Source organism: Mycobacterium sp. NGS56 (genome assembly GCF_059812425.1).
The window spans coordinates 1-115,343 of record NZ_JCALCQ010000003.1; the positions used below are offsets into that span (position 1 = coordinate 1).

Here is a 115,343-nt window from a genome sequence, read left to right on the forward strand (position 1 = left end):
CCAGGTCATCTACGAGCAGGCCAATGCACACGGACAGAAGGTCCAGTCCGCGGGCAGCAACATGGCCAGCACCGACAGCGCCGTTGGGTCCTCCTGGGCCTAACCCGCAACTTCAGGCGCGGCAGCACACCACCCGTCGGTGTGCTGCCGCGTCCTGCGGTTACCGTGCAATTTGGCTTGAGGTAATTAGGGACCAAGTGGGGATTTGATGGACCAACAGAGCACCCGCACCGACATCACTGTCAACGTCGACGGTTTCTGGATGCTCCAGGCGCTGCTGGACATCCGGCACGTCGCGCCGGAGCTGCGGTGCCGGCCATATGTGTCTACCGACTCGAACGACTGGCTCAACGAGCACCCCGGGATGGCGGTGATGCGCGAGCAGGGGATCGTCGAGAACGATCAGGTGAACGAGCACGTAGCCGCCCGGATGCGGGTGCTCGCGGCGCCGGACCTCGAGGTGGTCGCTCTGTTGTCCCGGGGCAAGCTGGCCTACGGCGTCCTCGATGACGAGAATCAGCCCCCGGGCTCCCGCGATATCCCCGACAACGAATTTCGGGTGGTTCTGGCCCGTCGCGGTCAGCACTGGGTGTCGGCGGTCCGGGTCGGCGGCGAGATCACCGTCGACGATGTCGCAGTCGCGGACAGCGCCTCGATCGCGTCCCTGGTGATCGACGCGCTGGAGTCCATCCACCATGCCGAGCCCGCAGCAATCAACGCGGTCAACGTGCCGCTCGAGGAAATGCTGGAAGCGACGAAGTCGTGGCAGGAGTCGGGGTTCAACGTGTTTTCCGGAGGAGACCTGCGCCGGATGGGGATCAGCGCCGCCACCGTGGCCGCGCTGGGTCAGGCGCTGTCCGACCCGGCTGCCGAGGTTGCGGTGTATGCCCGCCAATACCAGGACGACGCCAAGGGCCCGAGTGCGTCGGTGCTGTCCCTCAAAGACGGCTCCGGCGGCCGCATCGCTCTTTACCAGCAGGCCCGCACCGCGGGTTCGGGGGAGGCATGGCTGGCCATTTGTCCGGCGACGCCTCAGCTCGTGCAGGTGGGCGTCAAGACGGTGCTGGACACACTTCCCTACGGCGAGTGGAAAACTCACAGCAGGGTCTGACATTCGCGCGAAACACAGAGTTCACCAATGTCTTTGCACTCAACATGCGGTTGAGCTGCGGACACGGCATACTTCTTTCAAAGACATCAGCAAATCTCTAGCCGATGTCGACGACAACTCTTAATCGCAAGGCGAGGCAGATGGAATTCCAATTGGTCGGAACGCACTTTGCGGAGGGCGGCAACCCCTCGACGAGTAGACCGGCGTACCCCCGCGCGCGACTGGCGGCATGGGCTCACACATTCATCACAAGGAGTGCAAGGCGATGACCGCGGTAGTCGAAGTACCACAGCCTGACGTAGAGGGAATTTCGCAGCCTCAGGCTGTCGTCGTCGGCGTGATGGCCGGCACCGGTGTCCAGATCGGCGTCTTGTTGGACGCCAACGCCCCCGTCTCGGTAATGACCGACCCGTTGCTGAAGGTGGTCAACAGCCGGCTGCGGGAGCTCGGCGAGACTCCGTTGGAGGCGTCGGGCCGCGGCCGCTGGGCGCTGTGCCTGGTGGACGGTTCGCCGCTGCGGGCCACCCAATCGCTGAGCGAGCAGGAAGTCTACGACGGCGACCGCTTGTGGATCCGGTTCATCCCGGACACCGAGCACCGCTCGCAGGTCATCGAGCACATCTCCACCGCGGTCGCGGCGGACCTCAGCAAGCGCTTCGCCGCGATAGACCCGGTGGTCGCGGTGCAGGTCGGCGCGTCGATGGTGGCCATCGGGGTGACGACCGCGGCCGGCCTGCTCGGCTGGTGGCGTTGGCACCACAACTCGTGGCTTCCGACCGTGTACGCGGGCGTGATCGGCGCCGTGGTGCTTGGTGTTTCGTTGTTGCTGTTGATGAGGGCGCACTCGCAACAGGACCGGCGCGTCGCCGACATCATGCTGTTGAGCAGTCTCGCACCGGTGGCGCTCGCGGCGGCGGCGGCGCCGCCCGGCGGCGTCGGATCGCCGCACGCAGTGTTGGGTTTCGGCGTCCTCACCATCTTTGCGATCCTCGCCCTGCGGTTCACCGGTCGCCGGCTGGCGATCTACACGGCCATCGTCACCGTCAGCCTGATCACGGCGGTAGCCGCGCTCGCGCGCATGGTGGCCATGACCAGCGCCGTGACGCTCTTCACCTGCGTCGTGCTGGTGTCCGTGATGTTCTACCAAAGTGCGCCGGCGATCTCGCGGCGACTGGCAGGCATCCGGCTGCCCGTCTTCCCGTCGGCGACCAGCCGGTGGGTGTTCGAGGCCCGGCCCGACCTGCCCACCACCGTGGTGCGCTCCGACGGTGGTCCTCCGGCGCTGGAAGGCCCCGCATCCGTCCGCGACGTGTTGACCCAGGCCGAACGTGCGCGGTCCTTCCTGTCGGGTTTGCTGATCGGGCTCGGCGTGCTGATGATCGTCTCGTTGACCGCACTGTCGGATCCGCACACCGGACAGCGCTGGCTGCCGCTCTTGCTGGCCGGGTTCAGCGCGGGATTCCTGATGCTGCGCGGCCGCTCCTACGTCGACCGCTGGCAGGCGATCACCCTGGCCGGCACGGCCGTGCTGATCGTGGGTGCGGTCGTGTTGCGCTACGCGGTGGTATTGCAGTCCCCGCTCGCGGTTTCGGTCAGCGCGGCGATCCTCGTTCTGCTGCCGGCCGCCGGACTGACATCGGCGGCCGTGGTGCCGAATACCGTCTACAGCCCGTTGTTCCGCAAATTCGTGGAATGGATTGAATACCTCTGCCTGATGCCAATTTTCCCGCTGGCATTGTGGTTGATGAATGTCTATGCAGCAATTCGCTATCGCTGACGGCAAGGTGTGGCGTGGTCGCGTATCCGCCGCGACCATCGCCGCGACCTTGCTGGCGTCGGGCGCATTAGCCGGCCTGCCGCCCGCCTACGCCATCTCGCCCCCGACGATTGACGCGGGCGCGGTCCCGCCGGACGGTCCGCCGGGACCCGGGGCGCCGATGAAGCAGAACTCGTACTGCACCGAGGTGGGCGTGCTGCCCGGAACCGATTTCCGGCTGCAACCCAAGTACATGGACATGCTTAATCTGCAGGAGGCATGGCAGTTCGGTCGCGGTGCCGGCGTGAAGGTGGCCGTCATCGACACCGGCGTGACGCCGCACCCCAGGTTTGCGCACCTGATTCCCGGCGGTGACTACATCATGGCCGGGGACGGATTGTCCGACTGCGACGCGCACGGCACCATCGTTGCGTCCATGATCGGTGCGGCGCCGGCCGACGGGGCGGGAGTGCCACCGGCGGCGCCACGCAAACCGGTCACCGTGCCCACCACCGAGCCACCGCCCAAAGCGCCACCGCCGCAGACGGTGACCCTGTCACCGTTGCCTCAGACCGTGACGATGGTCCCGCCGCCGCCGCAGTCTCAGGAACAAGCGCCGCCCCCGGGTCCCTTCGGGGTGCCGCCTGCGCCGCCGGCGCCGGCGGTTCCACCACCCGCGGGCCCGCCCCCGGGACCATCGCAAGGTGGGCAGGGCCCCAATGGGCAGGCGCCGGCGGCCAGCCACGGCAACGGCACGGTGACCATCCCCGGCTATGCCGGTGGCGGGCGCATAACCAACGTCGACAACCTGCGCGGCCCGCGACCGCTCGACCCGCCGCCACCACCGCCACCACCACCATCGAAGGCCGGTCCGGACGCGTTCAGCGGGGTGGCCCCGGATGTCGACATCATCGCGATCCGGCAGTCCAGCCAGGCCTTCGGCCTCAAGGACGCTTACACCGGTGACGAGGACCCGCAGACCTCGGCGAAAATCGACAACGTTCAGACGATGGCGCGCGCCATTGTGCACGCCGCCAACATGGGGGCCCAGGTCATCAACATCTCCGATGTGACCTGCATGAGCGCGCGCAACATCATCGACCAACGTTCGCTGGGCGCGGCGGTGCGCTACGCGGCGGTCGACAAGAACGCCGTCATCGTGGCCGCCGCTGGCGACACCAACAAAAAGGACTGTAAGCAAAATCCGCCCCATGATCCGTTGCAGCCCAACGATCCTCGCAACTGGAACGCGGTCACCACGGTCGTGACGCCGTCCTGGTTCAGCGACTACGTCCTGACGGTCGGCGCGGTCGACACCGAAGGCCGCCCGCTGAGCCAGGGCAACCAGGGCCAGGCGTCGACGAGTGTGGCTGGGCCGTGGGTCGGGATCGCCGCGCCGGGAACGGATGTCATCGGACTGTCGCCCCGAGACGATGGCCTGATCAACGCGATCGACGGACCGGACAACACGCTGCTGGTTCCGGCGGGCACCAGCTTCTCGGCTGCGATCGTGTCGGGCGTTGCGGCCCTCGTGCGGGCCAAGTTTCCGCAGCTATCGGCATACCAGGTCATCAACCGGCTTACCCGCACCGCTCGTGCGCCGGCGCGTGGCGTGGATAACCAGGTCGGCCACGGTGTCGTCGACCCGGTCGCGGCGCTGACCTGGGATGTACCCGACGGTCCGGTGAAGCCGCCGCAGCAACTTTCGGCGCCGTTGAACATTCCGAAACCCGTGCCGCACCGGGATATGGTGCCAGTGTGGGTAGCCGCCGGAGGCTTGCTTGGGGCGCTGCTCATCGGCGGCGGAGTGTTCGGTACGGCGATGCTGATGAAGCGATCGCGGAAACAGCAATAAGGGCGGAGCAACAGCACTCATGAAGCGTCAGCGCAGTTTTGGGTTGTCTTTGTCGTGGCCGCGGGTGACCACGGTGTTCTTGGTCGACGTCGCGATCATGGTGGTGGCCAGCCACTGCCCCGAATCCTGGCAAGGCACGTACCGCATCGCGTTCTGGGTGGGCGTCGGGCTGGCCGTGCTGGTGACGCTGCTGTCGCTGGTCACCTACCACGGCCTCACCGTGACGACGGGGTTGGCCACCTGGCTGTGGGATTGGTCCGCCGACCCGGGCGCCGCGCTGGCCGCCGGTTGCACCCCGGCCCTCGATTACCAACGCAGGTACGGGCGCGACAGGGTGGGCGTGCGGCAGCACGAAGGCCAACTAGTCACGGTGATCGCCATCAACGGCGGTGACAACGAGTCGGCCTCGCGCCTTCGTCACCGGCACTCGCCGCCCACCCTGTTGGTGTCAGCCGTCGCTTCGGGGCTGCGCCAGTTCGACATTCATCTCGACGACATCGACATCGTGTCCGTAAAGGTCCGCCGCGGTGGCCCTGAAGCCAGCGCCGCCGAGCCGTCCAAGATGGACGACTGGGGCCCCGAAGAGTGGGAGGTGGCCAGCGATGCGCCCAGCTCCTACGTTCGCCGCACATGGCTAGTGTTGCGGATGAATCCGCAGCGCAACGTCGCTGCAGTGGCGGCCCGCGATTCGCTGGCGTCGACCCTGGTTGCCGCCACAGAGCGGCTCGCCCAGGATCTCGACGGGCTGACCTGCGCGGCCCGGCCCTTGACCGCGGAGGAGCTCGCCGACGTCGATCGTGCGGTGCTGGCCGATCTGGAACCGACCTGGAGTCGCCCCGGCTGGCGGCGCCTCAAGCACTTCAACGGGTTCGTCACCAGCCTGTGGTTGTCGCCGTCCGACATCACCACCGACAAGCTGGATGAACTGTGGGAGGACGAAACCGTTGCCACGGTGTTGACCCTCCGGCTCACCTCGCGCGGTGGCCGGCCGCAGGTATCGGCATGGGTGCGGTACCACACCGAGAAGCGATTGCGCCGCAACGTCTCGTCAGGGCTCAACCGTCTCACCGGACGCCAGCTGGCCGCGGTGCGCGCCAGCCTGCCCGCCCCGACGGCGCGCCCCCTACTGCTCGTGCCGAGCCGTCCACTACGCGCCGACGATAACGACCTCGCGCTATCCGTCGACCAGCCGCGGAGGATCTCGGCGGGCGCACCTGTGGCGCAATGACGAGGCCGCAATCCACCGCTGAAGGCGCCCGTAACGCGATGGTCGCCGGCCTGTTGGCCTCCGGCGTCTCGGTCAATGGCTTGCAGCCCAGCCACAATCCGCAGGTGGCGTCGCAGATGTTCGCGACGGCGACGAACCTCGATCCAGCGATGTGTGACGCCTGGCTCGCGCGGATTCTGGCGGGGGAGCAGAGCATCGACGTGCTTTCCGGTGCGTGGTCCTCCATCCGGACCTTCGGTTGGGAGACCCGCCGCCTCGGCGTGACCGAGCTGCAGTTCCGTCCTGAGGTTTCCGACGGATTGTTCCTGCGGCTGGCGGTCACCTCCGTGGAGACATTGGCGTGTGCGTACGCTGCGGTTCTCGCAGAGGCGAGACGCTACGAGGAAGCCGCGAAACTGATCGACGGCGTCGAGCCCCGCCAACCCGTCGACGAGGAATTAATCAGCTACGTCCGCGGCGTACTGTACTTCCGGACGGCCCGGTGGCCGGATGTGTTGAACCAGTTCGCCGAGGGGAAGAGCTGGCGGCAGCCCGAACTGAAGGCCGCGGGTGCGGCGATGGCCACCACGGCGCTGGCTTCGCTGGGCGTGTTCGAGGAGGCCTTGCGCCGGGGCCAGGAGGCGATCGAAGGCGATCGGGTGCCGGGCGCCGCCAACATCGCCCTGTACACCCAGGGCATGTGCTTGCGGCACCTGGGCCGCGAGGACGAGGCCGTCGAGCTGCTGCGGCGCGTGTACTCGCGGGACCCGAAGTTCACGCCGGCCCGTGAAGCGCTGGACAACCCCAACTTCCGCCTGGTCCTGACAGACCCGGAAACGATCGAGGCCCGGACCGACCCGTGGGACCCGGAAAGCGCGCCGACCCGGGCCGAAGCCGAAGCCGCCCGCCACGCCGAAGAGGCGGCGAGATATCTGGCCGAAGGCGACGCCGAGCTCAACGCCATGCTCGGGATGGAACGCGCCAAGCGCGAGATCAAGCTCATCAAATCGACGACCAAGGTGAATCTGGCCCGCGCCAAGATGGGCCTTCCGGTGCCGGTTACGTCACGCCACACATTGTTGCTCGGCCCGCCAGGTACCGGAAAGACTTCGGTGGCAAGGGCTTTCAGCAAGCAACTGTGTGGGTTGACCGTGCTGCGCAAGCCCGTTGTGGTCGAAACCAGCCGCACCAAGCTACTGGGTCGCTACATGGCCGACGCGGAGAAGAACACCGAGGAGCTCCTGGAGGGCGCCTTGGGTGGCGCCGTCTTCTTCGATGAGATGCACACGCTGCACGAGAAGGGCTACCAGCAGGGTGACCCATACGGCAACGCCATCATCAATACGTTGCTGTTGTATATGGAGAATCATCGCGACGAGCTGGTTGTCTTCGGTGCCGGCTATGCAAAGGCCATGGACAAGATGCTCGAAGTGAATCAGGGCCTGCGACGGCGTTTTTCAACCGTCATCGAATTCTTCAGCTACACCCCGGACGAGCTGGTCGCGCTGACCCGCTTGATGGGCCAAGAGAACGAAGACGTCATCACCGATGAATCGGCACAGGCGTTGTTACCGTCCTACACGAAGTTCTACCTCGACGAAAGTTATTCGGAGGATGGCGATCTCATTCGCGGCATCGATACACTCGGCAATGCGGGTTTCGTCCGCAACGTAGTGGAGAAGGCCCGCGATCACCGCAGTTTCCGGCTGGACGACGAAGACCTGGATGCGGTGCTGGCCAGCGATGTGACCGAATTCAGCGAACGTCAACTGCTGCGTTTCAAGGAACTGACGCAGGAGGATCTCGCCGAGGGCCTCCGCGCGGCGGTCGCGGAGAAAAAGTCCGACTGACCGATCGTCATCCGGCCGGCGCGTCTGCCAAAAGGGGTGCCGTCGCACATGCATCCCTAGGTGACGGCCGGGTGAACCGCCGGGAATGGCTTGCACGTCAAGTTGACTCAACCCAGGCCTCAGCGGCCTGGCGGAGCTGTCGAGGCTGAGTTCGAATGCGTCCTCCCCGGCTGCGCGCTTTATCGATTCCGGCCCCGGGTGATAGCCCGTCCGCCGACCGCCGGTTGAGCCGGACGCACTCGAAACCAGCGCTTGGCAAGCGCACTTTTTTACAATTCCGACTTTGTAAATCCGGCAGTGCCAGCAACGGCATGGGTACGTTGGGGGTGGCTCACAGCGGCCTAAAATGCCTGTGAGCCAGCCGGAATCGCCCCACAGGAGATTGTCAGTAGCTAATCAGTGCCACAGCAGACTTTCCGCGTCTACTCGTATAGGTGAGCTCGAGGGGAACGGTGTGACGATCAACGACTGGCTCGGCGATGTGGGTCTGCACGGTGTGGTTATCCACGCCCGCGTTGCCCGCTGTGAGGCCGGGAGGCACCAGGCCATTGGCTCCGATGTGCCTGTCGCCGAAGGCTTGTGGGGCGGTAGCGCACCAGAGTGCCGTGCCGGTGGTGGGTCGCCGCCTTCAGGTCGTCTATCGGTGACCCGTTGCCACCGAGCGTGGTCGGGCCGACGGGCAGCAACATAACAAGCACCGACGGCGCCGTCGGTACGAATTGGTTAATTCCGGAGAATGACCGGATGCGCCGGATGAACTTCCGCGGCGGATTTAAAGTTGCGGATCCATTTTCGGGTGCCACGGATGCGGATCCATCTCTTTCAACCGTCGCGATCAATGAAGATCGATTCGGAAGGTTGGTGAACTTACGATCGAATATCGGAAGATAGCTTCCGAGGGGTTTATGCGGTCGCCGACGTCGCCGATCCAGTGAATAATTAGCTGCCGAAATTGCGGCGATAATTGCTACTACTTTGAGCCGTCGCTGATTGCTGTCGACCGACGGCCGATTTGAGTGATTTACGCCACTGAACTGGTGTTGGGCAGCGGATCTCTCACAAGCTCTCGAACCCAGCGATATTTATTTTTTACAAGGATTTACCTGACGGGAACGCGCGGCGACATAAGCGATGGGCACCATCGTCAGGGCAACAGCAGCGTGGCTTGACTAGTCGTCCGCACGCCGTTTCGGCGTGGATTCAGAGCTAGGAGCAGCATGGCTTTGTTGTGTGCACCACATGGAATCCGCCTATGTATCAGGTAACACATTCGGCGAATTCTCCGGCGCAGCCGACGTCGAGGTCGAAAAGCGTTGCTCACCATTGTCGCCAGAAGAGGGAGCGGAGGACCTAGATGCTGGATTTCGGGGCCTACCCGCCGGAATACAACTCGGGGCGGATGTACGTCGGAGCGGGATCTGGGCCGCTGCTGGCCGCCGCGGCGGCGTGGGACGAACTGGCCGAAGAGCTGCAAAGCACTGCGGCGTCGTACAGCTCGACAATCGAAACTCTCGCAGCGGGTCCGTGGACGGGACCCTCGTCCATCGCAATGGCAAGCGCCGCAGCACCGTACGTGGCGTGGATGCATGCCACGGGCGCGCAAGCCGAGCAGGCGGGCGCGCAGGCCAAACTCGCAGCCGGCGCCTACGAGGCCGCGTTCGCGGCAACCGTTCCACCGCCGGTGATCGCGGCCAACCGTTCGCTGCTCGCGACCTTGGTCGCAACCAACATCCTCGGCCAGAACACCCCGGCGATCGCCGCCACCGAAGCCCACTACATGGAGATGTGGGCGCAGGATGCCGCCGCAATGTACGCATACACGGCCTCGTCGGCGACTGCCGCTGCGCTGACCCCGTTCGGCGAGCCGCCGCAAACCACCAACGACTCGGCCGGTCCGATGCAAGCGGCTTCGGTCAGTCAAAGCGCGGCGCAACCGAGCTCGAACACCGCTGCTCAGGTGTCCCAGGTCATTACCGGGATGCAGCCGGCGGTACAAGCCGCGACAACAGCGGCTGATCCGTCATCGGGCAGCGGACTTACAGTGCCGAGTTTCATCACGAACTGGAACGAATTCTGGTCGGTGGTGACCGGACCCTTCTCGCCCCAGTCATGGAGCAGCATCCCCGGCGGGCCTTTCCTGTCGTTCGGCCAGGCGTATGCCTGGGGGCAAAACGGTCAAGGCGCGGCCGCGTATCTGGCTGGGCCGAAAGCCATCTCCGGGGCGTTGGCGCCACTGACCAGTGGTGCTAACGCGGTCAAGCCGATGCTCAGCTCCGCGGTCGGAGCGGGCCCCGTGTCGGGGTCGATGGGCAAAGCCGCTCTGGTGGGCAGCATTTCGGTGCCGCAAGGATGGGCGGAAGCCGCCCCCGCGATCCGAACCCTCGCCCAGGGGCTGCCGGCCAACATGGCGGCGGTGCCCGCCTCGTTGGCCGGTGAGGAGGGGGTCTTCAACCAGATGGCCTTATCCAGCTTGGCCGGGCGCGCCGTCGCGGCCGCCGCAACCCGGCCGGTGGGCAGCGCCGCCTCCGTTGCGGGTTCGCTGGGCGGCGTTGCCGCTGAGGCTGATCCGGCCGCGGCCACCATCATCGTGATTCCGTGCCTCGAGGAATGACCGCGATGACCAATCCATATGGCAGCCAAGCGCTGTCGATCCGAGCAGCCAGGTAAGGGGTACGAGCGATGTTCTACGGAGCCTTTCCGCCGGAATTCAACTCGGGCAGGATGTACAGCGGTCCGGGAGCGGGATCGTTGGTGGCGGCCGCAACGGCGTGGCAGAACCTGGCCACCGAATTGCAGGCCACCGCAACGTCATATTCGTCGGTGCTCTCGAGCCTGACTGCGGGGCCCTGGGTGGGTCCTTCGTCGATTGCCATGGCCGGCGCGGCAGCGCCGTACGTGGCCTGGATGCAGCAAACCGCCACGCAGGCCGCACAATCCGCCAAGCAGGCCACCGAGGCGGCCAGCGCCTACGAGACGGCATTCGCCGCGCACGTGCCGCCTGCGATGATCGCTGAAAATCGAGCCTTGCTCGCGCAGCTGGTGGCGACAAACCTGTTCGGGCAGAATACTTCGGCGATCGCCGCGAACGAGGCCCAATACAGCGACTTTTGGGCACAGGATGCCACGGCAATGGACACGTACTTCGCCGCGTCGGCGACCGCATCCAACAATCTGGCGGAATTCAGCCCTGCGCCCAAAACCACCAACGAGGCCGCCGAACCGATGCAAGCGGCCGCGGTGAGTTCGGCGGCGAGCGCCCCGGCCGCCAATGTCGCCACCACTGCGGCATCGGCGGCGTCCACCAGCTTGCCCTTCAGCGGGCCCTTCTCCATCCCGGCGAACTTGGCCAATCTCTACCAAACGTTCGTGACCGATCTGTTCAACACCGTCCCGGGCGGGGCCGGCTTCTACACGGCCATGTACAACGCCGTCAAGGTGCCACTGGGTCTGACCACGCAGTTCAATGACATCGGGTTGCTGATCAACTTCCCGTTGTCACAGTGGCTCAAGTTCGCCCCGCCTGTCGGGTACGGGGCGTTGCCGAAAGATGCGCTGGGCGCCGGGTTGGGTGCGCTGGGTTTCGGCCGCGGCACCTTGTACAGCTCGATCAGCCCGATCGCCGGGATGGGGAATGCCGGCATCCTGGTTGGGAAGCTGTCGATCCCGCCGAGCTGGGCCACCTCCACCCCGGCCATCCGAACAGTCGCCGCCGCGCTGTCGGTCGCCGGCTCCGAAGCCGTCCCCGCGGCCGCGCTGGGCCAGGGCAGCCTGTTCAGTTCGATGGGGTTGGCCGGGATGCTGGGCAGCGCGGTGGGCTCCGGTGCGCCCACCGTCGCCCGGGCGGGTGTGCGCAACCGGATGACTCCCATCAAGGACCTCAAAGACAAGCAATCGCCGGAACAGCTGAAACGCCTTGTCGCACAAATCTCGGAGAAGCCCGAGACCGTGCAGCACCACAACGTCGATCAAGAGAATCTCGACGCGCTCCTCGAGCAGCTGGCCAAGAAGCCGGGCATTCACGCGGTGCACCTCAAGAAGGGCGACAAGTCGAAAGTTCTCCCGGCCGATGCCCAGTCCGGCTGAGGGACAAAGCAATCGGCGCAGCCAGGCAGTGAAACCGAAAACCCGAGGAAAGGGTGGCAAAGATGAAACGACTACTGACGCTACTTGGCATATTGGCGACCATCGGCCTTGCCGCCCCGGCGTACGCCGATCCTCCGCCTGCGCCGGAGGGCGACGACGGGGGGTTCGTCGCCGCGCTGCAGCAAGCCGGGTTCAGCTTCAACAGCCCGGGTTCGGCCGTCGCGGCCGGCAGGGCGGTGTGCTCGTGCCTGAACAACGGCGAGTCGGGCCTGGAAGTGGTGCACGACGTAAAAACCCACAATCCTGGGATGGACATGGAGATGGCGTCGAACTTCGCCGTGCTTTCCGCGAAATATTATTGTCCTCAGCAGCTCTCCAAGGCGTGAGCCGCGGCGTGCCGTGGTGATCGAGCCGGTAGCCGAGTTCGAATGCTTTAGCGTCGAAGATAACTGGGGCGCCTCGTCCGCCTTAACATGTGCCGACCACGAGCCATGAGACTGCCACCGGCGCTCAGCGTCGTCATTTCGGCCGTGATCGGAATGGCTCCGCTCGCACCTGCCGCCCCGGGGCCACGCGGCGATGGTGTTCGAGCGGGCATCCAAGAGCCGTCGCGCACGGCCCGAATCCGCCCCTTAACAGGAATCAGTGGGCGGCTTGCGCTGCCTGGTGCAGGGCAGCGGGTTGCACACAGGAACACTGCAGCCGCACGCCGGCGGTCGTGCCTCACGCTCCGCCGATGACTGGTTCGCCACCGGCGCCGAAAACCTTGGCGGGCAGTCGATAACAGGCTGGTCACCAAATCGCCTGGCAGCCAATGGCTCTGACTCATCTGGCGATACCCGCCCCGGCCGATTCCCACAGACGGGCAGTTCGCAATAAGATGCCGCGCCTGTGCCGCCGCCAGATGCCGTCCTGGGAAGTTCCAGCCGAGGGACGGTCACGAGCGCACTCAATAAACACATGAAACATATATATGTCTTTTTGAAGAATCTCATGAATTCCATTTGAGCCTCGGCTGATTGGCGAGGTGGTCGCATATCCGCCCCTACCCTGGCGCCAAAGGAGGACGGGAGGCAACGGGTGGACTTCGGGGCGCTGCCACCAGAGGTCAATTCAGGACGGATGTACGTGGGTCCCGGATCGGGGCCCATGCTGGCCGCCGCCGCGGCGTGGGACGCGCTGGGAGCCGAATTGCATTCCTACGCGGCGGCCTACAGCTCGACGATCTCGGGCATGACCGTCGGGTCCTGGTTGGGACCGGCGGCCATTGCGATGAGTGCCGCGGCCGCCCCGTACGTGGCATGGGCGACCGAGTCGGCTGCAAAGGCAGAGCAGGCCGCGATGCAGGCCAGACTCGCTGCCGCGGCCTACGAGACCGCCTTCGCGGCGACTGTGCCCCCACCGGTGATCGCCGCCAACCGCAGCCTGTTGATGACGCTGATCGCCACCAATTTCCTCGGTCAGAACACCGCGGCCATCGCGGCTGCCGAAGCAGAGTATGCCGAGATGTGGGCCCAGGATGCCGCAGCGATGTATGCCTACGCCGCAGCGTCGGCAGCGGCCACGCAGTTGGCGCCCTTCACCGAGCCACCGCCGACCACCGATACATCCGGGGTGGCAAGACAATCCGCGGCGGTGGCGCAAAGTGCCGCGTCGGACATCCCATCCCAGCTGTCGGCCGTGATCAACCTGGCGCCCACCATGCTGCAAGGCCTGGCGACGACCCCGTCGGCGGCGACGCCGGCGGCATCAATCATCGAAGCCATCTACCCCGTCACGGCCGCCCTCAGGCCATTTTTCGCCGCCCTCACCGGCGCCTACAGCCCCATTGGGGCGATCATCCTGCCCGGCGGCTGGTGGCTGCTGTCCCTGCAGGCCTTGGGTCTGTCCCAGAACGCGCCGGGTGTCGCCGAACTGCTCGGCGGCGGGAAGGCCATCTCCGGAGCGCTGTCGCCACTTGCGCCGTTACGGGGTGGTTACATCTCGACGGTGACACCAGAGGCGGGAGGCGTGGCGGGATCGATGGGCCGCGCGACCATGGTCGGATCGCTGTCGGTGCCGCAAGGCTGGGCCACCGCCGCGCCCGTGATGAAGACAGTCGCCTCGGTGCTGCCGGGCGCGAGTTTGGGGGCTGTCCCGGCCATTTCCGCAACGTCACAAGGGGCCATGTTCGGCGAGATGGCCACGGCGAGTCTGGCCGGACGTGCCTTGGCTGGGGTCGGTGTGCGCACCGTCAGCAATGGCACGACCGGCGTCGCAGCGGCGGCGGCCGACGGCGTTGCCACCACGGCCACGATCATCGTGGTCCCGGAGGATTGATGGGGCATTCGACATGACTCCTCGAACGGCTTTGATCGCACGGACCGGACAACCCATGCCCACTTTGACTGCGCAGCCGCAAATGTCGCCAATGGGTGGGACGGTTGCCGCCACTCTGGCGACCAGTGCCCGTTCGTCACCGGCAGTCACCCACCCGGCCAGCGCGGGGAGGTCACGGCGATGAGCTTCGCTCTCCAGCCGCCCGAAATCATCTCCGGCCAGATGTACATGGGTCCGGGGGCGGGACCGATGTTGACGGCCGCCGCCGCGTGGGACGCGCTGGCGGCCGAATTGCAGTCTGCGGCGTCGTCCTACCGGTCGATCATCGAGGGCCTGACCAACGAGGCGTGGGCCGGCCCGTCGGCGGGCGCCATGGCCGCCGCGGCCGCGCCCTACGTCGCATGGATGTTGGCGACCTCGGCGCAGGCCAAGGAAGCGGGAGCCCAAGCCACCGCGGCCGCAAGTGCCTATGAGAGCGCGTTCGCGGCGGTGGTGCCTCCGACGGAGATCGCAGCCAACCGCATGCGGCTTTCGATGCTGTTGGCAACCAACGTTTTCGGGCAGAACACCGCCGCGATCGCGGCGACCGAGGCCGAGTACGGCGAAATGTGGGCGCAGGACGCGGCCGCAATGTTCGGGTACGCCAGCGCATCTGCGGCCGCCACCCGACTGAACCCATTCACCGAGCCCCCCCAGACCACCGACTCGACGGGAATCGCCGCCCAGTCGGCGGCGCTGGGCCAGGCGAGCGCACTGGCAACCGGTACCGGTGGGGCAGCGGACGCCGCGGCCGCGCCGTCCGGCATCATCAGCCAGCTGCTCGAGGGCCTCGGCAACGCGTCCCGCGGCTACATGGAGTTCTGGGACGGTGTGCTCAACACCCTCACGGGATCCCCGCTGGCCGGGACGACGTGGCAGAACACCTTCGGGATCCTCGCCGACATCGGCCGGTTCAGCACCGTCGCCAACGACAGCATGAGCCCGATCAACCTCGCCATGACCGAGTTCAAGATGTTCTACAAACTCCCGGTCGAGGGCCTGGAAATCCCCAAGTCCGCGCTAGGTGCCGGACTCGGTTTGCGTACGGCGGGAGCGGGCCTTACCAGCGCGGTATCAGCGGGCATGGGCGAGGCCAACGTGGTGGGCAAGTTATCGGTGCCGGCGACCTGGGCCTCGGCAACCCCGGCGATCAGGTTGGCCAGCAGCCTGCCGACCGCCGGTCTGGCCGCGGCCCCCGCGGCCGGGATCCCGGGCAGCCTGCTCGGTCACATGGCGCTGGGAAGCCTTACCGGGGGCGCCCTCGGTGCCTTCGCGCCGGAAGTCGCGGGTCGCAACGGTGCCCGGGTCCGCGCCGGCGGTGCGATAAAGAGCGCCGAACCCGTCAAACTCGACGACGTCATCGCGAAGCTGCAGAAGCAGCCGGACGCCGTGCAGCACTGGAACGTTGACAAGGCCGGACTTGACGCTCTGCTCGACCAATTGTCCAACAAGCCTGGCATCCATGCGGTGCACGTGTCCCGCGGAGGCAAGCCCACGGTGACCTTGCCCGACGCCCACCTCGGAAAGGCGGGGACGGTATGAGACTCCTGCTTGCCGTGCTCGGCGCTTTCACCGCGAGCGGTTTCGCGGCGCTCGCGCACGCCGAGCCGCAGGGCGACGATGCGGCGTTCCTGGCCAACCTCAGCAATTCCGGCATCACCTACAGCAGTCCCAGTCAGGTCATCGCGTCCGCTAAAGCCGTCTGCGGGTTGATGGGCAGGGGCGAAACTGGTTTGCAGGTTGTCACTGACATCAAGGATCAAAATCCCGGCATGACGTTCGACGGCGCGGCCCAGTTCGCTGCGCTCGCATCGAGCGCCTACTGCCCCCACCACCTGGCGCCCAAGACCGGTTAGCCTGGGGCGCGCCGCGCGCCGAGATGCTCCCGGCGTGGGGGATATGGTCGGGCTTCACTTGCGGTTAACCCGGATTTGGTTAGCTCCCTTCGCCGTCTAGCAACCGGGAAGGAGCGACGCGTTGGAGACGCTGAGCGTTCTCGATTTCGTGCTCCGGCTGGGGGTCGGCGTGGGCTGCGGTGCCCTCATCGGCCTGGAACGGCAATGGCGGGCCCGGCGGGCCGGCCTGCGCACCAACGCACTGGTTGCCGGAGGTGCGACGCTGTTCGTCCTCTACGCGGCGGCCACCTCCGATACCAGCCCCACCCGGGTCGCCTCGTACGTCGTGTCCGGTATCGGGTTCCTCGGTGGTGGCGTGATCCTGCGGGAGGGCGTCAACGTCCGTGGTCTCAACACCGCCGCCACCCTGTGGTGCTCGGCGGCGATCGGCGTGCTGGCGGCTTCCGGTCACCTGGTGTTCGCACTGATCGGCACCGGCACCGTCATCGGCATCCATCTGCTGGGGCGCCCGCTCGGGAGGCTGATCGACCGGGACAACAGTGCCGAAGACGACGAGAGCCTGTTGCCATACCTCGTGCAGGTGGTCTGCCGTGCCAAGCACGAGAAGTACGCGCGGGCCCAGATAGTCCAGCACGCCGGGAGCAACGACATCACGCTGCGCGGAATCCATACCGGCAACCCGGCCGGCGATGAGGTCACCTTGACCGCTCACCTGCTGATGAACGGTGATGCGCCGGCCCGCCTCGAACGGTTGGTAGCCGAATTATCGCTGCTTCCGGGCGTCCGCGCCGTGCAGTGGTATGCCGGGGACGAAGCGCAGTCCGACGATCGTCGCTGAGGGCGAACTGGCACTCCGGGGCGCGTCGTAGTCTTACCTGTGTGAGTGCCCTCTCCGGCTTCCTGTCCGCGCTGCCGCCGCAGATGCGCGATCCGGTGCTGTTTGCCATCCCGTTCTTCCTGCTGCTGTTGACCTTGGAATGGACCGCGGCCCGCAAGCTGGAACACCTGACCGCCGAGTCCGCCGTTACGGCGCGACCGCCGTCCGGGGCGCACTTGACGCGCGACTCGGTGGCCAGCATCTCGATGGGACTGGTTTCGGTAGCGACCACCGCCGGCTGGAAGACCCTGGCGCTGCTGGGCTATGCCGCGATCTATGCCTACCTGGCGCCCTGGCACCTGTCGGCGACGCATTGGTACACCTGGGTCATCGCGCTTCTCGGGGTGGACCTGCTCTATTACGCCTATCACCGGATCGCGCATCGCGTCCGATTGATCTGGGCGACGCACCAAGCCCACCACTCCAGCGAGTACTACAATTTCGCCACTGCGCTGCGCCAGAAGTGGAACAACAGCGGCGAGATCTTGATGTGGATTCCGTTGCCGCTGTTGGGGATTCCGCCTTGGATGGTGTTCTTCAGTTTCTCGCTGAACTTGATCTACCAGTTCTGGATACACACCGAGCGGATCGACAAGCTGCCGCGACCGTTCGAGTTCCTGTTCAACACCCCGTCGCATCACCGGGTGCACCACGGGATGGACAAGGTGTATCTCGACAAAAACTACGGGGGCATCTTCATCGTCTGGGACCGGCTCTTCGGAACCTTCCAGGCCGAGCTCTTCCGGCCGCATTATGGGCTCACGAAACGCGTGGACACGTTCAACATCTGGACGTTACAGACCCGCGAATATGTCGCGATCGCCCGCGACTGGCGATCGGCGACGCGCCTGCGTGATCGATTGGGTTACGTGTTCGGCCCACCCGGGTGGCTACCGCGGACGGCCCGCCACACCGATGCCACGACCGCGGTCGTGACCTCCCTGTAACATTCGCGCAGGCCGGCGCGAAAAGCTGAGCGGGGAGCAAGGTCGTAGCCTCGCCTCCCGTCGGTTCGGCCCGATGGATCGGAGTTCAGGGTGCATCGTCGTCTGGCAAGGCGCGCATTCGTCGCCTCGACTACTGTCGCAGCGGTCGCCACCTTGCTGCCGGGAGCGCCCGCCAATGCCGACGTCGTCGTGTACCCGGGCATGGAAATACGGCAGGGCAACCGCGTGTGCACGCTGGGATATGTCGACCCCGCGCTCAAGATCGCTTTCACCGCGGGACACTGCCGGGGCGGGAGCGGGGTGGTGACGGACCGGGCCGGCACCGTCATCGGGCAGATGGCGGCCTTCCGGGACAACACCCCCAGCGGAACGACGGTGTCCACGACCCAGACGATCAGTGATTACGAAGCGATCGTGCTGGACAACAGCGTCACGCCGAACAACGTCCTGCCCGGCGGTCGCCCGCTGGTCGCGGATCCCGGGCTCGCGCTCGCGCCGGGGCAGCCCGTCTGCCATTTCGGCGTGATCACCGGGGAAACCTGCGGGACGGTGGAGAGCGTGAACAACGGCTGGTTCACCATGTCGCACGGTGTGCAGAGCCACAACGGCGATTCGGGCGGACCGGTGTACCTGGCGCCCAGCGGCGGCCCCGGACAGCTCGTGGGCATCTTCAACAGCGTGTGGGGTGATTTCCCGGCCGCGGTGTCATGGGGAGCCACGACGCAGGAGGCTCGCGAGGATCTGGGGGTGCGCGACAACGCGCATTAGGGCCATCAGCCCGCGGTGACCACCGGTGTCAGTGCGAACACCGGGATCGAGGGCGCGGCGGCGCGGAATTGCTCATCTGTGCTGTCGGGCGTCAACCCTGCGACGTAATCCTTGACCTGCCAATACCACTTGGCCAGATAACGCCGCAACAGCTCGGGCTTGGCCGCGTCATCGATCTCGCCCGCCCGCATGGGCCGGCGACGCCAGCGCGCACCCACCTCGACGACGGACGCGGCCCGGACGTTGCGCGCCCAGTGCGTGTTGCCCCGCGGCGACACCAGGTAGTCCACGCCGTCGACGGTCAGCAGGTTGACCACCACCGCGCGTGGCTTTCCGCTCTTGCGGCCACGGACGCGCAGCGCCCGGGTTCCGGCGATGCTGATCCCCGCCTCGGCGAGCCAGCGGATGACCGCGTTCGCGGCCCGGGCGGCCCGGTTCGGTTCTTCGTATCGGGTGGACATGGTGAGCCTCTCAGCGAATCCTGGTCGAACTGCGAGAGCGGCGCTCTCTAATTTGGACACGCTGCCACAACCCGCCACGGAAAGCAAGAGCGGTGTTCTCGGTTGTGCCAGACTGGCCGCGTGGGCAAACGCCAGGAATCGCGTGAGCAGATCGAGGCGCGAATCATCGAACTTGGTCGCCGCCAGCTGGTCGATCGCGGCGCGGCCGGGTTATCGGTGCGGGCCATCGCACGCGACCTGGGCATGGTGTCCTCGGCGGTGTACCGCTACGTATCCAGCCGCGACGAACTGCTGACCTTGCTGCTGGTTGACGCCTACTCCGACCTGGCCGACACGGTGGACCGTGCCCGCGAGACGGTCGACGACCTGTGGAGCGACGACGTCGTCGCCATTGCGCGGGCTACCCGGGGCTGGGCCATCGCGAACCCGGCCTGCTGGGCCCTGCTTTATGGCAGTCCCGTTCCCGGATACCACGCACCTCCGGAGCGCACGATCGCGGTGGGCACCCGGGTGGTCGCGGCGCTGTTCGACGCGGTTGCGGCCGGGATCGCCACGGGAGATATCCGGCTGACGAATGATCTTGCCCCACAACCGATGTCATCCGACTTCGACCGGATTCGCCATGAATTCGGCTTCCCGGGCGATGACCGGGTCCTTGCGAAGTGCTTCTTGCTCTGGGCCGGAGTGTTGGGCGCCATCAGCCTCGAGGTGTTCGGCCAGTACGGCGCCGACACCCTGACAGACCCGGAAACGGTCTTCGACGCGCAGCTGCGGCTGATGGTCGACATCCTGAGCCAACACTGAGGCTTGCGGGTGGCGGCAAGCTGGAATTAGAACGTGTTCACCCGCCGATTTCCAGGCCGGACGGGCTCGCCACGGCAAAGATATTCGGGCCCTTTCTAACGGCATCACGACTCGACTATCCTGCGAGACGATGACGCCTAACGTTGAATCACCGACCCAGATCGCGTGGGTCACCGCCGACCTTGATGCCACCGAAACGGCCCTCACCGGCCTGTTAGGCGTGCGGAAGTGGGTCCGCATACCCGATGTGCACTTTGCTCCGGACTCGTGTAGCTACCGGGGCCAACCCGCCGACTTCTTTGCCAGCATCTCGCTGAGCTACCTCGGCGACATGCAGTTGGAGCTGATCCAACCGGTTCGCGGCGAGAACATCTATAGTGACTTTTTGTCCGATTGCGGACCGGGTCTGCACCACATCTGCATGCAGGTCGAACGCCCCGAGCAACTTGAGGCGGCGGTGACGGAGGCCGCCGAGCGGGGCGCCGCGGTCGTTCAGCGAGGCGTGATGCCCGGCGGCATCCAATTCGTCTACCTATCAGCACCGGAGGCGGGCGTGCCGTATGTGGAGCTTGCATACGTCGCACCCGAGATGAGGGCCTTTCACGACTACATCAAACAGGAGCAACGGTGAGCCGCGCCGGCGACGATGCCGAGCGCGGCGATGAGGAGAAGTGGCGCGAATGAGCACGGAGATACCAGCAACGGTCAGTGCGGATGACGTGACCACCTGGTCGGATGACGTTGACGTCGTAGTGATCGGGTTTGGCATCGCCGGAGGCTGCGCCGCGGTGAGTGCGGCAGCCGCCGGGGCGCGCGTGCTCGTGCTCGAACGCGCGGCCGCCGCGGGTGGCACCACTTCGCTTGCGGGCGGCCACTTTTACCTCGGTGGCGGGACCGCGGTGCAGCAGGCGACCGGTCAAGAGGATGCCGCCGAGGAGATGTACAAATACCTGGTCGCGGTGTCGCGCGAACCCGAGCTCGACAAGATCCGCGCCTATTGCGACGGCAGCGTCGAGCATTTCAACTGGTTGGAGGACTTGGGTTTTCAGTTCGAGCGCAGCTACTACCCGGGCAAGGTCGTCGTTCCACCCGGTACCGAGGGCTTGAGCTACACCGGCAATGAAAAGGTTTGGCCCTTCTGCGAGCGGGCCAAGCCGGCGCCGCGTGGACACTCGGTGCCGGTGCCCGGCGAACTGGGCGGCGCCAGCATGGTTGTCGACTTGTTGCTCAAGCGCGCCGACGCGGTGGGCGTGCAGATCCGCTACGAGACCGGGGTTACCAACCTGGTCATTGACGACGAAGGCGCCGTGGTCGGTGTCGCGTGGAAGCACTTCACCGAAACCGGTGCGATCAAGGCCAAGTCGGTCATCATCGCGGCGGGGGGATTCGCGATGAACCCGGAGATGGTCGCCGAGCACACGCCCGCGCTGGGTCAGCAGCGACGCACCAAGCATCACGGCATGGTGGCGCCCTACATCCTGGGCAACCCCAATGACGACGGACTGGGCATCCGGATGGGCGTCTCGGCGGGCGGTGCGACCAAGAACATGGACGAGCTGTTCATCACCGCGGCGGCCTATCCGCCCGAGGTGCTGCTGACCGGTGTGATCGTCAACAAGGAGGGCCGACGCTTTGTCGCCGAGGACTCCTACCACTCGCGCACGTCGGCTTTCGTGTTGGAGCAGTCCGACCAGACGGCATACCTGATCGTCGACGAGGCGCACACCGAGATGCCGGCCATGCCGCTGATCCGCTTCCTCGACGGGTACGAGACCATCGCGGAAATGGAAGCAGCGCTCGGCATTCCGGCGGGCAACCTCGCGGCGACGCTTGATCGTTACAACAAGCACGCGGCCGCGGGCGAGGATCCGGATTTCCATAAGCAGCCGGAATTCCTTGCACCACAGGATAACGGCCCCTGGGCGGTGTTCGATCTGTCGCTCGGTCGGGCGATGTATTCGGGATTCACCATCGGCGGCCTCGCGGTGACCCTCGATGGCGAGGTGCAGCGCGCCGACGGCACCGTGGTGCCCGGCTTGTATGCGGCGGGCGCGTGCGCGTCCAACCTTGCCCAGGACGGCAAGGGCTACGCGAGCGGGACGCAGCTGGGTGAAGGGTCGTTCTTCGGGCGCCGAGCCGGAGCGCACGCCGCCGCACGGGCCGGACGAGCATAGGAGCGCCGGGAGGCAAGTTTTCAGCCGGTTCGTGCGAGTTCTGTTCGGGTCCGGTCGATTTCGCGGTAAGCGTAGTTCGCCATTTGCGCGGTAGTCATCCGTGCTCCGGACTGCGTCAGGGATTCGTACGCATCCGCACCGAGCGCACTGGCCAGGTGGGCCATCACGGTCCGGATTTCGGGAAAACTTGCGACGGTGACGGGCCCGAAAGCGAAACCTGCGATGGTGGCCGCCGCCTCGTAACGTTCGATTCTGTCGAAGAACGCCGCGAGCAAAGCCAGCGGTGTGCTGATCATTGTCGTGTTGCCCGCCTCGTGGTGATTATGGACGGCCAACCTGAAGTAATCGAGCGCCGCCATTGGGTCACCGTATTTCGACTCGACGCGGCACAGAACGGCGGCGGTGTGAGTCTCACTGGTGCGGTTGCCGGACTCTTGCGAGAGGGCCAGCCCGCGACGCAAGGCCGCCAAAGCGCGTGAGGCCTCGATGTCGCGGAGGGCGAACCCCTCGGCGAGCAGCGCGTAGCAGAGCGCCGCGGGATTGCGGGTGGCTTCGGCAGCATTGACAAGGTCGTCGACGATCGTCGCGGCCTCCTCGCTGGGGCCCCTGATGGTCAGCGCCATCACCAGGCAGCTCCTGGTGAGGGTGTGGGTGTCGCGATTTCGTGCCAGCTGAGCTCGACACAATTCGACTGACCGTTCGGGGCGTCCGCTGGCCGTGTACGCGCCAGAGGGCCAGCCCTCTACGCCGAACGGAAGGCGGGTGCGGTCACCGCTGAGCATGTCGACAGCAGGGTCGGCATAGCGAAGTCCGTCGTCGACCCGCCCGGCTATATAACAGTTCGAGGCCAGCACGTAGAGGAACGCGAGCTGGGAATGGTCGGCTGCCCGGGCTGATTCGATGAGTTCTTCGACCCACGCGGTCGGTTCCATTTTGATGACCATGAAGCCAAGGAAGGCCGCCGAGGTGGCAATGGCGACGGCATCGTCGAGGTCGTCGTGATCGGCCGCCCAGCGAAACGCGGCGCGCAGATTCGCCAGCTCCGCCTCGAACCACTCGTAGGCTGCCCGCTGTTCCGGGCTGTCCCACACGGCTAACGCGTCGCTTCCACGCCGGGCGAAGTGGCGCACATGGGCTTCCCGCACAGCCGCGGCCTCGCCGCGGGCGACGAGTTGCTCCTCGGCGAACTCTCGAATGGTCTCCAACATTGAATAGCGCGTCCGGCCTGCGACTCGATCAACCACAAGTAGGGACTTACGGACTAAGGAATCCAGCAGATCCAGGGTTGCATAATCGTCGACGGGCTGTGGTCGGGTGAATTTCGTTATTGCGCAGGCGCTTTGCAGATCGAACCCGCCGGCGAACACGGAACAGCGTTCCAGCAGCGCCTTTTCCTCCTCCCCGAGATGGTCATAGGACCACGCCACGGCGTGGCGCAATGTCTGGTGGCGACTCAGGCCCCGCCGCGATCCAACGAGCAACCGGAATCGGTCATCGAGCCGATCGCGCAGCTCGACGGGGGTCATTGACGTCATTCGCGAGGCCGCCAGTTCGATGGCCAGCGGGATGCCGTCCAGACGGCGACAGATCTCGACGATCGCGGCTTCGTCGTCCGCGCCCTTCGCCGCGAAATAAGACGAAACCTGTTGGGCGCGTTGCACAAACAATATTGCGGCCGAAGAGTCGATCCCTGCCGCGACATCCAGCGACGAGACCGAGTGCACTTGCTCGTCGGCGACCTCCAGCCGCTCGCGGCTCGTCGCTAGGATCCGCACGCTCGCCGAGCGGGCGAGGATGGCTTCCACCAGGTCGGCGGCCGCGTCGCGCAGATGTTCGCAGTTGTCGAACACCAACAGTCGCAGCCTGCCCTCCAGAGCGACGGCCACGCTCTCGGCCACCGTCTTCCCGGCCTGTTGGGTGACGCCCAGCACCGCGGCAACCGCATCGGGCACCGCCGCGGGATCGGTGACCGTCGCGAGTTCGAAAAACCAAACACCGTCGGGAAATTCATCGGCCAGGCGCGTTGAGACCTCAAGCGCCAACCGGGTCTTACCGACCCCACCCACGCCGACAAGAGTCACCAATCGATGGATCTTCAGTGCCGATTGCACCTGCTCGACCTCGGTTTCACGGCCGATCAGACCGGTCAGCGGGGGGCGCAGATTGCCCGGGCCGATGTCGGCTGTCCGCAACGGCGGGAAGTCGGCGCGCAGACCCGGGGCCCGAACCTGAAACACACCGACCGGAGTGGGTAGATCCCGCAACCGGCGCGGGCCCAGATCAAGCAGATCGACGCCGCTCACGAAACCCGCCGTCGAGTCCGCCAGCAGAATTTGCCCGCCGTGCCCCGCGCCCATGACTCGTGCCGCGCGATTGAGCACGGCGCCGAAATAGTCGGCGTCGCGCAACTCGGCTTCGCCGGTGGCTAATCCCATCCGCACCGGTAATTCAAGTGAGCGCTGAGCGGCGACCGCCGCATCGACCGCCGAGTTCGGCGAGGCGAATGCCGCACAGACACCATCGCCGGTGTGCTTGAACAACTGGCCCCCATGTGACTCGATCGCCTGGCGTAGCACCTGGTCATGTCGCGTGAGCGCGGACCGCATCCCGTCGGCGTCGGCCTCCCACCGACGAGTCGACCCCTCGATGTCGGTGAACAGAAACGTCACGATTCCGGAAGACGGACCCACCGGTTCAGCGGACACGCAAGCAGAATGCCACAGCAAACGCCGCCCGGCATCGAAGATCGCCGCAATCGAGCGGGCCTCGATTGCCGCAACCGATTGGCGCTATACCGGTGCCGGTTCCTTGTCGACCGGGCCCAACTGCCAGGGGCCGCCACCGAGCAGGTGCAGCTGCTGCTCGTGGTGCTGCTCGACGGTGGGCCGGTGGCTGACGCTAACCATGACGCATTCCGGCAGCTCGGCCCGAACCAATTGATACAGCGCGAATTCCAGGCCCTCGTCCAGCGCGGAGGTGGCCTCGTCGAGGAAGACCGCCTTCGGTTTGGTGAGCAGGATACGCGCAAAGGCGACCCGCTGCTGCTCGCCGGGGGAGAGCACCTTGGCCCAATCATGGTCTTCATCCAGCCGGTTGATCAGCGGCGCCAGCGCCACTTTGGTGAGTACGTCATGCAGCAGCTCATCGGGAATGTCGTCCGGCGAATTCGGATAGGCGACCACGGTGCGCAGGTTGCCGAGCGGCACATACGGCAGCTGCGACAGGAACATCGTCGCGTTGTCACCGTCCGGGCGGCATAAAGTTCCCGAGGCGTACGGCCACAGTTCGGCCAGGCTGCGCAACAGCGTCGTCTTGCCGGAGCCGGAGCGGCCGGTGATCACCAGGGTGTCGCCGTGGTCGAGCTGGACATCCAGCGAGTCGACCAGTTGGTCGCCCTCCGGCGTGCGCACCTCGATGCCGCGTAGCTCAACCGTGGTCTCTTCGCTGGGTTTGACAAGAATGGTTGGCAGCGCGCGGCCCTTGCTGTTAGCGTCCACCAGCCCGTGCAATCGGATGATCGCCGCCCGGAAGGCCGCGAACGCGTCATAGTTGTTGCGGAAGAACGACAGTGAGTCGTGAATGTTGCCGAATGCGGTCGCCGTCTGACCTACATCCCCGAAATCGATCTTGCCGGCGAACAGCCGCGGCGCTTGAATCACCCACGGCAGAGGGACAATTGCCTGCGACACCGACCAGTTCCACCCGTTGAAAATGATGGTCCGTCGGACGAAATTGCGGTAGTTGCCGATGATCGGCGTGAAGCGCTGCCACAGCTGCGCCCGCTCGACCCGCTCGCCGCGGTAGAAGCCGACCGCCTCTGCGGCGTCCCGCAACCTCACCAGCGCGTAACGAAATGCCGCATTAAGCTTTTCATTGTTGAAGCTCAGCCGAATCAGCGGGCGCCCAAGCCAAACCGCAACGACGGTCGCGATCAGCACGTAGACCAGAACCGTCCAGAACATCGCGCGCGGCAACACCACGCCAAAGAGATTCAGGTCCCCGGATAGCTGCCACAGGATCGCGGCGAACGAAATCACCGAGGCCACCGCGTTGACCGCTCCGAACAGCAACGTGCTTCCCGTCCCGTTTGACGGGATGTTGGGGGTGCCGCCGGCATTGGCGGTGAAGATGTCGATGTCCTGCTGGATGCGCTGGTCAGGGTTGTCGATGGTGTTGTCGATGAAAAGATCTCGGTAGTAGGCCCGGCCCTCCAGCCAGTCGTCGGTGAGGTTGGAGGTCAACCACATGCGCCAGGCGATGATGAACCGCTGCGTCAGATAGACGTCGGCCGCGAACCGGATGACGTAAAGGACCGCCAACACGCTGAAGATCGCAAGTGACATCCAAAAGCCATGTACCCCGGACTGTTTGACGGTGTCGTCATCGGCGGCCATGCCCTGGACCGCCTTCTGCACCCCGGTATACAAGTCGTTGCCCTGGTAGCTGAGCAGCACCACCAATCGCACCGACAACAACACCGACAACAGCAACACACCAAGCATCAGCCACACCTTGATGCTCTCCGAGCCGACGAAGTAGCCGCGAGTGATCCGCCAAAACTGCCGGCCCCATGGCGTGAGATAGCGGAACGCCAGTAGGACCCCGAACAGACAGATAGCGCCGATCAGCCACGCTATGGCGATCCACCGCAACGAATCAATGGGTGCCGCCGACCAGTTGATCGAAGGCTTGAAGGGCTTCGGACCCATCGTCGAGTCTCCTTACCGTCGAGGTGGTCAATCACTCCTCAACTTCAAATCCTTCGGCGAAGGTACCCGACGGATCTGGATAGGCTGCGGTCATGACTACCGACGCCGTCCCCGCACAAACATTGCACGCCGGCCGGCTTGTCGCGCGGCGCCTGCGGGCCAGCGGCGTCGACACCGTGTTCACGCTATCCGGCGGCCACCTGTTTTCCATCTACGACGGGTGCCGCGACGAGGGCATCCGGCTGGTCGATACGCGCCACGAGCAGACCGCGACGTTCGCGGCCGAGGGCTGGTCGAAGGTGACGCGATCGCCGGGCGTGGCCGCGCTGACCGCGGGGCCAGGCGTCACCAACGGGATGAGCGCGATGGCGGCGGCACAGCAGAACCAGTCGCCGCTGTTGGTACTGGGGGGCCGGGCGCCGGCGCAGCGCTGGGGGATGGGCTCGTTGCAGGAGATCGACCACGTGCCGTTCGTGGCGCCGCTGGCCCGCTTCGCCGCCACCGCACAGTCGGCGGACGAGGCCGGGCGGCTCGTCGACGACGCGCTGCGCGCGGCGGTCGGTGCGCCGTCGGGCGTGGGTTTCGTGGACTTCCCGATGGATCACGTGTTCTCCATGTCCGACGATGACGGCCGGCCCGGCGCCCTCGTCGACCTGGCACCGGGGCCCGCCCCCGACGGCGAGGACCTGAGCCGGGCCGCCGCCCTGCTGTCCGCGGCCAAGCGGCCGGTGATCATGGCGGGCACCAACGTGTGGTGGGGGCACGGCGAAGCGGCCCTGCTCCGCCTTGCCGAAGAACTCCAGATCCCGGTGCTGATGAACGGGATGGCCCGCGGCGCCGTTCCCGCCGATCACCCATTAGCGTTCTCCCGGGTTCGCGGAAAAGCGTTGGGGGAGGCCGATGTTGCGCTGATCATCGGCGTGCCCATGGACTTCCGCCTCGGCTTCGGCGCGGTGTTCGGGGCCCAAACCCAGCTCATCGTGGTGGACCGAGCAGAACCCGAACGGCCCCACCCCCGGCCGGTGCAGGCCGAGCTCTACGGCGACCTGTTGACGATTCTCGCGGCGCTGGCCCCCGCCACGGGCAGCGACCATCAAGGCTGGATCGGCGAACTGCGAACCGCCGAGACCGTGTCGCGCGCCAAGGAGAAGGCCGAGCTCGCCGACGACCGCACCCCACTGCACCCGATGCGGGTGTACGCGGAACTGGCACCCATGCTGGATCGCGACGCCATCGTCGTGATCGACGCCGGTGATTTCGGGTCGTACGCCGGACGTGTGATCGACAGCTATCACCCGGGTTGCTGGCTGGACAGCGGCCCGTTCGGCTGCCTGGGTTCGGGCCCCGGCTATGCACTGGCCGCCAAGCTGGCCCGCCCGGACCGCCAGGTGGTGCTGCTGCAGGGCGACGGCGCATTCGGCTTCAGCGGCATGGAATGGGACACCTTGGTTCGGCACAAGGTCCCGGTCGTGTCCGTGATCGGCAACAACGGAATCTGGGGTCTGGAAAAACACCCCATGGAGGCCTTGTACGGCTATTCGGTGGTGGCGGAGCTGCGCCCGGGCACGCGCTACGACGAGGTGGCGTGCGCGCTGGGCGGACACGGAGAACTGGTCGCCGCGCCCGCCGAGCTGCGGCCCGCGCTGGAGCGCGCCTTCGCCAGCGGGCTGCCCGCCGTCGTGAATGTGCTCACCGATCCCGCAGTCGCCTATCCACGCCGCTCCAACCTCGCGTGATGAGGTACCTCCGCATCACGCCGCGGCGCGGCCTGCGTCGCGGGCGAGTGATCTGAGTACGCGGGGACTCACCGCGTACCGTTGACCTGTGCCTAAGACGACCCGCACTCAACCCGGCCGGCTGAGCAGCCGTTTTTGGAAGCTGCTCGGTGCCAGCACCGAAAAGGACCGCAACCGCTCTCTCACCCAGGTCACCGACTCCGCGGAGTACGACGACGAGGCGGCCGGCCTGACCGACGAACAGCTACGCAAGGCGGCCGGGCTGCTCAATCTCGATGACCTCGCGGATTCCGAGGACATCCCGCAATTCCTTGCCATCGCCCGGGAGGCGGGCGAAAGATCGACCGCCCTGCGTCCATTCGATGTGCAGCTGCTCGGGGCATTACGCATGCTGGCGGGCGACGTCATCGAGATGGCCACCGGTGAGGGCAAGACGCTCGCGGGCGCGATCGCAGCGGCCGGGTACGCGCTGGCCGGGCGGCACGTGCACGTCGTGACCATCAACGACTACCTGGCCCGTCGTGACGCAGAATGGATGGGACCGGCCATCGAGGCCATGGGCCTGACCGTCGGCTGGATCACCGCCGAGTCCACCAGCGAGGAACGCCGGGCCGCGTACGGCTGCGACGTCACCTACGCGTCGGTCAACGAGATCGGCTTCGACGTGCTCCGCGACCAACTGGTGACCGACGTCGCCGACCTGGTATCGCCCAATCCCGATGTGGCCCTGATCGACGAGGCCGACTCGGTGCTGGTCGACGAGGCGCTGGTGCCGCTGGTGCTGGCCGGAACCACCCACCGGGAGACGCCGCGGCCCGAGATCATCGAGCTGGCCGGCCAGCTCGAGGCCGGCACCGATTACGACACCGACGCCGACAGCCGCAATGTCCACCTGACCGAGGTCGGCGCCCGCAAGGTCGAGAAGGCGCTCGGCGGAATCGACCTGTACTCCGAAGAACACGTCGCCACCACCCTGACCGAGATCAATGTCGCGCTGCACGCGCACGTGCTGCTGCAGCGCGATGTGCACTACATCGTCCGCGACGACGCGGTGCACCTGATCAACGCCGCGCGCGGCCGCATCGCGCAGCTGCAGCGCTGGCCCGACGGGCTGCAGGCCGCCGTCGAGGCCAAGGAGGGCATCGAGACCACCGAAACCGGTGAGGTGCTCGACACCATCACGGTGCAGGCGCTGATCAACCGCTACGCGACCGTGTGCGGCATGACCGGCACCGCGCTGGCCGCAGGCGAGCAGCTGCGCCAGTTCTACAAGCTCGGAGTTTCACCGATTCCGCCGAACGAGCCCAACATCCGTGAAGACGAGTCCGACCGCGTCTACATCACCGCTGCGGCCAAGAACGACGCGATCGTCGCGCACATCGTCGAGGTGAACGAGACGGGGCAGCCGGTGCTGGTGGGCACCCGCGACGTGGCCGAATCCGAGGACCTGCACGAGCGGCTGCTACGCCGCGGCGTACCCGCGGTGGTGCTGAACGCCAAAAACGACGCCGAGGAGGCCCAGGTGATCGCCGAGGCCGGCAAGTTCGGCGCCGTCACCGTCTCGACCCAGATGGCCGGGCGCGGTACCGACATCCGCCTCGGCGGCTCCGACGAAGCCGACCACGACCGGGTCGCCGAGCTCGGTGGGCTGCACGTCGTCGGGACCGGGCGGCACCACACCGAGCGTCTGGACAACCAGCTGCGCGGCCGCGCCGGGCGGCAGGGCGACCCGGGATCGTCGGTGTTCTTCTCGAGTTGGGAAGACGACGTGGTCGCCGCCAACCTCGACCACAACAAGCTGCCGATGGAAACCGACGAGGACGGCAAGATCGTCAGCTCCAAGGCCGCGGGCCTGCTCGACCACGCCCAGCGCGTGGCGGAGGGCCGCATGCTGGATGTGCACGCGAACACCTGGCGCTACAACCAGTTGATCGCCCAGCAGCGAGCCATCATCGTTGACCGGCGTAACACGTTGCTGCGCAACCCAACCGCGCGTGAGGAACTCGCCGAGCTGGCGCCCAAGCGCTACAAGGAGCTGGCCGAGACCGAAGGAATCTCCGAAGAGCGCCTGGAGATCATCTGCCGGCAGATCATGCTCTATCACCTCGACCGCGGCTGGGCCGATCACCTGGCGTACCTGGCCGACATCCGGGAGAGCATTCATCTGCGGGCGCTGGGTCGGCAAAACCCGCTGGACGAATTTCATCGGTTGGCGGTCGACGCGTTCGCGTCGCTGGCCGCGGACGCGATCGAGGCGGCCCAGCAGACGTTCGAAACCGCGAACGTGCTCGAGGAGGAGCCCGGACTGGACCTGTCCAAGCTGGCGCGGCCGACGTCGACGTGGACCTACATGGTCAACGACAACCCGCTGTCGGACGACACGTTGTCCACCCTGAGCCTGCCCGGGGTGTTCCGCTGAGCGCAGTCACGCCGGCGCGCGGCCGGCCGCGTTCGAGTTCGAGTGTGCGCCGAGCCGGGCGTTCGGTGTTCGGCTACGGCTGACTGCGCTGCTCCTCAGCGGTCCGTCGTGCGGACCGCATCGTCGCCGGGTTAAGGTCACGGCTCATGGAGCCGGTGCTACCGCCCAACCGCGTGCTGACGGTGCCCAACGTGCTCAGCGCTGTCCGCCTGGCGCTGATCCCGGTGTTCGTCTACGTCCTGGTGGTCGCGCACGCCAACGGATGGGCGGTCGCGATTCTGATGTTCAGCGGCGCCTCGGACTGGGCCGACGGCAAGATCGCCCGGCTGCTCAATCAATCCTCACGGCTGGGGGTGCTGCTTGACCCGGCCGTCGACCGCCTCTACATGATCGCGGTGCCCGTCGTGCTGGCCTTCGGCGGGATCGTGCCGTGGTGGTTCGTCATCGTCCTGCTCGCGCGCGACGGTCTGTTGGCTACCACACTGCCCCTGCTGTGGAGTCGCGGGCTGTCCGCGTTGCCGGTGACCTACATCGGCAAGGCCGCGACGTTCGCGTTGATGTCCGGCTTTCCGCTGGTGCTGCTGGGCACCTGGGACGCGCTCTGGAGCCGCGTGATCGGGGCCTGCGGTTGGGCCTTTTTGATCTGGGGTATGTACGCCTACCTGTGGGCGTTCGTGCAGTACGCGGTGCAGATGATTCTCGTGCTGCGACGCATGCCCAAGGTCGACCGCGATTCTCGGCCGTCGGAGTCGGCGAAGGTGGCTGACCATGGCTGACGCGGACCGTCTGCTCGGCGGTTACGACCCCAACGCCGGCCATGGCGCTCATGTGGCGTCGCGTCCCAAGCAGATCCCCGTGCCGTCGCTGTTGCGCGCGCTGCTGTCCGAGCACCTGGACCCCGGATATGCCGCGGCGGCGGCCAAACGGAGCACTGGCGACGCGCCACGCAGCGGACGCCGGCGAGTGTTCGGTTGGCTCTGGCAGGCCGCGGCGGCGCTGCTGATCGCGACGGTTTTCGCCGCCGCGGTCGCGCAGGCCCGCTCGGTGGCGCCCGGGGTGCGCTCCGCGCAGCAGCTGCTCTTGGGCCATGTGAGGTCGACGGAAAGCTCCGCGGCCAAGCTGAATAAGCGCCGTAGCGAGCTCGCGACACGCGTCGACGACGTGCAGCGCCACGCCCTGGCCGAAGACGCCCAGGGACAGCGGCTATTGAAACGGCTTGACGCGCTCAGCCTGGCGGCCGCCAGCACGGCGGTCATCGGGCCGGGCCTGAAGGTGACAGTCACCGATCCCGGTGCCAGTCCGAACCTTTCCGACGTGTCGAAGCAGCGGGTCAACGGCAGTAGGCAAATCATCCTGGACCGCGATCTGCAGCTGCTGGTCAACTCGTTGTGGGCGAGTGGTGCCGAGGCCATTTCCGTGGGCGGTGTGCGGATCGGGCCGAACGTGACCATTCGGCAAGCCGGCGGCGCGATCCTCGTCGACAACAACCCGACAAGCAGTCCGTACACAGTCCTGGCGATCGGGCCGCCACGCGCCATGCGCGATGTCTTCGACAACAGTCCCGGAATGCAGCGACTGAGGTTGCTGCAGATCTCCTACGGTGTCGTCGTTACGGTGGATGCCGCCGACGGACTAACGCTTCCTGCCGGATCGATCCGGGATGTCAAGTTCGCCAAGCAGATTGGGCCACAGTGAGAAAAGTCCTCGACAGACACATCCTCGTGTGTGAGACGCGGACGGGAAACCAAGCATGATCGGTATCGCAGCACTGGCGATCGGCATCGTGCTCGGCCTGGTTTTTCACCCCGCAGTGCCAGAAGTCGTCCAGCCCTACCTGCCGATCGCGGTGGTCGCGGCGCTGGACGCGGTGTTCGGCGGGTTACGTGCCTATCTGGAACGGATTTTCGATCCGAAGGTCTTCGTCGTTTCCTTCGTGTTCAACGTCTTTGTTGCCGCGCTGATCGTCTATGTCGGCGATCAGCTGGGCGTGGGGACGCAGCTGTCCACCGCCATCATCGTCGTGCTGGGTATCCGCATCTTCGGCAATGCCGCCGCCCTGCGCCGTAGGCTGTTCGGGGCGTAACGCAGTCGAGGTGAACGTGAGCCAGGATCCGCAAGACCGCGCCGCCGGCCAACGCGCCGCCGGCGGTCAAAGTGCTGACGGGCCAACCGGGCCCGGTGACGCCGGAACCGCTGCGCCGCCGGAACCGGGCGCGCCGCGCGGCCGCCACGAACTTGCCGCGAAAAGCCCGCGTCCCGAAATCGGCCCGGTGCACCGCACCGGGCTATCCGGCATGGCGCTCGGCGGTCGGTCCCGGATGGCCTTCGGGACGCTGGCCGCCATGCTCTGCCTGCTGCTCGGCCTGGCCATCGTCACCCAGGTGCGCCAGACCGAGTCGGGTGACTCACTCGAGACGGCCCGCCCCGCAGACCTTCTGGTGCTGCTGGATTCGTTGCGACAACGCGAAGGCACGCTCAACACCGAGGTGAACGAGCTACAGAACACGCTGAATTCGTTGCAGGCGTCCGGAAACAACGACCAGGCCGCGATTCGATCCGCGCAGTCCAGGCTGGCGGCGCTGTCCATTCTGGTCGGAGCAGTCGGCGCCACCGGGCCCGGCGTTACCGTCACCATCGACGACCCCGGGCCCGGAGTTTCGCCCGAGGCGATGCTCGACGTGATCAATGAGCTGCGGGCTGCCGGCGCCGAGGCCATCGAAGTCAACGACGCGCACCAATCGGTGCGAGTAGGTGTCGACACGTGGGTCGTGGGTATGCCTGGGTCGCTGACGATCGACTCCAAAACACTGTCGCCGTCGTATTCGATTCTGGCGATTGGCGATCCACCCACCCTCGCCGCGGCCATGAACATTCCCGGTGGTGCGCAGGACACTGTCAAGCGTGTCGGTGCGCGAATGTCCGTCCAGCAGGCCGACCGGTTGGACGTGACCACCTTGCGACAACCAAAACCACACCAATACGCTCAGCCCGTCAAGTGAGCACCGCCCAAACAGAACAGGATCTCCCGTGAGCGATATCCCACCCGATCTGCGCTACACCGCTGAACACGAATGGGTTCGCCGCAGCGGGGATGACACCGTGCGAGTGGGCATCACCGATTTCGCGCAGTCCGCGTTGGGCGATGTCGTCTTCGTTCAACTGCCCGACGTGGGCGACGAATTGACCGCAGGCGAATCCTTCGGTGAGGTCGAGTCCACGAAATCGGTGTCCGACCTATACGCGCCGGTGTCCGGCAAGGTTTCTGCGGTCAACAGCGATCTGGACGGCAGTCCGCAACTGGTGAACTCCGACCCGTACGGCGCTGGCTGGCTGCTGGATGTGCAGGTATCCGACGTCGGCGAATTGGAGTCGACGATTTCTTCGCTGCTGGACGCCGAGGCCTACCGCGGAACCCTGACCGAATGACGGTTGCTAATGTCCCTGCAGCCCCGCCCGGCGAGCGAGCGGTGCACCCAGGGTACGCGGGGGAGTCGATGTTTCGGATCGTCAGGTGGTGGGCGCATTGCAAGCCCGTGCGCGGTACCGTCGACAGATCGACCTTTGAACACCTTCGAAGACCCTGAAAAACATCTGAAAGACACTTGCAAGTAGAAGACGGCAGTAAACGGCATTCCGGGCGAAGAATCCCGGTGCGAAAGCCGGCCGAGCGGCCCGGGCAGACAACGCCACAGCAGCCAGTGAGGAGCAGCGCGTGACGGACATGGACTCAGGAAATCAGCAAGACCAGAATTCGGACGAAGTCACGGTAGAGACGACTTCTGTCTTCCGTGCCGACTTCCTCAACGAGCTGGACGCTCCCGCACAAGCGGGAACCGAGAGTGCGGTGTCCGGAGTCGAGGGACTCCCCGCCGGCTCGGCGTTGCTGGTCGTCAAGCGGGGACCGAACGCGGGCTCTCGCTTTTTGCTGGACCAACCCACCACGTCCGCCGGCCGGCACCCCGACAGCGACATTTTCCTCGACGACGTCACCGTCAGCCGTCGGCACGCCGAATTCAGGTTGGAAAACGACGAATTCAGCGTGGTCGACGTTGGTAGTCTCAACGGCACCTACGTCAACCGTGAGCCCGTGGACTCCGCGGTGCTTGCCAACGGTGACGAGGTGCAGATCGGCAAGTTCCGCTTGGTGTTTCTGACCGGACCCAAGCAGGGTGAGGATGGAGGATCTTCAGGCTAGTGAGCGCACCCGATAGCTCGGCACTGGCCGGGATGTCGATTGGGGCGGTCCTGGAACTGCTGAGGCCGGACTTCCCCGATGTCACCATCTCCAAGATCCGCTTCCTGGAGGCCGAGGGGCTGGTGACGCCGCAGCGGGCCGCGTCGGGGTATCGAAGGTTCACCGCGTACGACTGCGCACGGTTGCGGTTCATCCTTACCGCGCAACGCGATCACTACCTGCCGCTGAAGGTCATCAGGGCGCAATTGGACGCCCAACCCGACGGCGAACTGCCGCCCGTCCGAACGTCTTATTCCGCCCCGCGCCTGGTATCCGTGGCGGGAACCGGGGAGGCCGCTGGGGTGGATGCGGGCTCCGACACCTCGGCGGTGACCCCCACCCACGTCCGGCTGAGCCGCGAAGAACTGCTGAACCGCGCGGGCGTCAAGGACGACCTGCTGACCGCGCTACTCAAAGCGGGAGTCATCACCACCGGACCCGCCGGTTTCTTCGACGAGCATGCGGTCGTCATCCTGCAATGTGCCCAGGCGCTGTCGGATTACGGTGTCGAACCGCGACATTTGCGCGCTTTCCGCTCGGCCGCCGATCGGCAGTCGGACCTGATCGCGCAAATCGCCGGACCGGTAGTCAAGGCCGGCAAGGCCGGCGCACGCGATCGCGCCGACGATTTGGCCCGCGAAGTCGCGGCGCTCGCCATCACGTTGCACACGTCGTTGATCAAATCCGCCGTTCGCGACGTACTGGATCGCTGAGGACTAGACTTCGGTCGACAGCTTGGTTTTCGGCAGCAGCGCGGAACTTTGAACCTCGCCGTCCCTGGCGATCACCAAGCCGACCGGCGCCACTAATGCGGAGGGCAGACACAAATGGGTGAAGTTCGTGTTGTCGGCATTCGCGTCGAGCAGCCGCAGAACCAGCCGGTGCTGTTACTGCGCGAAACGAACGGTGATCGTTACCTTCCGATCTGGATCGGTCAGTCGGAGGCCGCGGCCATCGCGCTCGAGCAGCAAGGCGTTGAGCCCCCGCGCCCGTTGACGCACGATCTGATCAGGGATGTCATTGCCGCGCTTGGGCATTCGCTGAAAGAGGTGCGGATCGTTGATCTGCAAGAGGGCACTTTCTACGCTGACCTGGTATTCGACCGCAACATCACCGTGTCGGCCCGTCCGTCCGACTCGGTCGCGATCGCACTACGTGTCGGCGTTCCGATCTATGTCGAAGAAGGCGTGCTCGCCCAAGCCGGCCTTTTGATCCCCGATGAGAGTGACGAGGAAGGTGGCACCGCGGTCCGGGAGGACGAGGTGGAGAAGTTCAAAGAATTTCTCGATAGCGTGTCTCCCGACGATTTCAAAGCCACCTAACGAAAACCTGCCTCGACCAGCACTTGGGAACCGCGGGGCGGCTGGTCTAGCCTGAAAAGCGACATCACGGATCCATCTCGAACCACGCCACGATGTCGACACGCTGACGGATAGCCCGCCCACTTGGCCCCGCGGCGTCCATACTTTGTTCGCGACTACAGGCGCGGCGGCTATCGGAAAGCGTAAGCTCTACTAGCACTCGGGCCTGAGCAAACGTGGCTGCACTGCAGCCAGGGACGCAGCTAACGACGAGAGCGCGATCGCGGAGAGGAACCACCGTGAGCGAGCAGCCACGCCAAGAGCAGGTCAACCTAGCTGAGAGCGGCAGCCCGGCGACCAGTGACCGCGGTGTCTCCGTGGCCAGCGCGCCCGTGCAGCCCGGGCTTTTCCCGGACGACTCCGTGCCCGACGAGCTGGTCGGCTACCGCGGTCCGAGTGCCTGCCAAATTGCCGGCATCACCTACCGGCAGCTGGACTACTGGGCGCGCACCTCGCTGGTGGTGCCGTCGATCCGTAGCGCGGCGGGCTCCGGCAGCCAGCGGCTCTATTCGTTCAAGGACATCCTGGTCCTCAAAATCGTCAAACGGCTGCTCGACACCGGAATCTCGTTGCACAACATCCGCGTCGCGGTCGATCATCTGCGTCAGCGTGGCGTCCAGGATCTGGCCAACATCACCCTGTTCTCCGACGGCACCACCGTCTACGAGTGCACGTCGGCCGAAGAGGTCGTCGATTTGTTGCAGGGCGGGCAGGGCGTCTTCGGCATCGCCGTGTCGGGCGCCATGCGCGAGCTGACCGGCGTCATCGCGGACTTCCCCGGCGAAAGAGCCGACGGCGGCGAGTCGATCGCCGAGCCCGAGGACGAACTGGCGTCCCGGCGCAAGCACCGCGACCGCAAGATCGGCTGACGGCGCGCCCGCGACCGGGCCGTACGCGGCCGGGTAAACTGGGCTGCGCATCGCAATCGAGCGGGAGAGTTTCGTGGCTGCCAGCCACGGACGCCGAAGGAGCAACACCTCTCCGTCAACCTCTCAGGCACCCGGACCGCACGAAATCATGATGCCTCTGGAAAGCGGTGTGGACCCCTGTGGCCCGCACCCGCCGATGGGGAAAGGCGCGCACGCGGCATCGCGCGCCGAATCTCTCAGGCGCCCGGCGAACGGGTGAAGACAGAGGGGGAGGGCCGCTAGTCCTCTGCCTTGATATGTCTTACTCAGGAGTTCCAGTGTCCGATCAATTCACTTTCGCCGCTCGGCACATCGGCCCGGACAGCCAAGCCGTCGCCGCCATGCTCGCCGTCATCGGTGTGGACTCGCTGGACGAGCTTGCCGCCAAGGCGGTTCCCGCCGGCATCCTGGACCGGCTGACCGGCCGTGGCGCCGCGCCCGGTCTCGACCGGCTGCCGCCGCCCGCCAGCGAAGCCGAAGCGCTGGCCGAGCTGCGATCGCTGGCCGAGGCCAACACGGTGGCCGTGTCCATGATCGGGCAGGGCTACTACGACACGCTCACGCCGCCGGTGTTGCTGCGCAACATCTTGGAGAACCCGGCCTGGTACACCGCCTACACTCCGTACCAGCCGGAGATCAGCCAGGGCCGGCTCGAGGCGCTGCTGAATTTCCAGACGATGGTCGCGGACCTGACCGGCCTCGAGGTCGCCAACGCCTCGATGCTCGACGAGGGCACCGCGGCGGCGGAGGCCATGACGCTGATGCATCGCGCGGCGCGCGGGAAGGCCCACCGGCTGGCGGTGGACGCCGACACCTTCGCCCAGACCGCGGCCATCCTGGCCACGCGGGCCAAGCCCCTGGGCATCGAGATCGTCACCGCCGACCTGCGCAGTGGTCTTCCGGACCTGCCCGACGGAGGCGACTTCTTCGGCGTCATCGCCCAGCTGCCCGGGGCCAGTGGCCGGGTCACCGACTGGTCGAACCTGGTGGAGCAGGCGCACGACCGGGGTGCGCTAGTCGCCATCGGCGCCGACCTGCTCGCCATGACGCTGCTAACGCCTCCCGGTGAGATCGGTGCCGACGTCGCCTTCGGCAGCACCCAAAGATTCGGCGTGCCAATGGGATTCGGTGGGCCACACGCCGGCTACCTGGCGGTGCACGCCAACCATGCGCGTCAGCTGCCGGGCCGGCTGGTCGGTGTGTCGCTGGACGCCGACGGGTCGCCGGCCTACCGGCTGGCGTTGCAGACGCGCGAGCAGCACATCCGCCGCGACAAGGCGACCAGCAACATCTGTACCGCGCAGGTGCTGCTGGCGGTGATGGCCGCGATGTATGCCAGCTACCACGGCGCCGAGGGGCTGACCGCGATGGCACGCCGCGTGCACGGCCATGCCGAGGTGATCGCAGGCGCCCTTGGTGATGCGTTGGTGCACGACAAGTACTTCGACACCGTGCTGGCCCGGGTCCCCGGGCGCGCCGACGAGGTGATCGCCGCGGCCAAGGCCGCCGGCATCAACCTGTGGCGGGTCGACGACGACCACGTGTCGGTGGCCTGCGACGAGACCACCACCGATGAGCACGTCGCCGCGGTGCTCGCGGCCTTCAAGCTAAACGCCACTGGGCAGGTGGGCGGCGGTGCGGGCATCATCACCCGCACATCGGAGTTTCTCACCCATCCCGCGTTCACCCAGTACCGCACCGAGACCGCGATGATGCGCTACCTGCGCACGCTGGCTGACAAAGATATTGCCTTGGACCGCAGCATGATTCCACTTGGATCCTGCACCATGAAGCTGAACGCCGCCGCGGAGATGGAACCGATCACCTGGCCGGAGTTCGCCCGCCAGCATCCGTTCGCGCCGGCGTCGGACACCCCGGGCCTGCGGCGTCTGATCGCCGACCTGGAGTCCTGGCTGGTGCAGATCACCGGTTACGACGCCGTCTCGCTGCAACCCAACGCCGGCTCGCAGGGCGAATACGCCGGGCTGCTGGCCATTCACGATTACCACGCCAGCCGCGGGGAACCGCACCGCGACATCTGCCTCATCCCGTCCAGTGCGCACGGCACCAATGCCGCGTCGGCGGCGCTGGCCGGGATGCGGGTCGTCGTCGTGGCCTGCCGCGCCAATGGCGACGTGGACCTAAACGACCTGCGCGCCAAAGTCAGCGAGCACCGCGACCGTCTGTCGACGCTGATGATCACGTATCCGTCCACACACGGCGTCTACGAGCACGACATTGCCGAGATCTGTGCGGCGGTGCACGACGCCGGGGGCCAGGTCTACATCGACGGTGCCAACCTCAACGCGCTGGTCGGGCTGGCGCGTCCGGGCGAGTTCGGCGGCGATGTCAGCCATCTGAACCTGCACAAGACGTTCTGCATTCCGCACGGCGGCGGCGGGCCCGGCGTCGGGCCGGTGGCGGTGCGCTCGCATCTGGCACCGTTCCTGCCGGGGCACCCGCACGCCGCCGAGCTGCCGCCGGGGCATCCGGTGTCGGCGGCGCCCTACGGGTCGGCGTCGATCCTGCCGATCAGCTGGGCCTACATCCGGATGATGGGTGCCGAGGGCCTGCGTGCGGCTTCGCTGACCGCGATCACCTCGGCCAACTACATCGCCCGCCGCCTCGACGAGTACTTCCCGGTGCTTTACACCGGCGAGAACGGGATGGTCGCCCACGAATGCATCCTGGACCTTCGTGGAATCACAAAGTCCACCGGTGTCACCGTCGACGACGTGGCAAAGCGATTGGCGGACTATGGTTTTCATGCGCCGACCATGAGTTTCCCGGTGGCCGGCACGCTGATGGTGGAGCCCACCGAGAGCGAGACCCTGACCGAGGTCGACGCCTTCTGCGACGCCATGATCGCCATCCGCGGCGAGATCGACCGGGTGGGCGCGGGGGAGTGGCCCGCCGACGACAACCCGTTGCGGGGCGCACCGCACACGGCCGAGTGCCTGGTGATCGGCGACTGGGACCACCCCTACACCCGGGAGCAGGCCGCCTATCCGCTGGGCAAGGAGTTCCGGCCCAAGGTCTGGCCGCCGGTGCGCCGCATCGACGGCGCCTACGGCGATCGCAATCTGGTCTGCTCGTGCCCGCCGGTGGAGGCGTTCGCCTGATCAGCTCAGAAAGGTGTTCACCGCCGAAGCGAGGTCGGGGGACGCCGACGTCGCGAGGTTCTGATAGCTACCGCCACTGAGCTGGGACACCGCCTCCCAGGTCGCCCGGTCCGGGTCCGCTCCGAAATTGATGACATTCACCGCGATGGGTTTGGCCGGATCAGCACTCTTACGGATGAAGTCCTGCAGCCCCGGCCCGTCCAGCGTCTGGTCGGTGTGTGGCCCCGCGGTGATCACTAAGATCGAATTCGTCTGGCCCGCATGATAATTGGTCTGCATATCCTGATAGAGCATTCGCAGCGTAGTGAATGACACCGCCCCGCCGTTCGACGAGTACTGCTTGTCCAGCGCCGCGGCCAACGCCGCCGAACGCGGCTGGCCGTTGACGGCGTCGGACAACGGCCCGCCCGCCACCTCCGAGCGGCCCTCGTGGCCGTCGAACGTCCACAGTCCGACCACCGCGGTGGCGGGCAGCGACTTGATCTTGTCCTGCAGCGCGCCGACCACGTTGGCCAGCCGGGATTTTCCGCCTTCCTGTGCCGGCATCGACTGGTCGAGCATGATCGTCGTGGCCTGTCCGGTCGACGGGCTGGCCATCGCCTCGGCGAGGGTGGCCCGCATCGGCTCATCACCCACCGAAAGCGCGGGCGGCAGCGCCGGGAAATTCGTGACCGGACTACCGGGCGGTGTGACTCCGCTGACGCGGAAGCCGGCCTTCGCCAGCTTGACCAGCTGGTCTGATTTGTGCATGAATCGCGAGAACTCGCTGGCCGCCGACGCCTGTTCCCTGCTCAGCCACGAACCGCTGAGCAGCACCGTGGGGTAGTCGGCCACCGCCGCGGACCCCGGTGGAAGCCAGAATGCCAAGGTGCCCTTGGCGTCTGGCAACGATTGGCCACGTTGGAACAGCTGTTGTTCGGTGGTCACCACCGCGTGCACCGGCGCGGTTGCCGGGTCACCGGGCTTCAGCAGCGTGTTCATCGCCTCGGTCAGGGAGTTGTCGGCCAGCTTGGGTTGTGCGCTCAACAGGCTGCGCACCGCGCCGGTGCCCTGGGTCGCCGGCGCACCGGGCGGTACCGAGGCGGCCGCCACCGCCTCTCCGGCCAGAAACGATGCGTCCCCGTTGCCGTTCATCGGCAGCGCCATGCGCAGCGAGCCCCACGCGGGTAAGTTCAACCCGGCCAACGCATTCGGGTTGGTTTGCAGGCCGGGCAGCGCCGCCCAGTTCTGATTGGACAGGGCCGGCGCGAGTTCAGGGCGGATGGCCAGCACCACCGGCGAGGTGACCAGCGAATGGCTCTCGGTGACCGTCTTTTGGGCCGTCGCCCCGGTGAGGCGTGCGGCCGAGATCGAACTGGCCGGAATCCACAGCGCAGGCTGGCCGCCCAGTTCCGCGGGCCACTTGCCGATGAATCCGTTGAGCACCGCGTCGGAGTTGGCCGGCTTGACGCTTACCACCACGCAGCGGTCGCCGATCGGCCCGGCGGATTTATTGTAGGTTTCCGCGAACTGCTGAACGGAATCGGCGATCGACGGGTCGGCGACGACTGCCACCGTCTCCTGGCCGCCCACACAGCGGCCGGCCGCCGTGTGCGAACGCTTGGACAACGCGTCACCGAAGAAGCTCCACAGAATCACCGCACCCACCACGACGACCACCGCGACCAGTGCCACGATCACGCCGATGCTGACGCCGCGTCGCCCGCCCTCGCTGCGATGACCGCCCCGCCAATCGCCGAGCCCGCGATGCCCGCCGCGGAAGAGCGACGGCTGTGCGGCCGGCGGCTCCGGAGCCGAGGGGGCGGCCTGCCGCGACGGAAACTCCGGGTAGTCATCGGCGGAGTCGTCTACGAATGAATCCTCGGCGGCGTAGAGATCGTCGTCCGCCGCGAAACCCGCGTGCTCTTGATGGCGACGCTCGTCGGAGTAGTCACCCTCGTCGGAGTAGGGGCCGGCTGTTTCGTCGTCGCCGGCATTCCCATGGCGACGCCCTACCTCTTCACCTCGAGATGGCTCATCGACAACGTCGTCGCGAGATGGCTCGTCGAGGGAGTCGCCAGGGTCGGGCGCACTGTGCCTACCCATACCAGTGCCCGCGGCCTTTCCGTCGATCCATCGTTGACTCGGCGCCGATATTAGTCATCGACGGCACCATTACACGTTCCTACCCGATTTGAGCTCAGGCTCAATTCGACTGCGCGGCCTGTGCCTTGGCTTCACGCCGACGGCGATGCAGGATCGGCTCGGTGTAACCGTTGGGTTGCTGCGTTCCGGTCAGGATCAGATCCTGCGCGGCGAGGAAGGCCAGGCTGTCGTCGAAGTTCGGCGCCATCGGCAGGTACGCCGCATCCTTGGCGTTCTGCTCGTCGACCAGTGGGGCCATCCGCTCCAGGCTGGCGCGCACATCCTGGTCGGTGATCACGCCGTGGCGCAGCCAGTTGGCCAGCAGCTGGCTCGAAATGCGCAGCGTGGCACGGTCTTCCATCAGTGCCACGTCGTGAATGTCGGGCACCTTCGAACACCCGACGCCCTGCGCGACCCAGCGCACCACGTAGCCCAGGATGGACTGGCAGTTGTTGTCGACCTCTTCACGGATCTCCTCGGGCGCCCAGGCCAGTTCCTTGGCCAGCGGGATGGTCAGCAGCTCTTCGATCGTGGTGCGCTTCTTGCCGGCGAGCTCCTCCTGCACGGCGCCCACGTCCACGTAGTGGTAGTGCATCGCGTGCAGGGTGGCCGCCGTCGGCGAGGGCACCCACGCGGTGGTCGCGCCCGCCTTCGGTTGGCCGATCTTCTGCTCGACCATGTCGGCCATCAGCTCGGTCATCGCCCACATGCCCTTACCGATCTGGGCCTTACCCTTGAAGCCGGCCGCCAGGCCGATGTCGACGTTGGCGTCCTCGTAGGCCTTGATCCACGTGGTGCTCTTCATCGCACCTTTGCGGATCATCGGCCCGGCCTCCATCGACGTGTGGATCTCGTCGCCGGTGCGGTCCAGGAAGCCGGTGTTGATGAACACGACACGGTCGGCCGCGGCCTTGATGCAGGCCTTGAGGTTGACCGTGGTGCGCCGTTCCTCGTCCATGATGCCGACCTTGAGGGTGCCCTGGGGCAGGCCGAGGACGTCTTCGACGCGGCTGAACAGCTCGCAGGTGTAGGCGACCTCGTCGGGTCCGTGCATCTTGGGCTTGACGATGTAGATGGACCCGGTGCGGCTGTTGGCCAGCGGGCCGTTCGCGTCACCTGTCTTGAGGCCGTGGATCGCGGTCACGCCCGTGAACAGCGCATCCATGATGCCTTCGAACACCTCGTTACCCTCGGCGTCGACGATCGCGTCATTGGTCATCAGGTGACCGACGTTGCGGACGAACAGCAGGCTGCGGCCGGGCAGCGTCAGCTCGCCCTCGCCGTCGGGTGTGCGGTAGGTGCGGTCCTCGTTGAGAACCCGGGTGAAGGTCTTGCCGTCCTTGGAGACCTCTTCGGACAGATCGCCCTTGTTCAGACCGAGCCAGTTGCGGTAGCCGAGCACCTTGTCGTCGGCGTCGACGGCGGCCACCGAGTCCTCGAAGTCCATGATCGTGGTGACGGCCGATTCCAGGACCACGTCTTTAATTCCCGCGGAGTCCGTCTTGCCGATCGGTGAGTCCGGATCGATCAGGATCTCGATGTGCAAGCCGTGGTTGGCCAGCAACACCGACCAGTCAGGGGAACCGAGTTCGCCGGTGTAGCCGGCGAACTGCGCCGCGTCGGCCAGACCGACGGAGCCGTCGGCGGTCGCGATTTTGAGCTGTCCGTCTTCGACGGCGAGCCCCGTAGCGTCGGCCCACGATCCGGATTCCAGCGGCACGGCCTGGTCGAGGAATTTGCGCGCGTAGGCGATCACCTTGTCGCCGCGAACCTTGTTGTAGCTCGTCCCCTTCTCGGCGCCGTCGCTCTCCGGGATGACGTCGGTGCCATAGAGGGCGTCGTAGAGCGAGCCCCACCGGGCATTGGCGGCGTTCAGCGCGAACCGGGCGTTGAGCACCGGCACCACCAGCTGCGGGCCGGCGGTTGTGGTGATCTCGTCGTCCACACCCGAGGTCGTGATGGTGAAGTCCGGGGGCTCCGGTAGCAGGTAACCGATTTCGATGAGGAATTCGCGGTACGCCTCGATGTCAAGCGGCTCGATGACACGCTGCCGGTGCCACTTGTCGATCTGCGCCTGCAGTTCGTCCCGCCTGCGCAGCAAGTCTTGGTTCTTGGGCGTGAGGTCGGTGACCACCTTGTCGACGCCCGCCCAGAAACTGTCGGGGTCGATGTCGGTGCCGGGCAAGGCCTCGTTGTTCACGAAGTCGTAGAGCACTCGGGCGACGCGCAAGTTCCCCGCCGACACGCGATCAGTCATGATTCTCCTCCATCATGGGCCGCACTGGACCGTCGTCGGGCCAGATTGGCAATGTCATAAGCCTACCGAGCGCAGCCTGGTGAGCGTTATCCCGCCCGATCCGCCATAGCAGGTCAGGCCGCGCTGTCAGCCCCAAGAACGACGCCGCGGCGAGCACCGGGATGTGTTTCCAGCAACGCATGTTTCGCGTGCAACGGTCCTCTGCCCTCCAGCAGTTTCTTAACTGGCAGCCGTGAAGATCATACGGGCTGCGCGCAGTCGCACCTTCCGGCCAGTGTCGCTACGCCTCCCGAATGGTGCCCACGAGGTCTTCGACCAGGTCTTCCATGGCCACCATGGCCACGACGCCTCCGCTCTCGTCGGTCACCAGGGCCAGATGGCTGTTGCTGCGGCGCATCCGCGACAAAGCGTCGGCCAGCGGCAGTGATCGCGACAGCCGCGGCAGCGGCCGCACCTTCGCCAGATCGATCACCGTCCGCGGGTCGTCGTCGAGCGTCAGCACGTCCTTGATGTGCAGATACCCCAGGAAGGCGCCGCCGACGCTGGCCACTGGGAACCGGGAGTAGCCGGTCTCGGCCAGGGCTTGCTCGACAGCACCGACCGTCGGTCCCGAGCCCGCCGCGGCGACCGGTACCGCGTGCACGCCGGCGAGGGGGACCGCCACGTCGCCGACCACGCGGTGGCGAATTTGCAGTGCCCGGGTGAGCCGGGTGCGCTCGTCGCGGTCCAGCAAGCCTTCAGACTCCGATTCGGCGATCATCTCGCTGAGCTCGACGGGGGAGACGGTGATCTCCAGCTCGTCCTTGGGTTCAACTCCGAACGCGCGCACCACCGCGTTGGCGCACTTGTTGTAGAACACGATGAACGGCCGGGCGGCCCGCACGTAGGCCAGATATGGCGGGACGAGCAGCATCGCGGTGCGCTCCGGGCCGGCCAGCGCGATGTTCTTCGGCACCATCTCTCCCAGCAGCACGTGCAGCGTCACCACGATGGCCAGCGCGATCGCAAACGACAACGTGTGCAGCAGCGCCGAGTGAATTCCGGTGAGTCCCAGCCCCGTTCGCAGCAGGTTGGACACCGCCGACTCGCCGATCCGCCCGAGAAGCAGCGACGCGGCCGTGACGCCGAGTTGGGCACCGGCCAGCATGGACGGCAGTTGCTCCCCGGCGCGGATCACCGTGACCGCGGCCGCTCGGCCCTGCTCGGCCAGCGCCTCGAGCCGGTCGCGCCGCGCCGAGATCAGCGAGAATTCCGCGCCCACGAAGAACGCGTTCACCCCGATCAGCAAGCAGGCCAGCAACAGGCCCATGGTGTCGATCATCGGTGTGCCCCGGTCGCGGGAACTTCGCCGTGACTGCTCAGTTCGACGAGTTCGAGCAGGTCGATCCGCCGTCCGTCCATCCGGATAACCGTTGCCTGCCAACGCGTCACCGCGTCCAGCAGTCCGTCCGAATCCAACGCGGGCAACTCGACCGTGTCACCGGCCACCGGAATGCGACCGATCTCGCGCAGCACCAGCCCACCGATGGTCTCGTAGGGGCCTTCGGGTGCCCGAAAACCGATGGCTGCGGCCACCTCGTCGATGCGCAGCAAGCCCGACACCCGCCAGCCCGTGCCGGCGGGCACGACGTCCGGAGTCGCGTCGTCGTGCTCGTCGCGGACATCGCCGACGATCTCTTCGATCAGGTCCTCGACGGTCACCATGCCGGCCGTTCCGCCGTATTCGTCCACGACCAGCGCGGTTTGCAGGTTGTTGGCCCGGATCTCGGCCATCACCGCGTCGCCGTCCAGGGTCGACGGCACCTTGGGAACGGGTTGGGCCACTGTGATCAGCCGCGTGCGGGCGCGTTCGGCGCGCGGGATGGCGAACACCTGCTTGACGTGCACGATGCCGACCGTCTCGTCGAGGTCGCCGTCGACGATGGGAAAGCGGGAAAAACCAGACTCGGCGGCCGCGGTCACCAGGTCCGCGACCGTATCGTCGGTCTGCAGCGCCACGATCTTGGATCGGGGTGTCATCAGCTCCTCGGCGCTCAGGGTGCCGAACTGCAGCGATCTTCGCACCAGGGCCGCCGTGGCGGCGTCCAGGGCGCCGCTGCGCGCCGACGAACGCACCAGCGACAACAGCTCTTGGGGCGATCGAGCCGACCGCAGCTCTTCGGCCGGTTCAATGCCGAGCCGGCGCACGATCCAGTTAGCGGCCCCGTTGGTCAGCCGGATCGCCGGGGTGAGCAGCAGCGAGAACAACAGCTGGGCACTCACGACGGTGCGGGCCGTCGAAAGCGGACGCGCCACGGCCAGATATTTGGGAACGAGCTCGCCGAACACCATCGACACCGAGGTCACGATGACCAATACCAGGAAGGCCATGATCACGTCGCCGACCTTGTCGGATACGCCGAGCGCATCCAGCCACGGGTGCGGTAAGTCTTCCACCATCGGATCGGTCAGGTAACCGGCCGCCAGCGTGGTGACCGAGATGCCCAACTGGGCACCCGAGAGCTGAAACGACAGCCGGTGGTGCGCCCGGCGGATCCAGCGGTCGCGGCGTCCCCCGCCGCGCGCGTTCGCCTCGACGGCGCTGCGGTCCAGTGTGGTCAGCGAGAACTCCGCGGCGACGAAGACGGCGTTGCCGAAGATGAGCACGGCGATCGCAACAACGCTGACTACGTTGACAGTGAGGTTCATAACCTGCGCCGCCAACCGACCGAGCGGCCTGGCGTGATGAGCGAAGACCGCGCCGAAGGAGGCTCCCCGTCGGACGATTCGTCTGACGACCCGTGCGCCCGCAAGCCGATGGCTGCTACGGGTGCCTGCGGCACGTCGATCCTTTCGCTGCCCGGTGGTGGAGCGGTCGCGGTTGCTTCCGTCTTTGCTGTCTTATGCTAGCCCGCACGGCGCCGCCCGTCCCGACCACGCCTGGCGGCGCCGGTAAGCCCGCCATTTGCGGCTGCAGCGCCTGGTGCCCGAACAACGTGCGGCCACTTGCCAGCCTTATTCCAGGGCGTTACCACCCCTGCGGTAGCGGATGCCCCTCGGCGAAGCCCGCGGTCGACTGCACCCCGATCACCACCCGCTCATACAGCTGCTCCAGGTTGGCGGCTCCGACATAGGTGCAGGTGCTGCGCACGCCCGAGGTGATGTGATCGAGCAGATCCTCGACGCCGCCACGGTCCGGATCGAGCCCCATCCGGGACGTCGAAATGCCCTCCTCGAACAACGCTTTGCGGGCCCGATCGAATGCGGTGTCCGCGCCGGTGCGCGCGACCACCGCACGCTTGGACGCCATGCCGTAGCTCTCCTTGTACGGCTGGTCGTCACGGTCGCGCATCAGGTCCCCGGGCGACTCGTAGGTGCCGGCGAACCACGAGCCGATCATCACGTTGGACGCCCCCGCCGCCAGTGCCAGCGCCACATCCCGCGGATGCCGGACGCCGCCGTCGGCCCACACATGTCCACCTAATTCGCGTGCCGCCGAAGCACATTCGACAACAGCGGAGAATTGGGGGCGACCTACGCCGGTCATCATCCGGGTGGTGCACATCGCGCCCGGGCCGACACCGACCTTGACGATGTTAGCCCCGGCGCCCAGCAGGTCGCGGGTGCCCTCCGCCGACACGACGTTGCCGGCGGCCAGCGGCACACCCAACTGCAGCGCCGCGACCGTCCCGATCGCCTCGATCGTCTTGACCTGATGCCCGTGCGCCGTGTCGATGACCAACAGGTCGATGCCGGCCTCGACCAGCGACCGCGCCTTGGCTCCGACGTCGCCGTTGATGCCGACGGCCGCACCCACCCGCAGCCGGCCTCGCGCGTCGACTGCCGGGGTGTACAGGCCCGCCCGGATGGCACCGGTGCGGGTCAGCACGCCGGCCAGCGTCCCGTCCGCATTCGTCACGGCGGCGACGCCGATGGGTGAGTGCTCGAGCAGATCGAAGACCTTGCGGGGCTCGGTTCCCACCGGGGCGGTGACGAAGTCGGTGATCGCGACGTCGCGCACTCGGGTAAAGCGATCCACGCCCAGGCACGACGATTCGCTCACCAAGCCGAGGGGACGCCCCTCGAAGGTGACGACGGCGACACCGTGCGCACGCTTGTGGATCAGCGCCGTCGCGTCGGACACCGAGTCGTCGGGGCCGAGCACCACGGGGGTGTCCAGCACCAGGTCGCGGCTCTTGACGAACTCCACCGTCTCCTGCACCGCGGTGATCGGGAGATCCTGCGGCAAGATGACGAGTCCGCCGCGGCGCGCGATGGTTTCGGCCATCCGGCGCCCGGCCACCGCGGTCATGTTGGCGACGATGACCGGGATGGTCGTGCCCGAGCCGTCACCGGTGGACAGGTCAACATCGAAGCGGGACGCGACCTCCGAGCGGTTCGGCATCACGAACACATCGTTGTAGGTCAGATCGTATGCGGGACTGTGCCCGTCGAGGAATCTCATTCCAGTCGCCCCACCAACTCAAGCCCCCTTCACGCCCACTGCCGCCGCCCGGCTATGCGGGCACCTCGGTGCGATCTCCGCTCCACAGAGTGTGAAAGCGCGTCTTCGGGTCGTCATCGATCCGGCCATAGGTGTGTGCGCCGAAGAAGTCCCGCAAACCCTGGGTGAGCGCCGCGGGCAGCCGCTCGGTGCGCAGCGCGTCGTAGTAGGACAGCGCCGAGGCGAAGCCGGGGATCGGAATGCCGAGTTCGGTGGCCTTCACCACGACGCGCCGCCAGCTGTCGATTGATTCCTCGATGGCGCTGCGGAAGTACGGCGCGACGATCAGCGTCGGCAGGCGGGCGTCGGAGTCGAACGCCTCCTTGATCCGGTTGAGGAACTTCGCGCGGATGATGCAGCCGCCGCGCCAGATCGTCGCCATGTCGCCCGGGGTGATGTCCCAGTCGTACTCGGCGCTGCCCGCCTGGATCTGGTTGAAGCCCTGGGCGTAGGCAATGATCTTCGACGCGTACAGCGCCTTGCTCACATCGTCAATGAATCGTATTGCGTCACTTGGCTTCTCGCCTAGCCTGCCGGAGGCGAGGCCGGTCGTGGCCTTGCGCTGGGCGACCGATCCGGACAGGGCACGGGCGAACACCGCCTCGGCGATACCGGTCACCGGCACACCGAGATCGAGCGCCGACTTCACGGTCCAGCGTCCGGTGCCCTTCTGCTCGGCCTCGTCGAGTATGAGGTCGACCAGCGGCTTCCCGGTCTTGGCGTCGGTCTGGCGCAGTACCTGCGCGGTGATCTCGATCAGGAAGCTGTCCAGGTCGCCCTTGTTCCATTCGGCGAAGATGTCGGCGATCTCGGGTGCGGTCTTGCCCAGGCCGTCGCGCAGCAGCTGGTAGGCCTCGCCGATGAGCTGCATGTCGGAGTACTCGATGCCGTTGTGCACCATCTTGACGAAATGTCCGGCGCCGTCGGGGCCGATGTGGGTGCAGCAGGGCACTCCGTCGACGTGGGCGGAGATCTCCTCCAGCAGTGGGCCCAGCGACTTGTACGACTCGGCGGGACCGCCCGGCATGATCGACGGGCCGTTGAGCGCGCCCTCTTCGCCGCCGGAGATGCCCGCGCCGACGAAGTGCAGACCTCGCTCGCGGATCGCCTTCTCCCGGCGGATGGTGTCGGTGTAGAGCGCGTTGCCGCCGTCGATGATGATGTCGCCCTCTTCCATGGCGTCGGCGAGCTCGTTGATGACTGCGTCGGTGGGCTCGCCGGCCTTGACCATGATCAGCACCCGACGCGGCTTCTCCAGCGCGTCCAGGAATTCCGCGATGGTTTCCGAACGCACGAAATTGCCCTCGTCGCCGTGCTCTTTGAGCAGCGCATCGGTTTTGGCGATCGAGCGGTTGTGCAGTGCCACGGTGTAGCCATGCCGGGCGAAGTTACGGGCGATGTTGGAACCCATCACGGCCAGACCAGTGACACCGATCTGGGCGGTACCGGTCTTCGCATCCGACGAACTCATGTTTTCGCCTTTCAATCTACGAACTTTGCGGCAAAAGCCTTCGGTGACACTGTGGCACAGCCAACAGTTGCGCGCCCGGGGTGATCGGCGATCGGCGGCGTCAGAGGTTGAACAAGCGTTCCAGCTCGGTGAGCCACGGGACGGCCAGTGCGACCGTGGGCACCACGAATACCGCCGCCGCGGCCAAATATGCGGCCGCCGACAACAGTGGGCTGTTGCCGCGTCCGCCCAGCCGCCGCACTCTAAGTACCGTGCTGGGACCGCTGGCCGCGAGTGCGCCCGAAGGGGCGCGCCCCGCTGCGCAGGCGACCAGCGCCCGGGCCAGGGGAGCGCGACCCGCGGCGCGGACGGCCGCGTCGTCGGCGAGCAGCTCGACCAGCAGCTGGACCGCGCCAAGCGCGTTGGCGCTGCGGACCAGCCGGGGGAAGGCCGCGTGCACCGCTGTGAACGCCTCCAGCACCAGGTCGTGTCGCGCCCGCAGATGGGCGCGCTCGTGGGTGAGGATCGCCTGGACTTCGGTGTCCGCAAGCGCGCTCAGGGTTCCCTCGCTGACCACCACCCGGCTGCGCACGCCCGGCAGGCAGTAGGCGAGCGGTTGCGGGACGTCCAGCACGCGAAGATCGCGCGTGCGGGCGCAGGGCTGGGAGTTCGCCGCGCCGTGGCCGACTCCGACCAGGTCGACCACCATGCGGTGGTGCGCCCGTCGCTTTCGGGTCGCGATGGCGACCCGGACCACCGCGACCATCAGCCGGGCGCCGACCAGCACCGTCAGGGTGAAAACGCCGAGGTAGGCGGTCCATAGCGGCCATCCGAGGCGGTCGGCGGCGCCGACGATGCTGGTCGTGGGCCGCCCGTCGCGGCCGGGCATCAGTAAACGGGTGGCGATTGCGATGCCGGCGCTGAACGCCGACAGGACGGCGGCCAGCGCCACGGCTTGCCAGAGCACCATTGCGGCGCGGGGAGCGCGTAGCGGCCAGCTCGCGCGTGCCAACATCGCCGGCACCGGGCCGGTCAGTAGCACCGCGATTATGGTGAAAGCCAGCGCGGACACACCGCTAGTGTCCCTCAGCCCTCCGGGCCTGCGCCAGCAGATGTCGCGTTCTTGTGTTGATTGGCTTCCAATTCGGCGAGTGCGCGCCGCAGCGCCTCGGCCTCGTCGGCGCCGACGCGTTCAACAAAGTGCACCAGCGCGGCCTGTCTGCCGCCCGGATCCTCCGCCTGAGACAGCGCGTCCACCATGAGTCCGGCGACCAACTCGTCACGACCGTGCACCGGTGCGTACCGGTGTGCCCGGTCGTCGCGGATCTGGGAGACCAGGTTCTTCTTGGCCAACCGCTGCAGCACGGTCATGATCGTGGTGTAGGCCAGGTCGCGCTGAGCCGACAACGCCTCATGGACCTGGCGAACGGTCTGAGGCTCGGGCGTGGACCACAGGTGATCCATGACGGCCCGTTCTAGATCCCCCAGCCGTGTCAGTTTGGCCATAGTTCGTTCATCTCCTGAGCGTCGAATCAAGCGTACTCCGGCTTACTACCGACGGTCGTACGGGAGGCTGACAAATTACTGTGTCGGCCGCCGCGGGCCCGTCGAGCGACAAGAAGAACCATACCGCTTGCAGAGTTAGGGCAGCCTTGCCTATGCTGGTCGGGTCGAGCGATGCGGACCGTGTGAGAGTCCTGAGGGCTGCAGCGACCCATGGTCTGCTCGATCGGCGAGCCCCGTGCCGCAACGGCACGGGGCTCAGCCGTTTTGCGCGCCACAGTTCCGCCGCGAGCATGCCTGCGGTGGCCATGGTGTAGACACATGGACGTGCCAGAGCCGCAGAAAACGATCCTCCCGCCGGATTTCGCCGCACCCTTCGACCGCGAGATCGGGCTGCAATTCACCGAACTCAGCCCCGACGGTGCCCGCGCGCAGCTCGAAGTCACGCCCAAACTGTTGCAGCCTATGGGTTTGGTTCACGGCGGTGTTTACTGCTCGATGATCGAGAGCATGGCAAGCGTGGCCGCCTACACCTGGCTGGCCACCCGCGGTGGCGGAAATGTGGTGGGTGTCAACAACAACACCGACTTCCTGCGGTCCATCGGTTCGGGCACCGTGTACGGCACGGTCGAACCCATCCACCGCGGCCGCAGCCAACAGTTGTGGTTGGTGACCATCACCGACAGCGACGACCGAATCATCGCCCGCGGTCAGGTGCGACTGCAGAATCTCGAGATTCGCGAAGGCTGATCAGCGCACCGATGGAATGCCCTGCCGGGCAATCACATTCGAGTATGGCTACAGCGATCGGCTAGCTCGCCCGGCGGGCCGCCGGCCGTTTCGTCTCGGCGGCGAGCACGGCCAGCTGTTCGAGCCGGGTCCGGGCGAACGCCTGTTGCTCGGTGATGGTGAGTTGGCCGCGCCGGGTGCTCAGGAACGTCACCGTCCAGGACAGCAGCGTGCTGATCTTGGTCTTGAACCCGACCAGGTAGACCAGGTGCAGCACCAGCCACGCGAACCAGGCGAATAGGCCGCTGAACTCGACCGGACCGATCTTGGCGACTGCCGAGAACCGCGACACCGTTGCCATGGAGCCCTTGTCGAAGTACTGGAACGGCTCCCGCTCGGCCGGGTCGGCACCGCCGAGTTCTGCCTTGATGGTGCTCGCGACGTACTTGGCGCCCTGAATGGCGCCCTGCGCCACTCCCGGCACGCCGTCGACGGCGGCTAGGTCACCGATCACGAATACGTTCGGGTAGCCGGGGACCGACAGGTCGGGCAGCACTTTGACGCGGCCGGCCCGGTCCAGTTCGACGGACGACTGATCGGCAAGGTCGCGACCCAGTGGGCTGGCTGACACGCCGGCCGACCAGACCTTGCAGGCCGACTCGATGCGCCGGACAGTGCCATCAGAATCCTTGACAGTGATGCCGTTGCGGTCGACGTCGGTCACCATCGCACCCAGCTGGATCTCCACGCCCATCTTCTCCAGCCGGGCCGCCGCACGCTGGCCCAGCTTTTCGCCGAACGGTGGCAGCACGGCAGGCGCGGCGTCGAGCAGGATCACCCGGGCCCTCGTCGAGTCGATGTGCCGGAATGAGCCCTTCAGCGTGTACGACGCCAATTCGGCTATCTGCCCGGCCATTTCGACGCCGGTTGGGCCCGCCCCGATCACGGTGAACGTCAGTAGCTTGGCACGTCGTTCCGGGTCGCGAGACCGCTCGGCCTGTTCGAACGCGCTCAGGATCCGGCCGCGAACCTCGAGTGCGTCGTCGATCGACTTCATACCAGGTGCGAACTCGGCGAAATGGTCGTTGCCGAAATACGACTGGCCGGCGCCGGCGGCGATGATCAGGCTGTCGTATGGAGTGTCGTAGGTGTGCCCAAGCAAGTCGGACACCACGAACTTGCCTTCCAGATCGATGTGCGTGACGTCGCCGAGCAGCACCTGAACGTTGCGCTGGCGGCGTAGGACGACACGGGTGGGCGGTGCGATATCGCCTTCGGACACAATGCCCGTCGCCACCTGGTACAGCAGCGGCTGGAACAGGTGATGGGTGGTGCGGGCGATCAATTTGATGTCGACGTCGGCGTGCTTGAGTTTCTTTGCTGCGTTCAGTCCGCCGAAGCCGGAGCCGATGATGACGACCTGGTGACGGCGCTCCGGTCCAGCTGGGGTACCTGGCTGGGGGCTCATGTTTCCGCTGCTCCTGACGGGGGCTCCTGGACGCGCGACTGCTGTTAGCCACTACGCTAGTGAGGCGGATACCCCGAGACCTAACTGATACGCATGTGTTGTTTGCAACACTAACGGTGTATCGAGGTGAAGCACCTGGTGGGCGCCGCGATTGTGGCGCAGATATCAGACCATCGAGGTCGTCGTCACTGACTGGATCCTTCTGCCACGCAGTGGTCGTGGCCTTCCTGAATCGTTCCGCCCGGGGCGCGCCCCAGCGCCGCCGCCTCTGCCTCTTCCCGTGTCGGGCCCCAGCCCCCGAAGTACCTGGATCTGGCCGCGTTCAAGACCAGGGCCATGCACCCACCCTGGCCGCTGGCCAGCAGGCGACAGTCGCTGATGGTCTTGCGGCAGGTCTCCATCACCGCCTTCTCCGCCGCGCCCTGGCTCGATGCCCCATCGGCGATGTCGATGTGGCCGGTGGAGTCCGATATCGCCATGGCGATCCAGTTGTTGTCGGCCAACGCGGTGGGACTCGGAACGAGCGCCACGCCGACCGCGATCGCCACCAGGGCTCGATACTTCATGGCGGTCCCAGCCCTCTGCTTCTGCGCCGCGCCACCGTGGCGCAGGATAACGCCGCTACACGAGAAGTATTACCGCGGCATGGCCGATTCGCGACTCGACACAACCGGCACGGTCTACAGGCCTACGAGCGGACGCAGCGCCGCACCGGTCGCCTCGATGACGCCGGGCGTGTAAAAGGGCAGATTGATGATCACGCCGTCGACGCCGGCGTCGATCACCTTGGTCTTGATCTGATCGGCGACCGAATCCGGCGTGCCGACCACCATCCGCTGCGTCATCTCAGCGGGAATCTGGTCGACGTTGGCGTTTTCGTCGATCAGCACCGTAATCAGCGTGCTGGTTTCCAGGGTGGCGGGGTCGCGGTCCACCTCCTCGCAGGACCGGCGCACCGCGTCCAGCTTGCGTGGCAACTCATCGAATCCCGCGATCACGTTGAGGTGGTCGAAATGCCGCGCGGCAAGCGGGATTGTCTTCTTCTCCCCGCTGCCGCCGATCATCAGCGGAACGTGGTCCCGGAAGCGGGGATTGGCGAACGCCTCGCTGGTTCGATACCACTTGCCCGAGAAGGTGGCCCGCTCGCCTCTGAGCATAGGCAGGATGATCTCCAGGGCCTCGTCGAGCCGGTTGAATCTGTCGGTGAAGGTGCCGAATTCGAAGCCGAGCTGATCGTGCTCGAGCTGAAACCATCCGGTACCGATTCCCAGGATCGCCCGACCCTGGCTCACCACATCCAGCGTTGTGATGGTCTTCGCGAGCAGACTCGGGTTCCGATACGAGTTGCCGGTCACCAGGGTGCCCAGCTGCACCCGCTCGGTAGCGGTGGCCAATGCCCCCAGGGCGGTGTAGGCCTCCAGCATCGGCTGATCGGGAGATCCCAACATTGGCAGTTGGTAGAAGTGATCCATCACGAAAACCGAATCGAATCCGGCGGAGTCGGCTTCGCGGGCTTGGGCGATGACGGTGGGGAAGAGTTGCTCGACCCCGGTGCCGTAGGAGAAGTTGGGGATCTGCAGACCGAGTCGAATAGCCACGAGAATTACCGTAGCGACCGGTCCCGTCCCGCAGAAGGGTGCGCGCTACGCCTCAGGCGAAACGAGCCAGCGCGCCGTGGCTCACGTGCAAGGTCTGGCCGGTGATGTGGCGAGCCGCCGACGTGGTCAAGAACAACGCCAACCGGGCGGCCTCGGCGGCCACGGTCGCAGGCGTGCGGGAGAGTCCGTCGTAGCCGGCCTCGGCGCTGCGTCCACTCGCGACGACGTTGACCGTGATTCCGCGGGTCCCGAAAATGCCTGCCTGGCCCGCGGTCCAGTTCGAAAGCGTCGCCTTGATGGCGGCGTCGGCGCTTCCGGCGGGCGGGTTCTCGGGCACCAGGCTGATGATGGAGCCCCCCGAGCGCAGGTGGTCACCCACGGCCTGCACGGTCAACACTGCCGAAAGCACCGTCGTCTCAAGGGCGTTGCGCCAGGCATTGGCCGTATCGGCGATCGAATAGGTGCGCGGGTCGCCGGCCTCCCAGGTGGGTGCCGGCACGTTGACGATGGTGTCCAGGTGATGCGGGAACAGGGGACGGGCCTCTTCGAGGCTGGCCGGGTCGGTGGTGTCGCAGACGATCGCATCGACCTCGAGCTCCTTGGCGGCGATCTCCAGTTCGCTCTTGCGCGCGCCCACCAAGGTCACTTTGTGGCCCTCATCGCGGAAACCCTCGGCTACCGTGCGCCCCAGGTCCGTGTCTCCGCCGGTAACCAGCACCTCCACTGCCATGACCTCCTCGTGTTCACACGTTATGGCATCGGTCCCAGATATGTTACTGGACAGTAGCTAGTCGGCGAAACTTACAGGCACGCGACGCGCGGATCATTTGCGTAACTATTTGGCCGCTACTTTCTTGCGGCGATTCCACCAGCGAGCGCACCGCATTATCGGCGGGCTAGGGTTCTTCCATGCGTCGGATCGCGATCCTGGCCGCTGTGGTTTCGACGGTGCTGGCGGCGGGACTGATCGGGTGTAGTCCGAAATCGCCCTCGTCGCAGACCTCCCTGGTATCCGGCACGGTCATGGTATTCGCCGCGGCGTCGCTCAAGCCGGCGTTCACCCAGATCAGCGAGCAATTCAAGAATCAAAATCCGGGCATCGGCGTCGACTTCGAATTCGCCGGTTCCTCCGACTTGGCCACTCAGTTGACGCAGGGAGCTATTGCCGACGTGTTCGCCTCGGCCGACACCGCCCAGATGGACAAGGTCAGTAAGGCCAGCTTGCTGAACGGCAACCCCACGAACTTCGCATCGAACACCTTGGTCATTGTCACCGCGCCGGGCAACCCGAAGAGAATCAATTCCTTCGCCGATCTGGCGAAACCAGGCCTCAGCGTGGTCATCTGCCAGCAACCGGTGCCGTGCGGGGCGGCGACCCAGCGCCTCGAAGACAGCACCCGGGTCCATCTCGACCCGGTCAGTGAGGAACCCAGCGTGACGGATGCCCTCAACAAGGTCACCAGCCGCCAGGCCGACGCCGCGCTGGTCTACGTCACCGACGCCAAGTCCGCCGGCAATAACGTCGCGACCGTGAACTTCCCGGAATCCGTCAGCGCCGTGAACGTCTATCCCATCGCGGTCCTGAACAAGGCGCCGCTGGCCGAGCAAGCGCACAAGTTCGTCGACCTGGTGACCGCACCGGCCGGGCAGCAGATCCTGGCCCAGGCCGGCTTCGCGAAGCCCTGAGGCCACGGGTGCACCGGCCGTCGGATCCGCCCCGCTGGGTCTATGTCCCCGCGGCGGTGGGGGCCGTCTTCGTGGTGCTGCCGTTGCTGGCCATCGCGGTCAAGGTCGACTGGCCGCATTTCTGGTCGCTGATCACCAGCTCTTCGTCGAGGACCGCGTTATCGCTGAGCCTGAAGACCGCCGCCGCCAGCACGGTGCTGTGCGTGGCGCTGGGGGTGCCGATGGCGCTGGTGCTGGCCCGCAGCACGGTGCGCCTGACCCGGCTGCTTCGGCCGCTGATTCTGCTGCCCCTGGTGTTGCCGCCGGTGGTGGGCGGAATCGCGCTGCTGTACGCGTTCGGTCGGCTCGGTGTGCTCGGGCAATACCTGGAAGCCGCCGGTGTCAGCATCGCGTTCAGCACCACCGCCGTGGTGCTCGCCCAGACCTTCGTCTCGTTGCCGTTCCTGGTGATCTCTTTGGAGGGGGCCGCGCGCACTGCGGGCGCCGATTTCGAGGTGGTGGCAGCCACGCTGGGGGCGCGGCCGAGCGTCGTCTGGTGGCGCGTCACGCTGCCCCTGCTGTTGCCGGGCCTGCTGTCCGGCGCGGTGCTGGCCTTCGCCCGCTCGCTGGGCGAATTCGGCGCGACGCTGACGTTCGCCGGATCTCGACAGGGGGTGACCCGCACGCTGCCGCTGGAGATCTACCTGCAACGTGTGACCGACGCCAATGCCGCGGTGGCACTGTCGATCCTGCTGGTGGTGGCGGCCGCCCTGGTGGTGTTGGGCCTGGGCAGCCGCCGACTGACCGGAGCCGTAACGGGGTGACGATGAGCGAGTTGCAGCTGCGCGCGGTCGTCGCGGACCGCGACGTGGACGTGGAGTTCTGCGTGGCGGCGGGCGAGGTGCTCGCCGTGCTCGGACCCAATGGCGCGGGCAAATCGACCTTGCTGCACGTCATCGCGGGGCTGCTTCGTCCCGATGACGCGGTGGTGCGGCTGGGGGACCGGGCCCTGACGGACACCGCTGCCGGAATCGACGTGGCGACACACGATCGGCGGGTCGGGCTGCTGCTGCAAGACCCGTTGCTGTTCCCGCACATGAGCGTCGCCGCCAATGTCGCCTTCGGGCCGCACAGCCGGCGCGCGAGGTCACGCCCGGCTCGCGCCGCTCGCAGGGCGACGGCGCTGCGCTGGCTCCGAGAGGTGGATGCCGAACGCTTCGCCGACCGGAAACCGCGACAGCTGTCCGGCGGACAGGCCCAGCGGGTCGCGATCGCCCGGGCGCTGGCCGCCGAACCCGACGTGTTGCTGCTCGATGAACCGCTGGCCGGCCTCGACGTCGCCGCGGCCGCCGCGATCCGGGCGCTGTTGCGCAACGTCATCACCCGCATCGGGTGTGCGGCGATCCTGGTCACCCATGACCTGCTGGACGTGTTTACCCTGGCCGATCGCGTCCTGGTGCTGGAGTCCGGCAAGATCGCCGAAATCGGCCCGGTCCCGGAGGTTCTCAGCACGCCGCGCAGTCATTTCGCGGCCCGCATCGCCGGCATCAACCTGGTGAATGGAACCGTCGACCGTGACGGCTCGCTGCGCGGGGACGCCGGCGACCGCTGGTATGCCGCCGCTGCAGAGAACGGGGAACCGTTCTCGCCGCAGCAGCGGGCGATCGCGGTGTTCCCGCCGACGGCCGTGGCCGTCTATCGCGATCGCCCGCAAGGGAGCCCCCGCAACACCGTTGAGATCATCGTGGCCGAGATGGATGTCCGCGGGCCGGAGGTGTGGGTGCGTGGCGCCCAGCAAGCCGACGGTGCGCCCGGCCTCGCCGCGGAGATCACGGTCGACGCCGCTTCGGAGCTGCAACTGGTGCCCGGGGACCGAGTGTGGTTCTCGGTCAAGGCCCATGAGGTGTCACTGCATCCCACTGCGCGCTGAGACGTTCGGCGCACAGCGTCAGGAACCTGGTGGGATCGCATATGGGATTGCACATCGGCAACATCGGTAAATCCGCATAGCATTTGCCGCAATACATCCTTGCGTCACAGCGGTAACACGGTAGGTTCGTCGCCATGGAACAGGTGGATCCGACTTCGACCCGTCGCAAAGGACTGTGGACGACGCTGGCGATCACCACGGTGACCGGTGCCAGTGCGGTCGCCATCGCGTTGCCGGCGACTTCCAGCGCCGATCCCGAGGTGCCGACGCCAGTGCCGCCGAGCACGGCCGCGGCCCCGCCGGGCGCGCCGGCGACCAACGCACCGCCGGCCGGCCAGGCGCCGAATGGGCAACCGGCGCCAGGCGATCCCAACGCGGTCCCGCCGCCACCGCTCAATCCCAACGGGGCACCGCCGCCGCCCGCCGACCCGAATGCACCACCGCCACCGCCCGTTGACCCGAACGCCGGGCGGATCACCAACGCGGTCGGGGGATTTAGTTACGTCCTGCCCGGCGGCTGGGTGGAGTCGGACGCGTCGCACCTCGACTACGGCTCAGCGCTGCTGAGCAAAGTCACCGGCCCCCCGCCTGCGCCAGACCAGCCACCGGCGGTCGCCAATGACACTCGCATCGTGATGGGCCGCCTGGACCAAAAGCTCTACGCCAGCGCGGAAGCCAACAATGCCAAGGCCGCGGTGCGGCTGGGGTCGGACATGGGCGAGTTCTTCATGCCCTATCCGGGCACCCGGATCAACCAGGACGCCACCCCGCTCAACGGAAGCAATGGGAGCACCGGCAGCGCGTCGTACTACGAAGTCAAGTTCAGCGATGCGTCCAAGCCAAATGGACAGATCTGGACGGGCGTCATCGGTTCGGCTAACGGCGGGACCGCGCAACGCTGGTTCGTGGTGTGGCTCGGAACCTCGAACGACCCGGTAGACAGGGGCGCGGCGAAGGCGCTGACCGAGTCGATTCAGGCGTGGACACCGCCTGCAGGCGGTCCGGGAGGCCCCGCGGGACCGGGAACACCCGCGGCACCGGCACCCGGCACACCCGCGGCACCCGGGGCACCCGCACCGGGAGCACCCCCGGCACCGGGAGCGCCCGCACCACCTGCGGCACCCGCAGCCCCGGCGCCCGGAGCACCCCCGGCACCGGGAGCGCCCGCGGCACCGGCGGCGCCGGGAGCGCCCGCGCCGGTTCCCGGTGGCGCGCCGGCCTCCGAGGTCAGCCCGACCCCCACACCGACACCGCAGCAGACCCTTTCGGCCTGATAGCGCGGTCCGGCCGACCCGAAACCGGGTGGCCAAAAGTCTCCAATTCGGCACCCATTTCGTGACCCAGACCGGGTATACCGAAATAACCGCCCAGCAAACAGCCGGGCTTTGCCAGCGATTGCAAGGAGACTTTCATGACGGCCTTGGCAGCTACCGAATTTCTTGCCCGCTCCAGCACTTTGACCAGCGTCGGCTGGATCGGTTACATCATCATCGGCGGGCTCGCGGGAGCGCTTGCCAGCAGGATCATCAGGGGCAGCGGAGCCGGCATCGTGATGGACATCGTTATCGGCATCGTGGGCGCCCTGATCGGTGGCTTCATCCTGAGCTTCTTCGTCAACACCGCTGGCGGCGGCATCATCTTCACGTTCTTCACGGCGCTGCTCGGCGCCCTGCTCCTGCTCTGGGTTGTCGGCATGGTGCGCAAGACGTAATCGGGATAACCCGTTGCGGCCGTGGTGGTTAGCGGCATGATGGATTGATGGTTCCGCCGAACACCACGGCCATGCGCGCCTGGCGCGTGCGCCGGCCGGGGCCGATGAACACCGGCCCGCTGGAGCAGGTCACTACCGAGGTGCCACGCCCCGGACCGTCCGAACTACTGGTGGCCGTGCGCGCGTGCGGGGTCTGCCGCACCGACCTGCACGTCACCGAAGGCGACCTGCCCGTGCACCGCGACCGGGTCACCCCCGGCCATGAAGTGGTCGGTGAGGTCATCGAAGTGGGTCCCGAGGCCGGTGGCGAATTCCGGGTCGGGGACCGGGTGGGCATCGCCTGGCTGCGCCACACCTGCGGCGTGTGCAAATACTGCCGTCGTGGCGACGAGAACCTCTGCCCCGAATCCCGTTACACCGGCTGGGACGCCGACGGCGGCTATGCCGAATTCACCACTGTCCCAGCCGCTTTCGCGCACCCACTACCGAGCGGCTACAGCGACACCGAGTTGGCGCCGTTGTTGTGCGCGGGCATCATCGGCTATCGCTCGCTGCTGCGTGCCCAGCTGCCGCCCGGCGGGCGGCTGGGCCTCTACGGCTTCGGTGGCAGCGCCCACATCACCGCGCAGGTCGCGCTGGCGCAAGGCGCCGAGGTGCACGTGATGACCCGCGGATCCCGGGCGCAACAACTGGCATCGAAGCTCGGGGCGGCGTCGGCACAAGGAGCCGCGGATCCGCCGCCGGTGCCGCTGGATGCCGCGATCTTGTTTGCTCCGGTGGGTGATCTGGTGCTGCCCGCAATGGAAGCGCTGGATCGCGGCGGCACCCTGGCGATTGCCGGGATCCACCTATCCGACATCCCGGCCCTGAATTACCAGCGTCACCTGTTCCAGGAACGCCAGGTCCGATCGGTCACGTCTAATACGCGGGCGGATGCGCGGGCCTTCCTCGACTTCGCGGGAAATCACCACATCGAAGTGACGACGCCGGAATACCCACTCGGACAAGCGGATCGGGCGCTGGCGGATCTGAGCGCCGGCCGTATCGCCGGTGCGGCGGTCCTGCTGGTCTGATCGGCGTCAGGTGGACAGGTGCCACACCAGCGCGGCGGCCAGTGCGCCGAGCCCGTTCAACGACCAGTGCAAAGCGATGGGCGCGATCAGGCTGCCGCTGCGTCGGCGCAGCCAGCTGAAGACGAACCCAGCGGCCCCGGTCGCCAGCACCGCCCCGGTCACCCCGACCATCATGCCCACCAGCCCGCCGCCGAACAGCCGGGTGAAACCCACGTTGCTGCTGGTCAGCCCGAACGACGTCGCGACGTGCCACAGCCCGAACAACAGCGAACCCGCCAGTGCGACGCCGCGAAATCCCCAGGCCCGGTTGAGCGCGCCGTGCAGAACGCCCCGAAAAGCCAGTTCCTCGGGAATCACGGTCTGCAGTGGGATGACGACCATCGAGGCGATCATCGCCCCGGAGATCGTTGCGTAGCGGTTGTTCATGAACATGGGCCGCGTCGCGGGCAGCAGCACTCCCAGTGCGATCACCGACGCCACGAGAGCCACGGCGGCCAGCGCGTAACCGACGCCAGGCTTCCAGTGCTCGCGCCCCAAGCCGAGGTCCGCCCAGCCCAATCCCCGCCAGCGCATCAAGATGACCAACCCGACCGCGGCGGCCGGGACGGTGGCGATGCTCGCCCACGGGGTGGTGAAGTGCGCGATCAGGTTGGTCAACACGAGCACTACGACGACGACGGCGATGTCGAGGTGGATCCGAAACCGGTGCAGCGTCAAAGGCTGGGACACCGCGGGGTGAATGTCAACCGTCCCGGTGGCGTCACGCATCCGACCAGTTTAGCGGCGCCGGACGGGGCCGACAGTTCGCCGAGATTGCCATCATGGTCGCGATCGGCCCCGAAGAACAACCGTCACGGCAATCTCGGCGTCATATCACTCAGCCGTCCAGGTCCGATGGGTCGTCTCGCTCCCATCACTCACTGCGTTCGTTCTGCTCGCTCGACTCCCAGGTCCAGCCGGCGATCCGCGGGTCGTCCTCGCCGTGCTCGCGGGTGTACATCCGAGCAGCGAGGCGGGCATCGACCATGCGCTGACGCAGCATGGCGGCGCGACTGGTCAGCCCATCCACCCGGTCGATGACGTCCATGACCAGGTGGAAGCGGTCCAAATCGTTGAGCATCACCATGTCAAAGGGGGTAGTCGTGGTGCCGCGTTCCTTGAACCCGCGCACATGCAGGTGGGCGTGGTTGGTGCGGCTGTAGGTGAGCCGGTGAATCAGCCAGGGATAGCCGTGGTAGGCGAAGATGACCGGCTTGTCGCGGGTGAACAGCGCGTCGAACTCGCGGTCCGGCAAGCCGTGCGGGTGCTCGGAAGCGGGCTGCAGCCGCATCAAATCGACCACGTTGATCACCCGGACGCCCAGCTCGGGCAGTTCGGAGCGCAGGATATCGGCGGCGGCCAGCGTTTCCAAGGTCGGGATGTCGCCGGCGCAAGCCAGCACCACGTCGGGTTCGTCGGTGGCCGTACTCGCCCAGGGCCAGATGCCCAGGCCGCGGGTGCAGTGAGCGATGGCGTCGTCGATGCCGAGGTAAGCCAGCGCGGGCTGCTTGCCGGCGACGATGACGTTGATGTAATCGCGGCTCCGCAGGCAGTGATCGGCCACCGATAGCAGCGTGTTGCCGTCCGGCGGCAGGTAGACCCGCGTCAGCTCCGGCCTCTTGTTGGCGACGAGGTCGATGAAGCCCGGGTCCTGGTGGGAGGCGCCGTTGTGATCCTGGCGCCAGACGTGCGAGCTCAGCAGGTAGTTGAGCGACGCGATCGGGCGACGCCACGGCAATTCCCGGCTGGTGGCGAGCCATTTCGCGTGCTGGTTCAGCATCGAGTCGACGATGTGCACGAACGCCTCGTAGCAGTTGAACAGCCCGTGCCGCCCGGTAAGCAGGTAGCCCTCCAGCCAGCCCTGGCACAGGTGCTCGGAGAGCACCTCCATCACGCGGCCGTCCGGGGCCAGGTGCTCGTCGTCGGGCTCGACCTCTGAGAGCCACACCTTGTCGGTCGATCCGTAGACGGCGTCGAGCCGATTGGAGGCCGTCTCGTCGGGCCCCATCAGCCGGAAGTGATCCCGGTTGCGGGCGATCACGTCGCGCAGGAACGCCCCGAGCACTCGGGTGGCTTCGTGCGTGGCGGCCGCCGGCCGGTCGACGGCCACGGCGTAATCGCGGAAGTCCGGCAGGTCCAGATCGTGCAGCAACAGCCCGCCGTTGGCGTGCGGGTTGGCGCTCATCCGGCGATCGCCGGTGGGTGCCAGCGCCCGCAATTCGTCACGTAGCCTGCCGTTTTCGTCGAAAAGCTGATCGGGCGCATAGCTGCGCAGCCATTCCTCGAGCTGGGCGCGGTGCTCGGGGTTGTCGTGCGTCTGGGACAGCGGCACCTGATGCGAACGCCAGGTGCCCTCGACCTTCTTGCCGTCCACCACTTTGGGCCCGGTCCAGCCTTTGGGCGTGCGCAGCACGATCATCGGCCACACCGGTCGTTCGACCGGACCGCCGCCACGGGCCGCCGACTGGATCGCCGCGATGTCGTCGAAGGCGTCGTCGAGTGCGGCGGCCAATTGCTGGTGCACGTCGGCCGGGTCCTGTTCCTGCTGCGCGGCGACGGTGATCGGCCGGTAGCCGTAACCGCGCAGCAGCGATTCCAACTCGTCGTGCGGGATGCGGGCGAGCACCGTCGGGTTGGCGATCTTGTAGCCGTTGAGCGCCAGAATGGGCAGCACGGCGCCGTCGGTCACCGGGTTGAGGAACTTGTTGGAATGCCAGCTGGCGGCCAGCGGCCCGGTTTCGGCCTCGCCGTCACCGACGACACAGGCCACCACCAGGTACGGATTATCCAGGGCCGCGCCGTAGGCGTGCACCAGCGCGTAGCCGAGCTCGCCGCCCTCGTGGATGGATCCCGGCGTCTGGGCCGCCACGTGACTGGGGATGCCGCCGGGAAAGGAGAACTGCCGGAACAGCTTGCGCAGCCCTTCGGTGTCCTCCTCGATGCCGGTGTACACCTCGCTGTAAGTGCCTTCCAGGTATGCATTGGCGACCAGCCCGGGCCCGCCGTGACCCGGCCCGGTCACGTAGATGACGTCAGCGTCGCGGTTGCGGATGATCCGGTTGAGGTGCGCATAGACGAGGTTGAGCCCGGGCGTGGTGCCCCAATGCCCCAGCAACCGCGGTTTGATGTGGTCGGTCGACAACGGCTCGTGCAACAGCGGGTTGTCCAGCAGGTAGATCTGCCCGACCGACAAATAATTGGCCGCGCGCCAGTACTTGTCGATGAGGGCTAGTTCGTCGTCCGAGAGCGGAGATCGTGAGGGCGCGGGGGTTCGGCTTACTAGGCTCACCCGGCTGATTGTCCGCGCCTTCGGTGAACAATGCTCGTGCGAGATTATTCTTCGCCGCGGGCGCGGGCCTCGTAAGCCTGCCGCTTCGCGACGTCGACATCGTCGGTGAAGACGTGGTCACCGCCGAGCATCCGGTTGAGCCCCTCGGCGATTCGGCGCGGCCAAAACCTCTGGGACACGACCATTGCGCCGGCCGCTTTGGTGATCCGCACCCGGGGCTTGGGGCGGGCCACCAGGTTGACGATCGCGTCGGCTATCTCGACGGGCTCGGCGTTGCGGAATCCCTTCATGCCAGGAGTCCCGGCGACCAACTCGGTGTTGACGAACGTCGGCAACACCACAGAGAACTTGACGCCAGCCGACCGGTACTCCAGCCGCGCCGAGTCGGTGAACGCGACCACGGCGTGCTTGCTGGCGCAGTAGGTTGCCAGGCCGACGATATAGAGCTCACCGGCCAGCGAGGCGACGTTGATGACGTGCCCCTTGCCGCGCGGGACCATGCGCTGGGCCGCCAGCTTGCTGCCCAGGATCACGCCATAGACGTTGATATCCAAAATCCGTCGGGTGACCGCGTCCGGCTCGTCGATGATCCTGCCGACGGGCATGATGCCGGCGTTGTTGACCAAGACGTCGATCGGGCCGAGCCGGCGTTCGACCTCGTCCAGGAAGTCGGAGAACGATTGCGGATCGGTGACATCGAGCTTCCCGTAGACGTCGAGGCCCAGGTCGGCGCCCGATTCCTTCACCCGCATCTCGTCGATATCGCCGATGGCGACCTTGGCACCCAGGTTGTGCAATGCGGTCGCGGTGGCCAGCCCGATGCCCCGGGCGCCACCGGTGATCACGACGACCTTGCCTTGAAGCCGGCCGCTACCCTTCAGGCCACTCGAAGCCGTGTCTGCCATGCCGGTCCCCTCCAGATTCTTGACGGGTGTCAACTAGACAATTGGGTAAGCACAGCACTCGAAGTCAGCACGCGCAACAATCCCCGTTGCCGCGACAGGGATGGCCGCGCGCCCGGCCCCGACGATTCAGCTCACGGCAAACCAGACCAGGCTGCCGCCGCCGGCCAGGGCGCAGTAGATCGCGAACGGCGTCAGTGTCCGGGTCTCGAAATAGCGCGTCAGGAAGCGCACGGCCAGGTAGGCGCAGACGAACGAGGCGATACTGCCGGCCAGCACCTGGCCCCCGATTCCGGCACCGAGCGGTCCGAAGAGTTCCGGGATCTTGTACACGCCCGCGGCCAGAATGATCGGTGTCGCAAGCAAGAAGGAGAAGCGGGCGGCGTCTTCGTGCGACAGCCCCCGCCACAGGCCGGCCACGATGGTGATCCCCGAGCGGCTGATGCCGGGCAGCAGCGCGAGGATTTGCGCCGCCCCGATCACCACGCCGCGGGGCAAGGGGAGTTGCGCGAGCCGATGGTCGGAGGCCTCGTCGCCGTGCTCGAGTTCCTCGCCGGCCACCGCGAGCTCATCCGGCGTGGGCGCGATGCGCCTACGAAGCACTTCGCCGACATAAAGCGCGATGCCGTTGAGCAACAGGAAGGCCGCCGCGGGGACGGGCTTGCCCAGCGTGGTGCGGAACAGCTGCTCGAGCGCCAGCCCGGCCAGACCCACCGGGACGGTGCCCGCCACGATCAGCCATGCCAGCCGTTCGTCGGGCGTCTCGATCCGCCGGTGGCGCAACGATGTGAAGAACCCCGTCAGGATGCGCATCCAGTCACGCCAGAAGAACACCAGCAGCGCGGCGGCGGTGGCCACATGCAGGCCGACGATGAACGCGAGGTAGGGCGATTTGGGGGCGGACACGCTGAGGTCCTGGGCCCATCGCCCGCCGACCAGCGCCGGCACCAGCACCGCGTGCCCCAGGCTGGAGACGGGAAACAACTCGGTGACGCCTTGAAACGCGCCGACCACGACGGCCTCGACGTAGCTCAGGTGCGCGGTCATAGTGATGCCTCCATGAGACGACGGGTGGGGCCTGGCGGGTCGGCCTGTGACGATAGCCGACGCCGCGCCGCGGTGGACGTTCGACTGAACGTTGCGCCACGGCCGATGGCGCATCTATCGAATCAGCTTGCCCACCTGGCACTTTGGCTCTCGGCGTGGTCGCTGGACGACGGGAAAGGTCGTCGCGCTGCGGCCTGACCAGGCAGGTACGGTGTGCAGATGGCCGACGGGTTGCTTGATGGCGTGCGCGTCCTCGACTTGTCGAGCGACGTCGCGGACGCGGTCTCGCGGCTGTTCGCCGACCTGGGCGCCGACGTCCTCAAGGTGGAGCCGCCGGGCGGTTGCCTGGCACGGGACGCGCTGCCCACCCTGCGTGGAGCCAGCATTCCCTTCGCCGTGCACAACGCCAACAAGCGCAGTGCGGTGCTCGATCCGTTCGATGACGAGGACTGCGCCCGCTTTCTGGACCTGGCCGCCCAGGCCGACATCGTCGTGGACACCGGCGCCGACGAGCGCGGGGCCATGTTCGGGACTTCGGGCGAGGAACTGGCGGCCCGCTACCCGCACCTGGTGGTGCTGTCGATCACCGACTTCGGCGCGACGGGTTCGCGGTCGTCATGGCGTGCCACCGATCCCGTGTTGTACGCGATGTGTGGGGCGCTGTCGCGGTCCGGCCCCACCCTCGGCACCCCGGTGTTGCCGCCGGACGGCATCGCGTCGGCGACCGCCGCCGTTCAGGCGGCGTGGGCAGCACTCGCGGCATACTACAATCGATTACGCTGTGGCACAGGCGATTACATCGACTTCTCCCGCTTGGATGCTGTCGTCATGGCCCTCGACCCGGCGTTCGGTGCGCACGGGCAGGCCGCCGCCGGCGTCCGCCGCAGTGGGCGGTGGCGGGGCCGACCGAAGAACCAGGACGCGTACCCGATCTATCCCTGCCAGGACGGTTATGTCCGGCTGTGTGTGATGGCACCGCGCCAATGGCGTGGCCTGCGGCGCTGGCTGGGGGAGCCGGCGGAGTTTCAGGATCCGAAATACGACGTGATCGGGGCGCGCTTCGCGGCCTGGCCGCAAATCAGCCAACTGATTGAAAAGTTGTTCGCCGGACAGACCATGAAGGACTTGGTAGCCGCCGGCCAGGCGAACGGGGTGCCCATCGCCGCGGTACTGACGCCCGCACGGATTTTGGGGTCCGAACACTTCGAGGCGGTGGGCGCCATCACCGACGCCGAACTCGTGCCCGGCTCGCGCATCCGTGTGCCGACCGGATATTTCGTCGTCGACGGCCGGCGTGCGGGCCTTCGCACGCCGGTGCCGGCCGCCGGACACGACGAACCGTGTTGGCGCGGCAGCCCGGCGGTGGTGCCGTCGTCGTCGGGCCGGCTCGGCGACTATCCCTTCGCCGGGCTGCGGATTCTGGATCTGGGCATCATCGTGGCCGGTGGCGAGCTGAGCCGCTTGTTCGGCGACCTGGGTGCCGACGTCATCAAAGTCGAAAGCGTCGATTATCCGGACGGATTGCGCCAGGCCCGGATCGGCGACGCCATGAGCGAATCGTTCGCCTGGACGCACCGCAACAACCGGGGATTGGGACTGGATCTGCGCAGCGCCGAGGGCAAGAAGATCTTCGGCCGCCTGGTGGCCGAGGCCGACGCGGTGTTCGCCAATTTCAAGCCGGGAACGCTTACGGCACTGGGCTTTTCCTTCGATGAGCTGCGCGCCATCAACCCGCGGATCGTGCTCGCTGAAAGCAGCGCGTTCGGCGATACCGGGCCGTGGAGCGCGCGGTTGGGCTATGGACCGCTGGTCCGCGCCAGCACCGGCGTCACCGGGCTCTGGACGTCCGACGGCACCCAGGACCAGGCGAACACGGGCAGACATGAGTTCTACGACGCGACGACCGTCTTTCCCGACCATGTGGTGGGGCGGGTCACGGCGATCGGGGCGCTGGCGGCACTGATCCACCGCGACCGGGCCGGCAGGGGGGCCCACGTGCACGTTTCGCAGGCCGAAGTCGTGGTCAACCAGCTCGATACGCTCTATGTCACCGAGGCGGCGTTGGCCGCAGGCGTCGCTCAGATCCGCGAGGACACCAGCCTGCATGCGGTCTACCCCTGTGCGGGAGACGACGAGTGGTGCGTCATCTCGATTCGATCGGACGATGAATGGCGCCGCGCCACTTTGGTTTTCGACCATGCCGAGTGGGCCGACGATCCGCGATTCGCCACCGGCCAAGCGCGGATGTCCCATCGCGGCGAGCTGGTGGAGCTGGTCTCCGGCTGGACCCGCACGCGCACGCCTCTGCGGGCGGCAGAACTGCTGCAGTCGGCCGGCGTCCCGGCCGGGCCCATGAACCGTCCGCCGGACGTGCTCGAGGATCCGCAGCTGATCGCGCGAAACGTCTACAGCCCCATGGTGCATCCGCTGATCGAAAATCCGTTGCCGGCCGAGACCGGCCCGGCGCCGTTTCGCCACATCCCGGCGGCCCGGAAGGCCCCCGCACCGCTGCCCGGCCAGGACACAGTGGAGATTTGCCGAAGCCTGCTGGGAATGCACCCCGAAGATATCCAGCGGCTGATCGACGACGGAGTCCTGTCCGTCCCGGCGGACATCGCCTAGCGGTCGACGCACAACCTCACCTGCCCGGGCGCCACGCACGGGCGAGGCCCGCCGCGACGGCCAGATTCATAGCCACGCTAAATTCGTTCCCATGAGTGTCGACCCCAGGACCCCGGTGTTGATCGGCTACGGCCAGGTCAACCATCGCGACGAGATCGACCCGCAAACCCGCTCGGTCGAGCCGATGGACCTGATGGTTGGCGCTGCACGGCAAGCTGCCGATGCCGCTGTGATCGAAGCCGTGGATTCCATCCGCATCGTCAACATCCTGTCGGCTCAGTACCGCGACCCGGGCTTGTTGCTCGGTCAGCGGATCGGCGCCTCCGACTTCACCACGCTCTACAGCCCCGTGGGCGGCAACGTGCCGCAGTCGCTGGTCAACGAGGCCTGCCTGGACATCCAGCGGGCCCGCGCCAACGTGGTGCTGCTGGCCGGCGCCGAAACCTGGCGGACCAGGCGGGGCCTGCGGGCCAAGGGCGGCAAGCTGGTCTGGACCGAACAGGACCACTCGGTCCCGATGGCCAAGGTCAGCGGTGACGACGTCCCGATGGCCGGCGACGCCGAAATCAGGATCTCTCTCGATCGGCCTGCCTACGTCTACCCGATGTTCGAGGAGGCGCTTCGGATCGCGAACGGCGAGTCGATCGACGATCACCTCAGGCGCATCGCGGCGCTGTGGGCACGGTTCAACGCCGTGGCGGTGGCCAACCCGAACGCCTGGATCCGCAAACCGTCGGGAGCCGACGAGATCAGTCAGGTGAGCCCACAGAACCGGATGATCAGTTGGCCCTACACCAAGCTGATGAACTCCAACAACATGGTCGACCAGGGTGCGGCGCTGGTCCTGACCTCGGTCGGGGAGGCGACGCGGCTGAAGATCCCCGCCGAGCGGTGGGTGTTCCCGCACGCTGGCACCGACGCCCACGACACGCCGTCCATCGCCGAGCGCCATGAATTGCACCGCTCGCCGGCGATCCGCATCGCCGGCCAGCGCGTGCTGGAACTCGCCAGTTTGGGAATCGACGACATCGACTACGTCGACCTGTACTCCTGCTTCCCCTCCGCGGTACAGGTGGCGGCGTCCGAGCTCGGCCTGAGCCTCGACGATCCCGCCCGCCCGCTGACGGTCACCGGTGGGCTGACGTTCGCGGGCGGGCCGTGGAGCAACTACGTGATGCATTCGATCGCCACCATGGCGGAGTTGCTGGTGGCCAATCCGGGTCGACGCGGCCTGATCACCGCAAACGGCGGGTACCTGACGAAACACAGCTTCGGGGTCTACAGCACCGAGCCGCCTGCCGAATTCCGTTGGGACGACGCGCAAGTGGCTGTCGACCGGGAGCCCACGACCGACGCGGTCGTGGAGTGGGAAGGTGTCGGCACCGTCGAAGCCTGGACGACGCCATTCGACCGCGGCGGCGAGCCCGAGAAGGCTTTTTTGGCCGTGCGTACCCCCGGCGGATCGCGGGCGCTGGCCGTGATCACCGATCGCGCCACGGCGCAGGCGTCGGTGCGCGAAGATATCGGTGGCGCCAAGGTTGCCGTCGCCGCGGACGGCAGCGCGGCGCTGCGATAGCCGGGCCGGACACATCACGCAAGGTCGCCGAACCGTTACCGGACCGACGGTCGCGTAGCCCATGCCCGCGTGCCTATTGTTGAGGACTGAGGGTTGGGGGAGGTGAGCCCAGGTGCACATCCTGGTTACCGACGCCACCGGCGCACTCGGGCGGCTGGTCGCCGGGCAGCTGATCGCTGCCGGCCACACCGTTACCGGCATTGCTGAGCTTCCCCATCCGTGCCTGGACCGCAACGTCGACTTTGTTTGCGCGTCGCTGAGCGACCGGGTCCTGAGTGAGCTGACCGACGAAGCCGATGCGGTGATCCACCTGGCGCCCATCGACCCCTCCGCCCCCGGCAGCGCGGACATGGACGGCCTCGCGCGGGTGACCGACGCGGCCGCCCGCGCCGGTTCCCGGCTGCTGTTCGTGTCCCAGGCCGCGGGCCGGGCCGACCTGTACCGGCCGGCCGAAGACCTGGTGGTCTCGAGCTGGGGCCCAACCGTGGTCGTCCGGATCGCACCACCGGTCGGTCGCCAGCTCGACTGGATGGTGTGCCGTACCGTCGCCACCCTGGTTCACGCCAAAGCCTCGGCTCAGCCCGTCCGTGTGCTGCACCTCGACGATCTGATGCGCTTTGTGGTTCTGGCGTTGAACACCGACCGCACCGGCGTGGTTGACCTCGCCAGCCCGGACACCGTCAATCTCATCACCGCGTGGCGCATGTTGCGGGCGACCGACCCGCGGTCCCGGCTGCATCGGGTGCGCAGCTGGCCGCAATTGATCCCGGAACTGAATGTGTCGGCGGCACAAGAGGATTGGTCATTCGATTTCGGCTGGCAGGCAGTCGACGCGGTCGCCGACACCGCACGCGGACTCGTCGGCCGCCGACTCGACACCGCGGGCGCGATCAACCACGGCGGACGGCTCGCGCTCCCGGTGGAGGTGCTGCCGCACCATCGACGGCCGGCTGTCGACACGCACAGCGCGGCACCGGAAGGCATCGAGGGCGAATTCGACGACCAGATCGATCCTCGGTTTCCCATCTTCAGCGGCTCCGCCCTCAATGAGGCGCTTCCCGGACCGCTGACGCCGATAACGCTGGACGTGCAATTGAGTGGGCTGCGCGCCGCGAGCCGGGTGTTGGGTCACGTGCTCGCGTTGGGGGGTGCGGTCGACGAGGAATGGGGCACCAGGGCCATTGCGGTGTTCGGTCACCGCGCCTATGTCGGGGTGTCGGTCAACCTGGTCGCCGCGTCTCAGCTGCCCGGTTGGGACCAGGAGGCCGTCGCCCGCGACGCTCTGGTCGGCCGGCCCCATGTCGGGGATCCGCTGCCGTTCGGCGAGCCGGCCCTGGCGGGCGGAGCTCTCGGCTCGGTCGCCAAGGCGGTTGCCGCGGGACGGTCGTTGGCTGCGCTGCGCCATCTGCGGGCCGACACCCGCGCATACGGCGCCGCCGCCACCGCGGAGCACCTCGACGCCGGCCAACTGGCGATGCTGCCGGAGGCGGCGCTGGAAGTTCGGCTGCGGCTGCTGCGCGACCGCATTCATCAGGGCTGGATCCTGAACGCGCTGTGGTTGATCGATGCCGGCGTCAGCGCCGCAACGCCGGTGCTTAGCCAGGCCCGGCGCGGTGTGCCCGGGATGGGCATGATCACCGACAGCGATCTCGTCGCCACCGAGATCGCCGAGTTGGCGGCCGCGCTGCGTGCCGACCCGCCGTTGTGTGCGCTGGCGAAGGAGGGCAACCTCGCGAGCATTCGCGCGTTGTCGCCGACGACCGCGGCCGCCGTCGATGCCGCCGTCGCGCGCATCGGGCACCGCGGACCGGGGGAGGCCGAACTGGCCAGCACCACATTTGCCGACGACCCGACAATGTTGCTGATCGCCGCGGCTGCCGCCGCCGCACAGCCCGCGCCGCTGCTGTCGCATGACGATCGGTTGGCCGCCAACGCCCGCGGCTCGCGGGAACTGGCCCACGACACCACGATGCGCTTCACACATGAGCTCCGGATGACGTTGCGCGCCTTGGGTTCCCTGCGGGTCGAGGCGGATCTGATCGATGAAGTCGACGATATGTACTACTTGACCTGCAACGAGCTGGTCACGCTGCCCGGCGATGCGCGGCTGCGGATCAAACGCCGACGCACCGAGCGCGAACGCTTACAGGTGCAATACCCACCCGACGTCATCGACGGGACGTGGACCCCCGTGCAGCGCAGCGCTGACGATTCCGACGCCGTGCAAACTGTCAGCTGACGCTGGGCAGGTCGGCCAGCGATGACTGCGTATCGCACAACTTGTCGACGTCGACCGGAGTCTGCGCCCGGATCAGGGCTTTGACGTCGTCCAGCACATCCCAGACATTGACGTTCATCCCGGCTAGCACCCGGTCGTCACGATCGAGCCAGAACGCGACGAATTCGCGCCCGTCGACGTCGCCTCGAAACACCACCCGCTCGAAGCTGGGCGCGTGCCCGACGTATTCCATGCCGAGGTCGTATTGGTCGGTAAAGAAATACGGCAGCTCCGCGTATTCGCCTGGCGTACCCAGCATCCCGGCCACCGCGACTGCGGGCTGCTTGAGCGCGTTGGCCCAGTGCTCGGTGCGGATCCGGGTGCCGAAAAGCGGGTGCTCGGCCGCGGCGATGTCACCAACGGCATAGATGTCGGGGTCGCTGGTGCGCAACGACGCGTCGACCAGTACCCCGCCGTCACCCATGGACAACCCGGCCTGCTCGGCGAGTTCGGTGTTCGGCTTGGCGCCAACGGCCACCAGCACGGCGTCGGCCGCGATGGTCGCCCCGCCGCGGATGCGCAAACCGCTCGCCGCGCCGTCCGTATGGGTGATCTCCTCGACCTGGGTCTCGAGCCGCAGATCCACACCGTGCTGGCGATGCAGAGTGGCGAACACGTCGCCGACGGTTTCGCCTAGTGCGGCCAGCAGTGGTTGCCTGGCCGCCTCGACCACGGTGACGTCGACGCCACGCTGGCGGGCACCGGCGGCCACTTCCAGCCCGATCCACCCGGCCCCCACAACGGCCAGCGACGCCCCTTCGGCCAGAACGGAATTCAACGCCACCGCATCTTCGTAGCTGCGCAGGTAGTGGACGCCGCCGGCGTCCGAACCCGGTATCGGTGGATGTCGCGAGGCGGATCCGGTGGCCAGTAGCAGCTTGTCGTAGCGCACGGTAGCGCCGTCGGCAAGACCCACGGTGTGGCCGGCGGCGTCCAGGGCCGTCACCCGGGCGCTGAGCCGCAGATCGACGTCGTTGTCCCGATACCAGTCGGAGTTGTGCACGGTAAAGTCAGTCAACGACTTCTTGCCGGCCAGGTACTCCTTTGACAGCGGGGGCCGCTCGTAAGGCAGATGCTCCTCGTCGGCGAACACCGTGATATGACCATCGAAGTTGTTATCGCGCAATGCTTCTACGGCTTTAGCAGCCGCGAGTCCGCCGCCGACGATGACGAAGCTGGTCGAGCCGGCCATGATCGGTGCTCCCTTCTTCGAAGGATTCCAGCCTACTCGTGCGCGCTCAGCTCACCAGCTCGCGCAAGGCCAGGGCATTGCGGACCGCGTGGCCACCTAGGTCGTTGTTGAAATACATCCACACATCCCTGCCGTCACTGTCCCACTCGGCGATTCGGCCGGCCCAACGCCGCAAGTCGCTGTCGGAATACGAGCCGGCATAATTGGCTTCCGGATCCGGGCCGTGCATCCGGATGTACACCAGATCGGTGGTCGCCCGGGGGATGCACTCGAGCCCGAGGCCGCTCATCACCACATAGGCCGCGCGTCGGTGTTCCAGTAACTCGAACACGGCAGGGTCGTTCCACGTCGGGTGACGCAATTCGACGGCGACGCGGATCGACTCGGGCATGAGGGACAGGAACGAATCCAGGCGCGCGTCGTCGCGCTGCTGCTGAGGGTGCAATTGCACGAGCAGCACCCCGTGCCGATCACCCAGCAGACGCCAACAGCGTTCGAACCGTTCGATCCACGGCTCGGGTGAGGCCAGCCTGCGGTAGTGCGTCAAGCCGCGATGGGCCTTGACCGACATGGTAAAGCCCTTCGGCAGCTGTTGGCGCCAGCCGGTGAAGGTTGAGTCCTGGGGCCAGCGGTAGAAGCTTCCGTTCAGCTCGACGGTATCGAACACCTCGACGTACCGGGCGAGCCGACGTCCCGACGGCGTCCCGGTGGGATACAGCACGTCAACCCAGTGGTTGTACGACCACCCCGAGGTACCGATGCGTATGGTCACGGGCCGCTCAGCCGGTCACCCGCTGACGCACATCGTCGTCCATCGACACCCTGACCAGCGCGGCCGCAAGGCGGGCATTGGCTTGCGGCGCAAGCGATCCCAGCTTCTTCGGCTCCCCGGGCAAGCCAAGTTGCTTGGCGGTGTCGGTGGTGCGGTCGTCGAAGTAGGGCCGCACCCACGTCCACACGTCCTGAACTTCCCGCAGGTAGATATCGGCACCGGTGTCACCGATTCCCTTGAATTGTTTGAGCATTCGTTTGGCCGCCGCCGGGTCGCGGTGGCTGCGATCTGCCAGCCGGCGCAGATCACCGGAATACTGATTACAAACACGGTCGGCCATCTCGGCGAGGCGGGTCGCCGAGCTTTCGTCGTAGCGAACGTAGTGCGCGCGCCCGAACGCCTCGATCATGGTCTGCCGGTCGGCCTCCTGCACGGCTTTGGCTGTCCGCAGGCCGGTCCTGAACAGTTCACGTGCGGCGGCCATGGCGATGCCCGCGTCGATCGGCTTGCTGGCCAGCATGCACAGAACCAGGAGCTGGAACAGCGGCATCGGCTTGTCGCTCATGGTGATCCGCGCCTGGGCCGCGTACGTGGTACCGGCAACATCGAGCAGCCGTCGCACCCGCTTGTCCATAGGCACCCGCGTACCCGCGCTTTGGGCGAGCAAACCGGACGCTACTTGGGCGGCAGGCTGCGCGCGTAGCCGACTCCGCGGTTCACCCAACTGTGCAGCTGGCGTTTGGTCCGCACCCCGGCGGCCTCGACGCGCAGCCAGCCCCGGGTCTCGCGGCCGGCCATCACCATCGGGCTGACATGGGCACGCTCGATGAGCTTATCGGTGTCCTCCCGCCGCACCCGCACCAACAGTCCGCCCTGGCCGCTGACGGCGACCGACATATTGCCGTAGATCAAGAACGCCAGACCGCCGAACATGCGTTTCTCGTCGACGCCGGGCTCGGAGCCGAGGAGTTCACGGATGCGATTGGCCAGATCCTCGTCGTAGGCCATGCGGCATCAGTCCAGATCGACGCGGATGGTCAGCAGGTCGCTGCCCATTAGGCGTACCGCCGCGCTGTTCAATCGCGGCAGCTCGCCGAGCCGCTGTACCGCGTCGTCGTCGGGCAGCAGGTGCGCCGTGCCGTTACGCCACTGCCCGCCAACCCGCACCCGGACCGCGGGATTCGCCTTGATGTTGCGGACGTAGTCCGAGTGCTCGCCATGTTCGGAAACCATCCAGAACTGGTTATTCACGACGCGCCCGCCCACCGCGGTACGACGCGGCTGCCCGCTCTTGCGCCCCGTGGTTTCCAGCATCGTCATGGGTAACCTGCGGCCCACCGGATTGACCAACAGCCGCTGAACGCGATGGACGACTTGCCGTTTCAGATTCCTGAAGTCACTCATAGCTTGGATTCTGCCGCAAACGAGAACAGCCGCCGCAGGGCGGCGGCTGTCTCACTATGCGGTTTTAGGTCGCGTAGGCCACGAACTGACCACCAGGCAGGAACACACCCCACTGGTGTGCGTCCGGGTTGAATACCACCGGGTAGTCGCCCGGCTGACCCGGCGGCGTCCAGCGCGGGGGGTACCCGTAGCCAATCGGGTCATTGAAGTGGCCTGGCGGCGGGAATCCGCGCTGCCCCGGCGGAAGCGGGGTGCCCGGGCCGTTGCAGTTGACGCCCGGACCACCGTTACAAATCGGCTGCCCAGGGATCCATTGCCCCTGACCCGGTCCATCCCGATCAGGAACGTTCGGGCCTGGCACGTTTGGCCCCGGAACGTTCGGGCCATTGGGGTCGGCCTGTGCAAACCCCACGCCGACTCCCAACGCGCCCGACGTCAACGCGCCCGCAATAGCGGCGCTAGCAGCTATTCTGTTCAACCTCACGATGAACTCCTTGTCCGGCCGCTCACTGCCCGTTCAGCGGCTTCACGGCCTGATTTGTTGTTCGTCACCAAACGTCCTTTGACGTCGGGTGGAGGTCAAACCCCCCTCGGCTGGCTTTGCCTCTGCGCTTGTGACTACCCCCGGTCCGGGGAAGCCAAAACCTCTTGGCAATCCCCGGGGGCCACTAGGAAGGCCTATTCGACAGGCATTTAACAGTAGCTAGGCGGCCACCGTGGCGGCGTCGGCCGCCGGCTCCAGCGCCTGGGCCACGATCTCGGCGACGTCGGCCATGGGCCGCACGTCCAGCACATCGAGCACCTCGCCTGGCACGTCGTCCAGATCCGGCTCGTTGCGCGCCGGGATGAATACCGTTGACAGTCCAGCGCGTTGGGCTGCCAGCAGCTTCTGCTTCACGCCGCCGATCGGCAGCACCCGCCCGTTCAGCGTGACCTCGCCAGTCATGCCGACGTCGGAACGGACCTGCCTTCCGGTCGCCATCGACACCAGCGCGGTCACCATAGTGACCCCCGCCGATGGGCCGTCCTTGGGCACCGCTCCCGCGGGCACGTGCACGTGGATGCGCCGGTCCAGCGCTTTAGGGTCGACACCCAAGTCGGTGGCGTGCGAGCGCACGTAGGAGAGCGCGATCTGCGCGGACTCCTTCATGACGTCACCCAGTTGACCCGTCAGCTGCAGACCCGGCTCACCGTCGGTGGCCCCGGCCTCGATGTAGAGCACGTCACCACCGAGGCCCGTAACGGCCAGCCCGGTGGCCACGCCCGGCACCGCGGTGCGCTCGGCCGACTCCGGCATGAACCGCGGGCGGCCCAGGAAGTCAACCAGATCGGGCTCATCGATGGTCAGCGACGCCGGATCCCCGTTCGCTTCCGAGGCCAGCCTTGTGGTCGCCTTGCGCAACGCCTTGGCCAGCAGCCGTTCGAACTGGCGCACCCCAGGCTCGCGGGTGTAGTCGGCTGCGATCTTGCGCAACGCGGCGTCGGTCACCGCGACCTCATCCTCGGTCAGAGCCGCCCGCTCTCGCTGCCGGGGCAGCAGGTAGTCCCGGGCGATGGCAACCTTGTCGTCCTCCGTGTAACCGTCGATCTGCACCAACTCCATGCGGTCGAGCAGCGCCGACGGAATGTTTTCAATCACGTTGGCGGTGGCCAGGAAAACCACGTCCGACAGATCCAGGTCCAGATCCAGGTAGTGGTCGCGAAAGGTGTGGTTCTGCGCGGGGTCGAGCACCTCGAGCAGCGCCGCACTCGGGTCGCCGCGATAGTCGGAACCCACCTTGTCGATTTCGTCCAGCAGCACAACGGGATTCATCGATCCCGCCTCACCGATCGCGCGCACGATCCGGCCCGGCAATGCGCCCACGTAGGTGCGACGGTGCCCACGGATCTCGGCCTCGTCGCGCACGCCGCCCAGGGCGACGCGCACGAACTTGCGACCCAACGCCCGGGCCACGCTTTCACCCAGCGACGTCTTGCCCACGCCGGGAGGACCGGCCAGCACCATCACCGCGCCCGAACCGCGTCCACCGACGACCTGCAGCCCGCGCTGGGCGCGGCGGGCCCGCACGGCCAGGTACTCGACGATGCGGTCCTTGACGTCGTCCAAGCCGTGGTGGTCGGCATCCAGGATCTCGCGCGCGGCCTTCAGATCCGTCGAGTCCTCACTCTTGACGTTCCAGGGCAGGTCGAGCACGGTGTCCAGCCAGGTGCGAATCCAGCCGCTTTCCGGGCTTTGGTCGCTGGAGCGCTCCAGCTTGCCGACCTCGCGCAGCGCGGCCTCGCGCACCTTCTCGGGCAGCTCGGCCGCCTCGACGCGGGCTCGGTAGTCATCCGACCCGTCGGGTTCGCCTTCGCCCAGTTCCTTGCGGATGGCGGCGAGCTGTTGGCGGAGCAGAAACTCTTTCTGCGTCTTTTCCATGCCCTCGCGCACGTCCTCGGCGATCTTGTCGCTGACCTCGACTTCGGCGAGATGCTCGCTGGTCCAATCGATCAGCACGCGCAACCGGTCGGCGACATCGACGGTCTCCAGCAACTGCCGCTTCTGAGCGTTCGTCAGGTAGGAGGCGTACCCGGAGGTGTCCGCCAGCGCCGAGGGATCGGTCAGTCGGTTGACGTAATCGATGATCTCCCAGGCTTCTCGGCGTTGCAGCATGGCCAACAGCAGCTTCTTGTACTCCGCCGTCAACGCCTTGATTTCCTCCGTCGTCTCGATCTCGGGGACCTCGGTCACCTCGACCCACAGCGCCGCACCGGGTCCGGACGCTCCCGCCCCTATCTGGGCCCTGCGCTCACCGCGCACCACCGCGGCGGTGCCACCGCCGGCGATGCGTCCGACCTGCAAAATCTTCGCGATCACGCCGTGCGACGGATACCGGTCCTCGAGCCGGGGGGCGATCAGCAGCTGCCCCGAGTCGCTCGCCTGAGCGGCGTCGATCGCCGCGCGGGCGGCGTCGTCCAGCGCGATCGGCACCACCATTCCGGGCAAGACGATGGTGTCGGTGACAAACAGCACCGGCACCGACTTGGCTTCAGCCATCAAATCCTCCAAAAGTTGAGTCTGATGCGCTTAACCCAGCTCGGCGCCGGTTTGTTCCCGATGCAATCGCGGCGAACGCATCGAGACTGCCGCCATGGTCATTGTTGGCGCGCAAATCACAGCCCTAGCGGCAATCTCGGCGCCGGCGAGGCGGCCGTCACAGAGCGTTACGCTGGCGGCGAAACAGGACCAAGCCGCGTGAGCTGGGTGACGTGCCGGGGTGACAGCTCTGCTAAACAGGTGACCCCGAGCAGCGCCATGGTCCGCAGAACGCCGCTGGCAAGGATCTCGATCGCGCGGCTCACGCCCGCCTCGCCGCCGGCCATCAGGCCGTAGAGGTAGGCGCGCCCGACCAGCGTGCAGCGGGCCCCCAGCGCGATGGCGGCGACGATGTCGGCGCCCGACATGATGCCGGTGTCCACCAGTATCTCGGTGTGTTTCCCGAGCTCGCGCGCGACAACGGGCAGCAGGTGAAAAGGGACGGGGGCCCGGTCCAGTTGGCGCCCACCATGATTGGACAACACAAGGCCGTCGACGCCACGGTCGACGACGGCGCGCGCATCCTCGAGTGTCTGGATCCCCTTCACGACGAGCTTGCCGGGCCATTGCGCCTTGATCCATTGCAGGTCTTCGAAGGTGAGGCTCGGGTCGAACATCGTGCTCAGGTATTCGGCGACGGTGCCCGGCCAACGATCCAGTGAGGCGAAGGCCAGCGGCTCGGTGGTCAACAGATCGAACCACCACTTCGGGTGCGGCACCGCGTCGAGCACGGTGCGCAGTGTCAGCGTGGGCGGGATCGTCATGCCGTTACGGTTATCCCGCAGCCGGGCACCGGAGACGGGGACGTCGACTGTCGCCAGCAGCGTGTCGAATCCCGCGGCGGCGGCGCGCTGCACCAGCGCCATCGAGCGCTCGCGATCGCGCCACATGTAGAGCTGGAACCACTTTCGGCCCTGAGGGACGGCGGTGACCAGATCCTCGATCGCGCAGGTGCCCAGCGTGGACAGCGAGAACGGGATCCCCGCGCGGGCCGCCGCTTGCGCGCCGGCGATCTCGCCCTCGGTGTGCATCAATCGGGTGAAACCGGTGGGCGCGATCGCGAACGGCGACACCACCGGCAGGCCCAGCACGTCCCAGCCCGTGGTGACATTGCTGACGTCGCGCAGTATTGTCGGGTGGAATTCGATGTCGCGGAACGCTTGTCGCGCACGTTCGATGGACAGCTCGTTTTCGGCGGCGCCGTCGGTGTAGTCGAACGCCGCCTTGGGAGTGCGGCGTTTGGCGATGGCTCGCAGATCCTCGATGGTGTAGGCGGCGTCGAGGCGGCGCCTGGTCGCGTTGAACCGGGGCCGCTTGAATTGCATCAGCGGCGCCAGATCCCGCAGTTTGGGCACTCGTCGTCGAACCGCCATATGTGCAACCGTAGTCATATGGAATCGACAGGCGACCCTTTCGATCTCGAGCGTTTTGTCGAAGCGCAGGATCCGGTTTACGGCGATGTCATAGACGAGCTACGTGCCGGGCGAAAGCGCAAACACTGGATGTGGTTCGTCTTTCCGCAGCTGCGCGGGTTGGGCGGCAGCGCGATGGCCGCCCGTTTCGGCATCGGCTCGCTCGACGAGGCCCGCGCATACCTGCGCCATGAGTTGCTGGGGCCACGGTTGCATGAGTGCTCGCGGCTGGTCACCTCGGTGCAGGGGCGATCGATAGGGCAGATTTTCGGCTCGCCGGACGACCTCAAATTGCGCTCCTCCATGACGCTGTTCACCCAGGCCACCGAGGACAACCAGGACTTCATCGCGGTGCTCGACAAGTACTACGACGGCCATCAAGACCGGCTGACGTTGGAACGGCTGACGAATTCCTGATGGGGCCGACCCGCTTCGCCCGGCTACACCGCGCTCGCGATCGTCCCTAACCTGATGGGGCCGACCCGCTTCGCCCGGCTACACCGCGCTCGCGATCGTCCCTAGGCCGGGCTCAAGATCCGCCAGCCTTGTGCCTCGACCGTGACGGTGTCGACGACCTCCTGCGGCGGGGCCGCCGAACCGCCGACCACCTGCGCGCGCGCCGTGCCCAGCTCTGGTAGTGCGATGCGCAGTGGCTCGTCGTCGATGTTGAGCACCACCAGCAGCGCATCGTCGCCGTTGCGCGTCTCGTACACGTAGTGCCGGTTTTTGAGCAGCCGTGCGGTGGTCGATGCCGCGTGCAGCCAGGGGTAGCGACGCCGCAGCCCGACCAAATACTGATGCAACCGCCAAATTTCGACGCCTCGATCATCCAGTTGCATTGGGGGAGAGCCGAACTCGGGTCGTACCGCGTCGTCTCCGCCGAAGCGTTCTTCCTTCAATCCCTGAAAGCCGAGTTCGTCACCGGCGTACACGCTGGGCACCCCGCCGATGGTCAGCAACAGCACCAGCGCGTGGGGCACGTGTGCGGCGGTCTCCAGCTGGCTGGCGATGCGGGTGACGTCGTGGTTGCCGATGAATGTCAGTGGCGAGAAGGTGGTCAAAAAGTCGTTGTGCCGCTGCAGCGCCCAGTCGAGTTCGAAGAAGTTGCCGTCATTAAGGCTGCTCCAGATCGCTTTCCACAGCTCGTATTGCGTGGCGGAGTCGAAGCCGGCGGCCCGTACGTCCGCGGCGTAGTCGCCATGGATGAGTTCGCCGACGAACCAGGCATCCGGGTAGCGCTCGCGGACCCTCTTCAGGGTTGAGGACCAAAAGTGTTTTGGCACAGCGTAAGCAGCATCGAGACGCCAGCCGTCGGCGCCGCGACCCAACCAGTGCGCGATCACGTCGACCGTGTAGTCGGCGACTTCGGGGTTGTCGTGGTTGAGGGTGATCAGCCCGGAGTGGCCTTCGAAGGTGTGGAAACGACCGGGGCGTCCGCGAAACCAGCGTGCGGCTCGCTCGTCATCGGCCGCCTCGCGGTAGCGTGCGAAGTCCTCCCCGACATGATTGAACACGCCGTCGAGGAGTACTCGCAGTCCGCGGCGATGTGCCTCGGCGACCAGGTGGTCGAAGTCGGCGTCGTCACCGAGCCGGGGATCGATGCGGTAGTGGTCGGTGGTGTCGTAACCGTGTGTGCGCGAGGCGAAGATGGGTCCTAGCGCAATGCCCGACGCCCCGAGTTCGATGGCATGGTCCAGCCAGTCGACGAGCCGCCGCAACCGATGTTCCTCCGGCTGCGGCGGCTCGCTTGACTGCGGTGTGGGGAATGCTCCCACGAACCCCAAGGGATAGACCTGCCACCAGATCGCGTGCTCGACCCAGGCGGGTTGGGTCACGGGACTGGTCACGACGGTGCGATCAGCCGACGGTTGCCAGCGTCTGGGCGGCGATGATCGCTTGTGCCACGCCGGAAATGATCGCCGCGGCCTTCAACGCCTCCTGTATGGTTTCGCGGCTGACCCCGGCCTCGCGCAGGGTGTGCTCGTGAGCGGTCACGCAATCTGGGCATCCGTTGATCGACGACACCGCGAAGGACCACAGCTCGAAGTTCGCCTTCTCCACACCGGGGTTGGCGATGATGTTCATTCGCAACCCCGCGCGCAGATCGTCGTACTTGCCGTCCAGGAAGCCCCGGCCACGGTAGAACACGTTGTTCATGCCCATGATCGACGCGGCTCCCAGCGCCGCGTTGTACGCCTCGGCGGACAGGATGCCGGCCGCCTCGGCCCCAATCTCCGTGAGCACCTGCATGTTCCGGGTCGCCGCGGCGCTGGCCAGCAGCGTGCCCCACAACTGCTCCTCGTTGAGCTCGGTCGTGCGGGTGATCGAGCCAAGGTTGAGCTTGAGATCCTTGGCGTACTCGGGCAGCGCTTCTTTGAGGTTTTCTACGCTCATCTCGCCTCCTAATCCCGACCTTATGCGATCAGTAAAGAATCAGGCCGACTGCTTGAGCAGCTCGGTGGCGTCCAGGGTCGGGTCACCCTTGCGCCAGTTGCACGCGCACAGCTCGTCGGACTGCAGCGCATCCAGGACACGCAGCACTTCTTCGACGTTGCGGCCCACGGAACCCGCGGTGACCGAAACAAACTGGATCTCGTTGTTCGGGTCGACGATGAAGGTCGCCCGGTCGGCTACCCCGTCGGCGTTGAGCACACCGGTGCCCAGGCTCAGCTCCCGCTTGATGTCCGAGAGCATCGGGAAGGGCAGCTTCTTCAGGTCGTCGTGCTGTGCACGCCAGTTGAAGTGCACGAACTCACTGTCGATCGAAACGCCGAGCACCTGCGCGTCGCGGTCTTCGAACTCGTCGTTGAGCTTGCCGAAGGCGGCAATCTCGGTTGGACACACGAAGGTGAAGTCCTTCGGCCAGAAGAACACCACGCGCCACTTGCCGGCGTGGTCCTCGCTGGTGATGGTGGTGAAGTAGTCCCCAGGCTGCTTGGCGTCGACCTTGGACAGATCGCCCGCGATCAATGCAGTCAGCTCGTAGGCGGGGAACTGGTCGCCGATGGTCAGCAGAGGCATGTCGCTCCTTGTCTGGATTTAATCAAGATTAGCTTTCCTTTCCCATGTTGCCGCGTACGCTAGTTGAAGTAAAGGTGATATTTCCCACTAGGTTTATAGGTATGGCCGATAAGAGTTATCAACCCACGATCGCCGGCCTGCGCGCATTCGTCGCGGTAGCCGAGAAGCGGCAATTCAGCAGTGCAGCAACAGCTCTCAGCGTAAGTCAGTCGACGTTGTCGCAAGCGCTGGCGGCTCTGGAAGCCGGGCTGGGCACCCGGCTGATTGAGCGCTCTACCCGGCGTGTCTTCTTGACGACACAAGGCATGCAACTGCTCCCGCGCGCCCAGGCCGTCGTCGAGGCGGCGGACGCTTTCAGCGCCGCTGCCGCGGGTTCGTCGGACCCACTCCGGGCCGGCATGCGGCTGGGCCTGATACCCACGGTGGCGCCCTATGTGCTGCCGACGGTGCTGGCCGGCGTCGCCGAGCAACTGCCGGAGCTGACGCTGCGGGTGACCGAAGACCACACCGAACGGCTGTTGGCGGTGTTGCGGGAGGGCGCGTTGGACGCGGCCCTGATCGCCCTGCCCGCCGAGGGCGCCGGCATCAGCGCGATCCCGATCTATGACGAGGATTTCGTGCTCGCCCTGCCCCCGGGCCACCCGCTGGCGGGCAAGCGCAGGGTGCCGGCCGCCGCCCTGGCCGACCTGCCGCTGCTATTGCTGGATGAGGGCCACTGCCTACGCGATCAAGCACTCGACGTCTGCCATAAGGCCGGGGTGCGAGCCGAGCTGGCCAACACCAGGGCGGCGTCGCTGGCGACCGCGGTCCAATGTGTGACTGGCGGCCTGGGCGTGACGCTCATTCCACAGAGCGCGGTGCCCGTCGAGGCGTCCCGAAGCCGCCTGGGCCTCGCGCAGTTCGCCGCGCCCCGCCCTGGCCGGCGGATCGGTTTGGTCTTCCGCTCGTCGAGCGGGCGCGACGAGTCCTACCGCCAGCTGGCCGGGCTCATCGGCCGATTGATCAGCAACGAGCATCAGGTACGCCTGGTGAAGTAGGCCCGCAGCGACTGTAAGTTCGGCGTATGGAGAAGGTCATCGCAGTGCTGATGCGCGCCGAACCGGATGACGCGTGGTGTGCCCGGCAACGAGGTCACGTCGCCGACGCGCTGCTGCAACTGGGCTTCGCCGGGCTGCAGGTGAACGTTCGTGACAGCGCTGTGCGTCACTCGCTGATGACACTGACAACGTTGAACCCACCCGTGGCCGCGGTGGTGAGCATGTGGACCCAACAGTGCTACGGCGACCAAACGGCGGCGGCGCTCAAATTCCTCGCCCAGGAATGCGAACAGCTGGCCGCCTATCTGGTGACCGAATCGGTCCCACTGAGCGCCCCGGCTGTCGAGTCCGGTGCTCGCACACCGGGTTTGGCCAACATCGCGTTGCTGCGCCGTCCCGACGGCATGGATCAGGCGGACTGGCTGGATCGCTGGCAACGTGACCACACGTCGGTCGCCATCGAAACGCAGTCGACGTTCGGTTACACCCAGAATTGGGTGGTGCGGACGCTTACGCCGAATGCGCCGGGAATCGCCGGCATCGTCGAGGAGTTGTTCCCGCAGGAGGCCATCACCGACCTCAAGGCATTCTTCGGAGCCTCTGATGACGACGACCTGCAGGATCGGTTGGGCCGAATGGTCGCCAGCACAACGGCATTCGGTGCCAACGAGAACATCGACACCGTGCCGACGAGCCGCTACGTATTCGAAACACCGTTCCGGGATTGAGGGCCGCTCATGACAACACTCGACGACGCAGTCGCATTGGCCAAAGGAGAAAGCGGCCTGGCGGTGATATCCACCGTCCGGGGCGACGGGACGGTGCAGGCTTCGCTGGTCAACGTGGGCTTGCTGACGCACCCTTCGACTGGCGAACAAGCCCTGGCCTTCACCACCTACGGCAGGGTCAAGCTGGCCAACCTGCGCGCTCGTCCGCAGCTGGCGGTGACCTTCCGCAACGGATGGCAGTGGGCGACCGTCGAGGGCCGCGCCGAACTGGTCGGTCCCGACGATGCCCAGCCCTGGCTGGCGGACGCAGATCAATTGCGGTTGCTGCTCCGCGAGGTGTTCACCGCCGCGGGCGGCACGCACGACAACTGGGACGAGTACGACCGGGTGATGGCTTCCGAGCGGCGCGCCGTGGTGCTGATCGCCCCAACCCGGGTCTACAGCAACGGCTAGCCTCGTTAGGCTGCTGGCGTGACGCTGCAGATCGACGACGAGAAACGGGTGCGCACTCTCACCCTGAACCGGCCGGAGGCGCTCAACGCGTTCAACGAAGCCCTCTATGACGCCGCGGCCGAGGCGCTGCTGGCCGCCGCCGAGGATCCCGATGTCGCCGTCGTGCTGCTGACCGGCGCGGGTCGGGGCTTCAGCGCCGGCACCGACCTGTCCGAGATGCAGGCTCGTATCACCGACCCGGGCTTCACACCGGGTAAGCACGGCTTCATCGGACTGATCGACGCGCTGCGTGCGTTTCCCAAGCCGCTGATCTGCGCGGTGAACGGCGTGGGCGTCGGGATCGGCGCCACCATCCTCGGGTACGCCGATCTGGCGTTCATGTCCTCGACCGCCCGCCTGAAGTGCCCGTTCACCAGCCTGGGCGTGGCGCCCGAAGCGGCTTCGTCGTATCTATTGCCGCAGTTGGTCGGCCGCCAGAACGCGGCGTGGCTGTTGATGTCGTCGGAATGGGTCGATGCCGACGAGGCTTTGCGAATGGGCCTCGTCTGGCGCGTCTGCGAACCCGACGAGCTAATGGCGCAGGCCCGTCAGCACGCCGAAGTTATTGCCTCGCGGCCGATTTCGAGCCTGATGGCCGTCAAGCACACGATGATGGAACCCGTTCGCCCGGAGATCGTGGCGGCTACCGCCCGCGAAAACGCGCACTTCGCCGAACTGATGGGTGCGCAAGCCAACGCGGCCGCGCTGGCCGATTTCAACAAGCGCTAAACCGACTGAGCCGTTCGCAACTTGGCCGAGTCGGCGAGGATGGCACGCAAGGTGCGTCGGCAGCGGCCGCAGTCACCGCCGGCCCCGCATGCAGCGGCGATCTCCTTGGAGGTCGACGCGCCCTGCGCCACGACGTCGCACACGGTCTGGTTGGTTACCCCAACACAGAGGCACACGTACATCAGCGCACCTCCCGCACGTCCGCGTCCCTTCGTCGTTCGGTCAAACGTCTGCGGTTCGTCGCCGACTGTGAGTCATGGCGATCAGGCCGAAACGCATGCCGCTTATTAGTGGAGTCTAACCTAAGTTCGTTAGCGCAGTCTAACCTAACCAAGGGCCGACTTACTCGGCTCCGCACGTCACTGAGTGCAGCCAAACCTTGCTAGAACATTCCATCCGGGCGTGGCAAAGTGCTGCTAGCGCCCAGGTTTTGTGCGCTCCAGCCCAGCGCACCGGCGCGGCCACACACGACAGCCGCTCACACCATAGGAGTGACAATGCAAGGGGATCCGGAAGTTTTGCGTCTGCTCAACGAGCAACTGACCAGCGAGCTCACCGCGATCAACCAATACTTCCTGCACTCCAAGATGCAGGACAACTGGGGTTTCACCGAGTTAGCTGAGCACACCCGGGCCGAGTCATTCGACGAGATGCGACACGCGGAGACGATCACCGACCGCATCCTGTTGCTCGACGGGTTGCCGAATTACCAGCGCCTGTTCTCACTGCGCATCGGCCAGACGCTGCGCGAGCAGTTCGAGGCCGACCTGGCGATCGAATACGAGGTGATGGAGCGGCTCAAGCCGGCCATCATCCTGTGCCGGGAAAAGCAGGATTCCACCACAGCGACCCTTTTCGAGGACATCGTGGCCGACGAGGAAAAGCACATCGACTACCTCGAGACCCAGCTCGAGTTGATGGACAAGCTGGGCGTGGAGCTGTACTCGGCGCAGTGCGTGTCACGGCCACCCAGCTGACCCTAGGACGCCACCCTGCGGCGGTTTTGGTTGCCACCGGTTGACCGTGGGCACTCATTACCATCGAACGCCGTGGGAAGGCAGGCATGACGAGGGCGACTTCAGCAGCGGCTCCGGCCGGTCCCGCTTCGGATTCACAAGCCGGCGATGTCGCGGTCGACTCGCAGCGACGCAATTTCATCTTCGTAGCGGTCCTGCTCGGCATGTTGATGGCCGCACTGGACCAGACGATCGTGGCGACCGCGTTGCCGACCATCGTCGCCAATCTCGGTGGCGCAGGCCATCAATCGTGGGTAGTCACCAGCTACCTCCTCGCGTCGACCATCATCACCGCGCTCGTCGGCAAGTTCGGTGACCTGTTCGGCCGCAAGCGGGTCTTCCAGGCGGCCGTCGTGTTCTTCGTCGCCGGCTCCGTGCTGTGCGGGCTCTCGAGTTCGATGGGCATGCTGGTCGCGTCGCGCGCACTGCAAGGTCTCGGCGGCGGCGGGCTCATGGTGACCGCCATGGCCCTGATCGGCGAGGTGATCCCGCTGCGGGACCGCGGCCGCTACCAAGGGGCGATGGGAGCGGTGTTCGGCGTCACCACCGTCATCGGTCCCTTGCTCGGTGGCTACTTCACCGACCACTTCACCTGGCGGTGGGCGTTCTGGATCAACGTGCCTATCTCGGTCGTGGTCTTCTTTGTGGCCGCCGCCGCCATCCCGGCCCTGACCGGCCGCACCAGACCCGTCATCGACTACACCGGGATCCTGTTCGTCGGCCTGGGCGCCGCCGGCCTGACACTCGCCACCAGTTGGGGCGGGACCACCTATCCGTGGGGATCGCCCATGATCATCGGCCTGTTCATCGGCTCGGTGATCGCGTTGTGCATTTTCGCCTGGGTGGAGAGCCGTGCCGCCGCGCCAATCCTGCCCATCCGGCTGTTCCGGAGTTCGGTGTTCACCGTCTGCTGTGTGCTGTCTTTCGTGGTCGGGTTCGCAATGCTGGGCGCCCTGACGTTCCTGCCGACCTACATGCAGTTCGTCGACGGTGTCTCGGCGACCACGTCGGGCTTGCGCACCTTGCCGATGGTGATCGGGATGCTGACCACCTCAATGGGCAGCGGTGTCATCGTCGGCCGCACGGGCAGATACAAGGTGTTCCCCGTCGCCGGCACCGCCGTCATGGCGGGAGCGTTCTTTCTGATGTCGCGGATGGACCCGTCGACATCCACTTTCGTCCAATCGTTGTTCCTCGTCATTCTTGGCGCCGGGATCGGGATGTGCATGCAGACCCTGGTCCTGATTGTGCAGAACACCTCGAGCTTCGACGACCTCGGCGTCGCAACCTCCGGGGTCACCTTTTTCCGCACGATCGGCAGCTCGTTCGGAGCCGCCATATTCGGTTCGCTGTTCACAAACTTCCTGCACAGCCGGATCGGGCCGGCGATGGCGGCCAGTCGCGCCCCGGCCGCGGCCGCCGCGTCACCGGACGCGTTGCACCGCCTGCCCCGCCAGATGGCCGGCCCGATCGTCGGCGCCTACGCCGAGTCGCTCACGCACGTGTTCGGATGGGCGGTTCCGGTCGCGCTGGTTGGGTTCGTGCTGGCATTGTTCCTGCGGGAGGTTCCACTCCGGGAAATGCACGACAGCGCAATCGATCTCGGCGACGCCTTCGGCATGCCCAACACCCAGACACCCGACCAGATGCTGGAGAACGCAATCGAGCGTGTGTTGCGCGGCGTTCCCGGCATGCGACTCCGCAGCATTGCGATGCGGCCCGATTGCCGGCTCGACGTGGCCGGGTTGTGGGGGGTGCTGCGCATCAACCGGTATGCGCGAATGTATGGGACGGCTCGGTTGACCGACATGGCCGACTACTTGCGCATCCCATTCGAGGTTTTGGAGCCGACGTTCGCGCGCCTGGTCTCCACGGGCTACGCCCAGCGAGACGGCGAGCAGATGTGGCTGACCCAGGCAGGGGGACAACAAGTCGCCTACGTGCACTCACTGTTATTGGCCTGGCTCGTCGACAAGCTCGCCCGGTCACCGGATTTCGACGGTCGCCCGGATCGCCGCACGGTGCAAGCGGCGCTGGATCGCGTCGCGCATCGAGTTCTGGCGCAACGTGATTGGGACGACGAGCAACCGACCATGGCGATCCCGTCGGCCGCTCGCTAACCGGTGGCGATGCCCCGTTCGCCGGCATTCCCCACTCAGGGTTATGCCGCGGGCGTACCATCACGCCATGAGCCGAATCGGAACATTTGCAGACGACGACGTCTACAGCTGGGCCACGAAGTCGCCTGATCTCGGCGGCGCGATCGCCAAGTTCAGCCAGGCGGTCTACACCAAGAACCGACTGCCGATCCGGACGCGCGAACTAGCGCGCGCGGTGATCGCCCACCACAACGAATGCACCGTTTGCCTCAACACCCGCGACGCCGACGGGCCCGCCGCCGGCGTCGACGAGCAGTTGTACTACCACGCAACGGAATGGCGCACTTGGCCGGGTTACAGCGAACAGGAGCGCTTGGCCGCGGAATTCGCGCACCGCTTCGCCACCGAGCACACCAAGCTGCGCTACGACGAGGACTTCTGGAGCCGGTGCCACGAGCACTTCTCCGAGGAGCTGCTCGCCGATCTGGCGCTGTCTTGTGCCCTGTGGCTGGGCATGGGGCGGATGCTGCGGACACTGGACATCGGCCAGGCCTGCATGCTGACCTTGCCCAGCCGCGCATAGTCAGCAGACGTTCGCGGGCACAAACGGCGCCACCGCCGTGTTGCGATACGTACGCAACGACGGGCATGGAGGATGAAGCCGTGAAGATTCGGTTCGGCGTCGGACTCGGTGCGGACACCGCCCCGGATCAGCTGGCCGCCATCGTCGATCACCTCGAGGCCGGCGGGGTCGACTCGCTGTGGTTCTCCGAGCTGGTGTATTCCCCGGCCGTCGATCCGGTCGTCGGCATGGCGTACGCACTCGCGCGCACGATGCGGTTGAAGGTGGGCACATCGGTCGCCGTGTTGCCAGGGCGGCATCCAGTGCTGGTGGCAAAGCAGTTGGCGTCGCTGGCCGCCGTCGCGCCGAAACGGGTGCTCCCCGTCTTCGGTCTCCGCTCGGCGATACCGGCCGAACGCGAGCTCTTCGTGGTGCCCGACGGCGAACGCGCGGCGGTGTTCGACGAGTCTTTGCAGTTGCTGCGCGCGACGCTGGTCGAGGAGTCGGCGACGTTCACCGGCCGGTATTTCCGCGTCACCGATGTGGCCGTCGCCCCGAGACCGACACCGCCGCTCGACATCTGGGTCGGCGGTTCGGCGCCGGCGGCGTTTCGACGCATCGGCGCGTTGGGCGACGGCTGGCTGGGCAGCTTCCTCACCCCGGCCGAGGCGCGGGCCGGGCGTGAAGCGATCGAACGGGCGGCTGCGCAAGCCGGTCGCAGCATCGAGCCCGACCACTACGGCATCTCATTAGCCGTCGTCGACGACAAGGAATTGCCCGCGGAAACGGCCGCGGCGGTACGACGGCGCCGCCCCGACCGTGACCCCGCCGAGCTGATCGCCGCCGGGTGGGATCAGCTGCACCGGCAACTCGACGCCTACATCGAGGCGGGATTGACGAAGTTCGTCATCCGGCCGGTAGGTGAAGCGCCGGTGGATGACTTCCTCGATCGGTTCGTCGCCGAACTCGTCGGCCGGCAGAACTGACCGGCACGGGTGACGCCGTTCGCCGCACCGGAGCGGTTCGAGGTTGGGAGAATGGCTGCCATGACCGGCACACCGCTTGCCGCAGCGGCCATCGCCCAGCTGGAGGCCGAGGGCGTCGACACGGTGATCGGCACCGTGGTGAATCCCGCCGGGCTGACCTTGGCCAAGACGGTTCCGATCCGGCGAACGAACACGTTCGCCGATCCCGGCCTGGGGGCCAGCCCTTCATGGCACGCGTTCGCCATCGATCAGACCGGCATCGCCTTCACCGCAGAGGTGGGCGTGGTGGGCGACCAACGCCTTCGCATCGACCTGTCCGCGTTGCGCATCGTCGGTGACGGCCTGGCTTGGGCGCCCGCTGCTTTTTTCGAGCAGGACGGAACGCCGGTTCCCACGTGTAGCCGGGGCACATTGCGGCGGATCGAGTCCGCGCTCACCGAATCCGGCATCGAGGCCGCGATCGGGCACGAAATCGAATTCCTGTTGGTCGGCCCGGACGGCGACCCGCTGCCGTCGACCTTGTGGGCGCAGTACGGCCTGGCGGGCGTGCTGGAGCACGAGGCGTTCATGCGAGACGTGATCGGATCGGCGACAGGAGCCGGCATTTCGATCGAACAGTTCCACCCGGAGTACGGCGCCAACCAGTTCGAGATTTCGCTGTCGCCGCAGCCCCCGGTTGCCGCGGCCGATCAATTGATACTGATGCGGCTCATTATCGGCCGCGCGGCCCGCCGCCACGGGCTGCGCATCAGCCTGTCACCCGCACCCTTCGCCGACGGCGTCGGATCCGGTGCACATCAACACTTTTCACTGACAAAGGCCGAGGTCCCGTTGTTCTCCGACGGCCCCGAATCCCGGGGGATGACGACGATGGGGCAGAGCGCGATAGCGGGAGTTGTCCGCGGCTTGCCGGAGGCCCAGGGCGTGTTGAGCGGATCGATCGTCTCCGGCTTGCGGATGCGGCCCGGCAACTGGGCCGGCGCCTACGCGTGTTGGGGCACCGAAAACCGCGAGGCCGCAGTGCGATTCGTCAGCGGCGGACCGGGAAGCCCGCGCGGCGGCAATGTCGAGGTGAAAATCGTCGACCCATCCGCGAACCCGTACCTGGCGTCGGCGGCCATCCTCGGCCTGGCCCTGGACGGGATCAAGTGCCAGTCGACACTGCCGCCCGAGATCACCATCGACCCGGCCCTGCTGTCCGATTCCGACCGTGAGCGCGACGGTGTCGTGCGCCTGCCCGATTCGCAGACCGAAGCGATCGCGGCACTTGACCGTTCGGAGGCAATGCGCCGCATCCTGGGCGATCCGGTGGTCGACATGGTGGTGGCGGTTCGCCGCCTCGAGCAGCAGCGCTACGGGAAGCTGGCTCCCGAGCAGCTGGCGGACAAGTTCCGCATGGCCTGGAGTCTGTGACGGCGTCGACAATGATCTCCGACAACGCGCTGGCCCAACACATCGGTGACGTGGCGCTGATCGATCAGCATGTGCACGGCTGCTGGCTGGCGCCCGCAGACCGGCAGCGATTCGAGAATGCGCTCAACGAGGGCGACACCGAGCCCATCCGGTATCCGGGTTTCGACTCACAACTGGGGTTCGCCGTACGAGCCCATTGCGCCGCCGTCCTGGGTCTGCCCAAACACTGTGATCCACAGTCTTATTGGGAGCGTCGAAGCCAATGCGACGAAGACGAACTGGCCCGACTGTTCTTGCCGGTCGCCGGCGTGAGTGACTGGCTGGTGGACACCGGCATCGGCGGCGGTGGAGTCGCCGGGGTGACCGAGGTGGCTGGGCTGTCCGGGAACCACGCGCACGAGATCGTTCGTCTCGAGGAGGTGGCCGAGCAGGCGGCGCAAGGGCCGGGTGATTATGCGACGGCCTTCGAGGAGGTCTTGCGTCGGCGCGCGGGCGGCGCCGTCGCCACCAAATCGATACTGGCCTACCGCGGGGGATTCGACGGAGATCTGAGTGAGCCGTCGAAGTCGGAGGTCACCGAGGCAGCCAACAGGTGGCGCGAGCGCGGCGCCACCCGGCTGCAGGATCGGATTTTGCTGCGGTTCGGCCTACACCAGGCGCTGCGATTGGGCAAGCCGCTGCAATTCCACGTCGGATTCGGTGACCGCGATTGCGATCTGCTCAAGGCCAATCCGCTTCTCCTGATTGACTTTCTGCGACAGACGGCGGAAGTACCGATTGTGCTGCTGCACTGCTATCCCTACGAGCGCGAGGCAGGCTACCTGGCGCAGGCGTTCAACAACGTGTATCTCGACGGCGGCTTGAGCGTGAACCATCTGGGGGCGCGGGCGCCGGCCTTCCTCGCGCGACTGCTGGAGATGGCGCCGTTTTCCAAGATTCTCTACTCGTCGGACGGATTCGGCCCCCCGGAACTGCACTTTCTCGGTGCAGTCTTGTGGCGCAGGGGTATTGATCGCGTGCTACAGGAATTTGTGGATCGCGGTGATTGGAGCGAGGCCGACGCCATCCGGGTCGTCGATCTCATCGCCCGGGACAACGCCAAGCGCATCTACCGCGTTTGACCCCCGGTGGCGCGGGGGTATACCTGCGGTTATGGCGACCGCGAGGGACGTCTTAGGTTGGGCCCGCGACAAGGTCGTGTCGTGGGTGCCCAAAGCCGACCTCGACCAGCGGGATCCGGATTACATCCGCGACCAGCTTCCGGGTACCTGGCTGCTGGCGTCGCTGTACTTCAGGGCCGACGTGCGGGGCCTGGACCGGATTCCGCCCGAGGGCCCGGTGCTGCTGGTCGGCAACCACAGCGGCGGCAACGTGCCTCCGGACACGTTCGTCTTCACACTCGCGTTTTGCTCCTACTTCGGCGTCGAGCGGCCCTTCTACCAGTTGGCGCACGACCTCGTCGTCTCCGCACCGCCGCTCGGCTCGCTCCGCAAGTTCGGGACCGTCGCCGCCAACCCCGAAAACGCCCGCCTCGCACTGGAATCCGGGGCGGCCCTGCTGGTCTATCCCGGTGGCGACTACGAGGTGTTCCGGCCCTCGTGGGAACGCCACAAGGTCGACTTCGACGGGCGCATGGGCTACGTAAAGCTGGCCCGCGAAACCGGCGTGCCGATCGTCCCCGTCGCCAGTGTGGGCGGCCAGGAAAGCGCGCTGTTCCTCAACCGGGGCCAGTGGCTGGCCAAGCTGCTGATGGCGGACAAGTTGCTACGGCTCAAGAGCATCCCGATTTCGCTGGCGCTGCCGTGGGGCCTCAATATCAGCGACCTGGCGGGGCATATTCCGCTGCCGACGAAGATCGTCATCGAAGTGCAGGAGCCGATCGAGGTCGACGGCGATGACCAGGCCGTGCACGACAAGGTGATGGCCAGCCTCCAGGGCGGGGTGGACCGCCTGGCTGCCGAACGTCGATTCCCGGTGATCGGCTGATGCGCGTCGAACGCCGCTGCGTCATCAACGCCGACCGCGACGCGGTCTGGAAAATCGTCAGCAACCCGGATTGCTACCCGTCGTTCATGGCGAACCTCGAGCGGTGGGAGTCGTCGAACGAGATCCCCGCCGGTATCGGCGCCCGCTACACCGTGCACTGGAAGATCGGCTCGGTGCCGGTGGGCGGGCTGATCGAGGTAGTCGAATTCGACGACGGCCGCGATATCGCCTGGGTGGGTATCACCGGGGTGACGCTGCGCGGCAGGATCAGGCTTCGTGATGCCACCGAGGGCAAAACGAAGGTGACGTTCCGGCTGTCTTACCAGGCGCCAGGGGGGTTGCTCGGCTACATCGCCGACCGCATCGCAGTGCGCCAAGTCGGGCGCACGCTGTCCGAAACCCTGAAGTCCCTCAAGCGGTTGGCCGAGTCCTAGCCACAGAGTTGCCTTTCACCGCCGCGGGCGACCGAAGGTCCGCGTCTCCTGAAAAGGGCTTCGTCAGACCAGCGCTGAGGCGTCGAACACCCAGCTGGTATCCCCAGTTGCCAAAGCCTCGAAGTGGTTCGGGGGAGCGAAGGCCACCAGGCTGTTGAAGTCCCAATAGTCTTTCCAGACAGTGATTTTGCCGTCGAGGACTTTGTGGACCGTCACGAATCGGAGTACGCCCTGCTCGCCCGTGGCGAACGTCCATGTCTCGGAGTGCTCGTAGAGCACGTCGGAGCCGTTGGACACCAGCACGCCGGTGTGGTTCTCGTAGCCGGCCAACTGCTCGAGCCCCACCTTTAGGCGTTTGACGATGTCGTCCGGGCCGCGGGCCGCCAAAGCGGGGACGGGCATGTCGACGTAGAGGCAGTCGTCGGACAGGAAGGTCTTGATCGCCTCCCAATCCCGTCGCGAAAGGGCCTGCCACAGCCCGCGTACGACCTCCTCGACCGCGATCATAGACACCTCTGTCATAGCGGCAAATAAAACTCTGTCGCAGCCCGGCTGTCAACCAGGTTCCGCGCGCCTGGGCCCATGACGGGGCCCAGATTCACGCCGCGCGAGGCTTCAGCCGTCCACCGCGGCCATCGAACGGGCCGGCCCCAGGTTCACCGGCAACGACACCCATCCCCGCAACACGCGCGTTTCGCGCCTGCATCCGGCCCCCGCGGCGCGCACCTCGGGGAAGCGGTCGAAAAAAGTCCGTAATCCGACTTCGCCTTCGGCACGGGCAAGGGCCGCACCCAGGCAGAAGTGCCGGCCACCGGAGAAGGCGAGATGTCTTCCGGCGTTGTGTCTTTCGATATCGAAGCGATGCGGGTCGGGAAACACCGCAGGGTCGCGGTTGGCGGCGGCCAGGTATACCAGCACCAGATCGCCACGCTGTAATTGCCGACCGGCGATCTCGACGTCGTTCAGCGCGATCCTCGCGGTCAGCTGCACCGGCGATTCCAGCCGCAGAATCTCTTCGACGGCGTTGGGCCACAGCTCGGGACGCTGTCGCAAGGCGTCCAGGTGCTGGGGCGCGTCCAAAAGCATGCGAATCCCGTTGCCGAGCAGATTCACTGTGGTCTCGAAACCCGCGGCCAATACCAGTCCGGCGATCGCTTGTAACTCGTTGTCGTTGAGATATGTTTCCGCAGAGCCACTTTCGGCGGTCTGGATCAGCTGGCTCATCAAGTTGTCGCTGGGGGAAAGCCGCAATTGGCGCATATGTCCGTCGAGCCAGGAGCTGAAACCGGCGATCCCCTCCTGCACGGTGCGGTACTGCCGCCAAGGCAATCCGATGTCAAGGCTCGGCGCGGCCAGTTCGCCGAATTCCAGCACGCGCGGTCGCTCCGACTCGGGCACGCCGAGGATCTCGCTGATGATCGAGACCGGAAGCTGCGAGCAGTACCGCCCGACGATGTCCACCACACCCGATTCGCCGGCCAGTCGATCCAACAGCTCGGCAGCAGTCTGCTCTACGCGATCTTGCAGCGCGGCAACGGCTCTCGGGGTGAACACCGCCGACACGGATTTGCGGTAACGAGTGTGGTCGGGCGGCTCGACCGCCAGCAGCGACGGCGCACGCAGTGGATGTAGGAGCTCGTCGCGGGTGCGGCGCTCGAGCCACCGCAACGGCGCCGGCAGGTTCGATCCGAAGATCAGCACCCGGAAGTCATCGGACCGCAGCAGCTCATGGGCCAGCGCGTGATCGGCCGTCAGGTAGGCGACGCGGCCCTTCACCAGCTTGCCGCGGGCACGCACTTCGTCGTAGTACCGCACCGGGTCGGCGGCCACCGCCGGATCGGCGATCAATCTGGCCTGGACGTCGCCCCGTCGAGCCCCGAGCGATGCGGCGCCCCGGATGAAACCATGCATCGCGAACCAGTGCAATCGTTCCTTCACTGGTCCTCCCTCGCTCAGGTGTGGTTCGAGCCTAGGCCGCGATCACCTCGAGAGTCAGCACTGCGCGACGATTTTGAAGTCCGTGGTCACCACTTTGTTGGGGTTGCTGCTGTTGATGCCATACGCGCTGCCCGCGATGGTGTACGCGTCGTTGGCGAGATCAACGTGGGCGTCTCCCACGCCCCCTTGCCAGAAGCTGCCGGTGAAGCCGTCGACATTGCGAATCTTCACCCACTGCGGCATCGCCCGGTAACCGCTGAGCAGCACCACCGCTTCGACCCCGCCATCGTGGTCGGGGATGTCGATGGTCCGATACATCTGGTCTTGGCGGCATGCCGGGGGACGCGTGGTATGGGTCGCGCCGTCGATTGTCAGACGGGCCGCTCGACGAGGCGTCGTCTGCGACGAACTGCACCCCGCGGCACTGACGACGGCAGTCGCCATGACCAACGCGGCTGTGAGCCAACGATTGTGCATCAGCCGAGGACTCCTTACTGCCGCTTCGGAACTAGCGCCGGTAGAGACTTGACGATGCCGCGTCGCACGAATTCCGGACTCAGACCCTTGAACAAGTCAATCAAGCGAATGCTCTTCGGTACATACCAATGCAACCGCTTTTGATTGTGGTAAGCATGCCACGCCGTCTCGGCCACGCTGTTTGCCGGCATCAACCGGAACATGCCCTTCTTGGGCGCGCTGGCATGCAGTTGCTCAGCCGTCATCGGCGCGCCGCCGTCGTCGGAGTGGTTGGTCGTCGTCGTGAGGATGGCGGTGTCGATCAGTCCGGGGAGCACGTCGGCCACGCGCACCCGGTGTCGCTGCCACTCCACGCTGAGCGCCTCGGTCAGACCTTTGACCGCGTGTTTGGTGGACGAATAGACCGCCAGACGGGGCATGCCATAGGTCGCCGAGGACGACGACGTCGAGAACATCAGACTGCCGGGGGTCTTCTTCAGGTACTGCAGTGAGGCGTATGCGCCGGTCAGCACTGCTTTGAAGTTGACGTCGACGACGCGCATCGCGGCGTCATAGGGCACGTCTTCGAACCAACCGGATTCGCCGATTCCGGCGTTGTTCCACATCATGTCGAGTCCGCCATCGCTGTTGCCGGTACAGAAATCCGTCAGTGCGGTCTCGAGGGCCGCCTTGTCCGTCACGTCGACCGCCCGGGTCCACAGTCGATCGCCACCGAGTTCTTCGCTCAGCGTCGTCAGGCCGGCATCGTTGCGGTCAACCGCGCCAACACGCCAACCCTTGCCGTGGAACAGCTTTGCTCCCTCGCGACCCATGCCGCTGCCCGCGCCGGTGATGAAGATCGATTTCACCAGCGTCAGCCCGCCTCGACCACGTCTTTGATGCGGTTGAGCGTCTTGGTCATGTCGCGGACGTTGCGGCGCTTGCGCAGAAAGCCGCCGAACAACCAATACACGCCCAGCCATGGCGCGGGGTTGAGCCGAAAGGACTCGGTGACGTCGGTCCCGCCACCGCTGGGCGCCAACCGATAATGCCAGTTGTTGACCTCCCGGTCACCGAGGAGCACCGCAAAGCCGAATTCGCGCCCCGGTTCACAAGCGGTGACCTTGCAAGTCGTCCAGTACACCGGCCCCACTTCGTTGCGCTTGACGTGACCGCGGAATTTTGCACCGAGGGCCGGGCCGGTCGAATCGCCCACCCACTCGGCTTCGAATACTTCCGGGGAAAATTTCCCCGTGTTGCGGACGTCTGCGATGAGATCCCAAATTTTGGCCGCAGGCGCCGCCATGTGAACAGTCGCCGAACCTTCCATGCGCTGATCCAAACACAGCCTGGCGCTGGGTCATAGACCGCGGGTGCGTTTCATCAGTGCGGGACGGCCGCCTGGATCAGTCCGTTGATGATCTGTTTGATGCCCTGGGCCGGATGGGAGTACAAACCGATCGGCAGGCCCGAGTTGGCGCCGCACTTTGGCCAGGGCTCCACGCCCTCTTCGGCGAAAACACGGTTGGCCACAGCGATTTGCTGCTCCCTGGATGCGGCCGCGGGATTGCCGACGCCACCGTAGCGGGCCCAGGTGGCCGGTTTGAATTGCAGTCCACCGTATTCGCCGTTGCCTGTGTTGGCGTGCCAGTTGCCCCCGGATTCGCATTGCGCGATCGCGTCCCAGTTGGGGGTGGTCGCCGCGTTCGCCACGCCCGTGGACGAAGTCATCGATGCTGCAACGAACCCGCCGACCATTACGGCCTTAGCGAGAGGTTTGCAGAGATTTCTCATGCCCAGGATTTCGGCACGTGTGGCCAAAGCGTTACCTATTCGAAAATTGCGCGAGATATGCCGCCTATCTGCGTAAATCGGCTTTTCGGCAGGCAGAATAGGACCGTTAGAAATTGGTGAGGAAAAATTAAACTCTCACTGGCAATATGACCGGGTCGCCGATGACAGGGCCTGTCGGTAGAGGTCGTCGAATTGACGGGCCCGACCGACGCCGTCCCTCGCCGCGTCCAGCTGCGCGGCACAGTCCGGCGAGTGCAGCAACGCCCAGCCGGCCGAAATCTGGGTCAGCATCGTCTGGTTGAGCGTGTCGATCGCTGATCGCGACGCCGACAACTCCGGTGAGTCAGCCGGAGCGCTTGCCGGATGCAACTTCCAATTCGCGAACCGGCTGTACTCGATGGCCTCGGTGGCACTGATCTGATCATCGAAGACCCGGGTGACGTAATCGCGGTCGACCCGTTCGACGACGGCGTCGGCGCCCAGCTTCGCCAACTCCTGCTGGACACGGGCCGGGTCCTCCACGGCGCCATGCTTGTTCCATTTATAGGCGGCGACCGCCTCGGCAACCTGCAGCCGTTGCGCGGCGGCGTCCACCAGAGCGGTTAACGGACTCGTGGGGTCGGCCCGAGCCGGCGTAACCAGCATCCCCAGGCTGGCGGCCACGACACAGGAGCGCATGACCAACGGCAGACGGGGCGAGCAGACCCTGCGGTGCATGACGACGATTCTGGCGTGTTCGTGGCCCCGCGTCGGCCGAGACGCTCTGACGAGATGCCGCCACGGCATCACTCGTCGCCGAACGACGAAACCGCCGGGGCACCCCTTAACGCACTACTGCGCCCGACGGAGGCGTCTGGCGCAGTAGTGGACGAGCCGGGCGAGGGTTTATCCGCCGCCGCCCTGGGTGGCGCCGAGGGCGCCCTGCAGGTCGGGCTTCATGGCGTTGAGCTGGGCTCCCCAGTACTCCCAGCTGTGAGTCCCGTTGGCGTCGAAGTTGAACACGGCGTTGTGGCCACCGGCCGCGTTGTAGGCATCCCGGAACTTCAGGTTGCTGCTGCGCACGAAGTTCTCCAGGAACTCGGCGGGCATGTTCGCCCCACCCAACTCAGACGGCGTCCCGTTACCGCAGTAGATCCAGAGGCGGGTGTTGTTAGCGGCCAGCGCCCCCACCTGAAGGGTCGGGTCGTTGCGCTGCCACGCCGGGTCGCTCGACGGCCCCCACATGGCGTCGGGCTTGTAACCACCGGCATCGCCCATGGCGAGACCGATCAGGGAGGGCCCCATCCCCTGGGAGGGGTCCATCAGGGCCGACAGCGAGCCGGCGTAGATGAACTGTCCCGGGTGGTTCACGGCCAAGATCAGCGCTGAGGAGCCGGACATCGAGATACCGACCGCGGCGCTGCCGTTGGACTTGACGCTCTTGTTGGAGGCCAGATACCCGGGCAGTTCGCTGGTCAGGAAGGTCTCCCACTTGTAGGTCGAGCAACCGGCCTTGCCGCACGCCGGACCGTACCAGTCGGCGTAGAAGCTGGACTGGCCGCCGACCGGCATGACGATCGACAGGCCCGACTTGTAGTACCACTCGAACGCTGGTGTGTTGATGTCCCAGCCGTTGTAGTCGTCTTGGGCCCGCAGACCGTCCAGCAGATAGACCGCGGGAGAACCGTTGCCGCCGCTTTGGAACTGGACCTTGATGTCGCGGCCCATGCCCGCGGACGGCACCTGCAGGTATTCGACGGGCAGACCCGGCCGCGAAAATGCATTCGCTGTCGGCGCACCGCCGGCAAGACCGATCAGGCCCGGCAGCGTGGCCGCCGCCGCTGTGCCGACCAAAAGCCGGCGCCTCCAGGCCCGGATCTTCTCGCTGAGATCTCTCATACCTGCCCCTTGTCGATGTGGTCAGTGTGATCGTGGTCTCACAGGAATTTACCGTGAGACTCTGTCAAATGTCGATTAGGACGCGAACGCGTCTCGTTTCGGCATCACTTTTTCACTTCATAAGTTCGCCACCCGACACAGCCGGGCGGCGACGGGCCAGGTGTACCCGCTCCGCGGGGGACCCAACCCGCCGGCCGCAAAAGACCAGGCAGCACCGACTCTTGGCACGTGAGGCACCAAGGACCCATGCGATACGCCATTTATTGAAAACCACCCAGAAACCGGCTTGGACGCGGATTGCGGCGGGTATCGCCCCCATACCAACTAGGCGTCGCATGTTTGACCCGTTGAACGCCATCGGCGCACCGCGACACCGGCAATTATTTCCCGGCCGATAAAGGCGGCGTGGCATCCGTGGCCGAAGGACCACCGCCCAAATCGGTGCCCCGTGGCATCGGCTGCGGCACCCGCTCGACGGGCGGCGGTGACGGACCCGCCGCCCCGTCCGGGTCATCGGCGCCACCGTGTTGATCTGGCGATTCCCCGGCGATGCCCGACCGGGGCGGCCGGACTTTCACCGACGGCGTAGGCTCTCCCGGAGCAAGCCGATGAAGACCACGCTATCCCGGGTCTGTTCCGGCCCTCACGAATCACCGCACCTGCGGCCTCATGGTGCGCGTCGGTGTGGCTGAGGGCGTCGGAGGCGCGGGGCCGATTGGGGCATAGATTTGGACACGGTTCTTGGCCTGTCAATAACGCCATCCACTGTTGGCTGGGTCCTCGCTGAAGGACATGGCGCAGACGGCACCATCCTGGACCACCGGGAGCTGTCGCTACGCGCAGGTCCCGGCACGCGCGGTGCGGCCAGCGCCGAACAGGTCGTGGAAGAGCTACTGCGGGTCGACACGGCGGCGGCGGCAAGCGAGCACCGTGTGCGTGTCATCGGAATGACGTGGAACGACGAAGCATCCGCCCAGGCGGCCCTGGTATTGGAGGCGTTGACCGACGCGGGATTCGATAACGTCGTTCCGATCCGGTTTCTGCAGGCCATCGAGACGTTGGCTCAGGCCATCGGCCCCGTCATCGGCTATGAGCAGACGGCGGTCTGCATTCTCGACCATGACTGGGCGACCGTCGTCATGGTCGACACGTGCGACGAGGAAGCCCAGATTGCGACCAAGCGCGTGCGCGGCGGTTTCGACGGTCTGACCCGCTGGCTGGTCGGCATGTTCGAGCGCAATGGATGGCAGCCGGGTGGCGTTGTGGTGGTAGGCGAAGACGACGACATCGACGGACTTTCCTGGCAACTCGAAAGTACCTTGCCGGTACCGGTTTTCGTGCAATCGATGGCCCAAGTGACCATCGCGCGCGGCGCGGCGCTGTCCGCGGCCCGCAGCACCGAGTTCACCGACGAGCAGCTGGTGGAGCACGTCGGCGAACCGGTTCCAGCACCCCCCCACAAGCGACAGTTGCCCTACGCCGGGGCCGTGAGCGCGCTGGCGGCCGGCGCCATCACCTTCGTCGGCTCGGTCTCACTAGCGATCGGGATCCACGTTGGCCCGGCCAGCGCGGGCGCCACGTCGAAGCACGGTACGCACCCGCCCACGCCTCAAGTCGCCGAGGCGGCCACAGCCGTCGCCCCGCTTCCGGCGGCCCCACAGCCCAAGCCGGTGGTTCCGCAGACCAAACCACCTGTCGGCGAACCTGTTTCGGAGCCGAGCGCTTCGGAGGAACTACCGGAGGCCGGCGACGGACAGCCGTCGGATGCCAGCAGCCGGCAACCCTACCTGACCAGGGTACTGGAGCACATCCCCGGTGACACAGGCGATCTGGCCCTTGATTCCGCCCCGCGTGCCACGACCGACCCGCAGCCGTGATTGTCTGACGATGCCCGGGCAGTGACGCTCAATCGCTGTGGGCGCGAACCGCCGAGAAAGTCAGCGACACCTCGTCTGCGACCTGGACCGAACCCATCAGCAGTGAGTAGGGCTTGATGCCGTAGTCGGATTGACGGATGGTGGATTCTACCGACATGCGCCACGAGTCCTCGATGTCTTGTGTGTGAACGTCGATTACGTGGCCGCGGGAATGTCCGCGGATTTGGAGCGCGCCGGTCAATCGGTACCCGTCGTTGGTCTCCTCGATGGTGTCTGCAGCATAGCGAATCTGCCGAAATCGATTGGCAGACAACGACTTCAGGGCGTTGGACCGCACCAGTGCCTTCTCGGCCGCGGACAGCCCCTTGACGCCGCCGTCACCGCGCAGCACTTCGAACGAATCGGTCTCGACCGCGAGTTCCGCGCGGACGGGCCGACAGTCGGCCCAGTTTACGGTCGCGCGCCAGCGTGTCATCGCGATGGTGAGACGATGGCCCATCCGCGCCGCCCTGCCGGCAACACCGGTGTGCAGCAACAACTCACCGTCGGCCGGGCCGATGGTCCACACGGACTCTTTCTCGGAAGTCACGCACCGACTGTGTCACATGGTCAAAACGGTGCGGTAGTGCGCCCGACCCTCTTCCAGCGCCGCGTAGCCCTCTGCGGCCTGCGCCAGCGGCAGTTCCTCGACCCACGCCCGCACGCCGGTCAGGACAGCGAACTGCATCGTGTCTTCGACTTCCTTCGCCGTGCCGGAGGGATGGCCGACGATACTGACGCCCGGCGTGATCAGTTGCACCGGGCTGATCGGCAGCGGCTCGGGCGTGACCCCGATCGTGACCAATTCACCTTGGGGGGCAATGCCGCCGACCGTGGCCGCCATGGCTTTCGAATTGCCCGCGGTGGCCAGGACAACCGTCGCACCGCCAAGATCCTTCAGCGCCTCGGCGGGGTCGTTGGCGCTGGAGTCGATGTAGTGATGGGCGCCCAATTTCCGGGCATCCTCGGCCTTGCCGGTACCGCGGTTGATCGCGATCGTCTCGAAGCCCATGGCCCGCGCGAACTGCACGCCGAGGTGGCCCAGTCCGCCGACACCGAAAATCGCCACGCGATCGCCGGGCAGTGCCTTGGTGTGTCTCAAGGCGTTATATGTCGTCACGCCAGCACATCCCATCGGGGCGGCTTCCGCGTCGGAGAGCTCGTCCGGGATTCGGGCCAGCGCGCTCACCGGCACCGTCGCCGATTCCGCGTAGCCGCCGGGATACTGCCAACTCGGCACCTTGCCGTTCTCGCAGTGAATGAACTGGCCTTTGCGGCATTGCGCGCAGTGGTAGCAGCATCCGCCGAACCAGCCGACCGCGACGCGGTCGCCGACTCCGAAACCCTGTACGCCGTCGCCGACTTCGGCGATTCTGCCGGCGATCTCGTGTCCGGGAGTCAGCGGCCACGTCATCCCGGGAAACCCGCCGTTGACGAAGCGCGCGTCGGTTCCGCAGATGCCGCACGCGGCAACCGTCAGGCGTACCTCGTCGCGGCCCGGTGGTTTGGTTTCGGTGTCGACCAGCTCCAAAGCTGCACCTGCGGACGGGACATGGACGGCTCGATGAGTGGGCATGTCCCTAGCTTGTCACCCCTGGGCCTGATGCGCGACAGGGCATTGGTCGGCGCCGTTGGTGTGGTAGTCGACCTGCCAGTGCTTGATTCCGTTGAGCCAGCCCGATCGGAGCCGTTCGGGCTTGCCGACCGACTCGAGATCGGGCATGGCATCGGCGATCGCATTGAACATCAGGTCTATGGTCATCCGCGCCAGGTTGGCCCCGATGCAGTAGTGCGCGCCGGTGCCGCCAAACCCCACGTGGGGGTTGGGATCACGCAGGATGTTGAAGGTGAACGGATCGTCGAACACTTCCTCATCGAAATTGGCTGAGCGGTAGACCATTACGACTCGCTGGCCCTTTTTTATCTGAACGCCGGAGAGCTCGTAGTCCTCCAGCGCGGTCCGCTGGAACGAGGTGACCGGGGTGGCCCACCGGACGATCTCGTCGGCCGTCGTAACCGGACGCTCGCGCTTGTAGAGCTCCCATTGATCGGGGAAGTCGGTGAAGGCCATCATGCCCTGCGTGATGGAGTTGCGCGTGGTCTCGTTGCCGGCCACGGCCAACAGGATGACGAAGAAACCGAACTCGTCGTCGGAGAGCTTGTGGCCGTCGATGTCCGCCTGGACCAGCTTGGTGACGAGGTCTTCCGTCGGATTCTTCGCCCGATCCGCGGCCATCTGCATGCCGTACATGATGAGTTCGACGGACGCGGTGATGGCGTCGTTGTTGGCGAACTCGGGATCCTGGTCGCCGACCATCTCGTTGGACCAGTGGAAGAGTTTCTTGCGATCTTCCTGCGGCACGCCCATCAGCCCGGCGATGGCCTGCAATGGCAGTTCGCACGAGACCTGCTCGACGAAATCACCGCGACCCTCCGCCGCGGCTTGCGCGACGATGTTGCGGGCGCGCTCCGCGAGGTCCGCGCGCAGGCGCTCGATCGCCCGAGGGGTGAAGGCGCGAGAAATGATCTTGCGCAGCCGGGTGTGTTGCGGCGCATCCATGTTGAGCAGGACGAACTTGCCGCGTTCGATCTGCTCGCCGACCGTGCCGTCTTTGTAACGCGGCAAAGCGGTCTTCTGCAGGCTGGAGAATACGTCGCTGCGCAGCGAGACCTCTTTGACGTCCTTGTGCTTGGACACCACCCAGAAGCCGCCGTCGTCGAACCCGCCCACGCCGTTCGGCTGTTCGTTCCACCAGATCGGTGCGGTCCGGCGCAGCTCGGCCAGTTCTTCCACCGGCAGCCGTTCAGCGTGGATGTCCGGGTCGGTGAAATCGAAGCCGGGCGGCAGATTGGGGACCGGCTTGGCAGATGGCTCGACGGTTGGCATGGCCCGCTCCTCGATGACGAAGTGGTCTAGTCGTCCTTGTGCAAGGAAACCACTGCCGCACCTTGGTTGGGAAGCGTTGACACAAGATCGACGGGTGCGAATTGGAACGTGTTCTTCACCCGCGGTTAGTCGCCAAGCGATGGGCTTACGCCTGCCATCGCGACCGCAAGCCGAAACGGTCTTGTGGCCTGCGGTCCTACCGATATGCTTTGGTGCAGGTCACCGGCGACAACTTGCGGGGTAGAACATGATTCGGGAACTGCTCAGCGCCGCTTCGATTGCGGGCATCACGATCGGCTTGGCACCGTGCGCGGCCGCCGGCTACGACGGCGACGTACCGGGCATGAACTATCAAGCCACGCTGGGCGCACCGTGCGACAACTATGAGCGCTTCATCTTCGGGCGCGGGCCCAGCGGCCAGGCCGAGGCCTGTCACTTCCCGCCCCCGAATCAGTTCCCTGCGGCTACCACCGGATACTGGGTGATTTCGTACCCGCTGTACGGAGTCCAGCAGACCGGTGCGAAATGCCCGGGCTCGCAGGCTGCGGCGCAAACACCCGACGGACTTCCCATGTTGTGCCTCGGGGCGCAGGGGTGGCAGCCCGGATGGTTCACCGGGGCAGGATTCTTCCCGCCCGAAGGATGATCGGGTAAGCCGTGAACCGCAGTCAGCCCGTCGAACCGGTCGTGCCGCGTTGGCTGCGTTTCGTGCTGGCCTCAGATCGCGCCGGGTCGGCGTGGTACATCGGCACCGGATTTTTCTTCGCACCGGTGCTCGCCGTTCTCTCGCCCTGGCCCGCCGTCACCGCGGCGCTGTGGGGTGTCATCGCACTCGCCGGGCTGTGGCTAGGACTGCTGGGCATCGCGATGGCCATCGGGCTGGCCCGAATAATGCGTTCCGGAGCCGAGATTCCCGAAGACTACTGGCGCACATTGGTGCACTACTAACGCGCAACGCCGGCGAGAAGTGGTGCCGGACCCCGTCTAGAGTCGTAGCAACCGTCCTGCGATAAAGGAGACTCGAGATGGCCTTCAATCCCAAAGATGCAGTCGACGCGGCGAGGGACATCGCGACCAACGCCGTCGAGAAAGCCTCCGACATCGTCGAACACGCCGGCGACATCATTCGCGGCGACGTCGCCGGCGGTGCCAGCGGCATCGTCCGCAATTCCATCGACATCGGCGCCTACGCGCTGGACCGGACAAAGGAAGTGTTCACCGGCCACGACGAAGTCGACGACGTCTAGGCGCGAGGCCTCGCTAAACGGAGGCGGCCTCGTTGAGCTCGTCGAGCCGATTGGTGGCTTCCAGGTACTCCTGCACCCACCTCTCGATGACGGTCGACGTCTTCTCCACCTTGGTGAATTGCCCCACCACCTGACCGACCGGGTTGAACGCGACGTCGACGGATTCGTTCGGGTACCGGTTGGTGGCGCGCACCGCCATGCCGGAAACCATGTACTGCAACGGCATACCGAGTGGCTTCGGGTTGTCCGGCTGCTCCCATGCCTCGGTCCAATCGTTGCGCAGCATCCGGGCCGGCTTGCCCGTGAACGAGCGGCTCCGGACGGTGTCGCGGCTCCCGGCCTTGACGTACGCCTGCTGCTGCACGGGGGTGTTGGAGGATTCCTCGACCATCAGCCACTGCGAACCGGTCCAGGCGCCTTGCGCACCGAGAGCCAGCGCGGCCGCGATCTGCTGACCGCTGCCGATGCCGCCGGCGGCCAACACCGGAACCGGGGCGACCTCCTTGACGACCTGAGGCCATAGCACGATCGAGCCGACCTCGCCGCAGTGCCCGCCGGCCTCGCCGCCCTGGGCGATGATGATGTCCACGCCCGCGTCGGCATGTTTGCGAGCCTGCGAAGGTGAACCGCACAGCGCCGCCACCTTGAGCCCGGCCTCGTGAATGTGCTTGATCATGTCGGCCGGCGGGGTGCCGAGCGCATTGGCGATCATCTTCACTTTCGGGTGCTTGAGGGCAACCTCGACCTGGGGCGTCGCCGTCGCCTCGGTCCAACCGAGGAGCTGAAGGCTGTCGCTGTCGCTGTCCTCGACCGGTACACCATGGTCGGCGAGGATCTTCTTTCCGAAGTCGAGGTGCTCCTGCGGCACCATCTTGCGCAGCGTCTCGGCCAGCTCCTCCGCGGACAGGTGGGAGTCCATGCCTTCGTATTTGTTCGGAATCACGATGTCGACGCCGTATGGGTGGTCGCCGATGTTCTCGTCAATCCAGTTGAGTTCGATCTCCAGCTGCTCGGGCGTGAAACCGACCGCTCCGAGCACGCCGAACCCCCCGGCCTTGCTGACCGCTACGACGACGTCGCGGCAGTGGGTGAAGGCGAAAATCGGGAACTCGATCCCGAGTTCGTCGCAGATAGGGGTGTGCATTACAACTCCTGGGAGCTCGCCGAATTGGAACGTGTTCTAGTTTAGTACGTGGCGCACTGACGTGGCCAGCGGGTCCTGACCTGCGCCTTATCACTACGACCCGTCACTGCCGTCAGGCGGCGATGCTGTTCGCCACCCACAGGATGAGGAACACGAGCATGCAGGCGGCGCACAGCAGATGGTCTCGGCAGACCGATCGAGCCAGGCGCGTCTGCTCGGAGGGACTGTCGGCGCGATGTCCAAGTCGTACGGCATCGGGAACTGTATGCGTCAAAGCCAACATGGTCGGGATGCCGGCGAGCGGGGCCGAGGTCACCAGTAGCCAGCCCGGGTCGTGCCCGCGCGCTGCCTGCACCACCAGCGTTACCAACAACGTGAGCATGACGAGCGCGATCAAACGGCTCATTGGCCGAGACGTCGTGGTCGCGCGGTGGTAGTAGGCCGCGATGGAAGCGAGCACGTCCTCGGGCAGTTCGGTCGTGACCTTCCGGTAGGGCAGAACTTGGACATCGAAAATCAAGTCCATCCATAAGACGGCGAACAGGAACCCGCCGCAGGCCATGAGCAACGAGGCCATGGCTCTCACCCACCTCTGATCCATCCCGGGCACCGCGGCACCGCGCAGTCGCCACTTGGACCCATTGTTCTCGACAGCGCAAGAGCACGGAGCCCCTGACCGTTCGCGGCCGAGTTCCGCCGATGTGCGAGGTAGGCGCGCGTCTGTTGTGAGATTCTGCAAAGGTGTCCGCCGCTGCGGCTGCCGCCCCTGAGGGGGTGGTGACGTTTTTGTTCACCGACGTGGAGGGTTCGACGCGTCGGTGGGAGGCCGACGCCGACGCGATGCGGGCGGCGCTGGTGGCACACGACGAGGCAGTCCGTACGGCGATCGAGGCGCACGGCGGCTTCTTGTTCAAGCACACCGGGGACGGTGTGTGCGCGGCGTTCGCATCACCGAGAGCGGCGGTGGACGCCGCCGTGGCCGCCCAGCGGGCCCTCGAGCTGCCGGTGCGGATGGGCCTGGCGACCGGCGAAGCCGAACTGCGTCACGGCGATTACTTCGGCACCGCGCTCAACCGCGCGGCACGGGTGATGGCCGCCGGTCATGGGGGTCAGATCCTGCTGATCGAGTCGACGGCGAGCCTGCTCACCGGGGTAAAACTCATCGATCTGGGGCCGCGCCGGCTACGGGATCTGCCCACTCCGATCGGGGTATTCCAGGTGCGAGCGCCGGGGTTGCGGGTCGACTTTCCACCACTGAGGGCACTCGACGTGACGCCGGGGAACCTCCGTCCCGCGGTCACCAGCCTCATCGGGCGCGAATCCGAGGTCGACGATGTGGCATGGGCGCTCCGCGAACACCGGCTGGTGACATTGACCGGTGTGGGCGGTGTGGGTAAAACCCGCCTGGCATTGGAGGTCGCTTCGCGTCTGGGTGATGAATTCCCGGATGGGGTCTGGGTTTTCGAATTGGCCTCGGTGGCGGATCCGACGTCGGTGCCCGACGCCGTCGCGGCGGTACTGGGCATCACCCAACAGCCTGGCAAGAGCGTGGCAGACAGTGTCGCAGCCGCACAGGAGGGCAGGGTGCGGCTGCTGGTGTTCGACAACTGCGAGCACCTACGCGACGCCGCCGCCGATTTGATCGAGGCGATCTTGGCACAGTCAACGAGCGTCGCTGTCCTGTCCACCAGCCGCGAGGGACTGGGAGTCACCGACGAGCAGTTGTGGGCGGTGCCGCCGCTGGACGTCGACGCGGGGGCCGACTCCGCCGGGGTGACGTTGTTCGTCGAACGCGCACGCAATGTGGCGCAACGATTCTCATTGTCTCGGGCCGACGATGCGGCGGCCGTCGTGGATATTTGTCGGCGACTCGACGGCATTCCGTTGGCCATCGAGCTGGCGGCCTCGCGGATGGCGTCAATGACCCCGGGCGAGGTGCGCGACCGTCTCGGCCAGCGGTTCCGGCTGCTGGTCGGGTCCGGGCGCGGGCTGGCACGCCACCAGACGCTGCGCCACGCGGTGGCATGGTCCTACGACCACCTCGACGACGTTGAAAAGACCTTGTTGGAAAGGTGTTCGGTGTTCGCCGGCGGGTTCGATCTCCAAAGTGCCTGTGCGGTAGCCGGATTCGAAGATATCGACGATTATGTCGTCTTGGATCTGCTCGACGCCCTCGTGCGCAAATCCTTGCTCGTGGCCGACCGGTCGTCCGGACGAACCCGGTTTTCGATGCTGGAAACGATCCGCCAATTCGCCGAGGAGCAACTCGTCGCCCGCGGAGCGGCCACCGAAACGAGCGAGGCACACAAGCGCTACTTTGCCGGGCGCGAGGCCGACGTCTTCGCCCTCTGGGACAGCCCCCGGCAGCGCGACGCGTACGACTGGTTCACCGTCGAACTGCCCAACCTGCGCACCGCATTCCGCTGGGCCACCGACCACGGCGACCTGGATGCGGCCGCCACCATCGCCACGTACGCGACCTTCCTCGGCTTTATCATCGAAAACTACGAACCCATCGCGTGGGCGGAAGAACTCTTCGAGCCCGCCTGCGCCCTGGACCACCCCCGGCTCGCGGCCCTCTGCGTAATGGCATCGCTGTGCTGGATGCCGGGGCGCGTCGAAGAATCCCTCCGCTACAGCGACGCCGCCTGGACAATCGTCGGCTCCGACGCCGGAGAAGTGCCGTTCGGTGCGGAGGGCTGGATGGGGAGCGGATACATGACCGTTGGCCAGACTGAGCGATGGGTGCAATGGTGTCGCGCCGCCTACCTCGAACGGGGGCGGGACACGCACACCATCACCTGGTCGAGCCTCGTGTTCGCACTCGCGACTGGCGGGTCCGTCGACGAGGCGATGGCCTGCGCAAAGGGCCTCGTCGAGGCCGCCGAAGCAACCCGCAATCCGTACGCACTGTCGTTCGCTCTCACCGCCGACGGGTTCGCGTTCCGCAACAGCGATCCCCACCGCGCGCTAGACGTTATGCGCCGGGCGTTAGCGATCGCTCGTGAGAGCGGCAACAGCTTCAACGAGTCGAACGCGGCCCAGAATCTCGCCTACATCGAGGCCCAGCACGGCGACCCCATCGCCGCGTTGGACTACTGGATCCTGGCGATCCGCCATCACCACGACTCGGGCAGCACCGGGCTTCTCGGGCAGCCGCTGACCGCCTTGGCCGTGTTCCTCGATCGGCTCGGGCGCTACGAACCTGCGGCCACCATCGCCGGGTTCGCCGCCAGCCCACTTTCGGCGACGGCTTACCCGGACTTCGACACGACCGTCGCACACTTACGCGAGGTGCTAGGCGAGAAGACCTACGAATCCTTCGCGCGTTTCGGGAAGAACATGACCACCGCCGCCGTGGCGACATACGCCTACGACCAAATCGACCAGGCCCGAGCAGAGCTCGAACAATACGGGGGTTCCGTGGGGAACGCCGGCGATCGAGGTTAGAGCTGTGGCCGTCACTCCTGCGTCCCCTCCGATGGGGGTGGTGACATTTTTGTTCACCGACGTCGAGGGTTCGACGCGTCGGTGGGAAGCTGACGCGGACGCCATGCGCGAGGCGTTGGCCGCACACGACGCGGTGTTGCGGACGGCGATCGAGGCGCATGGCGGCTTTTTGTTCAAGCACACCGGTGATGGCGTATGCGCGGCATTCGCATCGCCGAGATCGGCTGTGGATGCCGCGGTGGCCGCCCAGCGGGCGCTCGATTTGCCGGTGCGCATGGGGATGGCGACCGGCGAAGCCGAACTGCGTGACGGCGACTACTTCGGGCCGGCATTGAATCGTGCCGCCCGCGTGATGGCCGCCGGCCACGGCGAACAGATCCTCCTGGCCGACTCGACAGCGGGTCTGGTCAGCGGCATCGACCTCATCGATCTCGGAGCGCGTCGGTTTCGGGATCTGGCGACCCCGGTTCAGGTGTTCCAGGTTCGAGCGGAGGGCCTGCGCACCGATTTTCCGCCGCTTACGGCATTGGACGTGAGCCCGGGCAATCTGCGCGCCGCGCCCACCAGCCTGATCGGGCGGGAGGTCGAGGCCGGCGAGGTGCAAGCGGCGGTCAAGGCTCATCGGCTGGTCACGCTTACCGGGGTGGGCGGGGTCGGCAAGACCCGGCTGGCACTGGAAGTGGCCGGGCGGCTCGTCGACGAATTCCCGGACGGCATTTGGTTTTTCGAGCTTGCCGCGGTAACCGATCCCGCCGCGGTGGCCGACGCGGTCGCCGCCGTCCTGGGCATCACCCAACAACTCGGCCGCAGCGTGGCCCAGAGCGTGGCGGCCGCTCTGGAGGGCCGAGTCCGACTGCTGGTGTTCGACAACTGCGAACACCTGCTCGACGCGGCCGCCGATCTTATCGAGGCCATCCTGGCGGCCTCGGCAACGATCAAGGTCGTGGCCACCAGCCGCGAAGGGCTTGGAATCGCGGACGAGCAGTTGTGGCCGGTGCCGCCGCTGAATATTGGCGCAGGCGTCGACTCGGCTGCGGTGGCCTTGTTCGTCGAACGCGCACAGAATGCTTCGCCGCGCTTCACAGCGGGTGACGACGCCGAGGCGGCCGCGGTGGTGGAAATCTGCCGGCGCTTGGACGGAATTCCGCTGGCCATCGAACTGGCCGCCTCGCGCATGGCGACCATGACCGCCGGCGAGGTGCGCGATCGGCTCGATCAGCGGTTTCGGCTGCTGGTGGGCTCGCGCCGCGGTCTGGAGCGCCACCACACCTTGCGCCACGCCGTCGCGTGGTCCTACGACCTGCTCGACGACACGGAAAAGGCGGTGCTGGACCGGTGTTCGGTGTTCGCCGGCGGATTCGACCTGCAAAGCGTCTGCGCCGTAGCGGGCTTGGCGGATGCCCCGGATGACCTCACCACCCTGGATCTGCTGGACACGCTGGTGCGCAAGTCGCTGCTGGTCGCCGACCGGTCAGCGGGGCGAACCCGGTATTCGATGCTGGAAACGATCCGCCAGTTCGCCGAGCAAAAATTGGCCGACCGCAGTGAAGCCTCCGGCGTTCGCGCCGCGCACGCGCGCTATTTCGCCGGACGGGAAGCCGACATCATGGCGCTGTGGGACAGCCCCCGCCAGCGCGAGGCACACGACTGGTTCATCTCCGAACTGACGAATCTGCGCACCGCATTCCGCTGGGCCGCCGATCAATGCGATTTGGATGTTGCCGTCCCGATCGCAATATATGCGGCATGGCTCGGCTATCTGACCGAGAACTACGAACCGTTCGCGTGGGCCGAAGAGCTCATCGAGCCGGCACGCGCGATCGACCATCCCCGGCTCGCGGCCCTGTATTTGATGGCATCGAATTGCTATATGGCCGGGCGAATCGACCCGGCGATTCGGTACACCGAGGCCGTCCAGAGGGTGATCGGCGATC

102 protein-coding genes, 1 pseudogene and 2 riboswitches (1 of these 105 running past the window's edge) are annotated in these 115,343 nt (G+C 66.4%); of the genes and pseudogenes, 59 read left to right on the top strand and 44 right to left on the bottom strand.

Features of this window, described 5'->3' with window-relative positions:
* The 15 genes and pseudogenes from AC5Y4F_RS10130 to AC5Y4F_RS10200 form a co-directional block, all read left to right on the top strand.
* A pseudogene (locus AC5Y4F_RS10130) lies at window positions 1-103 on the top strand (type VII secretion protein EsxI); the annotation flags it as partial.
* Window positions 104-208: 105 nt separating this feature from the next.
* Window positions 209-1,111, top strand: a complete 903-nt coding sequence (locus AC5Y4F_RS10135; RefSeq protein ID WP_067929735.1) for an ESX secretion-associated protein EspG — start codon at window positions 209-211, stop codon at window positions 1,109-1,111.
* A 265-nt stretch (window positions 1,112-1,376) separates the two neighbouring features.
* A complete protein-coding gene (eccD, locus tag AC5Y4F_RS10140) occupies window positions 1,377-2,888 on the top strand; it encodes a type VII secretion integral membrane protein EccD (RefSeq protein WP_067929743.1) in 1,512 nt (503 codons plus the stop codon).
* The gene (locus AC5Y4F_RS10145) at window positions 2,866-4,722 is read left to right on the top strand and encodes a S8 family serine peptidase (protein WP_067929736.1); all 1,857 of its coding nucleotides are present in this window, start codon (window positions 2,866-2,868) and stop codon (window positions 4,720-4,722) included. The genes eccD and AC5Y4F_RS10145 overlap by 23 nt, the downstream gene beginning before the upstream one ends.
* Before the next feature lie 19 nt (window positions 4,723-4,741).
* Window positions 4,742-5,950 carry a type VII secretion protein EccE gene (gene eccE / locus AC5Y4F_RS10150; protein WP_499996478.1) on the top strand — a complete coding sequence of 403 codons (1,209 nt, stop codon included), beginning with the start codon at window positions 4,742-4,744 and terminating at the stop codon, window positions 5,948-5,950.
* Entirely contained in the window at window positions 5,947-7,779 is a 1,833-nt protein-coding gene (gene eccA5, locus AC5Y4F_RS10155) for a type VII secretion system ESX-5 AAA family ATPase EccA5 (protein WP_499996481.1), read from the top strand. The genes eccE and eccA5 overlap by 4 nt, the downstream gene beginning before the upstream one ends.
* A gap of 1,354 nt (window positions 7,780-9,133) precedes the next feature.
* On the top strand, window positions 9,134-10,390 hold the full coding sequence (locus tag AC5Y4F_RS10160) for a PPE family protein (protein ID WP_499996483.1): 1,257 nt from the start codon (window positions 9,134-9,136) through the stop codon (window positions 10,388-10,390).
* A 68-nt stretch (window positions 10,391-10,458) separates the two neighbouring features.
* The gene (locus AC5Y4F_RS10165; protein ID WP_499996485.1) at window positions 10,459-11,862 is read left to right on the top strand and encodes a PPE family protein; all 1,404 of its coding nucleotides are present in this window, start codon (window positions 10,459-10,461) and stop codon (window positions 11,860-11,862) included.
* Between the two features lie 62 nt (window positions 11,863-11,924).
* Window positions 11,925-12,248: a DUF732 domain-containing protein gene (locus tag AC5Y4F_RS10170; protein WP_067929741.1), complete on the top strand. Its 324-nt coding sequence runs from the start codon at window positions 11,925-11,927 to the stop codon at window positions 12,246-12,248.
* Window positions 12,249-12,942: 694 nt separating this feature from the next.
* A complete protein-coding gene (locus AC5Y4F_RS10175; protein WP_499996487.1) occupies window positions 12,943-14,181 on the top strand; it encodes a PPE family protein in 1,239 nt (412 codons plus the stop codon).
* 180 nt (window positions 14,182-14,361) lie between these two features.
* On the top strand, window positions 14,362-15,762 hold the full coding sequence (locus AC5Y4F_RS10180) for a PPE family protein (protein WP_499996489.1): 1,401 nt from the start codon (window positions 14,362-14,364) through the stop codon (window positions 15,760-15,762).
* A complete protein-coding gene (locus tag AC5Y4F_RS10185) occupies window positions 15,759-16,076 on the top strand; it encodes a DUF732 domain-containing protein (protein WP_499996490.1) in 318 nt (105 codons plus the stop codon). Before AC5Y4F_RS10180 ends, AC5Y4F_RS10185 begins: the two co-directional genes overlap by 4 nt.
* A 121-nt stretch (window positions 16,077-16,197) precedes the next feature.
* Window positions 16,198-16,914 (top strand): MgtC/SapB family protein, encoded by a 717-nt coding sequence (locus AC5Y4F_RS10190; RefSeq protein WP_067938097.1) that lies wholly within the window; start codon window positions 16,198-16,200, stop codon window positions 16,912-16,914.
* Between the two features lie 41 nt (window positions 16,915-16,955).
* Window positions 16,956-17,900, top strand: coding sequence for a sterol desaturase family protein (locus AC5Y4F_RS10195; protein WP_067938095.1), 945 nt, complete (start codon window positions 16,956-16,958; stop codon window positions 17,898-17,900).
* Between the two features lie 90 nt (window positions 17,901-17,990).
* A complete protein-coding gene (locus AC5Y4F_RS10200) occupies window positions 17,991-18,668 on the top strand; it encodes an Rv1815 family serine proteinase (protein WP_231986437.1) in 678 nt (225 codons plus the stop codon).
* A 5-nt stretch (window positions 18,669-18,673) separates the two neighbouring features.
* Here the strand turns inward: AC5Y4F_RS10200 and AC5Y4F_RS10205 are convergent, their stop codons facing one another.
* On the bottom strand, window positions 18,674-19,129 hold the full coding sequence (locus tag AC5Y4F_RS10205) for a nitroreductase family deazaflavin-dependent oxidoreductase (protein ID WP_499996494.1): 456 nt from the start codon (window positions 19,127-19,129) through the stop codon (window positions 18,674-18,676).
* A 120-nt stretch (window positions 19,130-19,249) separates the two neighbouring features.
* On the opposite strand from AC5Y4F_RS10205, the gene AC5Y4F_RS10210 reads away from it, so the two are divergent.
* From AC5Y4F_RS10210 to AC5Y4F_RS10220, 3 genes are all read left to right on the top strand, one after another.
* Complete coding sequence (locus AC5Y4F_RS10210; RefSeq protein ID WP_197520653.1) at window positions 19,250-19,933, top strand: TetR/AcrR family transcriptional regulator; 684 nt, start codon at window positions 19,250-19,252, stop codon at window positions 19,931-19,933.
* A 130-nt stretch (window positions 19,934-20,063) separates the two neighbouring features.
* Window positions 20,064-20,564, top strand: a complete 501-nt coding sequence (locus AC5Y4F_RS10215; RefSeq protein ID WP_499996495.1) for a VOC family protein — start codon at window positions 20,064-20,066, stop codon at window positions 20,562-20,564.
* A gap of 49 nt (window positions 20,565-20,613) precedes the next feature.
* Entirely contained in the window at window positions 20,614-22,107 is a 1,494-nt protein-coding gene (locus tag AC5Y4F_RS10220) for an FAD-binding protein (protein WP_499996497.1), read from the top strand.
* 20 nt (window positions 22,108-22,127) lie between these two features.
* On the opposite strand, the gene AC5Y4F_RS10225 is transcribed toward AC5Y4F_RS10220, so the two are convergent.
* On the bottom strand, window positions 22,128-24,812 hold the full coding sequence (locus tag AC5Y4F_RS10225) for a winged helix-turn-helix domain-containing protein (protein ID WP_499996498.1): 2,685 nt from the start codon (window positions 24,810-24,812) through the stop codon (window positions 22,128-22,130).
* Between the two features lie 84 nt (window positions 24,813-24,896).
* Window positions 24,897-26,816, bottom strand: coding sequence for a vitamin B12 ABC transporter pemease/ATP-binding protein BacA (gene bacA, locus AC5Y4F_RS10230; protein ID WP_499996501.1), 1,920 nt, complete (start codon window positions 26,814-26,816; stop codon window positions 24,897-24,899).
* A 92-nt stretch (window positions 26,817-26,908) separates the two neighbouring features.
* On the opposite strand from bacA, the gene AC5Y4F_RS10235 reads away from it, so the two are divergent.
* The 12 genes from AC5Y4F_RS10235 to gcvP all read left to right on the top strand — a co-directional run bounded on the left by AC5Y4F_RS10235 (window position 26,909) and on the right by gcvP (window position 40,596).
* Window positions 26,909-28,552 carry an acetolactate synthase gene (locus AC5Y4F_RS10235; protein WP_499996502.1) on the top strand — a complete coding sequence of 548 codons (1,644 nt, stop codon included), beginning with the start codon at window positions 26,909-26,911 and terminating at the stop codon, window positions 28,550-28,552.
* Window positions 28,553-28,640: 88 nt separating this feature from the next.
* The gene (gene secA2, locus AC5Y4F_RS10240) at window positions 28,641-30,971 is read left to right on the top strand and encodes an accessory Sec system translocase SecA2 (RefSeq protein ID WP_499996505.1); all 2,331 of its coding nucleotides are present in this window, start codon (window positions 28,641-28,643) and stop codon (window positions 30,969-30,971) included.
* A 146-nt stretch (window positions 30,972-31,117) separates the two neighbouring features.
* Window positions 31,118-31,747: a CDP-alcohol phosphatidyltransferase family protein gene (locus tag AC5Y4F_RS10245; protein WP_499996507.1), complete on the top strand. Its 630-nt coding sequence runs from the start codon at window positions 31,118-31,120 to the stop codon at window positions 31,745-31,747.
* Window positions 31,740-32,666, top strand: a complete 927-nt coding sequence (locus tag AC5Y4F_RS10250; RefSeq protein WP_499996509.1) for a DUF881 domain-containing protein — start codon at window positions 31,740-31,742, stop codon at window positions 32,664-32,666. Before AC5Y4F_RS10245 ends, AC5Y4F_RS10250 begins: the two co-directional genes overlap by 8 nt.
* A gap of 55 nt (window positions 32,667-32,721) precedes the next feature.
* Window positions 32,722-33,054 carry a small basic family protein gene (locus AC5Y4F_RS10255; protein WP_064950365.1) on the top strand — a complete coding sequence of 111 codons (333 nt, stop codon included), beginning with the start codon at window positions 32,722-32,724 and terminating at the stop codon, window positions 33,052-33,054.
* Window positions 33,055-33,070: 16 nt separating this feature from the next.
* The gene (locus AC5Y4F_RS10260; RefSeq protein ID WP_499996511.1) at window positions 33,071-33,970 is read left to right on the top strand and encodes a DUF881 domain-containing protein; all 900 of its coding nucleotides are present in this window, start codon (window positions 33,071-33,073) and stop codon (window positions 33,968-33,970) included.
* A gap of 28 nt (window positions 33,971-33,998) precedes the next feature.
* Window positions 33,999-34,397, top strand: coding sequence for a glycine cleavage system protein GcvH (gcvH, locus tag AC5Y4F_RS10265; protein WP_067938070.1), 399 nt, complete (start codon window positions 33,999-34,001; stop codon window positions 34,395-34,397).
* 295 nt (window positions 34,398-34,692) lie between these two features.
* Window positions 34,693-35,166, top strand: a complete 474-nt coding sequence (gene garA, locus AC5Y4F_RS10270; RefSeq protein WP_369829731.1) for a glycogen accumulation regulator GarA — start codon at window positions 34,693-34,695, stop codon at window positions 35,164-35,166.
* Window positions 35,166-35,918, top strand: a complete 753-nt coding sequence (ftsR, locus tag AC5Y4F_RS10275) for a transcriptional regulator FtsR (RefSeq protein WP_499996512.1) — start codon at window positions 35,166-35,168, stop codon at window positions 35,916-35,918. Before garA ends, ftsR begins: the two co-directional genes overlap by 1 nt.
* Before the next feature lie 114 nt (window positions 35,919-36,032).
* Entirely contained in the window at window positions 36,033-36,527 is a 495-nt protein-coding gene (locus AC5Y4F_RS10280) for a bifunctional nuclease family protein (protein WP_007771374.1), read from the top strand.
* A gap of 278 nt (window positions 36,528-36,805) precedes the next feature.
* Window positions 36,806-37,435 (top strand): MerR family transcriptional regulator, encoded by a 630-nt coding sequence (locus AC5Y4F_RS10285; protein WP_067938064.1) that lies wholly within the window; start codon window positions 36,806-36,808, stop codon window positions 37,433-37,435.
* 51 nt (window positions 37,436-37,486) lie between these two features.
* Window positions 37,487-37,584, top strand: a riboswitch (glycine riboswitch).
* Window positions 37,585-37,710: riboswitch (glycine riboswitch) on the top strand.
* Window positions 37,711-37,752: 42 nt separating this feature from the next.
* Window positions 37,753-40,596, top strand: a complete 2,844-nt coding sequence (gene gcvP / locus AC5Y4F_RS10290) for an aminomethyl-transferring glycine dehydrogenase (protein ID WP_067938062.1) — start codon at window positions 37,753-37,755, stop codon at window positions 40,594-40,596.
* Here gcvP and AC5Y4F_RS10295 read toward each other — a convergent pair whose 3' ends face one another.
* The 8 genes from AC5Y4F_RS10295 to AC5Y4F_RS10330 form a co-directional block, all read right to left on the bottom strand.
* The gene (locus AC5Y4F_RS10295) at window positions 40,597-42,681 is read right to left on the bottom strand and encodes a hypothetical protein (RefSeq protein WP_499996514.1); all 2,085 of its coding nucleotides are present in this window, start codon (window positions 42,679-42,681) and stop codon (window positions 40,597-40,599) included.
* 100 nt (window positions 42,682-42,781) lie between these two features.
* Window positions 42,782-44,977 (bottom strand): malate synthase G, encoded by a 2,196-nt coding sequence (locus AC5Y4F_RS10300; RefSeq protein WP_067938060.1) that lies wholly within the window; start codon window positions 44,975-44,977, stop codon window positions 42,782-42,784.
* Between the two features lie 280 nt (window positions 44,978-45,257).
* On the bottom strand, window positions 45,258-46,298 hold the full coding sequence (locus AC5Y4F_RS10305; protein ID WP_067938058.1) for a hemolysin family protein: 1,041 nt from the start codon (window positions 46,296-46,298) through the stop codon (window positions 45,258-45,260).
* Window positions 46,295-47,665, bottom strand: a complete 1,371-nt coding sequence (locus AC5Y4F_RS10310; RefSeq protein WP_499996516.1) for a hemolysin family protein — start codon at window positions 47,663-47,665, stop codon at window positions 46,295-46,297. Before AC5Y4F_RS10310 ends, AC5Y4F_RS10305 begins: the two co-directional genes overlap by 4 nt.
* A gap of 319 nt (window positions 47,666-47,984) precedes the next feature.
* A complete protein-coding gene (locus tag AC5Y4F_RS10315) occupies window positions 47,985-49,421 on the bottom strand; it encodes a GuaB1 family IMP dehydrogenase-related protein (RefSeq protein ID WP_067938055.1) in 1,437 nt (478 codons plus the stop codon).
* Window positions 49,422-49,473: 52 nt separating this feature from the next.
* The gene (gnd, locus tag AC5Y4F_RS10320; protein WP_499996518.1) at window positions 49,474-50,931 is read right to left on the bottom strand and encodes an NADP-dependent phosphogluconate dehydrogenase; all 1,458 of its coding nucleotides are present in this window, start codon (window positions 50,929-50,931) and stop codon (window positions 49,474-49,476) included.
* 100 nt (window positions 50,932-51,031) lie between these two features.
* On the bottom strand, window positions 51,032-51,982 hold the full coding sequence (locus tag AC5Y4F_RS10325; RefSeq protein ID WP_067938052.1) for a M56 family metallopeptidase: 951 nt from the start codon (window positions 51,980-51,982) through the stop codon (window positions 51,032-51,034).
* A gap of 14 nt (window positions 51,983-51,996) precedes the next feature.
* Window positions 51,997-52,416, bottom strand: coding sequence for a BlaI/MecI/CopY family transcriptional regulator (locus AC5Y4F_RS10330; protein ID WP_067938050.1), 420 nt, complete (start codon window positions 52,414-52,416; stop codon window positions 51,997-51,999).
* A gap of 318 nt (window positions 52,417-52,734) precedes the next feature.
* On the opposite strand from AC5Y4F_RS10330, the gene AC5Y4F_RS10335 reads away from it, so the two are divergent.
* Complete coding sequence (locus tag AC5Y4F_RS10335) at window positions 52,735-53,163, top strand: PaaI family thioesterase (protein WP_369829730.1); 429 nt, start codon at window positions 52,735-52,737, stop codon at window positions 53,161-53,163.
* A gap of 61 nt (window positions 53,164-53,224) precedes the next feature.
* On the opposite strand, the gene AC5Y4F_RS10340 is transcribed toward AC5Y4F_RS10335, so the two are convergent.
* The 4 genes from AC5Y4F_RS10340 to AC5Y4F_RS10355 all read right to left on the bottom strand — a co-directional run bounded on the left by AC5Y4F_RS10340 (window position 53,225) and on the right by AC5Y4F_RS10355 (window position 56,938).
* Complete coding sequence (locus tag AC5Y4F_RS10340; protein ID WP_067938048.1) at window positions 53,225-54,610, bottom strand: NAD(P)/FAD-dependent oxidoreductase; 1,386 nt, start codon at window positions 54,608-54,610, stop codon at window positions 53,225-53,227.
* A 185-nt stretch (window positions 54,611-54,795) separates the two neighbouring features.
* Window positions 54,796-55,176, bottom strand: a complete 381-nt coding sequence (locus AC5Y4F_RS10345) for a DUF4189 domain-containing protein (protein ID WP_499996521.1) — start codon at window positions 55,174-55,176, stop codon at window positions 54,796-54,798.
* Between the two features lie 114 nt (window positions 55,177-55,290).
* Complete coding sequence (locus AC5Y4F_RS10350) at window positions 55,291-56,208, bottom strand: LLM class F420-dependent oxidoreductase (RefSeq protein ID WP_499996522.1); 918 nt, start codon at window positions 56,206-56,208, stop codon at window positions 55,291-55,293.
* A 52-nt stretch (window positions 56,209-56,260) separates the two neighbouring features.
* The gene (locus tag AC5Y4F_RS10355) at window positions 56,261-56,938 is read right to left on the bottom strand and encodes an SDR family oxidoreductase (protein WP_067938042.1); all 678 of its coding nucleotides are present in this window, start codon (window positions 56,936-56,938) and stop codon (window positions 56,261-56,263) included.
* A gap of 179 nt (window positions 56,939-57,117) precedes the next feature.
* Between AC5Y4F_RS10355 and modA the strand changes: the two genes are divergently transcribed.
* The 6 genes from modA to AC5Y4F_RS10385 all read left to right on the top strand — a co-directional run bounded on the left by modA (window position 57,118) and on the right by AC5Y4F_RS10385 (window position 62,587).
* Window positions 57,118-57,894, top strand: a complete 777-nt coding sequence (gene modA / locus AC5Y4F_RS10360; RefSeq protein WP_499996524.1) for a molybdate ABC transporter substrate-binding protein — start codon at window positions 57,118-57,120, stop codon at window positions 57,892-57,894.
* Window positions 57,895-57,902: 8 nt separating this feature from the next.
* Complete coding sequence (locus tag AC5Y4F_RS10365) at window positions 57,903-58,697, top strand: ABC transporter permease (protein ID WP_499996528.1); 795 nt, start codon at window positions 57,903-57,905, stop codon at window positions 58,695-58,697.
* Window positions 58,698-58,699: 2 nt separating this feature from the next.
* Window positions 58,700-59,803: a sulfate/molybdate ABC transporter ATP-binding protein gene (locus AC5Y4F_RS10370; RefSeq protein WP_499996530.1), complete on the top strand. Its 1,104-nt coding sequence runs from the start codon at window positions 58,700-58,702 to the stop codon at window positions 59,801-59,803.
* 134 nt (window positions 59,804-59,937) lie between these two features.
* Window positions 59,938-61,077: an alanine and proline-rich secreted protein Apa gene (locus AC5Y4F_RS10375; RefSeq protein ID WP_499996532.1), complete on the top strand. Its 1,140-nt coding sequence runs from the start codon at window positions 59,938-59,940 to the stop codon at window positions 61,075-61,077.
* Window positions 61,078-61,214: 137 nt separating this feature from the next.
* Window positions 61,215-61,514, top strand: a complete 300-nt coding sequence (locus tag AC5Y4F_RS10380) for a GlsB/YeaQ/YmgE family stress response membrane protein (protein WP_067938032.1) — start codon at window positions 61,215-61,217, stop codon at window positions 61,512-61,514.
* 47 nt (window positions 61,515-61,561) lie between these two features.
* Window positions 61,562-62,587: a zinc-binding alcohol dehydrogenase family protein gene (locus tag AC5Y4F_RS10385; protein WP_067938030.1), complete on the top strand. Its 1,026-nt coding sequence runs from the start codon at window positions 61,562-61,564 to the stop codon at window positions 62,585-62,587.
* Between the two features lie 6 nt (window positions 62,588-62,593).
* On the opposite strand, the gene AC5Y4F_RS10390 is transcribed toward AC5Y4F_RS10385, so the two are convergent.
* The 4 genes from AC5Y4F_RS10390 to AC5Y4F_RS10405 form a co-directional block, all read right to left on the bottom strand.
* Window positions 62,594-63,355, bottom strand: coding sequence for a CPBP family intramembrane glutamic endopeptidase (locus AC5Y4F_RS10390; RefSeq protein WP_067938028.1), 762 nt, complete (start codon window positions 63,353-63,355; stop codon window positions 62,594-62,596).
* A 145-nt stretch (window positions 63,356-63,500) separates the two neighbouring features.
* The gene (locus AC5Y4F_RS10395; protein WP_499996536.1) at window positions 63,501-65,915 is read right to left on the bottom strand and encodes a phosphoketolase family protein; all 2,415 of its coding nucleotides are present in this window, start codon (window positions 65,913-65,915) and stop codon (window positions 63,501-63,503) included.
* 44 nt (window positions 65,916-65,959) lie between these two features.
* On the bottom strand, window positions 65,960-66,820 hold the full coding sequence (locus AC5Y4F_RS10400; protein ID WP_067938024.1) for an SDR family oxidoreductase: 861 nt from the start codon (window positions 66,818-66,820) through the stop codon (window positions 65,960-65,962).
* Window positions 66,821-66,946: 126 nt separating this feature from the next.
* On the bottom strand, window positions 66,947-67,864 hold the full coding sequence (locus AC5Y4F_RS10405; protein WP_067938022.1) for an undecaprenyl-diphosphate phosphatase: 918 nt from the start codon (window positions 67,862-67,864) through the stop codon (window positions 66,947-66,949).
* A 213-nt stretch (window positions 67,865-68,077) separates the two neighbouring features.
* Between AC5Y4F_RS10405 and AC5Y4F_RS10410 the strand changes: the two genes are divergently transcribed.
* The 3 genes from AC5Y4F_RS10410 (at window position 68,078) to AC5Y4F_RS10420 (ending at window position 74,301) form a co-directional block, all read left to right on the top strand.
* Window positions 68,078-70,486, top strand: coding sequence for a CaiB/BaiF CoA-transferase family protein (locus tag AC5Y4F_RS10410; RefSeq protein WP_067938020.1), 2,409 nt, complete (start codon window positions 68,078-68,080; stop codon window positions 70,484-70,486).
* A gap of 91 nt (window positions 70,487-70,577) precedes the next feature.
* Window positions 70,578-72,062 carry an acetyl-CoA acetyltransferase gene (locus AC5Y4F_RS10415; protein WP_067938019.1) on the top strand — a complete coding sequence of 495 codons (1,485 nt, stop codon included), beginning with the start codon at window positions 70,578-70,580 and terminating at the stop codon, window positions 72,060-72,062.
* A gap of 112 nt (window positions 72,063-72,174) precedes the next feature.
* Window positions 72,175-74,301 carry an NAD-dependent epimerase/dehydratase family protein gene (locus AC5Y4F_RS10420; RefSeq protein WP_499996538.1) on the top strand — a complete coding sequence of 709 codons (2,127 nt, stop codon included), beginning with the start codon at window positions 72,175-72,177 and terminating at the stop codon, window positions 74,299-74,301.
* On the opposite strand, the gene AC5Y4F_RS10425 is transcribed toward AC5Y4F_RS10420, so the two are convergent.
* The 8 genes from AC5Y4F_RS10425 to AC5Y4F_RS10460 all read right to left on the bottom strand — a co-directional run bounded on the left by AC5Y4F_RS10425 (window position 74,294) and on the right by AC5Y4F_RS10460 (window position 82,157).
* Window positions 74,294-75,532, bottom strand: a complete 1,239-nt coding sequence (locus AC5Y4F_RS10425; protein ID WP_067938015.1) for an NAD(P)/FAD-dependent oxidoreductase — start codon at window positions 75,530-75,532, stop codon at window positions 74,294-74,296. The two genes, AC5Y4F_RS10420 and AC5Y4F_RS10425, sit on opposite strands and share 8 nt — an antisense overlap.
* Before the next feature lie 46 nt (window positions 75,533-75,578).
* The gene (locus AC5Y4F_RS10430) at window positions 75,579-76,304 is read right to left on the bottom strand and encodes a DUF72 domain-containing protein (RefSeq protein WP_067938012.1); all 726 of its coding nucleotides are present in this window, start codon (window positions 76,302-76,304) and stop codon (window positions 75,579-75,581) included.
* A gap of 7 nt (window positions 76,305-76,311) precedes the next feature.
* On the bottom strand, window positions 76,312-76,938 hold the full coding sequence (locus AC5Y4F_RS10435) for an endonuclease (protein WP_067938010.1): 627 nt from the start codon (window positions 76,936-76,938) through the stop codon (window positions 76,312-76,314).
* A gap of 41 nt (window positions 76,939-76,979) precedes the next feature.
* Window positions 76,980-77,312 carry a TfoX/Sxy family protein gene (locus AC5Y4F_RS10440; protein ID WP_067938008.1) on the bottom strand — a complete coding sequence of 111 codons (333 nt, stop codon included), beginning with the start codon at window positions 77,310-77,312 and terminating at the stop codon, window positions 76,980-76,982.
* Window positions 77,313-77,318: 6 nt separating this feature from the next.
* Window positions 77,319-77,708 (bottom strand): nitroreductase family deazaflavin-dependent oxidoreductase, encoded by a 390-nt coding sequence (locus AC5Y4F_RS10445; protein WP_499996544.1) that lies wholly within the window; start codon window positions 77,706-77,708, stop codon window positions 77,319-77,321.
* Window positions 77,709-77,772: 64 nt separating this feature from the next.
* Window positions 77,773-78,192 carry a hypothetical protein gene (locus tag AC5Y4F_RS10450; RefSeq protein WP_499996547.1) on the bottom strand — a complete coding sequence of 140 codons (420 nt, stop codon included), beginning with the start codon at window positions 78,190-78,192 and terminating at the stop codon, window positions 77,773-77,775.
* A gap of 219 nt (window positions 78,193-78,411) precedes the next feature.
* Window positions 78,412-80,745: an endopeptidase La gene (gene lon / locus AC5Y4F_RS10455; protein ID WP_499996549.1), complete on the bottom strand. Its 2,334-nt coding sequence runs from the start codon at window positions 80,743-80,745 to the stop codon at window positions 78,412-78,414.
* 167 nt (window positions 80,746-80,912) lie between these two features.
* Window positions 80,913-82,157 (bottom strand): alpha-hydroxy acid oxidase, encoded by a 1,245-nt coding sequence (locus AC5Y4F_RS10460; protein WP_499996550.1) that lies wholly within the window; start codon window positions 82,155-82,157, stop codon window positions 80,913-80,915.
* Between the two features lie 18 nt (window positions 82,158-82,175).
* On the opposite strand from AC5Y4F_RS10460, the gene AC5Y4F_RS10465 reads away from it, so the two are divergent.
* Window positions 82,176-82,613, top strand: coding sequence for a DUF1810 domain-containing protein (locus AC5Y4F_RS10465; RefSeq protein ID WP_067938001.1), 438 nt, complete (start codon window positions 82,176-82,178; stop codon window positions 82,611-82,613).
* A 101-nt stretch (window positions 82,614-82,714) separates the two neighbouring features.
* Here the strand turns inward: AC5Y4F_RS10465 and AC5Y4F_RS10470 are convergent, their stop codons facing one another.
* Genes AC5Y4F_RS10470 through AC5Y4F_RS10480 form a run of 3 tightly spaced genes read right to left on the bottom strand, consistent with a single transcriptional unit; the run spans window position 82,715 to window position 85,217 of the window.
* A complete protein-coding gene (locus AC5Y4F_RS10470; RefSeq protein WP_499996556.1) occupies window positions 82,715-84,043 on the bottom strand; it encodes an alpha-amylase family protein in 1,329 nt (442 codons plus the stop codon).
* 10 nt (window positions 84,044-84,053) lie between these two features.
* Window positions 84,054-84,590 (bottom strand): alkyl hydroperoxide reductase, encoded by a 537-nt coding sequence (locus AC5Y4F_RS10475; protein ID WP_067937997.1) that lies wholly within the window; start codon window positions 84,588-84,590, stop codon window positions 84,054-84,056.
* Window positions 84,591-84,629: 39 nt separating this feature from the next.
* On the bottom strand, window positions 84,630-85,217 hold the full coding sequence (locus AC5Y4F_RS10480) for a peroxiredoxin (protein WP_499996559.1): 588 nt from the start codon (window positions 85,215-85,217) through the stop codon (window positions 84,630-84,632).
* A gap of 101 nt (window positions 85,218-85,318) precedes the next feature.
* Between AC5Y4F_RS10480 and AC5Y4F_RS10485 the strand changes: the two genes are divergently transcribed.
* The 4 genes from AC5Y4F_RS10485 to AC5Y4F_RS10500 are packed head-to-tail and all read left to right on the top strand — an operon-like array spanning window position 85,319 to window position 88,203.
* Window positions 85,319-86,254 (top strand): hydrogen peroxide-inducible genes activator, encoded by a 936-nt coding sequence (locus AC5Y4F_RS10485; protein WP_499996562.1) that lies wholly within the window; start codon window positions 85,319-85,321, stop codon window positions 86,252-86,254.
* A 26-nt stretch (window positions 86,255-86,280) separates the two neighbouring features.
* Complete coding sequence (locus AC5Y4F_RS10490; RefSeq protein WP_067937991.1) at window positions 86,281-86,982, top strand: EthD domain-containing protein; 702 nt, start codon at window positions 86,281-86,283, stop codon at window positions 86,980-86,982.
* 9 nt (window positions 86,983-86,991) lie between these two features.
* A complete protein-coding gene (locus AC5Y4F_RS10495; RefSeq protein ID WP_499996565.1) occupies window positions 86,992-87,435 on the top strand; it encodes a PPOX class F420-dependent oxidoreductase in 444 nt (147 codons plus the stop codon).
* Between the two features lie 18 nt (window positions 87,436-87,453).
* Window positions 87,454-88,203: an enoyl-CoA hydratase/isomerase family protein gene (locus tag AC5Y4F_RS10500; protein ID WP_499996566.1), complete on the top strand. Its 750-nt coding sequence runs from the start codon at window positions 87,454-87,456 to the stop codon at window positions 88,201-88,203.
* Here AC5Y4F_RS10500 and AC5Y4F_RS10505 read toward each other — a convergent pair.
* Entirely contained in the window at window positions 88,200-88,385 is a 186-nt protein-coding gene (locus AC5Y4F_RS10505; RefSeq protein WP_067937986.1) for a (2Fe-2S)-binding protein, read from the bottom strand. The genes AC5Y4F_RS10500 and AC5Y4F_RS10505 overlap by 4 nt on opposite strands.
* A gap of 315 nt (window positions 88,386-88,700) precedes the next feature.
* On the opposite strand from AC5Y4F_RS10505, the gene bfr reads away from it, so the two are divergent.
* The 8 genes from bfr to AC5Y4F_RS10545 all read left to right on the top strand — a co-directional run bounded on the left by bfr (window position 88,701) and on the right by AC5Y4F_RS10545 (window position 96,699).
* Window positions 88,701-89,180, top strand: a complete 480-nt coding sequence (gene bfr, locus AC5Y4F_RS10510; RefSeq protein WP_067937984.1) for a bacterioferritin — start codon at window positions 88,701-88,703, stop codon at window positions 89,178-89,180.
* Window positions 89,181-89,266: 86 nt separating this feature from the next.
* Window positions 89,267-91,339, top strand: a complete 2,073-nt coding sequence (locus AC5Y4F_RS10515) for an MDR family MFS transporter (protein WP_499996568.1) — start codon at window positions 89,267-89,269, stop codon at window positions 91,337-91,339.
* Between the two features lie 67 nt (window positions 91,340-91,406).
* Window positions 91,407-91,901, top strand: a complete 495-nt coding sequence (locus AC5Y4F_RS10520; RefSeq protein ID WP_499996570.1) for a carboxymuconolactone decarboxylase family protein — start codon at window positions 91,407-91,409, stop codon at window positions 91,899-91,901.
* A gap of 80 nt (window positions 91,902-91,981) precedes the next feature.
* On the top strand, window positions 91,982-92,866 hold the full coding sequence (locus AC5Y4F_RS10525) for a TIGR03854 family LLM class F420-dependent oxidoreductase (protein ID WP_067934401.1): 885 nt from the start codon (window positions 91,982-91,984) through the stop codon (window positions 92,864-92,866).
* Between the two features lie 60 nt (window positions 92,867-92,926).
* Window positions 92,927-94,279 (top strand): type I glutamate--ammonia ligase, encoded by a 1,353-nt coding sequence (locus tag AC5Y4F_RS10530; RefSeq protein WP_499997037.1) that lies wholly within the window; start codon window positions 92,927-92,929, stop codon window positions 94,277-94,279.
* A gap of 11 nt (window positions 94,280-94,290) precedes the next feature.
* A complete protein-coding gene (locus AC5Y4F_RS10535) occupies window positions 94,291-95,400 on the top strand; it encodes an amidohydrolase family protein (protein WP_499997038.1) in 1,110 nt (369 codons plus the stop codon).
* Window positions 95,401-95,431: 31 nt separating this feature from the next.
* Window positions 95,432-96,265: a lysophospholipid acyltransferase family protein gene (locus AC5Y4F_RS10540; RefSeq protein ID WP_067934364.1), complete on the top strand. Its 834-nt coding sequence runs from the start codon at window positions 95,432-95,434 to the stop codon at window positions 96,263-96,265.
* Window positions 96,265-96,699, top strand: a complete 435-nt coding sequence (locus AC5Y4F_RS10545; protein WP_067934363.1) for an SRPBCC family protein — start codon at window positions 96,265-96,267, stop codon at window positions 96,697-96,699. The genes AC5Y4F_RS10540 and AC5Y4F_RS10545 overlap by 1 nt, the downstream gene beginning before the upstream one ends.
* A gap of 63 nt (window positions 96,700-96,762) precedes the next feature.
* Here AC5Y4F_RS10545 and AC5Y4F_RS10550 read toward each other — a convergent pair whose 3' ends face one another.
* The 8 genes from AC5Y4F_RS10550 to ag85B all read right to left on the bottom strand — a co-directional run bounded on the left by AC5Y4F_RS10550 (window position 96,763) and on the right by ag85B (window position 102,765).
* Window positions 96,763-97,206 carry a nuclear transport factor 2 family protein gene (locus tag AC5Y4F_RS10550; RefSeq protein ID WP_067934361.1) on the bottom strand — a complete coding sequence of 148 codons (444 nt, stop codon included), beginning with the start codon at window positions 97,204-97,206 and terminating at the stop codon, window positions 96,763-96,765.
* A 108-nt stretch (window positions 97,207-97,314) separates the two neighbouring features.
* Entirely contained in the window at window positions 97,315-98,637 is a 1,323-nt protein-coding gene (locus tag AC5Y4F_RS10555; RefSeq protein WP_067934359.1) for a cytochrome P450, read from the bottom strand.
* Between the two features lie 54 nt (window positions 98,638-98,691).
* The gene (locus tag AC5Y4F_RS10560) at window positions 98,692-99,114 is read right to left on the bottom strand and encodes a lipoprotein LpqH (RefSeq protein WP_067934357.1); all 423 of its coding nucleotides are present in this window, start codon (window positions 99,112-99,114) and stop codon (window positions 98,692-98,694) included.
* Between the two features lie 14 nt (window positions 99,115-99,128).
* Window positions 99,129-99,962 (bottom strand): SDR family oxidoreductase, encoded by an 834-nt coding sequence (locus AC5Y4F_RS10565; protein WP_499996573.1) that lies wholly within the window; start codon window positions 99,960-99,962, stop codon window positions 99,129-99,131.
* A 5-nt stretch (window positions 99,963-99,967) separates the two neighbouring features.
* Complete coding sequence (locus AC5Y4F_RS10570) at window positions 99,968-100,441, bottom strand: SRPBCC family protein (protein WP_499997043.1); 474 nt, start codon at window positions 100,439-100,441, stop codon at window positions 99,968-99,970.
* A gap of 35 nt (window positions 100,442-100,476) precedes the next feature.
* Window positions 100,477-100,914, bottom strand: coding sequence for a resuscitation-promoting factor RpfC (rpfC, locus tag AC5Y4F_RS10575; protein ID WP_067934352.1), 438 nt, complete (start codon window positions 100,912-100,914; stop codon window positions 100,477-100,479).
* A gap of 108 nt (window positions 100,915-101,022) precedes the next feature.
* Window positions 101,023-101,565 carry a chorismate mutase gene (locus tag AC5Y4F_RS10580; protein ID WP_499997048.1) on the bottom strand — a complete coding sequence of 181 codons (543 nt, stop codon included), beginning with the start codon at window positions 101,563-101,565 and terminating at the stop codon, window positions 101,023-101,025.
* 207 nt (window positions 101,566-101,772) lie between these two features.
* Window positions 101,773-102,765 carry a diacylglycerol acyltransferase/mycolyltransferase Ag85B gene (ag85B, locus tag AC5Y4F_RS10585; RefSeq protein WP_067934350.1) on the bottom strand — a complete coding sequence of 331 codons (993 nt, stop codon included), beginning with the start codon at window positions 102,763-102,765 and terminating at the stop codon, window positions 101,773-101,775.
* A gap of 728 nt (window positions 102,766-103,493) precedes the next feature.
* Here ag85B and AC5Y4F_RS10590 point away from each other — a divergent pair.
* Complete coding sequence (locus tag AC5Y4F_RS10590) at window positions 103,494-104,642, top strand: DUF7159 family protein (RefSeq protein WP_067934348.1); 1,149 nt, start codon at window positions 103,494-103,496, stop codon at window positions 104,640-104,642.
* Window positions 104,643-104,670: 28 nt separating this feature from the next.
* On the opposite strand, the gene AC5Y4F_RS10595 is transcribed toward AC5Y4F_RS10590, so the two are convergent.
* Genes AC5Y4F_RS10595 through AC5Y4F_RS10605 form a run of 3 tightly spaced genes read right to left on the bottom strand, consistent with a single transcriptional unit; the run spans window position 104,671 to window position 107,568 of the window.
* A complete protein-coding gene (locus AC5Y4F_RS10595) occupies window positions 104,671-105,231 on the bottom strand; it encodes a YceI family protein (protein WP_067934346.1) in 561 nt (186 codons plus the stop codon).
* A 12-nt stretch (window positions 105,232-105,243) separates the two neighbouring features.
* Complete coding sequence (locus tag AC5Y4F_RS10600; protein ID WP_499996577.1) at window positions 105,244-106,257, bottom strand: alcohol dehydrogenase; 1,014 nt, start codon at window positions 106,255-106,257, stop codon at window positions 105,244-105,246.
* A 12-nt stretch (window positions 106,258-106,269) separates the two neighbouring features.
* Entirely contained in the window at window positions 106,270-107,568 is a 1,299-nt protein-coding gene (locus AC5Y4F_RS10605) for a cytochrome P450 (RefSeq protein WP_499996578.1), read from the bottom strand.
* A gap of 247 nt (window positions 107,569-107,815) precedes the next feature.
* Here AC5Y4F_RS10605 and AC5Y4F_RS10610 point away from each other — a divergent pair, with 247 nt between their 5' ends.
* The 3 genes from AC5Y4F_RS10610 (at window position 107,816) to AC5Y4F_RS10620 (ending at window position 108,815) form a co-directional block, all read left to right on the top strand.
* Window positions 107,816-108,214, top strand: a complete 399-nt coding sequence (locus AC5Y4F_RS10610; RefSeq protein WP_067934341.1) for a hypothetical protein — start codon at window positions 107,816-107,818, stop codon at window positions 108,212-108,214.
* An 11-nt stretch (window positions 108,215-108,225) separates the two neighbouring features.
* Window positions 108,226-108,516, top strand: coding sequence for a hypothetical protein (locus AC5Y4F_RS10615; RefSeq protein WP_156750046.1), 291 nt, complete (start codon window positions 108,226-108,228; stop codon window positions 108,514-108,516).
* A gap of 77 nt (window positions 108,517-108,593) precedes the next feature.
* The gene (locus tag AC5Y4F_RS10620) at window positions 108,594-108,815 is read left to right on the top strand and encodes an Rv1893 family protein (protein WP_067934339.1); all 222 of its coding nucleotides are present in this window, start codon (window positions 108,594-108,596) and stop codon (window positions 108,813-108,815) included.
* A gap of 13 nt (window positions 108,816-108,828) precedes the next feature.
* Here AC5Y4F_RS10620 and AC5Y4F_RS10625 read toward each other — a convergent pair whose 3' ends face one another.
* Window positions 108,829-109,959, bottom strand: a complete 1,131-nt coding sequence (locus AC5Y4F_RS10625) for a nitronate monooxygenase (protein WP_067934337.1) — start codon at window positions 109,957-109,959, stop codon at window positions 108,829-108,831.
* Between the two features lie 112 nt (window positions 109,960-110,071).
* Window positions 110,072-110,536: a hypothetical protein gene (locus AC5Y4F_RS10630; protein ID WP_067934336.1), complete on the bottom strand. Its 465-nt coding sequence runs from the start codon at window positions 110,534-110,536 to the stop codon at window positions 110,072-110,074.
* Between the two features lie 164 nt (window positions 110,537-110,700).
* Here AC5Y4F_RS10630 and AC5Y4F_RS10635 point away from each other — a divergent pair, with 164 nt between their 5' ends.
* Both AC5Y4F_RS10635 and AC5Y4F_RS10640 read left to right on the top strand, forming a co-directional pair.
* Window positions 110,701-113,409 carry an ATP-binding protein gene (locus tag AC5Y4F_RS10635; protein ID WP_231986358.1) on the top strand — a complete coding sequence of 903 codons (2,709 nt, stop codon included), beginning with the start codon at window positions 110,701-110,703 and terminating at the stop codon, window positions 113,407-113,409.
* A 31-nt stretch (window positions 113,410-113,440) separates the two neighbouring features.
* A protein-coding gene (locus AC5Y4F_RS10640) for an ATP-binding protein (RefSeq protein ID WP_499997051.1) crosses the window boundary here: on the top strand, window positions 113,441-115,343 show its 5' portion. Its footprint extends 749 nt past the window's final position; only the first 1,903 of its 2,652 coding nucleotides appear in the window; it begins with the start codon at window positions 113,441-113,443; its stop codon lies off the right edge, out of view.

Bases quoted from the DNA above. Each gene is read 5' to 3' on its own strand.
- AC5Y4F_RS10135 (WP_067929735.1), top strand. From the start codon at position 209: ATGGACCAACAGAGCACCCGCACCGACATCACTGTCAACGTCGACGGT.
- eccD (WP_067929743.1), top strand. From the start codon at position 1,377: ATGACCGCGGTAGTCGAAGTACCACAGCCTGACGTAGAGGGAATTTCG.
- AC5Y4F_RS10145 (WP_067929736.1), top strand. From the start codon at position 2,866: ATGCAGCAATTCGCTATCGCTGACGGCAAGGTGTGGCGTGGTCGCGTA.
- eccE (WP_499996478.1), top strand. From the start codon at position 4,742: ATGAAGCGTCAGCGCAGTTTTGGGTTGTCTTTGTCGTGGCCGCGGGTG.
- eccA5 (WP_499996481.1), top strand. From the start codon at position 5,947: ATGACGAGGCCGCAATCCACCGCTGAAGGCGCCCGTAACGCGATGGTC.
- AC5Y4F_RS10160 (WP_499996483.1), top strand. From the start codon at position 9,134: ATGCTGGATTTCGGGGCCTACCCGCCGGAATACAACTCGGGGCGGATG.
- AC5Y4F_RS10165 (WP_499996485.1), top strand. From the start codon at position 10,459: ATGTTCTACGGAGCCTTTCCGCCGGAATTCAACTCGGGCAGGATGTAC.
- AC5Y4F_RS10170 (WP_067929741.1), top strand. From the start codon at position 11,925: ATGAAACGACTACTGACGCTACTTGGCATATTGGCGACCATCGGCCTT.
- AC5Y4F_RS10180 (WP_499996489.1), top strand. From the start codon at position 14,362: ATGAGCTTCGCTCTCCAGCCGCCCGAAATCATCTCCGGCCAGATGTAC.
- AC5Y4F_RS10185 (WP_499996490.1), top strand. From the start codon at position 15,759: ATGAGACTCCTGCTTGCCGTGCTCGGCGCTTTCACCGCGAGCGGTTTC.
- AC5Y4F_RS10205 (WP_499996494.1), bottom strand. From the start codon at position 19,129: ATGTCCACCCGATACGAAGAACCGAACCGGGCCGCCCGGGCCGCGAAC.
- AC5Y4F_RS10215 (WP_499996495.1), top strand. From the start codon at position 20,064: ATGACGCCTAACGTTGAATCACCGACCCAGATCGCGTGGGTCACCGCC.
- AC5Y4F_RS10220 (WP_499996497.1), top strand. From the start codon at position 20,614: ATGAGCACGGAGATACCAGCAACGGTCAGTGCGGATGACGTGACCACC.
- bacA (WP_499996501.1), bottom strand. From the start codon at position 26,816: ATGGGTCCGAAGCCCTTCAAGCCTTCGATCAACTGGTCGGCGGCACCC.
- AC5Y4F_RS10235 (WP_499996502.1), top strand. From the start codon at position 26,909: ATGACTACCGACGCCGTCCCCGCACAAACATTGCACGCCGGCCGGCTT.
- AC5Y4F_RS10245 (WP_499996507.1), top strand. From the start codon at position 31,118: ATGGAGCCGGTGCTACCGCCCAACCGCGTGCTGACGGTGCCCAACGTG.
- AC5Y4F_RS10250 (WP_499996509.1), top strand. From the start codon at position 31,740: ATGGCTGACGCGGACCGTCTGCTCGGCGGTTACGACCCCAACGCCGGC.
- AC5Y4F_RS10255 (WP_064950365.1), top strand. From the start codon at position 32,722: ATGATCGGTATCGCAGCACTGGCGATCGGCATCGTGCTCGGCCTGGTT.
- garA (WP_369829731.1), top strand. From the start codon at position 34,693: ATGGACTCAGGAAATCAGCAAGACCAGAATTCGGACGAAGTCACGGTA.
- AC5Y4F_RS10280 (WP_007771374.1), top strand. From the start codon at position 36,033: ATGGGTGAAGTTCGTGTTGTCGGCATTCGCGTCGAGCAGCCGCAGAAC.
- AC5Y4F_RS10295 (WP_499996514.1), bottom strand. From the start codon at position 42,681: ATGGGTAGGCACAGTGCGCCCGACCCTGGCGACTCCCTCGACGAGCCA.
- AC5Y4F_RS10300 (WP_067938060.1), bottom strand. From the start codon at position 44,977: ATGACTGATCGCGTGTCGGCGGGGAACTTGCGCGTCGCCCGAGTGCTC.
- AC5Y4F_RS10305 (WP_067938058.1), bottom strand. From the start codon at position 46,298: ATGATCGACACCATGGGCCTGTTGCTGGCCTGCTTGCTGATCGGGGTG.
- AC5Y4F_RS10310 (WP_499996516.1), bottom strand. From the start codon at position 47,665: ATGAACCTCACTGTCAACGTAGTCAGCGTTGTTGCGATCGCCGTGCTC.
- AC5Y4F_RS10315 (WP_067938055.1), bottom strand. From the start codon at position 49,421: ATGAGATTCCTCGACGGGCACAGTCCCGCATACGATCTGACCTACAAC.
- gnd (WP_499996518.1), bottom strand. From the start codon at position 50,931: ATGAGTTCGTCGGATGCGAAGACCGGTACCGCCCAGATCGGTGTCACT.
- AC5Y4F_RS10330 (WP_067938050.1), bottom strand. From the start codon at position 52,416: ATGGCCAAACTGACACGGCTGGGGGATCTAGAACGGGCCGTCATGGAT.
- AC5Y4F_RS10335 (WP_369829730.1), top strand. From the start codon at position 52,735: ATGGACGTGCCAGAGCCGCAGAAAACGATCCTCCCGCCGGATTTCGCC.
- AC5Y4F_RS10340 (WP_067938048.1), bottom strand. From the start codon at position 54,610: ATGAGCCCCCAGCCAGGTACCCCAGCTGGACCGGAGCGCCGTCACCAG.
- AC5Y4F_RS10345 (WP_499996521.1), bottom strand. From the start codon at position 55,176: ATGAAGTATCGAGCCCTGGTGGCGATCGCGGTCGGCGTGGCGCTCGTT.
- AC5Y4F_RS10355 (WP_067938042.1), bottom strand. From the start codon at position 56,938: ATGGCAGTGGAGGTGCTGGTTACCGGCGGAGACACGGACCTGGGGCGC.
- modA (WP_499996524.1), top strand. From the start codon at position 57,118: ATGCGTCGGATCGCGATCCTGGCCGCTGTGGTTTCGACGGTGCTGGCG.
- AC5Y4F_RS10370 (WP_499996530.1), top strand. From the start codon at position 58,700: ATGAGCGAGTTGCAGCTGCGCGCGGTCGTCGCGGACCGCGACGTGGAC.
- AC5Y4F_RS10375 (WP_499996532.1), top strand. From the start codon at position 59,938: ATGGAACAGGTGGATCCGACTTCGACCCGTCGCAAAGGACTGTGGACG.
- AC5Y4F_RS10380 (WP_067938032.1), top strand. From the start codon at position 61,215: ATGACGGCCTTGGCAGCTACCGAATTTCTTGCCCGCTCCAGCACTTTG.
- AC5Y4F_RS10385 (WP_067938030.1), top strand. From the start codon at position 61,562: ATGGTTCCGCCGAACACCACGGCCATGCGCGCCTGGCGCGTGCGCCGG.
- AC5Y4F_RS10390 (WP_067938028.1), bottom strand. From the start codon at position 63,355: ATGCGTGACGCCACCGGGACGGTTGACATTCACCCCGCGGTGTCCCAG.
- AC5Y4F_RS10400 (WP_067938024.1), bottom strand. From the start codon at position 66,820: ATGGCAGACACGGCTTCGAGTGGCCTGAAGGGTAGCGGCCGGCTTCAA.
- AC5Y4F_RS10405 (WP_067938022.1), bottom strand. From the start codon at position 67,864: ATGACCGCGCACCTGAGCTACGTCGAGGCCGTCGTGGTCGGCGCGTTT.
- AC5Y4F_RS10415 (WP_067938019.1), top strand. From the start codon at position 70,578: ATGAGTGTCGACCCCAGGACCCCGGTGTTGATCGGCTACGGCCAGGTC.
- AC5Y4F_RS10425 (WP_067938015.1), bottom strand. From the start codon at position 75,532: ATGGCCGGCTCGACCAGCTTCGTCATCGTCGGCGGCGGACTCGCGGCT.
- AC5Y4F_RS10435 (WP_067938010.1), bottom strand. From the start codon at position 76,938: ATGGACAAGCGGGTGCGACGGCTGCTCGATGTTGCCGGTACCACGTAC.
- AC5Y4F_RS10440 (WP_067938008.1), bottom strand. From the start codon at position 77,312: ATGGCCTACGACGAGGATCTGGCCAATCGCATCCGTGAACTCCTCGGC.
- AC5Y4F_RS10445 (WP_499996544.1), bottom strand. From the start codon at position 77,708: ATGAGTGACTTCAGGAATCTGAAACGGCAAGTCGTCCATCGCGTTCAG.
- lon (WP_499996549.1), bottom strand. From the start codon at position 80,745: ATGGCTGAAGCCAAGTCGGTGCCGGTGCTGTTTGTCACCGACACCATC.
- AC5Y4F_RS10460 (WP_499996550.1), bottom strand. From the start codon at position 82,157: ATGGCGGTTCGACGACGAGTGCCCAAACTGCGGGATCTGGCGCCGCTG.
- AC5Y4F_RS10465 (WP_067938001.1), top strand. From the start codon at position 82,176: ATGGAATCGACAGGCGACCCTTTCGATCTCGAGCGTTTTGTCGAAGCG.
- AC5Y4F_RS10475 (WP_067937997.1), bottom strand. From the start codon at position 84,590: ATGAGCGTAGAAAACCTCAAAGAAGCGCTGCCCGAGTACGCCAAGGAT.
- AC5Y4F_RS10480 (WP_499996559.1), bottom strand. From the start codon at position 85,217: ATGCCTCTGCTGACCATCGGCGACCAGTTCCCCGCCTACGAGCTGACT.
- AC5Y4F_RS10485 (WP_499996562.1), top strand. From the start codon at position 85,319: ATGGCCGATAAGAGTTATCAACCCACGATCGCCGGCCTGCGCGCATTC.
- AC5Y4F_RS10490 (WP_067937991.1), top strand. From the start codon at position 86,281: ATGGAGAAGGTCATCGCAGTGCTGATGCGCGCCGAACCGGATGACGCG.
- AC5Y4F_RS10495 (WP_499996565.1), top strand. From the start codon at position 86,992: ATGACAACACTCGACGACGCAGTCGCATTGGCCAAAGGAGAAAGCGGC.
- AC5Y4F_RS10505 (WP_067937986.1), bottom strand. From the start codon at position 88,385: ATGTACGTGTGCCTCTGTGTTGGGGTAACCAACCAGACCGTGTGCGAC.
- bfr (WP_067937984.1), top strand. From the start codon at position 88,701: ATGCAAGGGGATCCGGAAGTTTTGCGTCTGCTCAACGAGCAACTGACC.
- AC5Y4F_RS10515 (WP_499996568.1), top strand. From the start codon at position 89,267: ATGACGAGGGCGACTTCAGCAGCGGCTCCGGCCGGTCCCGCTTCGGAT.
- AC5Y4F_RS10520 (WP_499996570.1), top strand. From the start codon at position 91,407: ATGAGCCGAATCGGAACATTTGCAGACGACGACGTCTACAGCTGGGCC.
- AC5Y4F_RS10530 (WP_499997037.1), top strand. From the start codon at position 92,927: ATGACCGGCACACCGCTTGCCGCAGCGGCCATCGCCCAGCTGGAGGCC.
- AC5Y4F_RS10535 (WP_499997038.1), top strand. From the start codon at position 94,291: ATGATCTCCGACAACGCGCTGGCCCAACACATCGGTGACGTGGCGCTG.
- AC5Y4F_RS10540 (WP_067934364.1), top strand. From the start codon at position 95,432: ATGGCGACCGCGAGGGACGTCTTAGGTTGGGCCCGCGACAAGGTCGTG.
- AC5Y4F_RS10545 (WP_067934363.1), top strand. From the start codon at position 96,265: ATGCGCGTCGAACGCCGCTGCGTCATCAACGCCGACCGCGACGCGGTC.
- AC5Y4F_RS10550 (WP_067934361.1), bottom strand. From the start codon at position 97,206: ATGATCGCGGTCGAGGAGGTCGTACGCGGGCTGTGGCAGGCCCTTTCG.
- AC5Y4F_RS10560 (WP_067934357.1), bottom strand. From the start codon at position 99,114: ATGCACAATCGTTGGCTCACAGCCGCGTTGGTCATGGCGACTGCCGTC.
- AC5Y4F_RS10580 (WP_499997048.1), bottom strand. From the start codon at position 101,565: ATGCGCTCCTGTGTCGTGGCCGCCAGCCTGGGGATGCTGGTTACGCCG.
- ag85B (WP_067934350.1), bottom strand. From the start codon at position 102,765: ATGAGAGATCTCAGCGAGAAGATCCGGGCCTGGAGGCGCCGGCTTTTG.
- AC5Y4F_RS10600 (WP_499996577.1), bottom strand. From the start codon at position 106,257: ATGCCCACTCATCGAGCCGTCCATGTCCCGTCCGCAGGTGCAGCTTTG.
- AC5Y4F_RS10605 (WP_499996578.1), bottom strand. From the start codon at position 107,568: ATGCCAACCGTCGAGCCATCTGCCAAGCCGGTCCCCAATCTGCCGCCC.
- AC5Y4F_RS10610 (WP_067934341.1), top strand. From the start codon at position 107,816: ATGATTCGGGAACTGCTCAGCGCCGCTTCGATTGCGGGCATCACGATC.
- AC5Y4F_RS10620 (WP_067934339.1), top strand. From the start codon at position 108,594: ATGGCCTTCAATCCCAAAGATGCAGTCGACGCGGCGAGGGACATCGCG.
- AC5Y4F_RS10625 (WP_067934337.1), bottom strand. From the start codon at position 109,959: ATGCACACCCCTATCTGCGACGAACTCGGGATCGAGTTCCCGATTTTC.
- AC5Y4F_RS10630 (WP_067934336.1), bottom strand. From the start codon at position 110,536: ATGGCCTCGTTGCTCATGGCCTGCGGCGGGTTCCTGTTCGCCGTCTTA.